This is a genomic window from Streptomyces sp. NPDC048196, from assembly GCF_040652715.1.
GTDB lineage: Bacteria > Actinomycetota > Actinomycetes > Streptomycetales > Streptomycetaceae > Streptomyces > Streptomyces siderophoricus.
This window is the reverse complement of sequence record NZ_JBEZMM010000020.1, coordinates 1-113781: the sequence shown is the minus strand read 5'-3', so window position 1 is coordinate 113781 and position 113781 is coordinate 1. Positions and strand designations below refer to the sequence as shown.

Annotated in this window: 97 protein-coding genes and 1 pseudogene (1 of these 98 only partly in view); 60 read left to right on the top strand and 38 right to left on the bottom strand. The window is 72.6% G+C overall.

Annotated features, from left to right (window positions below; translation table 11 throughout):
* A protein-coding gene (locus AB0E02_RS20950) for an FdhF/YdeP family oxidoreductase (protein ID WP_362141472.1) crosses the window boundary here: on the bottom strand, positions 1-1456 show its 5' portion. 830 nt of this gene lie to the left of the window's left edge; 1456 of the gene's 2286 nt are visible here — the first part of the coding sequence; it begins with the start codon at positions 1454-1456; the stop codon falls past the left edge of the window.
* Between the two features lie 261 nt (positions 1457-1717).
* Between AB0E02_RS20950 and polA the strand changes: the two genes are divergently transcribed.
* The gene (gene polA / locus AB0E02_RS20945; protein ID WP_362141470.1) at positions 1718-4435 is read left to right on the top strand and encodes a DNA polymerase I; all 2718 of its coding nucleotides are present in this window, start codon (positions 1718-1720) and stop codon (positions 4433-4435) included.
* Positions 4436-4517: 82 nt separating this feature from the next.
* On the opposite strand, the gene AB0E02_RS20940 is transcribed toward polA, so the two are convergent.
* Entirely contained in the window at positions 4518-5435 is a 918-nt protein-coding gene (locus tag AB0E02_RS20940) for a DUF4184 family protein (protein ID WP_362141468.1), read from the bottom strand.
* Positions 5436-5586: 151 nt separating this feature from the next.
* Between AB0E02_RS20940 and AB0E02_RS20935 the strand changes: the two genes are divergently transcribed.
* From AB0E02_RS20935 to AB0E02_RS20925, 3 genes are all read left to right on the top strand, one after another.
* Positions 5587-7395, top strand: a complete 1809-nt coding sequence (locus AB0E02_RS20935) for a lytic transglycosylase (RefSeq protein ID WP_362141466.1) — start codon at positions 5587-5589, stop codon at positions 7393-7395.
* Between the two features lie 199 nt (positions 7396-7594).
* A complete protein-coding gene (locus tag AB0E02_RS20930) occupies positions 7595-7729 on the top strand; it encodes an SPW_0924 family protein (protein ID WP_107052680.1) in 135 nt (44 codons plus the stop codon).
* An 18-nt stretch (positions 7730-7747) separates the two neighbouring features.
* Positions 7748-8734, top strand: coding sequence for a DUF3068 domain-containing protein (locus tag AB0E02_RS20925; protein ID WP_362141463.1), 987 nt, complete (start codon positions 7748-7750; stop codon positions 8732-8734).
* Here AB0E02_RS20925 and hrpB read toward each other — a convergent pair.
* Positions 8721-11279 carry an ATP-dependent helicase HrpB gene (gene hrpB / locus AB0E02_RS20920; protein ID WP_362141461.1) on the bottom strand — a complete coding sequence of 853 codons (2559 nt, stop codon included), beginning with the start codon at positions 11277-11279 and terminating at the stop codon, positions 8721-8723. The two genes, AB0E02_RS20925 and hrpB, sit on opposite strands and share 14 nt — an antisense overlap.
* 79 nt (positions 11280-11358) lie before the next feature.
* A complete protein-coding gene (locus tag AB0E02_RS20915) occupies positions 11359-12186 on the bottom strand; it encodes a class I SAM-dependent methyltransferase (RefSeq protein WP_362141459.1) in 828 nt (275 codons plus the stop codon).
* A gap of 376 nt (positions 12187-12562) precedes the next feature.
* On the opposite strand from AB0E02_RS20915, the gene rpsA reads away from it, so the two are divergent.
* Positions 12563-14080 carry a 30S ribosomal protein S1 gene (gene rpsA, locus AB0E02_RS20910; protein ID WP_310728071.1) on the top strand — a complete coding sequence of 506 codons (1518 nt, stop codon included), beginning with the start codon at positions 12563-12565 and terminating at the stop codon, positions 14078-14080.
* 169 nt (positions 14081-14249) lie between these two features.
* On the opposite strand, the pseudogene AB0E02_RS20905 reads toward rpsA, so the two are convergent.
* Positions 14250-14720 (bottom strand): annotated as a pseudogene (locus AB0E02_RS20905) (sheath polysaccharide-degrading enzyme); the annotation flags it as partial.
* 503 nt (positions 14721-15223) lie between these two features.
* Between AB0E02_RS20905 and AB0E02_RS20900 the strand changes: the two are divergent.
* The 4 genes from AB0E02_RS20900 to AB0E02_RS20885 all read left to right on the top strand — a co-directional run bounded on the left by AB0E02_RS20900 (position 15224) and on the right by AB0E02_RS20885 (position 18362).
* Positions 15224-16177, top strand: a complete 954-nt coding sequence (locus AB0E02_RS20900) for a PAC2 family protein (protein ID WP_362141457.1) — start codon at positions 15224-15226, stop codon at positions 16175-16177.
* Between the two features lie 125 nt (positions 16178-16302).
* Positions 16303-16893 carry a dephospho-CoA kinase gene (gene coaE, locus AB0E02_RS20895; protein ID WP_362141455.1) on the top strand — a complete coding sequence of 197 codons (591 nt, stop codon included), beginning with the start codon at positions 16303-16305 and terminating at the stop codon, positions 16891-16893.
* 372 nt (positions 16894-17265) lie between these two features.
* Complete coding sequence (locus AB0E02_RS20890) at positions 17266-17718, top strand: cupin domain-containing protein (protein WP_362141453.1); 453 nt, start codon at positions 17266-17268, stop codon at positions 17716-17718.
* 194 nt (positions 17719-17912) lie between these two features.
* Positions 17913-18362, top strand: a complete 450-nt coding sequence (locus AB0E02_RS20885; protein ID WP_362141451.1) for a tetratricopeptide repeat protein — start codon at positions 17913-17915, stop codon at positions 18360-18362.
* 278 nt (positions 18363-18640) lie between these two features.
* On the opposite strand, the gene AB0E02_RS20880 is transcribed toward AB0E02_RS20885, so the two are convergent.
* Positions 18641-19009: a DUF6343 family protein gene (locus tag AB0E02_RS20880; RefSeq protein WP_362141449.1), complete on the bottom strand. Its 369-nt coding sequence runs from the start codon at positions 19007-19009 to the stop codon at positions 18641-18643.
* A complete protein-coding gene (locus AB0E02_RS20875; protein WP_362141447.1) occupies positions 19006-20550 on the bottom strand; it encodes a UvrD-helicase domain-containing protein in 1545 nt (514 codons plus the stop codon). Before AB0E02_RS20875 ends, AB0E02_RS20880 begins: the two co-directional genes overlap by 4 nt.
* A gap of 253 nt (positions 20551-20803) precedes the next feature.
* Here AB0E02_RS20875 and AB0E02_RS20870 point away from each other — a divergent pair, with 253 nt between their 5' ends.
* The 3 genes from AB0E02_RS20870 to AB0E02_RS20860 are packed head-to-tail and all read left to right on the top strand — an operon-like array spanning position 20804 to position 27014.
* Positions 20804-23656, top strand: coding sequence for a DEAD/DEAH box helicase (locus tag AB0E02_RS20870; protein ID WP_362141445.1), 2853 nt, complete (start codon positions 20804-20806; stop codon positions 23654-23656).
* Entirely contained in the window at positions 23653-25086 is a 1434-nt protein-coding gene (locus AB0E02_RS20865; RefSeq protein WP_362141443.1) for an SWIM zinc finger family protein, read from the top strand. Before AB0E02_RS20870 ends, AB0E02_RS20865 begins: the two co-directional genes overlap by 4 nt.
* Before the next feature lie 14 nt (positions 25087-25100).
* Positions 25101-27014: a helicase-associated domain-containing protein gene (locus tag AB0E02_RS20860; RefSeq protein WP_362141442.1), complete on the top strand. Its 1914-nt coding sequence runs from the start codon at positions 25101-25103 to the stop codon at positions 27012-27014.
* Between the two features lie 483 nt (positions 27015-27497).
* Here AB0E02_RS20860 and AB0E02_RS20855 read toward each other — a convergent pair whose 3' ends face one another.
* On the bottom strand, positions 27498-29078 hold the full coding sequence (locus AB0E02_RS20855; RefSeq protein ID WP_362141440.1) for an FAD-dependent monooxygenase: 1581 nt from the start codon (positions 29076-29078) through the stop codon (positions 27498-27500).
* A gap of 723 nt (positions 29079-29801) precedes the next feature.
* On the opposite strand from AB0E02_RS20855, the gene AB0E02_RS20850 reads away from it, so the two are divergent.
* From AB0E02_RS20850 to AB0E02_RS20835, 4 genes are all read left to right on the top strand, one after another.
* Positions 29802-30746, top strand: coding sequence for a zinc-binding dehydrogenase (locus AB0E02_RS20850; protein WP_362141439.1), 945 nt, complete (start codon positions 29802-29804; stop codon positions 30744-30746).
* A 159-nt stretch (positions 30747-30905) separates the two neighbouring features.
* Positions 30906-31844 (top strand): IclR family transcriptional regulator C-terminal domain-containing protein, encoded by a 939-nt coding sequence (locus AB0E02_RS20845; protein WP_362141437.1) that lies wholly within the window; start codon positions 30906-30908, stop codon positions 31842-31844.
* A gap of 43 nt (positions 31845-31887) precedes the next feature.
* Positions 31888-32337: a hypothetical protein gene (locus AB0E02_RS20840; protein WP_362141435.1), complete on the top strand. Its 450-nt coding sequence runs from the start codon at positions 31888-31890 to the stop codon at positions 32335-32337.
* Positions 32338-32378: 41 nt separating this feature from the next.
* Positions 32379-33017 carry a uridine kinase gene (locus AB0E02_RS20835; RefSeq protein WP_362141433.1) on the top strand — a complete coding sequence of 213 codons (639 nt, stop codon included), beginning with the start codon at positions 32379-32381 and terminating at the stop codon, positions 33015-33017.
* A 29-nt stretch (positions 33018-33046) separates the two neighbouring features.
* Here AB0E02_RS20835 and AB0E02_RS20830 read toward each other — a convergent pair whose 3' ends face one another.
* Entirely contained in the window at positions 33047-34477 is a 1431-nt protein-coding gene (locus tag AB0E02_RS20830) for a WGR domain-containing protein (protein WP_362141431.1), read from the bottom strand.
* Positions 34478-34614: 137 nt separating this feature from the next.
* Between AB0E02_RS20830 and AB0E02_RS20825 the strand changes: the two genes are divergently transcribed.
* Positions 34615-35085: a type II toxin-antitoxin system PemK/MazF family toxin gene (locus tag AB0E02_RS20825; protein WP_362141429.1), complete on the top strand. Its 471-nt coding sequence runs from the start codon at positions 34615-34617 to the stop codon at positions 35083-35085.
* A gap of 22 nt (positions 35086-35107) precedes the next feature.
* Here the strand turns inward: AB0E02_RS20825 and AB0E02_RS20820 are convergent, their stop codons facing one another.
* The 3 genes from AB0E02_RS20820 to AB0E02_RS20810 form a co-directional block, all read right to left on the bottom strand.
* A complete protein-coding gene (locus AB0E02_RS20820; RefSeq protein ID WP_362141427.1) occupies positions 35108-35650 on the bottom strand; it encodes a DUF1697 domain-containing protein in 543 nt (180 codons plus the stop codon).
* A 78-nt stretch (positions 35651-35728) separates the two neighbouring features.
* On the bottom strand, positions 35729-36328 hold the full coding sequence (locus AB0E02_RS20815) for a methylated-DNA--[protein]-cysteine S-methyltransferase (RefSeq protein ID WP_362141425.1): 600 nt from the start codon (positions 36326-36328) through the stop codon (positions 35729-35731).
* A gap of 90 nt (positions 36329-36418) precedes the next feature.
* Positions 36419-37306: a glycerophosphodiester phosphodiesterase family protein gene (locus AB0E02_RS20810; RefSeq protein WP_362141424.1), complete on the bottom strand. Its 888-nt coding sequence runs from the start codon at positions 37304-37306 to the stop codon at positions 36419-36421.
* Between the two features lie 535 nt (positions 37307-37841).
* Here AB0E02_RS20810 and uvrB point away from each other — a divergent pair.
* From uvrB to AB0E02_RS20790, 4 genes are all read left to right on the top strand, one after another.
* Positions 37842-39974, top strand: a complete 2133-nt coding sequence (gene uvrB, locus AB0E02_RS20805) for an excinuclease ABC subunit UvrB (protein ID WP_362141423.1) — start codon at positions 37842-37844, stop codon at positions 39972-39974.
* A 165-nt stretch (positions 39975-40139) separates the two neighbouring features.
* A complete protein-coding gene (locus AB0E02_RS20800; RefSeq protein WP_362141421.1) occupies positions 40140-40718 on the top strand; it encodes a TerD family protein in 579 nt (192 codons plus the stop codon).
* A gap of 103 nt (positions 40719-40821) precedes the next feature.
* On the top strand, positions 40822-42816 hold the full coding sequence (locus AB0E02_RS20795; RefSeq protein ID WP_362141420.1) for a TerD family protein: 1995 nt from the start codon (positions 40822-40824) through the stop codon (positions 42814-42816).
* Positions 42817-43032: 216 nt separating this feature from the next.
* Positions 43033-44034 (top strand): TerC family protein, encoded by a 1002-nt coding sequence (locus AB0E02_RS20790; RefSeq protein WP_362141418.1) that lies wholly within the window; start codon positions 43033-43035, stop codon positions 44032-44034.
* Positions 44035-44101: 67 nt separating this feature from the next.
* On the opposite strand, the gene AB0E02_RS20785 is transcribed toward AB0E02_RS20790, so the two are convergent.
* From AB0E02_RS20785 to AB0E02_RS20775, 3 genes are all read right to left on the bottom strand, one after another.
* Positions 44102-44758 (bottom strand): MBL fold metallo-hydrolase, encoded by a 657-nt coding sequence (locus AB0E02_RS20785; RefSeq protein WP_362141417.1) that lies wholly within the window; start codon positions 44756-44758, stop codon positions 44102-44104.
* A gap of 10 nt (positions 44759-44768) precedes the next feature.
* Positions 44769-45512 carry a maleylpyruvate isomerase family mycothiol-dependent enzyme gene (locus tag AB0E02_RS20780; protein WP_362141415.1) on the bottom strand — a complete coding sequence of 248 codons (744 nt, stop codon included), beginning with the start codon at positions 45510-45512 and terminating at the stop codon, positions 44769-44771.
* Between the two features lie 133 nt (positions 45513-45645).
* Entirely contained in the window at positions 45646-47226 is a 1581-nt protein-coding gene (locus tag AB0E02_RS20775; RefSeq protein WP_362141413.1) for an FAD-dependent oxidoreductase, read from the bottom strand.
* A gap of 71 nt (positions 47227-47297) precedes the next feature.
* Here AB0E02_RS20775 and AB0E02_RS20770 point away from each other — a divergent pair, with 71 nt between their 5' ends.
* Both AB0E02_RS20770 and uvrA read left to right on the top strand, forming a co-directional pair.
* Positions 47298-48071 (top strand): TetR family transcriptional regulator, encoded by a 774-nt coding sequence (locus AB0E02_RS20770; RefSeq protein ID WP_362141411.1) that lies wholly within the window; start codon positions 47298-47300, stop codon positions 48069-48071.
* 284 nt (positions 48072-48355) lie between these two features.
* Positions 48356-51397, top strand: coding sequence for an excinuclease ABC subunit UvrA (gene uvrA / locus AB0E02_RS20765; RefSeq protein ID WP_362141409.1), 3042 nt, complete (start codon positions 48356-48358; stop codon positions 51395-51397).
* A gap of 85 nt (positions 51398-51482) precedes the next feature.
* Here the strand turns inward: uvrA and AB0E02_RS20760 are convergent, their stop codons facing one another.
* Together AB0E02_RS20760 and AB0E02_RS20755 are read right to left on the bottom strand one after the other, a co-directional pair.
* Entirely contained in the window at positions 51483-52499 is a 1017-nt protein-coding gene (locus AB0E02_RS20760) for a carbohydrate kinase (RefSeq protein ID WP_362141407.1), read from the bottom strand.
* On the bottom strand, positions 52496-53644 hold the full coding sequence (locus AB0E02_RS20755) for a LacI family DNA-binding transcriptional regulator (protein ID WP_362141405.1): 1149 nt from the start codon (positions 53642-53644) through the stop codon (positions 52496-52498). The genes AB0E02_RS20760 and AB0E02_RS20755 overlap by 4 nt, the downstream gene beginning before the upstream one ends.
* A gap of 430 nt (positions 53645-54074) precedes the next feature.
* Here AB0E02_RS20755 and AB0E02_RS20750 point away from each other — a divergent pair, with 430 nt between their 5' ends.
* On the top strand, positions 54075-54497 hold the full coding sequence (locus AB0E02_RS20750) for a Rieske (2Fe-2S) protein (protein ID WP_362141403.1): 423 nt from the start codon (positions 54075-54077) through the stop codon (positions 54495-54497).
* A gap of 147 nt (positions 54498-54644) precedes the next feature.
* On the opposite strand, the gene AB0E02_RS20745 is transcribed toward AB0E02_RS20750, so the two are convergent.
* On the bottom strand, positions 54645-55583 hold the full coding sequence (locus AB0E02_RS20745) for a hypothetical protein (protein ID WP_362141401.1): 939 nt from the start codon (positions 55581-55583) through the stop codon (positions 54645-54647).
* Between the two features lie 237 nt (positions 55584-55820).
* On the opposite strand from AB0E02_RS20745, the gene AB0E02_RS20740 reads away from it, so the two are divergent.
* From AB0E02_RS20740 to pgi, 13 genes are all read left to right on the top strand, one after another.
* The gene (locus AB0E02_RS20740; protein ID WP_362141399.1) at positions 55821-56468 is read left to right on the top strand and encodes a papain-like cysteine protease family protein; all 648 of its coding nucleotides are present in this window, start codon (positions 55821-55823) and stop codon (positions 56466-56468) included.
* Positions 56469-56471: 3 nt separating this feature from the next.
* On the top strand, positions 56472-57350 hold the full coding sequence (locus tag AB0E02_RS20735; RefSeq protein WP_362141398.1) for a hypothetical protein: 879 nt from the start codon (positions 56472-56474) through the stop codon (positions 57348-57350).
* A gap of 102 nt (positions 57351-57452) precedes the next feature.
* Positions 57453-59561 (top strand): excinuclease ABC subunit UvrC, encoded by a 2109-nt coding sequence (gene uvrC, locus AB0E02_RS20730; RefSeq protein WP_362141396.1) that lies wholly within the window; start codon positions 57453-57455, stop codon positions 59559-59561.
* Entirely contained in the window at positions 59558-60511 is a 954-nt protein-coding gene (rapZ, locus tag AB0E02_RS20725) for an RNase adapter RapZ (protein WP_362141394.1), read from the top strand. Before uvrC ends, rapZ begins: the two co-directional genes overlap by 4 nt.
* A complete protein-coding gene (yvcK, locus tag AB0E02_RS20720) occupies positions 60508-61569 on the top strand; it encodes a uridine diphosphate-N-acetylglucosamine-binding protein YvcK (protein WP_362141392.1) in 1062 nt (353 codons plus the stop codon). The genes rapZ and yvcK overlap by 4 nt, the downstream gene beginning before the upstream one ends.
* Complete coding sequence (whiA, locus tag AB0E02_RS20715) at positions 61560-62549, top strand: DNA-binding protein WhiA (protein WP_018091880.1); 990 nt, start codon at positions 61560-61562, stop codon at positions 62547-62549. The genes yvcK and whiA overlap by 10 nt, the downstream gene beginning before the upstream one ends.
* A gap of 230 nt (positions 62550-62779) precedes the next feature.
* Entirely contained in the window at positions 62780-63784 is a 1005-nt protein-coding gene (gene gap / locus AB0E02_RS20710) for a type I glyceraldehyde-3-phosphate dehydrogenase (RefSeq protein ID WP_362141389.1), read from the top strand.
* A 113-nt stretch (positions 63785-63897) separates the two neighbouring features.
* On the top strand, positions 63898-65100 hold the full coding sequence (locus AB0E02_RS20705; protein WP_362141387.1) for a phosphoglycerate kinase: 1203 nt from the start codon (positions 63898-63900) through the stop codon (positions 65098-65100).
* Positions 65101-65106: 6 nt separating this feature from the next.
* The gene (tpiA, locus tag AB0E02_RS20700; RefSeq protein ID WP_362141385.1) at positions 65107-65883 is read left to right on the top strand and encodes a triose-phosphate isomerase; all 777 of its coding nucleotides are present in this window, start codon (positions 65107-65109) and stop codon (positions 65881-65883) included.
* 157 nt (positions 65884-66040) lie between these two features.
* The gene (secG, locus tag AB0E02_RS20695; RefSeq protein WP_030411885.1) at positions 66041-66277 is read left to right on the top strand and encodes a preprotein translocase subunit SecG; all 237 of its coding nucleotides are present in this window, start codon (positions 66041-66043) and stop codon (positions 66275-66277) included.
* A 153-nt stretch (positions 66278-66430) separates the two neighbouring features.
* Complete coding sequence (locus AB0E02_RS20690; protein ID WP_016578660.1) at positions 66431-66766, top strand: RNA polymerase-binding protein RbpA; 336 nt, start codon at positions 66431-66433, stop codon at positions 66764-66766.
* Between the two features lie 249 nt (positions 66767-67015).
* Positions 67016-68320, top strand: coding sequence for an MFS transporter (locus tag AB0E02_RS20685; RefSeq protein WP_362141382.1), 1305 nt, complete (start codon positions 67016-67018; stop codon positions 68318-68320).
* A gap of 57 nt (positions 68321-68377) precedes the next feature.
* Entirely contained in the window at positions 68378-70030 is a 1653-nt protein-coding gene (gene pgi, locus AB0E02_RS20680) for a glucose-6-phosphate isomerase (RefSeq protein WP_362141497.1), read from the top strand.
* 181 nt (positions 70031-70211) lie between these two features.
* On the opposite strand, the gene pgl is transcribed toward pgi, so the two are convergent.
* The 5 genes from pgl to tkt are packed head-to-tail and all read right to left on the bottom strand — an operon-like array spanning position 70212 to position 76863.
* Positions 70212-70994: a 6-phosphogluconolactonase gene (pgl, locus tag AB0E02_RS20675; protein ID WP_030411888.1), complete on the bottom strand. Its 783-nt coding sequence runs from the start codon at positions 70992-70994 to the stop codon at positions 70212-70214.
* Positions 70991-72073: a glucose-6-phosphate dehydrogenase assembly protein OpcA gene (opcA, locus tag AB0E02_RS20670; RefSeq protein WP_362141379.1), complete on the bottom strand. Its 1083-nt coding sequence runs from the start codon at positions 72071-72073 to the stop codon at positions 70991-70993. The genes pgl and opcA overlap by 4 nt, the downstream gene beginning before the upstream one ends.
* Positions 72070-73602, bottom strand: coding sequence for a glucose-6-phosphate dehydrogenase (gene zwf, locus AB0E02_RS20665; protein WP_362141377.1), 1533 nt, complete (start codon positions 73600-73602; stop codon positions 72070-72072). Before zwf ends, opcA begins: the two co-directional genes overlap by 4 nt.
* 5 nt (positions 73603-73607) lie before the next feature.
* Positions 73608-74726 carry a transaldolase gene (gene tal, locus AB0E02_RS20660; protein WP_362141376.1) on the bottom strand — a complete coding sequence of 373 codons (1119 nt, stop codon included), beginning with the start codon at positions 74724-74726 and terminating at the stop codon, positions 73608-73610.
* A 34-nt stretch (positions 74727-74760) separates the two neighbouring features.
* Entirely contained in the window at positions 74761-76863 is a 2103-nt protein-coding gene (gene tkt, locus AB0E02_RS20655; RefSeq protein WP_362141374.1) for a transketolase, read from the bottom strand.
* A gap of 458 nt (positions 76864-77321) precedes the next feature.
* On the opposite strand from tkt, the gene AB0E02_RS20650 reads away from it, so the two are divergent.
* The 3 genes from AB0E02_RS20650 to AB0E02_RS20640 all read left to right on the top strand — a co-directional run bounded on the left by AB0E02_RS20650 (position 77322) and on the right by AB0E02_RS20640 (position 79868).
* Positions 77322-78272: a heme o synthase gene (locus AB0E02_RS20650; protein WP_362141372.1), complete on the top strand. Its 951-nt coding sequence runs from the start codon at positions 77322-77324 to the stop codon at positions 78270-78272.
* A 15-nt stretch (positions 78273-78287) separates the two neighbouring features.
* Positions 78288-78674 (top strand): hypothetical protein, encoded by a 387-nt coding sequence (locus tag AB0E02_RS20645; RefSeq protein WP_310726867.1) that lies wholly within the window; start codon positions 78288-78290, stop codon positions 78672-78674.
* A gap of 129 nt (positions 78675-78803) precedes the next feature.
* A complete protein-coding gene (locus AB0E02_RS20640; RefSeq protein WP_362141370.1) occupies positions 78804-79868 on the top strand; it encodes an amidohydrolase in 1065 nt (354 codons plus the stop codon).
* On the opposite strand, the gene AB0E02_RS20635 is transcribed toward AB0E02_RS20640, so the two are convergent.
* From AB0E02_RS20635 to AB0E02_RS20625, 3 genes are all read right to left on the bottom strand, one after another.
* Positions 79841-80854 carry a COX15/CtaA family protein gene (locus AB0E02_RS20635; protein WP_362141368.1) on the bottom strand — a complete coding sequence of 338 codons (1014 nt, stop codon included), beginning with the start codon at positions 80852-80854 and terminating at the stop codon, positions 79841-79843. The two genes, AB0E02_RS20640 and AB0E02_RS20635, sit on opposite strands and share 28 nt — an antisense overlap.
* A gap of 112 nt (positions 80855-80966) precedes the next feature.
* Positions 80967-81761 (bottom strand): ABC transporter permease, encoded by a 795-nt coding sequence (locus AB0E02_RS20630; protein WP_362141366.1) that lies wholly within the window; start codon positions 81759-81761, stop codon positions 80967-80969.
* The gene (locus tag AB0E02_RS20625) at positions 81758-82720 is read right to left on the bottom strand and encodes an ABC transporter ATP-binding protein (protein ID WP_362141364.1); all 963 of its coding nucleotides are present in this window, start codon (positions 82718-82720) and stop codon (positions 81758-81760) included. The genes AB0E02_RS20630 and AB0E02_RS20625 overlap by 4 nt, the downstream gene beginning before the upstream one ends.
* A 313-nt stretch (positions 82721-83033) precedes the next feature.
* Between AB0E02_RS20625 and AB0E02_RS20620 the strand changes: the two genes are divergently transcribed.
* The 8 genes from AB0E02_RS20620 to AB0E02_RS20585 all read left to right on the top strand — a co-directional run bounded on the left by AB0E02_RS20620 (position 83034) and on the right by AB0E02_RS20585 (position 89614).
* On the top strand, positions 83034-83783 hold the full coding sequence (locus AB0E02_RS20620; protein WP_351534400.1) for an ArsR family transcriptional regulator: 750 nt from the start codon (positions 83034-83036) through the stop codon (positions 83781-83783).
* Complete coding sequence (gene sufB / locus AB0E02_RS20615; protein WP_265363213.1) at positions 83780-85201, top strand: Fe-S cluster assembly protein SufB; 1422 nt, start codon at positions 83780-83782, stop codon at positions 85199-85201. Before AB0E02_RS20620 ends, sufB begins: the two co-directional genes overlap by 4 nt.
* Before the next feature lie 61 nt (positions 85202-85262).
* On the top strand, positions 85263-86447 hold the full coding sequence (sufD, locus tag AB0E02_RS20610; protein WP_030411901.1) for a Fe-S cluster assembly protein SufD: 1185 nt from the start codon (positions 85263-85265) through the stop codon (positions 86445-86447).
* Positions 86444-86761 (top strand): non-heme iron oxygenase ferredoxin subunit, encoded by a 318-nt coding sequence (locus AB0E02_RS20605; RefSeq protein WP_030411902.1) that lies wholly within the window; start codon positions 86444-86446, stop codon positions 86759-86761. The genes sufD and AB0E02_RS20605 overlap by 4 nt, the downstream gene beginning before the upstream one ends.
* A gap of 7 nt (positions 86762-86768) precedes the next feature.
* A complete protein-coding gene (gene sufC / locus AB0E02_RS20600) occupies positions 86769-87533 on the top strand; it encodes a Fe-S cluster assembly ATPase SufC (RefSeq protein ID WP_030411903.1) in 765 nt (254 codons plus the stop codon).
* Positions 87530-88786, top strand: coding sequence for a cysteine desulfurase (locus AB0E02_RS20595; protein ID WP_362141360.1), 1257 nt, complete (start codon positions 87530-87532; stop codon positions 88784-88786). Before sufC ends, AB0E02_RS20595 begins: the two co-directional genes overlap by 4 nt.
* A gap of 37 nt (positions 88787-88823) precedes the next feature.
* Positions 88824-89282: a Fe-S cluster assembly sulfur transfer protein SufU gene (sufU, locus tag AB0E02_RS20590; protein ID WP_030411905.1), complete on the top strand. Its 459-nt coding sequence runs from the start codon at positions 88824-88826 to the stop codon at positions 89280-89282.
* Entirely contained in the window at positions 89279-89614 is a 336-nt protein-coding gene (locus AB0E02_RS20585) for a metal-sulfur cluster assembly factor (RefSeq protein ID WP_362141358.1), read from the top strand. The genes sufU and AB0E02_RS20585 overlap by 4 nt, the downstream gene beginning before the upstream one ends.
* Before the next feature lie 109 nt (positions 89615-89723).
* Here AB0E02_RS20585 and AB0E02_RS20580 read toward each other — a convergent pair whose 3' ends face one another.
* Positions 89724-90197 carry a MarR family transcriptional regulator gene (locus tag AB0E02_RS20580; protein ID WP_362141356.1) on the bottom strand — a complete coding sequence of 158 codons (474 nt, stop codon included), beginning with the start codon at positions 90195-90197 and terminating at the stop codon, positions 89724-89726.
* A gap of 145 nt (positions 90198-90342) precedes the next feature.
* Between AB0E02_RS20580 and AB0E02_RS20575 the strand changes: the two genes are divergently transcribed.
* From AB0E02_RS20575 to AB0E02_RS20560, 4 genes are all read left to right on the top strand, one after another.
* The gene (locus tag AB0E02_RS20575; protein ID WP_362141354.1) at positions 90343-90807 is read left to right on the top strand and encodes an SgcJ/EcaC family oxidoreductase; all 465 of its coding nucleotides are present in this window, start codon (positions 90343-90345) and stop codon (positions 90805-90807) included.
* A 44-nt stretch (positions 90808-90851) separates the two neighbouring features.
* Positions 90852-91172, top strand: coding sequence for a multidrug efflux SMR transporter (locus AB0E02_RS20570; RefSeq protein ID WP_362141352.1), 321 nt, complete (start codon positions 90852-90854; stop codon positions 91170-91172).
* 128 nt (positions 91173-91300) lie between these two features.
* Positions 91301-92308 (top strand): 2,3,4,5-tetrahydropyridine-2,6-dicarboxylate N-succinyltransferase, encoded by a 1008-nt coding sequence (gene dapD / locus AB0E02_RS20565; RefSeq protein WP_362141350.1) that lies wholly within the window; start codon positions 91301-91303, stop codon positions 92306-92308.
* Positions 92309-92463: 155 nt separating this feature from the next.
* A complete protein-coding gene (locus AB0E02_RS20560) occupies positions 92464-93393 on the top strand; it encodes an EI24 domain-containing protein (RefSeq protein ID WP_362141348.1) in 930 nt (309 codons plus the stop codon).
* Here the strand turns inward: AB0E02_RS20560 and dapA are convergent.
* The 3 genes from dapA to AB0E02_RS20545 form a co-directional block, all read right to left on the bottom strand.
* Positions 93296-94240, bottom strand: coding sequence for a 4-hydroxy-tetrahydrodipicolinate synthase (gene dapA / locus AB0E02_RS20555; protein ID WP_362141346.1), 945 nt, complete (start codon positions 94238-94240; stop codon positions 93296-93298). The genes AB0E02_RS20560 and dapA overlap by 98 nt on opposite strands.
* 199 nt (positions 94241-94439) lie before the next feature.
* Positions 94440-94589 (bottom strand): hypothetical protein, encoded by a 150-nt coding sequence (locus tag AB0E02_RS20550; protein WP_199812430.1) that lies wholly within the window; start codon positions 94587-94589, stop codon positions 94440-94442.
* A gap of 135 nt (positions 94590-94724) precedes the next feature.
* Positions 94725-96563, bottom strand: a complete 1839-nt coding sequence (locus AB0E02_RS20545) for an endonuclease/exonuclease/phosphatase family protein (RefSeq protein WP_362141344.1) — start codon at positions 96561-96563, stop codon at positions 94725-94727.
* Between the two features lie 246 nt (positions 96564-96809).
* Here AB0E02_RS20545 and AB0E02_RS20540 point away from each other — a divergent pair, with 246 nt between their 5' ends.
* Both AB0E02_RS20540 and AB0E02_RS20535 read left to right on the top strand, forming a co-directional pair.
* Positions 96810-98315: a hypothetical protein gene (locus AB0E02_RS20540; RefSeq protein WP_362141343.1), complete on the top strand. Its 1506-nt coding sequence runs from the start codon at positions 96810-96812 to the stop codon at positions 98313-98315.
* 161 nt (positions 98316-98476) lie between these two features.
* Positions 98477-99931 carry an alkaline phosphatase PhoX gene (locus AB0E02_RS20535; RefSeq protein WP_362141341.1) on the top strand — a complete coding sequence of 485 codons (1455 nt, stop codon included), beginning with the start codon at positions 98477-98479 and terminating at the stop codon, positions 99929-99931.
* Here AB0E02_RS20535 and AB0E02_RS20530 read toward each other — a convergent pair.
* Positions 99928-100812 carry a class I SAM-dependent methyltransferase gene (locus tag AB0E02_RS20530; RefSeq protein WP_362141339.1) on the bottom strand — a complete coding sequence of 295 codons (885 nt, stop codon included), beginning with the start codon at positions 100810-100812 and terminating at the stop codon, positions 99928-99930. The genes AB0E02_RS20535 and AB0E02_RS20530 overlap by 4 nt on opposite strands.
* 69 nt (positions 100813-100881) lie before the next feature.
* Here AB0E02_RS20530 and AB0E02_RS20525 point away from each other — a divergent pair, with 69 nt between their 5' ends.
* Positions 100882-101916 carry an MsnO8 family LLM class oxidoreductase gene (locus tag AB0E02_RS20525; protein ID WP_362141337.1) on the top strand — a complete coding sequence of 345 codons (1035 nt, stop codon included), beginning with the start codon at positions 100882-100884 and terminating at the stop codon, positions 101914-101916.
* On the opposite strand, the gene AB0E02_RS20520 is transcribed toward AB0E02_RS20525, so the two are convergent.
* From AB0E02_RS20520 to AB0E02_RS20510, 3 genes are all read right to left on the bottom strand, one after another.
* A complete protein-coding gene (locus AB0E02_RS20520; RefSeq protein ID WP_362141495.1) occupies positions 101891-103132 on the bottom strand; it encodes a TerD family protein in 1242 nt (413 codons plus the stop codon). The two genes, AB0E02_RS20525 and AB0E02_RS20520, sit on opposite strands and share 26 nt — an antisense overlap.
* 88 nt (positions 103133-103220) lie before the next feature.
* Complete coding sequence (locus AB0E02_RS20515; RefSeq protein ID WP_030411749.1) at positions 103221-103493, bottom strand: GlsB/YeaQ/YmgE family stress response membrane protein; 273 nt, start codon at positions 103491-103493, stop codon at positions 103221-103223.
* 135 nt (positions 103494-103628) lie between these two features.
* Complete coding sequence (locus tag AB0E02_RS20510) at positions 103629-104474, bottom strand: NAD(P)-dependent oxidoreductase (RefSeq protein ID WP_362141334.1); 846 nt, start codon at positions 104472-104474, stop codon at positions 103629-103631.
* Positions 104475-104780: 306 nt separating this feature from the next.
* Here AB0E02_RS20510 and AB0E02_RS20505 point away from each other — a divergent pair, with 306 nt between their 5' ends.
* Positions 104781-105752: a 5-dehydro-4-deoxyglucarate dehydratase gene (locus tag AB0E02_RS20505; protein ID WP_362141332.1), complete on the top strand. Its 972-nt coding sequence runs from the start codon at positions 104781-104783 to the stop codon at positions 105750-105752.
* Positions 105752-106984 carry a hypothetical protein gene (locus tag AB0E02_RS20500; protein ID WP_362141330.1) on the top strand — a complete coding sequence of 411 codons (1233 nt, stop codon included), beginning with the start codon at positions 105752-105754 and terminating at the stop codon, positions 106982-106984. Before AB0E02_RS20505 ends, AB0E02_RS20500 begins: the two co-directional genes overlap by 1 nt.
* Here the strand turns inward: AB0E02_RS20500 and AB0E02_RS20495 are convergent.
* From AB0E02_RS20495 to AB0E02_RS20485, 3 genes are all read right to left on the bottom strand, one after another.
* On the bottom strand, positions 106956-107696 hold the full coding sequence (locus AB0E02_RS20495; protein WP_362141328.1) for a response regulator transcription factor: 741 nt from the start codon (positions 107694-107696) through the stop codon (positions 106956-106958). The two genes, AB0E02_RS20500 and AB0E02_RS20495, sit on opposite strands and share 29 nt — an antisense overlap.
* A complete protein-coding gene (locus tag AB0E02_RS20490) occupies positions 107693-109003 on the bottom strand; it encodes a histidine kinase (protein ID WP_362141326.1) in 1311 nt (436 codons plus the stop codon). The genes AB0E02_RS20495 and AB0E02_RS20490 overlap by 4 nt, the downstream gene beginning before the upstream one ends.
* 97 nt (positions 109004-109100) lie before the next feature.
* Complete coding sequence (locus tag AB0E02_RS20485; protein ID WP_362141324.1) at positions 109101-109871, bottom strand: IclR family transcriptional regulator; 771 nt, start codon at positions 109869-109871, stop codon at positions 109101-109103.
* A gap of 236 nt (positions 109872-110107) precedes the next feature.
* Between AB0E02_RS20485 and AB0E02_RS20480 the strand changes: the two genes are divergently transcribed.
* On the top strand, positions 110108-111667 hold the full coding sequence (locus AB0E02_RS20480) for an aldehyde dehydrogenase (NADP(+)) (RefSeq protein ID WP_362141322.1): 1560 nt from the start codon (positions 110108-110110) through the stop codon (positions 111665-111667).
* Between the two features lie 8 nt (positions 111668-111675).
* Positions 111676-112272, top strand: a complete 597-nt coding sequence (locus AB0E02_RS20475; protein ID WP_362141320.1) for a GNAT family N-acetyltransferase — start codon at positions 111676-111678, stop codon at positions 112270-112272.
* Here the strand turns inward: AB0E02_RS20475 and AB0E02_RS20470 are convergent.
* Entirely contained in the window at positions 112199-112903 is a 705-nt protein-coding gene (locus AB0E02_RS20470) for a class I SAM-dependent methyltransferase (RefSeq protein WP_362141318.1), read from the bottom strand. The two genes, AB0E02_RS20475 and AB0E02_RS20470, sit on opposite strands and share 74 nt — an antisense overlap.
* Positions 112904-113003: 100 nt before the next feature.
* Between AB0E02_RS20470 and AB0E02_RS20465 the strand changes: the two genes are divergently transcribed.
* Positions 113004-113708 (top strand): DsbA family oxidoreductase, encoded by a 705-nt coding sequence (locus tag AB0E02_RS20465; RefSeq protein WP_362141317.1) that lies wholly within the window; start codon positions 113004-113006, stop codon positions 113706-113708.
* Positions 113709-113781 lie beyond the last annotated feature (73 nt).

The following is a 113781-nucleotide window of genomic DNA, read 5'->3' as shown; positions in this document are numbered from 1 at the left end:
CGCGGCGCATCGCGGCCTCGGTGACGTCGGTGTCGGGGGTGGCGGAGACGAAGTTGCCGCCCATGGCGAAGAACACCTTGGCCTGTCCGTCGCGCAGGGCGCGGATGGCGCGGACGACGTCGAGGCCGTGTTCGCGCGGGGGCGCGAAGCCGAATTCCTTCTCCAGGGCGTCGAGGAACGCGGGGGCGGGCCGTTCGAAGATGCCCATGGTGCGGTCGCCCTGGACGTTGCTGTGGCCGCGTACGGGGCAGACGCCGGCGCCGGGGCGGCCGATGTTGCCGCGCAGGAGGAGGAAGTTGACGACTTCCTGGATGGTGGGGACGGAGTGCTTGTGCTGGGTCAGGCCCATCGCCCAGCACACGATGGTGCGCCGGGAGGCGAGGACCATCTCCAGGGCGCGTTCGATCTCGTCGCGGGTCAGGCCGGTGGCGGCGAGCGTGGCGTCCCAGTCGTCGTCGGCCTCGGCCGCCTGCGCGAACTCCTCGAAGCCGTGGGTGTGTTCGCGGATGAAGTCCGTATCGAGGGCGCCGTCGGTGGAGAGGATGCCGCGGTTGAGGGCGCGGAAGAGTGCCTGGTCGCCGCCGAGGCGCACCTGGAGGAAGAGGTCGGTCAGGGCGGTGCCGCCGCCGGCCAGTCCGCGCGGGGTCTGGGGGTTCTTGAAGCGTTCCAGGCCGGCTTCGGGCAGCGGGTTGATCGAGATGATTTTGGTGCCGCCGGCCTTGGCCTTCTCCAGGGCGGTGAGCATGCGGGGGTGGTTGGTGCCCGGGTTCTGGCCGGCGACGATGATCAGGTCGGCCTTGTAGAGGTCCTCCAGCAGGACGCTGCCCTTGCCGATGCCGATGGTCTCGGTGAGGGCCGAGCCGGACGACTCGTGGCACATGTTGGAGCAGTCGGGCAGGTTGTTGGTGCCGAATTCGCGGGCGAAGAGCTGGTAGAGGAAGGCGGCCTCGTTGCTGGTGCGGCCGGAGGTGTAGAAGACGGCCTCGTCGGGGGAGTCGAGGGCGGTCAGTTCCTCGCCGATGATGTCGAAGGCGCGCTCCCAGGTGACGGGGGCGTAGTGGTCGGCACCTTCGTCCAGGTACATGGGGTGGGTGAGGCGGCCCTGCTGGCCGAGCCAGTAGCCGCTGCGGGTGGCGAGGTCGGCGACCGGGTGGGCGGCGAAGAAGTCCGGGGTGACGCGGCGCAGGGTGGCTTCTTCGGCGACGGCCTTGGCGCCGTTCTCGCAGAACTCGGCGGTGTGCGGTTTGTCGGGCTCGGGCCAGGCGCAGCCGGGGCAGTCGAAGCCGTTGGGCTGGTTGACGCGCAGCAGGGTCAGGGCGGTGCGGCGGACGCCCATCTGCTGCTGGGAGATCTTGAGGGCGTTGGTGATCGCCGGCATTCCTACGGCGGAGTGCTGGGGTGCGCTGACCTGGGGCGCGTCCTGGACGGGGTCGGACGCGGGCGGCTTGCCTGCCATGGCGCTCTCCTGTGAGCCGTGAGCTTCTTGCTCGCTCCGCCGGCGCGGCGGATCGTTGTCGTGCACATCCGATCCTGTCACGGACCGGGGCGGGCGGTGTAGGGGAGTGCGGGCGGGGTGCGGGAGCAGGGCGGCGGGGGCCGGGGCGAGGGGCGGCAGGGGGTGTGCGGGGCGGGGGCGGGGCGGGGGCGGGGGCCGTCGCGGCGGGGATTGTCAGTGGGCCGTGGCAGGATCGGGGGCGTGGCAGCAAAGGCAGCGAAGATGAGCGAAGCGACCGGCACCGAGGCGGCGGCGGGCGGTCGTCCCCGCCTGCTCCTCATGGATGGGCATTCCATGGCATACCGGGCGTATTTCGCCCTGCCCGTGGAGAATTTCACCACCGTCACCGGTCAACCGACCAATGCGATCTACGGCTTCGCGTCGATGCTCGCGAACACCCTGCGTGACGAGGCGCCCACGCATTTCGCGGTCGCCTTCGACGTCTCGCGCAAGACCTGGCGCTCCGAGGAGTATCCGGAGTACAAGGCGAACCGTTCCAAGACCCCCGACGAGTTCAAGGGCCAGGTCGAGCTGATCGGCGAGCTGCTCGACACGATGCGGGTCAAGCGCTTCGCGGTGGACGGCTTCGAGGCCGACGACGTCATCGCGACGCTCACCGAGCAGGCCGTCGCCCAGGGCTTCCACGTCTCCATCGTCACCGGCGACCGGGACTCCTTCCAGCTGGTCTCCGACGACGTCACGGTCCTCTACCCCACCAAGGGCGTCTCGGAGCTGACCCGGTTCACCCCGGAGAAGGTCTTCGAGAAGTACGGCCTGACCCCCGCCCAGTACCCGGACTTCGCCGCGCTGCGCGGCGACCCGTCCGACAACCTCCCCGGCATCCCCGGCGTCGGCGAGAAGACCGCCACGAAGTGGATCAACCAGTTCGGTTCGTTCGCGGAACTGGTGGAGCGGGCCGACGAGATCAAGGGCAAGGCCGGTCAGAACCTCCGCGACCACCTGGAGTCGGTCAAGCGCAACCGCCTGCTGACGGAGATGGTGCGCGATGTGAAGCTGCCGTGCGGCCCCGAGGAGCTGACCCGCGAGGCGTACGACCGCGAGGCCCTCAAGGTGTTCCTCAACGCTCTCGAGATCCGCAACCAGGGCCTGCGCGACCGGCTGCACGCCGTCGACCCGGGCTCGGTGGAGGCCGCCGAGGAGGCCTCGCCGGCCCCGGGCGTCGAGGTGGACGGCACGGTCCTGGCCACCGGCGAGCTCGCCCCGTGGCTGGCCGAACACGCCACCGGACCGCTGGGCGTCTCCACCGTCGACGTCTGGACGCTGGGCAGCGGCAGCGTGGCCGAGGTGGCGCTCGCCACCCCGCAGGGGCCGGCCGCCTGGTTCGACCCCGCGCAGCTGGACGAGGCCGACGAGCAGGCGTTCGCCGCCTGGAGCGCCGACCCCGGGCGCCCGAAGGTGATGCACAACGCCAAGGGCCTGATGCGGGTCTTCGGCGAGCACGGCTGGCGCATCGAGGGCGTCACGATGGACACCGCCCTCGCCGCCTATCTGGTCAAGCCCGGCCGCCGCTCCTTCGCGCTGGACGCGCTCTCCATCGAGTACCTCGGCCGGGACCTCGCCCCGGCCGCGGCCGGCGACGGCCAGCTGGCGTTCGGCGCGGACGAGCAGGCCGAGGCGGACGCCCTGATGGCGCAGGCCCGTACGGTCCTCGACCTGGGGACGGCGTTCCAGACGAAGCTCGCCGAGGTCGGCGCGGCCGATCTGCTGCGCAATGTGGAGCTGCCGACCAGCGATCTGCTGGCCCGCATGGAGCGGGCCGGGATCGCCGCGGACCGGGGCTGGCTGGAGCGGATGGAGCAGCAGTTCGCCGGGGCGGTCGCGCAGGCCGTCAAGGAGGCGCACGCCGCCGCGGGCCATGAGTTCAACCTCGGCTCGCCCAAGCAGCTCCAGGAGGTCCTCTTCGGTGAGCTGGGCCTGCCGAAGACCAAGAAGACCAAGACCGGTTACACCACCGACGCCGACGCGCTGGCCTGGCTGGCCGCGCAGACCGACAACGAACTCCCGGTGATCATGCTCCGCCACCGTGAGCAGGCCAAGCTGCGCACGACCGTCGAGGGCCTGATCAAGACCATCGGCGCGGACGGCCGGATCCACACCACCTTCAACCAGACCGTCGCCGCCACCGGCCGGCTGTCGTCCACCGAGCCCAACCTGCAGAACATCCCGGTGCGGACGGACGAGGGCCGGGCGATCCGCCGCGGCTTCGTCGTCGGTGAGGGCTTCGAGTCGCTGCTGACCGCCGACTACAGCCAGATCGAGCTCCGTGTGATGGCCCACCTCTCCGAGGACGAGGGCCTGATCGAGGCGTTCACCTCCGGCGAGGACCTGCACACCACCGTCGCCTCCCAGGTCTTCTCGGTCGACAAGACCGCGGTCGACCCGGAGATGCGCCGCAAGATCAAGGCGATGTCCTACGGCCTGGCGTACGGGCTGTCGGCGTTCGGCCTCTCCCAGCAGCTGGGCATCCAGCCCGACGAGGCCCGTAAGCTGATGGACACCTACTTCGAGCGGTTCGGCGGGGTGCGCGACTACCTCCGCCGCGTCGTGGAGGAGGCCCGCGCCACCGGCTACACGGAGACGATGCTCGGCCGCCGCCGCTATCTGCCGGACCTCAACAGCGACAACCGCCAGCGCCGCGAGATGGCCGAGCGGATGGCGTTGAACGCCCCGATCCAGGGCACCGCCGCCGACATCGTCAAGATCGCGATGCTGCGGGTCGACATCGCCCTGCGGGCCGCGGAGCTGCGGTCCCGGATGCTGCTCCAGGTCCATGACGAAATCGTCGTCGAGGTGGCCCCCGGCGAACGCAAGCAGGTCGAGGAGCTGGTCCGCCGCGAGATGGCCGACGCCGTCGAGCTGCGCGCCCCGCTGGACGTCTCGGTCGGCTCGGGCAAGGACTGGGAGTCGGCGGCGCACTGACGGGAGGGCGGCGGGGCCCGCCGACCGAAAGCGGCAGCCGGAGCCGCTGCGGGCGGGGGCTCCGGTGCCGCGCGAGGGTGCCTCAGTCGGTGGCGCGCACCGCCTCCCGTGGGTCCGCCGCCGCACCGGTCCGCGCGGCGGGCAGCGGGCCATCGGCCGGCCGCCCGCCGAGTGCCCGCCGGTCCAGCAGCCGTACCGCCAGGCCGTGGAGCAACAGCCCGACGATGAGGCCGGCGCCCGCGCCGAAGAGTGCGGTCGGCAGATAGTCGAACCACACCGCCCTGTCCCCGTAGTCGGCGTGCGCCCGCAGGACGCGGTGCACCGCGCCGGCCAGGACGCACGCCGACAGCGGGAGGACGAGCAGCAGCCGCAGCCGTACGGACAGCACGGGCACGGTGGCCGCGGCGGCGGCCCGGACCGCGGGGTCGGCGGCCCCGGCGGCCCGTAGCGCCGACCACCCGAACCACACCAGCGCGGTCATCGCCAGCGCCGAGGTGCCGTACTGCAGATACGTCGGCACCGGCCACCCGCCCACCACCCGGTCCAGGCCGGGCACCAGCCGCGTCCCCCAGCGGCCCGGGTGGGTGAAGGCGTCCCACACCACATGGGTCAGCGAGCCGAGCACCGCGGAGAGCACGAACCAGCCGGCCGACGCGGCGAGTTCACGGGGACGGCGTGCACGCCACGGGCGGCCCCGGACACACAGCGCCACCCGCCCCCGAAAGGCCGCCGGCACCAGAGCCAGCAGCGGGTCGCGCACCACCAGCCAGCCGCCGACCAGCGCTGCGGTGATCAGCACATCGACCGTCAGCACCCCGGACGGCGCATGGGTGACCGCGCCGAACTCCATCCCGCCCGGCACCAGCGTGTCCGCGTAGTACGTCATGTCCGGCGCGAACGACCCCGCCACCAGCGCCGAGGCGACCAGCCGGCCGCGGGCCGTACCGGTCCGCCGGACGGCCGGCAGCACGGCCGCGGCATGGCTGAGCGTGAATGGCATGACAGCACCCCTCGATCGATTCAGATCATTATGTGTCCGATGAGGTGGTAGATGCCGGGCCCGAGTTGTCGTAGTGTCGCCTGAGTTGGAGCGCCGGGGAGCGCGACACCGCGTCAGAAAACGCGGTGCGTCAACGCGGAGGGGACCACGTATGGCAGCCACATTCCGGCGGCGGTTTCGCAGGGGAGCGGCCTCGACGGCCGTGGCGGCGTTCGTCCTCGCCGCCCTGACCGCCTCCCAGTCGCCGGACGCCACCGCGAAGGCAGCCAAGGAACAGGAACCCTCCCCGCCGGTCGACACCCCCATCGACGGCGGCACGACGTACTACTCCGACCTGCCGCCGCACAACAGCCCGGCGCCGCCCCGCCGTTCCTCCCACTCCCACCCCGACGGCGGCACCCGGGTCATCACCGGGCCCGCCCAGGCCGGCATCCCCGCCACCGTCCTGGCCGCCTACAAGAAGGCCCAGTCCCGCCTCGACGCCGAGGACCCCGGCTGCCGGCTGCCCTGGCAACTGCTCGCCGGTATCGGCAAGGTCGAATCCGGCCAGGCCGGCGGCGGCGCGGTCGACGCCGAGGGCACCACCCTCCGGCCGATCCTCGGCCCGCAGCTCAACGGCCACGGCTTCGCCCGCATCCTCGACACCGACGGCGGTCGCTACGACGGCGACACCACCCACGACCGCGCCGTCGGCCCGATGCAGTTCATCCCCTCCACCTGGTCCGAGGGCGGCCCGCAGCACGGCGGTTGGGGCGCCGACGGCAACGGCGACGGCAAGAAGGACCCCAACAACGTCTACGACGCCGCGCTCGCCGCCGGCCGCTACCTCTGCGCCGACGGCCGCGACCTGTCGGACCCCCGCGACCTGGACCGCGCCGTCCTCGGCTACAACAACTCCGCCGACTACCTGCGCACCGTGCTGTCCTGGTACACGTTCTACCGCAAGGGCACCTACGAGGTGCCCGACGGCCACGGCGTCCTCCCGGCACACCACCGCGGCAGCCACAAGACCGGCAACGGGCACGGAACCGGACACGCGGGCGACCACCCCGGCGATGGAACCGGCCAGGGCCGGCCCCACGACAAGGGTTCCGGCACACCCGCCAAGCCCCGGCCCGAGCCCAACGGGCCCGCCCGACCCGGCGGTTCCGGTTCCGGCCACACCCCGGCCACCCCCACCCCGAAGCCCACCCCCGGCACCCCCCGGCCCGGCACCCCGGCACCCGCCGAGCCCCGCCCCGTCACCGCCCTCGCCCGCGTCGGCGACCAGGACCTGACCGCCACCGCCGGCACCGACTTCGCCACCGCGCCCCAGGTACGCGCCAAGGACGCCGCGGGCAAGCCCGTCGCCGGCGCCCGGATCCGCTTCACCCTCCCCGCCGGCACCGACGCCCGCTTCCCCGGCAACGCCACCACCGCCACCGTCACCACCGGCAAGGACGGCCTGGCCACCGCGCCCACCCTGCACGCGGGCGAACAGACCGGCGACTTCCGCCTCCGGGCGACGGCCGTCGGCCGCACCCTGCCCGCCGTCACCTTCGACGCCACCGTCAAGGCCAAGCCGGCGCCGAAGGCCGACACCCTCACCCGCACCTCGGACAAGGAGCTGACCGCCACCGCCGGGAAGGCCTTCGCCGAGGACGCCGTCGAGATCACGGCGACCTACCAGGGCAAGATCGCGGCGGGCGTGCCGGTCACGGCGACCATGGTCACCGACGACCCCGACAAGCCGGTGGAGAACGACCGGGGCCCCTACTTCAAGGACCCGAAGGCCACCGCCGACAACAAGGACAAGCCGGTCCGCACCCTCGCCGGGCTGACCACGGACGCCGACGGCCTGCTCAAACTCCCGAAGATCTACACCGACTCGCACACCGGGACGTTCCTGCTGCGGCTGACCACCGACGACGGCGCCGTCCTCACCGTCAAGCTGAAGGTCGCCGCCCCGGCCGCCTCCTGACCACACCGGCGGCCGGCGACCCCGGCCGCGGCCCCCGGCCGGCCCGGCACCCCCGCCCGGCCCGCACCGCCGTCCTGCCCGCCGTCCCGGGCAGGACGGCGGTGCCCCATGCGCTCGGGCGGCAGCGGTTCTCATCTCGGCCGCCCGTTGCTACGGTGCCCCCGCCCTGACGCCGTATCAGATGTGCCGGGAGGCGACCATGCGCGCCCTGATTGCCGCCGCGGCCGGACTGGCCGCCGCACTCGCCCTCGTTCTCACCGTCACGGCCGTCGGCGCCCCCAGCGGCACCACCTCACCCAAGCCGCTGCTCACCACCGTCCCCGCACACCCCTGAGGGAGGGACGCCCCCGCCATGCGCCGCACCGCCAGCCTGGTACTGCTCGCCGTCGCCGTCTTCTTCACCGCACTCTCCCCGCTGCTGCGGTGGTACGCCTTCCCGAGACTCGCCAAGATCCCGCCCGGCCAGTACCAGGACATGGTCCTGGAGGCCCGGCCCGCCACCCTCCTCGACTACGGCACCATGAAGGCCAGAACGGTCCCCAAGGTCACCATCGTCCAGACCCTCAAGGGCGACGTCGCCGCCTCCGACCGGATCGAGCGCACCGCCGGCCGCGACGTCGTCGTCTGGGACGCCCTCTCCTACGTCGCCGGCCCCGACGGCAAGATGGTCTCCGAGGTCCCCGAGCGCTACATCTTCGACGCCCACTCCCAGGAACCGGTGCACGCCACCGGCGAGATGGTCGACGGCGACCCCGTGCACCGCACCGGCATCGAGTACAAATGGCCGTTCCTCACCGAGAAACGCGACTACACCTACTTCGACGCCCAGACCCGCACCTCGGCCCCCATCCACTACAAGGGCACCCGCACCTTCCGCGGCTTGGAGGTCTACTACTTCGAGCAGACCATCCCCTGGACCAAGGTCCCGCTGCCCAAGAAGATGCCGGTCAAGGGCATCACCCCCGAGGCCGTCGAGAAGATGGGCACCACCCGCTGGTACACCACCAGGCGGATGTTCTGGGTCGAGCCGGTCACCGGCGCCCCCGTCAACGGCGAGGAGATCCACCGGGAAGAGCTGCGCGGCGGCGACCTCCTGCCCGGCGGCGGCAAGGTCACCGCCTTCGCCGGCCACGTCAGGATGCGCGCCGACTACGTCGACGCGACCGTCGCCCTGGTCACGTCCCAGCGCACCCTCGTCCTGCTCCTGACCAGCTACCTCCCCTGGGGCTTCCTGGCCCTCGGCGCCGCACTGCTCGCCCTGAGCCTCCACCTCGAAGCCCGCAGCCGCCGCCCGGCCACCCCGAAGACCGACGCGGAACCCGCCCTCAGCCCCGCCTGAGCCGCGCGGTGGTGTGCCGGGTCGGCTCGGCCGTCGAAGGGTCCTCCGGCCAGGGGTGCTTGGGATAGCGGCCGCGCAGCTCCGCGCGCACGGCGCGGTACCCGTCCCGCCAGAACGACGCCAGATCGGCCGTCACAGCGGCCGGGCGCCCCGCCGGCGAGAGCAGATGCACCAGTACCGGCACCCGCCCGCCGGCTATCCGCGGGGATTCCTGCCGGCCGAACAGCTCCTGCAGTTTCACCGCCAGCACCGGCTGCTCCCCGCCGTAGTCCACCCGCACCCGGGAACCGCTCGGCACCTCGATGCGCTCCGGTGCCAGCTCGTCGAAACGGGCCGCGTCACCGGTCGCCCAGGGCAGCAGCCGGGCCAGCGCCGCCCCCGTGTCGACCCGCTCCAGATCGGCCCGCCGCCGCGCCCGGCCCAGCTCGACCCCCAGCCAGTCCTCCACCCGCGCGAGCAACGCCGCGTCCGAGACGTCCGGCCACGGCGCGCCCAGCTCGCGGTGCAGGAACGCCATCCGCTGCCGCACCGCCACCGCGCCCGCCGGCCACCGCAGCAGCCCGAGCCCTTCCCGGCGCAGCCCCGCCACCACCGCCTCCCGCACCAGCTCGGGATCCGGCGCCGACAGCGGCCGCACCGCCAGCTCGATCGCCCCCAGCCGCTCCACCCGCCGCGCCACCACGTCCCCGTCCGACCAGCGCACCTCCTCACCCGAGGAATACAGCGCCCGCGCCGCCGCACACGCGGTGTCCTCGTCGATCACCGCCGCCAGCCGCACCCGCGCCGACGCCGCGGCCACCGGCCGGTCCGCCACCGCGACCGCCAGCCACCGCGCGTCCCGCAGCCGCGAACCCTCCCCGCCCGGCTCGGCACCGGTGCCCGACGCCATCAGATAGCCGCCGGCCCCGCGCGCCCGGGCCACCCGCTCCGGGAACGCCAGCGCGGCGACCAGCCCCGCCACCGCGTCGTCCGGCGCGCCCCGCCCCGCGCCGTCACCACGGGGCGCCTCCGCGGCCCCGGCAGCGCCGGGCTCACCGACCGCCGCCGCCAGCCGCCGCGCCTCCTGCCGCCACCTGGCGGCATAGCCGTCCCCGCCCCGGCGCGCGGTGCGCCAGGCCTCCGCCAGATCGTCCCCGTACGCCCGCGGCGGCTCCTCGCTGAGCAGGGCGACCACCTCCGCCGCCCGCCGCACCCCGACCTCGGCGGAGCCGTCCAGCAGCGCCCGCGCCAACCGGGGATGCACGCCCATCCGCGCCATCCGAGACCCCCGCGGCGTCGCCCGGCCCTCCGCGTCCACCGCGCCGACCGCCGTCAGCACCTCCCGGGCCGCGGCCAGCGCCCCGGCCGGCGGCGCGTCCAGCAGCGCCAGACCGCTCGCGTCCGGATCGCCCCAGCACGCCGCCTGCAACGCGAACGCGGTCAGATCGGCCACCCTGATCTCCGGGTCGGGGAAGGCCGGCAGCCGCCCGTCCTCGCCCTGTGCCCAACAGCGGTAGACCACGCCCGGCGCCTCCCGCCCGGCCCGTCCCGCCCGCTGCCGGGCCGCCGCCCGGGACGCCCGTACGGTCGTCAACGCGCTCAGCCCCCGCGCATGGTCCGTCCGCGGCACCCGCGCCAGCCCGCTGTCGACCACCACCCGCACCCCCGGCACGGTCAGGCTGGACTCCGCCACCGAGGTCGCCAGCACCACCCTGCGGACGCCGTCCCCGCCCGCCAGTACGGCGTCCTGCACCTCGGCCGGCGCCCGGCCGTGCACCTGCAGCACCTCGGCGTCCACCCCGGCCAGCTCCCCGGCGACCCGCCCGATCTCCCCGACACCGGGCAGGAAGCACAGCACGTCCCCGGTCCGCTCGCGCAGCGCCCGCCGCACCACGCCCGCCACATGCGTCAGCAGCGCCGGATCGACCCGGAGGCCGTGCGCCGGCCGCACCGGCCGCTCCGGGGGCGCCCACACCGTCTCCACCGGATGCGACACGCCCGCCGCCGCCACCACCGGGGCCGGTCCCGACGCCCCGCCCAGCAGCCCGGCCCACCCCTCGGCGTCCGTCGTCGCCGACGCCGCCACCAGCCGCAGCTCCGGGCGGAGCGTCTCCCGCACGTCCAGCAGGAACGCCGCGGAGGTGTCGGCGTCCAGATGCCGCTCATGGCACTCGTCCAGCACCACGACATCCACCCCGGCCAGCTCCGGATCGCGCTGCAGCCGCTGCAGCAGCACGCCGGTCGTCACCACCTCCACGGCCGTACGCGGCCCGGCCCGCCGCTCACCGCGCACCGTGAACCCCACCCGGTCACCCACCTGCTCACCCAGCAGCCAGGCCATCCGGCGCGCCGCGGCCCGGGCCGCGATCCGCCGCGGCTCGGCGACCAGCACCCGCCGGCGCGGCCCGGCGCCGGTCAGCCCGGCCAGGTCCAGCGGCACCAGCGTCGTCTTGCCGGTGCCCGGCGGGGCGCACAGCACCGCGCTGCCGGCCCTGTCGAGGGCGGCGCGCAGCGCGGGCAGGGCGGTCCGTACGGGCAGCTGGGCGAGGGCGTCACGGGCGATCACAACCCCCAGTCTGCCGCCCGCCACCGACAACGCCGCCGGCCGCCGGACGCCGCACCGCCCCGGCCGCCGGAACCGGCCGCTACGCCTCCGCCTCGCACACGAAGATCGCCGTGCCGGGGATCAGGTGCCCGCGCAGCGGGGACCAGCCGCCCCACTCCTGGGTGTTCCACTCCGGCCATTCCGGCTCGACGAGGTCCAGCAGCCGGAAACCGGCCGTGACCACGTCCCGCACCCGGTCGCCCACCGTCCGGTGGTGCTCCACGTACACCGCCCGCCCGGTCCCGTCCTGCTCGACGTACGGGGTGCGGTCGAAATACGAGGCCGCCACCGACAGGCCCTCGGGCCCCGGCTCGTCCGGGAAGGCCCAGCGGATGGGATGGGTGACGGAGAAGACGAACCGCCCGCCCGGCCGCAGTACCCGGCGGACCTCGCGCAGTACCTGTACGGGATCGGCGACGAACGGCAGCGCCCCGTACGCCGAACAGGCGAGATCGAAACTGCCGTCGCGGAAGGGAAGCGCCCCGGCGTCCGCCTCCACCAGGTCGGTGGTTCCCGGCGTCCCCGGCGCGGCATCGGCGATCCGCAGTGCGTGCTGGAGCTGCCGGTGGGAGAGGTCCAGCGCCACCGGGTGCGCGCCCTGCGCCGCCAGCCAGCGGGAGCACTGCGCCGCGCCGGCCCCGATCTCCAGGATCCGGCGGCCCTTCAGCTCGGCGACCGGCCCGAGCAGCGCCGCCTCCGCCTCGTCCAGCCCCTCAGGACCCCACACGAACCGGTCGTCCCCCAGGAACGCGCCGTGCTCGCTCTGGTACTCGTCCGCGTTACGGTCCCACCAGCCCCGATTGACCCGGCTGCTCTCGGTGTCCGAGGCGTCACGGCGGGTCGCCTCCGGCTCGTGGTCTTGGTTCATCGCGCCCGTCGTCGTAGTCTTCGCTCTGCTTGTTGCTGCAGGGACTGTGAGGCCACTCGGCCTCGCGGAACACCGCGTGTGCCGGTTTTGGGGCGCTCTGCCCCGGGTGTGCGCGTTCGCGCATTGACCGTGTCCGGCTGCCCCCGTATGCTACAAGTTGCGCTGCGGGCTTGCGCGCCTCAGACGGAGCAGGCCGCGCTCGCATCTGTATGCACCCCTCGGTTTTGAGGCGTTTTCGGACGGCTCCGAATGCTTCGGCATTTACGAGCCTCCGCGGAAAACGTCTCTGACACTGTCCGGCTTATGCAGAGGCGATACGGGCTCTCGGCGTAGCAGTACCTACGACTTCAATGTCCGTACCGGAGCCCTTTCCCACATGACGAGCAGCACCGAGACCACCGCCACCACCCCGCAGGTTGCGGTCAACGACATCGGTAACGAGGAAGCTTTCCTCGCCGCGATCGACGAGACGATCAAGTACTTCAACGACGGCGACATCGTCGACGGCGTCATCGTGAAGGTCGACCGGGACGAGGTCCTGCTCGACATTGGTTACAAGACCGAAGGCGTCATCCCGAGCCGCGAGCTCTCGATCAAGCACGACGTCGACCCCAATGAGGTCGTCGCCGTCGGTGACGAGATCGAGGCCCTCGTCCTCCAGAAGGAGGACAAGGAAGGCCGCCTGATCCTCTCGAAGAAGCGCGCCCAGTACGAGCGTGCCTGGGGCACCATCGAGAAGATCAAGGAAGAGGACGGCATCGTCACCGGTACCGTCATCGAGGTCGTCAAGGGTGGTCTCATCCTCGACATCGGCCTCCGTGGCTTCCTTCCGGCCTCCCTGGTCGAGATGCGCCGCGTCCGCGACCTTCAGCCCTACGTGGGCAAGGAGCTCGAGGCCAAGATCATCGAGCTGGACAAGAACCGCAACAACGTGGTCCTGTCCCGCCGCGCCTGGCTGGAGCAGACCCAGAGCGAGGTCCGCCAGACCTTCCTCACCACCCTCCAGAAGGGTCAGGTGCGCTCCGGCGTCGTCTCCTCCATCGTCAACTTCGGTGCCTTCGTGGACCTGGGTGGCGTCGACGGTCTCGTCCACGTCTCCGAGCTGTCCTGGAAGCACATCGACCACCCCTCCGAGGTCGTCGAGGTCGGCCAGGAGGTCACGGTCGAGGTCCTGGACGTCGACATGGACCGCGAGCGCGTGTCCCTGTCGCTCAAGGCGACCCAGGAAGACCCGTGGCAGCAGTTCGCCCGGACCCACCAGATCGGTCAGGTCGTCCCGGGTAAGGTCACCAAGCTCGTTCCCTTCGGTGCGTTCGTGCGCGTCGACGAGGGCATCGAGGGCCTGGTCCACATCTCCGAGCTGGCCGAGCGCCACGTCGAGATCCCGGAGCAGGTCGTCCAGGTCAACGACGAGATCTTCGTCAAGGTCATCGACATCGACCTCGAGCGTCGTCGCATCAGCCTCTCGCTGAAGCAGGCCAACGAGTCCTTCGGTGCCGACCCGACGGCGGTCGAGTTCGACCCGACCCTGTACGGCATGGCCGCGTCCTACGACGACCAGGGCAACTACATCTACCCCGAGGGCTTCGACCCGGAGACCAACGACTGGCTCGAGGGCTACGAGACCCAGCGCGAGGCGTGGGAGAACCAGTACGCCGAGGCGCAGCAGCGTTTCGAGCAGCACCAGGCCCAGGTCATCAAGTCCCGCGAGGCCGACGAGCAGGCTGCGGCCGAGGGCGCTGCGGCGCCGGCGGCGCAGGGTGGCGGCCAGGCCGGCGGCGGCAACGCCGGTGGCGGCTCGTACTCCTCGGAGTCGGCGGACAACTCCGGCGCCCTGGCGTCGGACGAGGCGCTCGCCGCCCTCCGCGAGAAGCTGGCCGGCGGCCAGAGCTGAGCTCGCGCCGGTAGGCAGTAGCTGATCGACGAAGGCCCGTTCCCCTCGGGGAGCGGGCCTTCGCCGTGCCGCCGTGAGGTCTGGGGTTGGGGTGTCGCGGTTTCGGGTGCCGGATGCCGGGGGTCAAGCCGCGGCATCCGGCACGTCGGCCGGCACATCAGCCGGCGCGTCAGCCCACGGGGACGCCCGGATTGGCGACGCCCCCGCCGCCCGTGACGGTGCTGTCCCGCGCGATGGTGACCGGGCAACTGGAGGCGTCGTTGTGGGTGATGTGGAAGCCGTAGCGACCGGACCCGGTGGCGCCGCTCAAATCGGACCGGTTGCCCCGGAAGACCGTGCCGCAGCCCCAGCCCGGCTGCCGGCTGTGGGTCTCGGTCTCGTAGCCGTTGTTGCTGGTATGCCTGCCGATGTTGTTCTCGACGAGGACTTTGTCGCCCTTGATGTCGACCCATGAGCCGTCGAAATGGGCTCCGGTCAGCCCGCTCCCGTCGAAGGTGCTGCCGCTGATCTTCGCGCCGGTGGTGCCATCCTTGACGTCGATATTCTCGCCGCCGACACCGGGGCCGATGGTGTTGCCGAGGATCTGCACGTTGTCGCTGTTGTCGTCGGTGTTGTCGTCGGTGTCGCCCGCAGTGCCGATGGGCCCTGCCACGGCCAGGGGGCTGGCGGGACCAATGAGGCGGCGCTCAGCAGTAGGGCGCCGGTACCGCCGAAGGCCCGGACACGTGCGCCGCTCGGACGCCGGGGCGGCAGGCTCCTCGGGGCGGGTCGGCGCGCCACTCACCGGTAACTGCATGGGCTCCAACTTTCTTCCTGGGTATGAACATTGGGTGCCTTTGTGAACTTCGATTGGCGGGCTGACGGCAGGGGTGGGATGTGGGCGCGTCAAGCCTTCGGGCGGGAGGGGGAGGGTTGATCAAGTCGCCAGCGGAGTAGGCCAGTTGGGGTTGAATTCATGAATGGCGAGGGGGAGTAGGCCGGGTTCTCCCGAAGCAGGGTCACGGCAGGGGCGGCCTGTCGCGGAACGGTGGGGTCCGGTGGTGGCGGGAACTGTCCGGTACGGGACCGGGTCATATCCACGGGCGGGAATGCCGGCGGCCGACCGCACGTTGCCGTTCATGAGAACGAGGAGGAGCGGTCACTGTGTTGGATCCCCAGGGTTTGTACGAATGGGAGCCGAGCGGGCTCGCGGAGGTCGAGGCGCTGGCCTCCAGGGACTCCGCCGGATTGGTGCTGCTGTACCACTTCGACGGGTACATCGACGCCGGTGAGACCGGCGACCAGATCGTCCATCGGCTGCTGGACGGCCTGCCGCACCGGGTCGTGGCCCGTTTCGACCACGACCGCCTCATCGACTACCGGGCCCGCCGCCCGCTGCTCACCTTCGAGCGCAACCGCTGGAGCGCCTACGAGACGCCGAGCATCGAGCTGAAGCTGGTGCGCGACACCACCGACGCACCGTTCCTGCTGCTCTCCGGCCCGGAGCCGGACGTCGAGTGGGAGCGCTTCGCAGCCGCCGTGAAGGAGATCATCGAGCGGCTCGGGGTGCGTCTCTCGGTCAACTTCCACGGCATCCCCATGGGCGTCCCGCACACCCGCCCGGTCGGCATCACCCCCCACGGCAACCGCACCGACCTGATGCCCGGGCACGCCAGCTTCTTCGACGAGGCCCAGGTGCCGGGCAGCGCGGAGGCGCTGATCGAATACCGCCTCGCGGAGGCGGGGCACGATGTGCTCGGCGTGGCGGCGCACGTGCCGCACTACATCGCCCGCTCCGCGTACCCGGACGCCGCGCTGACGGTCCTGGAGGCCGTGACGGGGGCGACCGGCCTGGTGCTGCCCGGCCCGGCGCATGCGTTGCGTACGGAGGCGCTGCGCACCCAGGAGGAGATCGAGCGGCAGATCTCCGAGGGCGACGAGGAGCTGGTCGCGCTGGTCAGCGGGCTGGAGCACCAGTACGACGCGGTGGCCGGTGCCGAGACCCGAGGCAGCCTGGTGGCCGAACCGGTGGAACTCCCCTCGGCCGACGAGATCGGCCGGGAATTCGAGCGCTTCCTGGCAGAACGGGAGGGCGACGGCGGCGGGCCCGGCGCCTGACGCCCCGCCCCCGCTCTCTCCGTATCTCAGGACCCTCGCCCGGTCCTCCCGCTCCTCCCCGGGTCCTCTTTCGGATGTCGCGTACCGCGCCGCGGCCCGCTCCGGGCACCGTATAGCGTGGGCCCATGGTGAAGGTGGGGCTGACCGGTGGCATCGGCGCGGGCAAGAGTGAGGTTTCACGACTGCTGGCGTCCTACGGCGCGGTCATCGTGGACGCGGACAAGATCGCACGCGAGGTCGTCGAGCCGGGCACACCCGGACTCGCGGCGGTGGTCGAGGAGTTCGGGGAGGACGTCCTCGCACCGGACGGCACGCTGGACCGCCCCAAGCTGGGCGGCATCGTGTTCGCCGACCCCGGGAAACTCAAGGCGCTCAATGCGATCGTGCACCCCCTGGTGGGTGCGCGATCGGCGGAACTCGAGGCATCGGCAGGCTCGGACGCGGTGGTCGTGCACGACGTCCCCCTCCTCACGGAGAACGGCCTGGCGCCGCTCTACGACCTGGTGGTGGTGATCGACGCCGCCCCCGAGACCCAGCTGGACCGCCTGGTACGGCTGCGCGGTATGGCGGAGGACGAGGCGAAGTCCCGGATGGCCGCCCAGGCCACCCGTGAACAGCGACTCGCCATCGCCGACCTCGTCATCGACAACGACGGCCCCCTGGAGGCCCTGGAACCCCAGGTCCGCAAGGTCTGGGAACGCCTGCGCAACGCTTGAGGCCACCGCAGTCATGGGCCCGGACCCGCAGGGGAGATGGGTGCGGGGCCGGCTCGGAGGATGGTTGTCGGGGCGACCGCGGACGGGAGCGGGTGCGCGGGCACGGCTGGGGGGACCGGTGTTGGACTGATGGACGGGATTCGGTTCCGGGTCGGCCGAGGGGACGGGCGGGCCGGTGAGTGGGAGCGGGTGCGGGGCTGGCTGAGGCGACGGATGTCGGGTCGGTGGGTGGGAGCGGGTGTGGGGTCGGCTGAGGCGACGGGCGTCGGGTCGGTGGACGGGAGCGCGTACCGGCCCGCTGGGAAGCGGGTCCCGGCCCGGGTGGGGGGAGCGGCTGCCGGGCTCGAACGGGTGGGCGGTAGCCTCGCCGCCATGACTGCTGCTTCCGATCTTGACGCCACGGCCCAGGCCGACGAGCCCGCGGCCCAGCAGGTGGCCGAACCTGCCTCCTCATCTTCCGCCGCCGAATCGGCGCCTCCCTCCTTCGTCGTGAACATCCCCGGCATCGCGGACGCCGACCTGGAGCCGGAGCCGCTGGACCCCGCGCAGATCGTCTCCGGTGCGCCCGAGGTGACGGGGAAGGTGCTGTGGGAGTCGCCGGACGGCCGGCAGATCCGCGGTATCTGGCAGATCACGCCGGGTGTGGTGACCGACACCGAGGCCAATGAGCTGTTCGTTGTCGTCAGCGGACGCGCCACCATCGAGGTCGAAGGCGGCTCGGTCCTCCAGGTGGGCCCCGGCGATGCCTGCGTCCTCCGCGAGGGCGACCGCACCCGCTGGACCGTTCACGAGACGCTCCGCAAGGCGTACCACATCAGCCTCTAGCGGGCCTGCGGTGGCATGGCCATGGGGGAGCGCAGGAGGTGGGCCCGCCGAGCGTCCCCGAGGGGCTGACTCGGCTCCGCCGGAACCGGGGAATGCCATGAGCGGCAGGGTTGTTGTGGCCCCTGGTAACGCCGTACGGTCCCTGGCGGACGCATGCCTGCACCGACGGCGACGCCGGTGGAGAGGAGTAGGCCGTGCCCGAGAGCAGCCCCGAGACACATGTCATCGACTTCCGTGCCGCGGAGCAGCTGCTGGCTGCCCGTGACCCCCGCGGCGCGATCCGGTTGCTGGACTCGGTCATCACCGCGCATCCGGAGAACACCGCGGCCCGCCTGCTGCGCGCCCGTGCCTTTTTCCTCGCCGCCCAACTACGGCCTGCGGAGCTTGAGTTCCAGATCGTGCTGGAGCGCGAGCCCGACAACGCCTTCGCGCACTTCGCGCTCGCCCGCACCCTGGAGCGTGCCGCCCGTCCTGACGAGGCGCTCCGCCACTTCCGGCTGGCGGCGGCCCTGGACCCCCGCCCGGAGTTCGTCCAGGCGGCCCGCTTCGCCCCGGACGCCACGGACAACGGTGACCGGGCTCCTGATGACCGGGCTCCGAAGGACGCTCCCGGCCGGCCGGACGGCGACGCGGGACCGCAGTAGGCAGGATTCGGGACCGAGTAGGCCCGGATCGGAAGCGAGTGGGCAGGGATCGGGAGCGAGTAGGTAGGCACGGAATCGGAGGAGGGGACGCCGGCCCGCCCCCGGCAGCGACGTTCGGCTGCCCCGCCCCTGCGTAAGGCCTGCGACCAACCTCTCCTCTGCGACCGACCTCTTCCGTGCTACCGCTCCCCTGCGACCAACCTCTCCTCTGCGACCGCCCGCTTCCCTGCGACCGGCCGCCTCCCACCGCCGCCTGCCGCGTCACACCGCCTGCCGCGTCACGGCCTGTTTCCGCGTCGGCGATTCGGGTCGCGGCGTATGCCGAAGACGTCGTTCCGGCCCTGGTCGGGCTCGTACGGGGGTACGTCCTTGCCCGGTTGGTAGTGCGGGCCCTGGCGGATATGGCGGATGACCATGAACAGGTCCGCGGCCGCCACCATGGCGAGCGCGGCACACGCGGCCGCCCATTCCGGCCGCCCGAAGTCGGCGAAGGCCACGGCCCCGGCGACGGCCCACAGCAGTCCCCACAGTGCCAGTCCGCAGCGTATTTTCAGCGGGCTGCGTGCCTGCAGCGGCTCATTTCCCGTACGCATCGGCATCACCTCCCCCTTCACCTCCAGGATCCTCCTGATCCGTGAGTCAGTCACTGGTCTTCCTCTCCTGGGCAGGTCTTCGTCTCCGTGGCCGTCCTGTCGGTGGGGCGGGGATCGCCTGCCGGATGGCCGTTGATCCAGGACAGCCCGCCGATGTCGAGCTGCGAGCGGGCGCGGGTCACGGCCACGTAGGCCAGGCGCGCTTCGTCAACGTCGATCGGTCCGGGGAGCGGTCGGCCGGTTTCGTCGCACTCGTCGAGGTCGTCGGGGCCCGTGAAGTCGTCCGCGATGCGTACGCTCGGCCACTCGCGGCCCTTGGCCCGATGGGCCGTGGACACCGTCACCTCGGCGGCGTCCTCGGGCGAGAGCCGGTCCAGGGCCTGGAGCACGGCGTCCGTGCCGTGCTCGTCGACGAGTTCCACCAGTGGCAGGAGGTCCCGTCCGGCGGGATCGAACTCCGCGTATTCGCGCAGCTCGGCCCACGTCTCGAAGAGCATCAGCTCCGGATGACCGGTCCGGCGTCCGGCTTCGAGGTCGTGCACGGCGCGAGCCAGGGCGCTCAGGGTCTCGCCGCCGCCCGCGAGGGCGACCCGGCGGTCCGCCTCCAGCTGTCGTATCACCTCCACCATCGCCCCCACGTTGGTCCGGCACAGGATGGCCTCGGGGGAGCGGACCGGGCGCAGCTCCGTCTTCCGGTCCGGCGAGCCTCTGAGTCGGATCGGTGCGTCGACGATCGCGAGCCAGCGGTTGGCCTCGGCCGCCAGCGCCGGTCCGAAGCGGAAGGAGTGGGAGAGGGTGAGCCGGCTGCCGTCGAAGCCGGTCATCACGTCGCGGGCACCGCGCCAGCCGTAGATGGCCTGGGCGGAGTCGCCGACCAGCACCAGCTGGGCATGGTCGCGCTGTGCGGTGAAGACCTGCTCGACGACGGGGTTGGTGTCCTGGGCCTCGTCCAGGAGCAGGAAGTCGGCCGGGATGACGGGCTCGGCCAGGGCCCACATCTTGAGGTAGTGGTCGTGCTCGAAGCGGACCACGCCGTGATCGGGGCGCTGCAGATCGGCCCATGCCTTGCGGGCGTACGGCAGAACGACCTCGGCGAGGTGGGCGTGCAGCGGTGGGGATTCGGCGCCGCGCAGGGGCGGGACGTGCCGGGCGCGGATCTCGCGGTCGGCCGAGTGGCAGAAGCGGGTGACGGTGCGCAGGGCCGTATAGGAGAGTGCCTTGTGGGTGACAGTGCGCGCACCGATGCGTAAGGACATGCCGTCCTCGATGCCCAGGGCTGCGCCGGTGCGCCAGCCCGCTTGCCGTGGGGCGTTCATCCGGGACCGATAGCGCCTGCCCACGGCGGTGTAGGCGAGGGCGTGGGCGGTTCCGCAGGCGACCTCGGCCGGGAAGGTCCGGGCGGCGTGGCGGGCGACGGCTCTGTTGAAGGCGATATAGCGGCCGAGCCGGCCCTGACGTCGCGCGGAGTGCGCGAGCATGGCCAGCGTCGTCGTCTTGCCGGTGCCGGCACCGGCCTGGATGACGAGATGGGCGCCGGTCGGAAAGACCTCGGCGGCGGCGTGTTGTTCGGGCGTCGGAGTCGGAGGGTTCTGCATCGGGCTGCCTTTCGGTGTGGGGGCGCGGCGGAGACGGGAAGGCCCGCCCGCCGATCGTCATTGCTCGATCACTGAGAGTGACGATGTAACTGACTGTAGCCGATCGCGGCGGATCCGCGACGAGATTTTTTCTGCCTGTGGATAACTCCGCCGCCCGGCGCCCGCCGCCCCCGCCGGCCGTCGGCGTTGTCAGTGCCGTCTGCTTTCATCGGGAGACGGCAGGAGCCGGAGGATTCGGACGTCAGGAGACGGCATGAGCGAGCGGTGGGATGACGGCGGGTACGCCGCCGCGGCCTGCTGCGCCGCGGTCTTCCTGCCCGCGGAGCCGCCCCGCGCCGGACGGATCGCGCTCTGGCGGCCCGACGGCGAGCCGCTCCCGGAGCCCGGCACCGATGTCCGCGACGACGGCGCGCAGCAGACGGCCGCGGAGGCGACGCGGCTGACCGTGGCCCGCCGCCATGGCAGCGGCGCCCGGGCGCGTACGGTGCCGGCCGTGCTGCTGCCGCTGACCGAGGCCGTCCCCCTGCTGGTCCGCGCCCGGCACGATCCGGCCGCAGACCCGGCCGCCGCCTGCTGGGGAGCTGCCACCCTGCACGCGCTGCATCTCGCCGCGCGCGGGCGGCTGCTGCCCGGGCTGACACCCGAGGACACCGACGCCTGGCGGGCCGGCCCGCTCGACCCGGACGACATCGCGCACCTCCGGGCGATCGCCGCCGCCATGCCCGCCGAGGCCTACGCCGTCCCCCTCCCCGGCAGCCGCCCGCTGCACCTGCCCGACCCGGTGGACCTGGTGCGGCGCTATGTGGACGCGGTGGTGGACGCGCTGCCCCGTACCCCCGCCGCCGAGTTGGTGGCCGGCGCCCCCTTCGCCGCGTCCGCACCGCAGCGCCTCCCCGGTGCGCGCGACTGGGCCGCCGAGGTCGCGGCCGGCGTCGATGCGGGGGTGCGGCTCTCTTTGCGGCTTGATCTCGCGCCGGACCGGCTCTTCGACGTCACGGGGGAGAGCGAAGAGGGCGGCGAGGGGAGTGCGGCGGTGGTGCTGCAGGTGCAGAGCCTCACGGACCCGACGCTGATCGCCGACGCCCGGCAGTTGTGGGACGGCGAAGCCGACCACTTCGGTCCGCGCTCCCGCGTCGACACCCTGCTCGCGCTGCGCCGTGCCGCCCGTGTCTGGGCCCCGCTGACCCGCCTCCTGGAGCGCCCGGTCCCCGACGTACTCTCCCTCGGGGAGGACGAGTTGTACGAGTTGCTGGGCGATGCCGCGCCCCGGCTCGGCGCCGCGGGCATCGCCGTCCACTGGCCCAGGGAACTGGCCCGCGGCCTGACCGCGGCCGCGGTGCTGCGCCCGGCACCGGGCTCCGCCGCGGACGGCTTCGGGTTCTTCGACACCGGCCAACTGCTGCAGTTCCGCTGGCAGCTGGCGATGGACGGACTCCCGCTGACCGAGGCCGAGATGGACGAGCTCGCCGAGGCGCACCGGCCCGTCGTCCGGCTGCGCGACCAGTGGGTCCTGGTGGACCCCGGCCTCGTGCGCAAGGCCCGTAAGCGGGAACTGGGCTATCTGGAGCCGGCTGGCGCCCTCGCCGCGACGCTCAACGGAACCGCCGAGGTGGACGGGGAGCAGGTCGAGGTGGTGCCTCTGGGGGCACTCGCCGCGCTGCGCGGCCGCCTCACCTCCGAAGCGCACCCCCTGCCCCAGCCGTCCGGACTGCGCGCGACGCTCCGCGACTACCAACTACGGGGCATGACCTGGCTCGACACCATGACCACCCTCGGCCTCGGCGGCTGCCTGGCCGACGACATGGGCCTGGGCAAGACCATCACCGTTATCGCCCTCCACCTGCACCGGCGCCCCACCGACCCCGTCCTGGTGGTCTGCCCGGCCTCCCTCCTCGGCAACTGGCAGCGCGAGATCGAGCGCTTCGCCCCCGGCACGCCCGTACGGCGCTTCCACGGCACCGGCCGCAGCCTGGAGGGCCTGACGGGCGGCTTCGTGCTGACGACGTACGGCACGATGCGCAGCAGCGCCGCCCAACTGGCCGCCCGGCGCTGGGCCTGGGTCGTCGCCGACGAGGCGCAGCACGTGAAGAACCCCCGCTCGTCCACGGCCAGGGCGCTGCGCGACATCAAGGCGCCGGCCCGGATCGCGCTCTCGGGCACGCCGGTCGAGAACAACCTCTCCGAGCTGTGGGCGCTCCTCGACTGGACCACGCCCGGCCTGCTCGGCCCGCTGAAGACGTTCCGCGCCCTGCACGCCCGCGAGGTCGAGGGCGGCCAGGATCCGGAGGCCGCCGAGCGGTTGGCGAGACTGGTGCGCCCGTTCGTCCTGCGCCGCAAGAAGTCCGACCCGGGGATCGCCCCCGAGCTCCCGCCCAAGACGGAGACCGACCACCCGGTCGCCCTCGGACGCGAACAGGCCGCCCTGTACCAGGCCGTGGTCCGCGAGACCCTCGCCCGGATCGAGACCGCCGAGGGCATCGCCCGCCGCGGCCTGGTCATGAAGCTGCTCACGGCCCTCAAGCAGATCTGCAACCACCCCGCGCAGTACCTCAAGGAGACCGCCCCGGGCCTGGCCGCCCGCTCCGGGAAGCTCGAACTCCTCGACGAGCTCCTGGAGACGATCCTCGCCGAGGGCGGCTCCACCCTGGTCTTCACCCAGTACGTGAGCATGGCCCGGCTCCTCGAACGCCATCTGACCGCCCGCGGCATCCCCGCCCAGCTGCTGCACGGCGGAACGCCCGTCGCCGAACGGGAGAAGATGGTCGACCGGTTCCAGTCAGGGCACGCCCCGGTCTTCCTGCTGTCCTTGAAGGCGGCGGGCACCGGCCTGAACCTGACCCGGGCCGGACATGTCATCCACTACGACCGCTGGTGGAACCCGGCGGTGGAGGCGCAGGCCACCGACCGCGCCTACCGCATCGGTCAGACCCAGCCCGTGCAGGTCCACCGGCTGATCACCGAAGGCACCGTCGAGGACAACATCGCCCAACTCCTCGCCGCCAAGAGGGCGCTGGCCGACGCCGTGCTCTCCGGAGGGGAGACCGCGCTCACCGAGCTCTCCGATGCCGAGCTGACCGATCTCGTCTCCCTGAGGAGGGCCGGATGATCCCCCGTCGCCCCTCGGGGCGCGCCGCCGCCGCGGACCGGCTGGCCCGCGCCGACCGCACGCGCACCTTCCCGCCCCTGCCGCCCCGGCCCGGCGCCCGGGGCCTGTTCGCCGAGTCCTGGTGGGGCAGCGCCTGGCTGGACGCACTGGAGACCACCGCGCTCGACAGCGGCCGGCTCGCCCGTGGGCGGACCTACGCCCGCGACGGCCACGTCGACACCATCAACGTCACCCCGGGCCGCATCCTCGCCACCGTACGGGGCAGCAGGCCCCGCCCCTACAGCGCCGAGATCCGCCTGCGCACCCTCAGCGACCCCCAATGGGACGGCCTCCTGGACGCCGTCGCCGCGGAACCGGACCAGCTCGCCGCCCTGCTGGCCAAAAAGCTCCCGCGGACCCTCGCCGAGGGCGAGGTGGGTCTCCTTCCCGGGCCGGGCGATCTCGTCCCCCGCTGCTCCTGCCCCGACCACGGCAGGCCTTGCAAACACGCCGCCGCGCTCTGCTTCCAGGTGGCCAGGCTGCTGGACGCCGACCCGTTCGTGCTGCTGTTGATGCGCGGCCGCGGCGAGCGTGAACTCCTTGACGCGCTCTCCCGCCGTAACACCGCCCTCACCGCCGGGGAGGCCCGCACCCGGACACCGGACGGCACGGCACCGCCCACCAGCAGCAGTGACGCCGCCGACCCGGCGCCGTCCGGGCCCTCCGGGCGCCCCGGTGCCACCGGCGAGGACCCGACCGCAGCCGCGCCGGGGACGCCCGCGCCGCGCCCCGTCCTCGCCCGCGCCGCCCTCGCCGACCGCCGCCGGCCGGCCCTCCCGCCGCCCCTGCCCGCGCCACCGCAGCCCGGCCGGCCGCATGCCCTCCCCGAGGGCGACGACCTGCCCTTCGACCCCGCCACCCTCGAACTGCTCGCCGCCGACGTCGCGGCCCGCGCCCACGCCTGCATCACCGCCGCCCCGGGCCCCGGCGGACGGCCTGCCACCACCGACCCCTTCCCGCAACTCCCGCCCTGGGAGGACGCCGTTCGCCTCGCCGCCACGGCCCATCCCACCGCCGGACTGACCTCCGCCACCCGCACCCTCTACCGCGATCTCGCCGCGGCGACCGGACGCACCCCCACGGACGTGGCCCGCTCCGTCGCCGCCTGGCGCCAGGGCGGACCCGAAGGACTCGCCCTCCTCCACACCCTTTGGAACCCCCCGGCCGGTGACTTCGACCGGGCCCGCAGCGCCCTCCGCGCCGCGGACCTCCCGGCCCTGCGCCCCCACCACAACCACCTCACCGACCCGGCGCGCGGCATTCAGCTCCGCTTCGGCCACGACCACCGCTGGTACCCGTACGAATCCGAACCGGGCGCCGAGGACTGGTGGCCCGCCGGCCCCGCCGACCCCGACCCCGTAGGCGCCCTCACCACCCTGCTCGCACGATGACTAACCTCAAGGCCGTGGAAGGTCTCGACACACTCACCCGCGCCCTCGCCCGCCGCACCCCCGAGCAGCTCGCCGCACTCCTCACCCGCCACGCCGAGCCGCTCGCCCGCCGGCCCGCCCCCACCGAACTCCGCGGCCTGGCAACCGCGTTGTGGTCCTACGAAACCCTCCACCACCTGGTGCTGCACCTCGACCACCCCCGGCTCCAGGTACTCGCCACCACCGCCCGGCTCAGCCAGGAACGCACCGGACGCACCGCTCCCGCGCCCGGCGCCGACTACCAGTCCCTGATGGCGCACCGGCTCTCCTTCGCCCACCTGGCAGGCGAACCGGTCCCGCCCCAGGACGTGTTCACCGCGCTCGGCGCCGACCGGCCCGGACCGTCGCGTTCCGCCGCCGAGGCGGCCCTGCGTGCCCTCTACGACGACGGCCTCGCCGCGCCCACCGAAGACGGCGCCGTCGTCGTCCCGCCGCGCGTCCCCCAACTCCTCGGCGCCCACAACCTCGGCCCGTTCCGCCCGGATGCCCCACGGCTCGCCCCGGACCCGAGCGCCGACCCCGGCACGCCCGCCGCACCGGTCCCGGCGACCTCGCCGTACGACGAGTCCCGGGCCGCCACGGCCGCCTTCGCCGCCACCCTGGAGCGCCTGCTGGCCTCTCTGGCCACCCGGCCCGCCGCCCTCCGCAAGTCCGGCGGGCTGGCCGTACGGGAGATCAAACGGCTGGCCAAGGCCGCCGGCGCCACCGAACCGCACGTCCGCCTGCTCCTCGACCTCGCCCTGGCCGCCGAGCTGATCGCCCTCACGCGCACCCCGGCAGGCATCACCGCGCTCCCCACCGGCGCCTACGACGACTGGCTGGAGCGCCCGCCCGGCGCCCGCCTCGCCCCCGTCCTCGCCGCCTGGTCCGCCCTGTGGGCCGTCCCCACCCACACGCCGTTCGGCGAGACCCCGAGCGCCCTCGTCCGCGGCAGCGACCGTTACGCCCCCGCCCTCCGGCACGCCCTCCTCGCCGCCCTGGACACCGTCCCCTCCGGCGCCGGATCGCCCCTGCCGCCCCTGCCGTCCACGGAAGCCTCGGAGCAACAGGAGCCCGTCGAGGGGGCGTTGACGGACCTTCTCCGGGCGGCGGACTGGTACCGTCCGCTCGCCGTCACGCGACAGCCGATGGCCGAGGAACGCGCCGTCCACACCCTCCACGAAGCGGCCTACCTCGGCCTCGTCGCGCACGGCACCCTCACCCCCCTCGGGCGGGCCCTGCTCAACGGTCCGGACGCCCTCGCCGAGCCGCTCGGCGACCTGCTGCCGCCACCGCTCGAACAGGCCCACTTCCAGGCCGACCTGACCGCCGTAGTACCCGGCCGTCCGTCCGCCGAGCTTGCCGGACTGCTCGCCTCCGCCGCCGACCGGGAGTCCGAGGAACACGCCGTGACCTGGCGGTTCACCCCCGCATCGGTCCGCCGCGCGCTGGACGCCGGACACTCCGCCGACACCCTCCTGACGGAGCTCACCGGGGCCTCGACGACCGGCGGCCTGCCGCAACCGCTCCACTACCTCGTCCGGGACGCCGCCCGCGCCCACGGGCGGATGCGGGTGCTGCCCGCCGCCTGCTGCATCCGCTCCGACGACGAAACACTCGTCCGGGAACTCGCCGGCCACCGCGCACTGCGCGACCTCGCCCTGCGCGCCATCGCCCCGACCGTCCTGGTCAGCGGCCGGCCGCCGACCGCGACCCTGGACGCACTGCGTGCCGCGGGCTATGCGCCGGCCCTGGAATCCGACACCGGTACGACCACCGTCGAACGCCTTCCCTCGCACCGTAGTCAGGCCCCCGCGCCGGCCCGCGACCCGCAGGCCCCGCTCCACCTCGCCCGGCGCCTCCTGGGCCAGGAACAGCCCCAGGAGGCCACCCTGAGCGGGCGGCCCTGACCGGGGGCGGAAACGGGCCACGGCGGACGGCGCACGAGAGCGGCCCGGACGGCGGCCACTCGTACTCCGTGCCGCCCCTGCGCGTCGGATAGGAGCCGCCACCTTGGCCACGGCCCGGCCGCCCAGCTCCGCGATGTAGCGGTCCCGGAGCAGACGGACGACCACACCCTCCGGAGGCACGCCGCGCGCCCCGACGGCGTCTCGCGGCCCTCGCCAACTGCATTACCGCGCGCGCCTCGTAGGGGCCGCGGTACAGCGCCGGCACCAACGGAAGCCGGCCGGCCGGCACTCCGGGCAGCTCCTCACGGTCCGGCCACCGACCTGCCCGCCGGCCTCCACGGCGACGTCGACCACCGCGTACCCCGGCTCCCCATACCGGATCTCCGCGCCGTAGCCGAGGCCCTGGACACCGGCGCCGTAGACCTCGCCGTACACCCCGATCCGCGACGCCTCCGGAGGTACGTCCCGGCAGGCGGCCCGGGGTCAGCCCTCGGCCGGTTTGCGGTGTCCCGTACCGCCGGTGCGGCGCAGTGCCGTCGGACGGATGCCGCGCGGGCGGGGGAGGCGTCGGGTGGTGGGGGCGGCCGTGACCGCGGAGGGTGCGGCGGTCGTGGCCGGTGAGACCTCGGGCGGGGTGCCGGAGGCGGTGGGCGCGGCGGGCGGGACGGGCAGCGGGGGCGCCTCCCAGTCCGTGGCGCCGGTGACCGGACGGGTCCGGGCCGTGTCCCGCAGCATGGCGAGAGCGGCCGGGCCGCGCAGGAACGGTGCCGGACGCGGGCCGCCGGTGATGACGTCGAGGTAGGCGCGGCAGACGGTGGTCCGGCCGGCGGCGGGGGAGTGGCCGGGCACACCGGTGGCCACGGACCAGAGCTCGTCGACGAGGCGCCCGATGGTGCGTTGGACCCTCCGGGCGAGCGCCGGATCGTCCAGGCCGTACCGGCCCAGCGCCTCGCGCAGCGCGGCGGCGCCGTGGGCGGCGAGCGAGAGGCCCTGGCCGAAATCCGGGCTGAGCGCGGCCACCGCGCCGCCGAGCGCGAGGAACCCCGAGGGCCAGGACGGCAATTGTTCGTAGCGCCGCCGCCGGTTGACCGGGTCGCGGGACAGCCGCACCTCGCTCAGCGGCTCGGCCTCGGCGATGAGGTCGCCGATGCGGGGGTCCCCCGCGCGCCGGGCGAACGGCACGAACCGGCCGGCGTGCTGGGTCGGCCGGTCCTCGCCGGTGCCGGTGAGCGTGACCAGCCAGCGGCCGCCCTCGATCGGCACCAGCGTCGCGGTCCGCTCGGGGACGGCCCGCACCCGGAGGGCGCGTCCGGCGACGCTGCGGGTGGCGCCGGAACGACCGGGCGGCGGCGCGACGAGCCCTGAACGGGTCGTCAGCACCGGGAAGTTGTCGCTGCCCTCGGGGGCGCGGAAGATCCGGGTCGCCGAGACGGTCGCGGAGTCCGCGAGGTCCTCGGCCACCCGCGGCAGTCCCAGGGCGGTGAGGCGCGCCCGGCTGGTGGAGTGGCGGCCGGTGGCGTCGACGACCAGGTCGGCGTCGAGCCGATACGTTTCACCGGTCGTGGTGTCGCGGACCCGGACCCCGGTGACGTGTTCCGCCGTGCCGGTCAGCTCCTCCGCTTCGGTGCCGTCGATGACGGCGACCCCGGGGCGGGCGGACACCTGTTGGCGGGCGACCCGGTCGAGCAGGTCGCGGGAACAGGCGATCAGATGCGGCGGACAGTGCCGGTCCGACCGGCTCAGTGGAGCACGGCCCGCCAACTCGGCCGGCACCGGGACCCGGCAGGCGCCCTCCGCCAGCCAGCGCTCGATGCTGCCGGGCAACAGGGCCTCGACCATCCGGGCACCGTCCGCGGCCAGCAGATGCGCGTGCCGGGCGTGCGGCAGGTCGGTCGGCAGCGCCGGGGTCCGCGGCAGCCGCTCCCGCTCGACGACGATGACCTCGGCGTACTCGGACAGCGCCGCCGCGGCGTGCATGCCCGTGAAGCCGCCGCCGAGCACCACGGCGAGGTAGGGGTGGGTGAACTGCAGCCCGCTGCCGGGCGTACTGCTCGAGGCGTTCATGGGCAGTCCCGTTCTCGTCGGCGGCGCACGGTCCCCCGGCGGGGACGGGACGCGTCCAGGTAGAGCGGTGCCGCGTACGGCCGGGAGCGGCGGCGCGCGGCGGCGATGACGGCATCCGTGGCAGCCGCGACGGTGGCCGTCAGCGAGGGCGGCAAGGACGCGGATGCGGTCCGCAGCAGGCGGAGAGGTGCCGGTGGAAGTGGCAGTGCGCGTTGTGGGTCCCGGCAGGCCGGCGCGTACGCCGGCCTGCCGCCCCCCGATTTCCCCATCATGATTCCCCCTCAGGCCGTGCCCGCGCTGCCCTGCAGGCGGCCAGGCCCTCCGCCACCCGCCCGTATCACCGGGTGCGGTGGGCGAGCAGCGCTGCCTCGCGGAGCGTGCTCGGCCCCAGGGGACGCGGCCGTCACCAGTGGTCAACGGCGGACACAATTCGGGATCGTAGGCGGCGGCGATCACATCCGGTAGCCGAGTTTGAGCGAGGGATGCGAGGCAGCCATCTCGGCCATACCGCCGGGTATATCCGAAGCAAAACGGCGCAATGGGTGGAAAACACACTGGCGGTTTCTCGCGTCGCGAGAAAGCGGGCGGGAAAATCTCGTCAGAAGAAGGGCAAGGGCAACCCGAACCTCTCATGGTTGGCGCGAATTGATCGGGTATCCGCCCGACAACGGACGCCCCGCCTACCCTGTGCGGGCACCGCACTTGTGAACTTGAGGGAGAGTCGTGCGCGCCATTGTGATGCGAGAATTCGGCGGTCCGGACGTGCTGCGGCTGGAGGACGTGCCCGAGCCCGCACCCCGCGGCGGCCACTCGCTGGTCCAGGTGACCCTGGCCGGTGTCAACTACGCGGACGTCCATGTCCGGGGGGACTCCTACCTCGCTCCCGTGGAGCTGCCGTACATACCCGGCAACGAGGTCGTGGGGACCGTGGACGGCGGCCGGCGGGTCGTCGGGCTGTGCCGTGGCGGGGGCTACGCGGAACGGGCCCTGCTGCACCGCCGCGTCACCTGGGACGTGCCCGACGCCATCAGTGACGAACAGGCCGTCGCACTGGCCCTCCAGGGCAACAGCGCGTGGCACCTGCTGTTCACCGTACTGCGGATCACCAAGGGCGAGACCCTCGTTGTGCCAGCCGCGGCGGGGGGCGTCGGATCGCTGGCCGTCCAGCTCGCCGCGCACGCCGGGGCCAGGGTCATCGGCCTCGCCGGCTCGCCCGAGAAGCGCGAACTGGCTGCCGGCCTGGGCGCGGAGGCCGTCATCGACTCGCACGCCGACGACCTGACGGAGCGCATCCTGGACGCCGCCGGCGGCCCCGTCGACGCCGCGCTGGAGATGACCGGCGGCGCCACCTTCACCCGCACCCTCGCCGCCGTCGCACCGCGCGGCCGGCTCGCCGTCTACGGCTTCGCCGGCGGCGACCTGGCGAACGTCCCGACCCGGGACCTGATGGAACGCTCCCTGACCGTCTCCGGCTTCTGGCTGCCGCAGCTCTACGCGGACCGTACGGCACTGCCGACGTCCATGCGGGCGCTGTTCGACGCCGTCGCCGACGGCACCCTCAAGCCGCTCACCGGTGCGGCCTACCCGCTCGGTGAGGCGGCCCGGGCGCACCACGACCTCGCCGCCCGCACACCGACCGGGAAACTCGCCCTCGACGTCACCCGATAATGCGGATAACCCGGGGCCGCGGGCGGGCAGAACGGCTCCGGGAGCACTCCCGGGCGCCGACTGCCGGAGGGTGCGGCCACGGGTGACGGGGGCGTCGGCTTCCACCGGACACGCCGGGCGCCTTCGGGCGCGGAACACTGCCAGGGGAGAGAGCACACGATGGGCAACAGCACCACAGCACCGGGTTCGCCGGCCTCGGCCGCACCCGCCTCCGCTTCGGGCTCCGCCGTCAGGGCGCCGGGCTCCCCGGGGCGCAAGAGTCGACGCCAGACGGCCAGGAACGGGCACTCGACGGGCAGCCGGGCGTCGGGATCCAGCCATGCCGAGCGGGTCTTCCTCGTCCAGACCGCCTTCGCCGAACTCGGCGGATCGGCCCACGGCCCGGGCGAGATAGCGGAGTTCACCGGCCTGGACGACTCCGTCGTCTACCGCATCCTGCAGTCCGGCATCTACCAGCGCATCTTCGAACGCGTCGACCGCGGTCTCTACCGGCTGTGCACCTCCGCCGCCCAACTCGCCTTCACCGCGCTCGACCACCGTCTCGACGGCACGGTCACCCAGACCGTCCTGCAGGAACTGCGGAGGGCCACCGACGGCGGCCTGGCCTTCCTCTACATGGTGGCGCCCTTCTCCGGCGCCCAACGGCAGTGCGTCGACATGGCCGTCGGCGACTCCGACCTGGCCGAACTCGGCATGACGCCGCGCGATGTGCTGTCCGTGACGCGCTCCCTGCGCACCGGCGCCTCCGGGCGGACGATCCTGGCCTACCTGCCGGAGGTCCTCCAGCAGCGGGTCCTGGCCGAACCCGTACCGGAGCAGGCCGGACCGGGGGTCTACCGGGACAACGACGCACTGGTGGCCTCCCTCGCGGAGGTCCGCGACCTCGGCCACGCGCTCGGCTACGAGGAGTGCATGGCCGGATGGAACTCCTGCGCCGCGCCGATCATGTGGGACGGCTCCATCATGGGGGCCGTCCTGCTGCTCAAGCTCAAGTCCGTGATGCCGGTGGCCCCCGAGAACGTCATCGAGGCGACGAAGGAGGCGGCGGCCGAACTCAGCCGCCACGGCGCCGCCGGCCCGCACACGGGCCAGGCCTGAACCGCGGCGGGACGGAACCACACCCGACACCCGAGGGGGACCGATGGAAGCGGAGTTGGTGGCACTCGCCGCGACAGGGGCGAGCACGCTCGTACAGCAGATGGCGACGGATGGCTGGGCGACCGTCCGGCGCCGCATGGCGGCCTTCCTCGCCCGCCGCCGGGGGGCCGGGGACGAGGCCGCGCTGGAGGGCGAACTGGACGACTCACGCGCCGATCTCGTCGTGGCACAGGAGGAGGGCGACCAGGACGGGGTGGCGGGCGTGACCACGGCCTGGCGGCTGCGGCTGCGCCGGCTGCTCAGCGAGGACCCGGCCGCCGCGGCCGAACTCCGCGCCCTGCTCGACGAGGTCGCGCCCGAACCGGACCGCGGAACCGTCTGGCACATCCACAACAACATGAGCGGCGACGTCCACGGCATGTTCATCCAGGCCGGATATGTCAATGACGCCCGCACCTCCTCCGCCCCGCCCGCCGGACCGCTCCCCGGCTGACGCCCCGCGCGCCGCGCCCCGCCGCCCGGCACAATGGCGGGGTGCGGCTCGAAGCGATCACCTGGGAACGGCTCACCGACGCGCTCGCCGAGCGGATCCTCGCCACGGAGGCCGAGGACGGCAGCCCCTGGCGGAGAGTCGCCCTCGACGGAGCGCCCGCGGCTGCACCCGGCGAGCTGGCCGGGCGGCTCGCCGAGGCACTGCGGCTCCGCGGCCGGGCGGTGCACAAGGCCGGCGCCTTCGGCTTCCTGCGCCCCGCCTCGCTGCGCCTCGAATACGGCCGGGAGGACTCCGACGCCTACCACGACGAGTGGTTCGACCGGCAGGCGTTGTGGCGCGAGGTCTTCCAGCCGCTCGACCCGGGCGGCACCGGACGCGTCCTCCCGGACCTCTGGGACCCGGTGGCCGACCGGGCCACCCGCAGCGCGTACGTGACGCTGCCGCCCGGCGGCGTCCTGCTGTTGCACGGTCCCCTCCTGCTCGGTCACTGGTTCCCCTTCGATCTCACCGTCCACCTCATGCTGTCGCCGGCCGCGCTCGCTCGCCGTACTCCGCAGCACGAGCACTGGACGCTGCCCGCCTTCGCGCGCTACGAGGCCGAGACCCGGCCCGAGGAGGCCGCGGACATCGTCGTACGTGCCGACGACCCGCGCCGGCCGGCCTGGAGCGGACCCGTCTGACCCGGCGGCCGCAGAACGGTCCGGCGGCCTCAGACGAGCTGTCGGATCTCGCCGCGGACGCGGTAGAACCCGCCCGCGGCCGCCGACAGGTCGTCGACGACGTACCGCGCCCCGGGCTGGCGTATGTGACGGGGGAACTGGACGTTCCAGGACGGCTCGTAGCCCTCGGAGACCACATGGACCCGCAGCCGGCCGCCCTCCTGGACGCACTCCACCACGATCTCCGAGGCGGCCGCGGACGCCACCGTCCGCACCGTGGCCGACGGCGTGTACGTCGGCAGCGCGGCGGCCGACTTCACATCCCGGGCCACCGGCACCGTGCCCGCCCGGGCGGCGGCGACGGCCGCCTCGCTCGCGTCCACACACACCAGCGAGCCGTCGGTGGTGACCATGTAGAGCTTCTCGTCCAGATACTGCATCGAGAGCGCCGAGCCCCCGCCCGTGCCCAGCTTCCACAGGCGGGTGCCGTCGGCGGCGAAGCAGTACACCGACGAGGCCGAGTCGCCGGCGAAGACGTAGCGGCCGCCCGGTGCCGTCGCGCAGGAGTAGACGACCGTGTCGCAGGCGTACGTCGCCTCCAGCGCCCCGGAGTCCTTCGCCAGCCGCTGGACCACCCGCCGGTCGGTACCGGCGTACACCGAGTCGTCCTCCTGCCAGCCGAACAGCACCGCGCCCTGGGTCGGCGTGTGCCACAACTCGCCGCTGCCGTCGGCGGAATAGGCCGTCACGCCGCGGCGGTGGCCGTGGTAGACGGCGCGCTCGTCCCGCCGCACCATCCAGGCGTGCTCGCCGGCACTGCGCCGCGACCACTGGTACTCGTCCTCGTGGTCGATGACCGTCAGACCGCCGTTGCGGTCCGCGACGTTGAGGATGCCCTCGCGGATGTCCAGCCAGAAGATGTCGACGTCGGGGGCGATGTCGTAGGCGGCGAACGGGAGCTTCGAGGAGAGGTCGTAGACCGTGCCGTCGTCACAGCCGGCGTAGATCCAGAAGTCGTCCGCCACCAGGCACTTGACGCCGGCCGGCAGCCGGTAGTGCGCCAGCACCTCGCCGTCGTGGCCGAGGGCGTGCACATCACCGTTCTGGTTGGCGACCCAGGCGCGGTCCTCGTCGATGTGGATGCCGAACGCCGCGGCGCCCGTGCGGAACCGCCACAGCACCGGCGCGACCGCGCGGGCCGTCGACGGCGCCGAAGAGACCTGACGGCGCGTCACCGGGCGGGCGCTGCGCTGCCCCTGGACGGCCGGGGCGTAGCCCTTGCGGACCTTCTCGCCGATCTTCTTCGCGGCCGCGGCCTGCGCCTTCTCCCGCGTCGGGAACGTCGAGGTCTGCTGCTGACCGGCCGCGCCGATCCGGCCGTAGCGCACCGAGACGACCGTGTCCCGCACCGTCACCTCGTAGAACTTGTGGGCGCCGCCGCCCTCTTGGGACAGTTCCAGATACGTCGTGGTCTCGGACATGGTGCTCCCCTCCCCGGGCGGCCCCGACGGCCGTCCCCCGCTGTGAAAAACCGTACGGCCGACCACTGACAACGGGCCGTGGAGCGCGCGCCGGGGCCGCTGAAAGCCCTGCTCAGGGCGGCGGTTAGCGTGGGGGCGTGACCTCTTCCTTCACCGCATCAGACCCCTCCGGCGCAGCCGACGCGCTGCCCGGCAGCCAGGGGCCCACCGCAACCGTGGAAGCCCGGCCGGGCTCCGTCGGCACCGTCCGGATGACCTACGCGCCCGACCCGGACGGCGACCCGGACCCGGGCGAGATCGTCTGGACCTGGGTGCCCTACGAGGAGAACGACGGCCGGGGCAAGGACCGGCCGGTACTGGTCGTCGCCCGGGAGACCGGCGGCACGCTGCTGGCGGTCCAGCTGTCCAGCAAGCGGCACAGCAACGACCGGGAGTGGGTGGCCATCGGCGCGGGGCCCTGGGACCGCGCGGGCCGCGACTCCTGGGTGGCGCTCGACCGGGTCCTGCGGGTGCACCCGGGGGGCATGCGGCGCGAGGCGTGCGCCCTGGACCGGGGCCGCTTCAACCTCGTCGCCAACCGGCTGCGGGAGTTCCACGGCTGGCGCTGAACGCCCAGGGGCCCGGTCGGTGTCAGGCCTCCGCCAGCACCAGGAGCTTGGTGACGGTGTTCCAGTTACGGGCGGTGGCCGTCACCCCGAGCGGGAGGCGGCTCACCAGCGCGGCGAGCTTGGAGCGGCCGATGCCGTCCGGGCACCACAGATACAGTTCGCGTCCGGCCAGCCGGAACCGGTCGGGCGCGAACGCCGCCTGGTCGATCGCCTCCAGGCGCGAGGTGTCGGCCGGCACCTCCGACAGGAACGTCAGGTGCAGGCTCTTGGGCTCCGCCTCGGCCGCCGGAAATGGATTCGCGGCGACCGCGGCGGCCAGCTCGTCACGGGTCCGCACGACCACCGGCACCGTGAGTCCGAGGTCGGCGGCGATCCGGTCCTCGATCCTCCGGGCCGTCTCGCCGGGCGGGGTGCCCGGATCGGCGAAGACGAGGTTGCCGGTCTGCAGCAGCACGGTGACGTCCTTCAGGCCCAGCGACTCCGCCAGCTCCCGCTGCCGGGCCTTGGGGAAGGAGTTGTGGCCTCCGACGTTGATGCCGCGGAGCAGGGCGATCTGACGGGACATGGCACTGCCCTTCGGGGAGCCGGCCTCGGTGAGGACGGACGACGGCCGGAACCGGGAGCCGGAACCGGAGGGACGGGATCAGAAGAGCGGCGCGGGCAGCACGCCTTCGAGCGCGAGCAGCTGCCGCTTGGTCTCCAGGCCGCCGCCGAAGCCGCCGATCCCGCCGTCACTGGCGACGACACGGTGGCAGGGCACGACGACCGGCAGCGGATTGGACCCCATCGCGGCACCCACCGCGCGGGCGGCACCCGGCTCCCCGACCCGGTCGGCGAGGTCCTGATAGCCGACCACGTCGCCGTAGCGGACACCGGAGGCCAGGGCCCGCAGCACCCGGGCGTGGAAACCGGACGACAGCGACCAGTCCAGGGGCACGGTGAAGGTCCGCAGCTCCCCGGCGAAATAGGCGGTGAGCTCGGCCGCGGCCGTCGCCAGAGGGGGTATCTCCGCGAGCGGCGGCCCGCCGAAGAACTGCTCCAGCCGGGTCAGCGCGCGGCGGCCCGTCCGCTCGTCGGCATGGAAGACGACCTGCACCAGACCGTCCCGCGTCGCGGCGAGCAGCAGCGGACCGATGGGTGTCGCAAGGCGGGCCCACGCCCAGTCGCGCCGCGCGGCGGACCCGGCCTTCGGCGGCGTGCCCGCCCGGGCCGCCGGCCCCGGAACCTGCTCGGAATTCGTCACCTGATCAGGGTAGGACGCCCCACTGACAACGCGGCGGGAAACGGCCCCGCGACGGCCTTCCGCGGAGCCGTTCCCGCAGGTCGGCGGTGTTCAGTCGGAGTGGTCGGGGCCCTCCACGGCCTCCCGCACCACGTCCGGCTTGTTCGTGATGATCCCGTCGACGCCCAGACCGGCGACCTTCACCGCGGTGGCCGCGTCGTCGACGGTCCAGGTGTACAGGTCCAGCGCCCGCCGGTGCGGCCCCCGCAGCCCGTGCACGGCGGCGACGTACTGCGGGGTGACCGCCGTGTGGACCGGATTGATCTGGTCGCAGTACTTCGCGTACTTTGGCAGGTCGGCCACCGATGGGTTCCCGAGGAAGCCGGTCCTGATGTCGGGGCGGAGGGTGTGCACGGTCTTGATGGCGTCGGCGTTGAAGCTCTGGATGATCAGCCGGTGCCGGACGTGCTCCCTGTCCAGCCAGCCGGCCCGGCGCAGCTCCCTGAGGGTCTGCCGCTCGATGCCCGGATAGAGCTCCGGGGACTTCAGCTCCATCAGCAGGCTCTGGTCGTTCTCCTCGACCTCGTCCATGTAGTCCTCGAGGGTCGGCACCCGCTCGCCCTCGAACTTCGCTCCGAACCAGCTGCCCGCGTCCAGCTTCTCGATCTCCTTGAGGGTGAAGTCCGAGACGTTCCAGGGGGAGCGGTCGGGGAAGACCTTCTTGACGTTGGTGGTCCGTGCGAGCGAGTTGTCATGGAGGATGACCAGCTCACCGTCCTTGGTGCGCTGGACGTCGTTCTCGACCCAATCGAAGCCGAGCCGGGCGGCTTCGTCGATGGAGGCCAGGGTGTTCTCGGGGGCGTACGACGAGGCGCCGCGGTGGGCGACCGTCACCGGGGCGGTCCGGTGCGGTGCGGCCTGGGCGGCGGGGGAGAGGACGAGCGCGGACAGACCCATGAGCGCACCGGCGACGACGGTGGCGACGGGGCGAATACGCATACGGACTCCTCGTGACGTCGTTGAGGCGAGCTGACGAGAACGGACGGGAACCGGAGGGACGGAGAGAGGCTCGCAGCCGGGCCGAAGCGGGAGGCGGTCGTGCGGTGGCCGGGCGCTGAACGAGACGTGGCCGGTGTGCCGTGTGGAGCGTCGCGCAATTGCAGGATGCCCGGATCTGTCATGCAACAGACGTACGCTTCCGCCGCCGTCCAACTTGCCGGAGCCGGGGCGTCCGCGCATCTTGGCCGATGATGCGTCACCCGTCGCGCTTCTGACCGGTTTTGGTCATACGGACAGAAAAGCGGTCCTCAGGGACCGCCCCGCGCGGGGGCCCGGGCGATCATGGAGCGGTGCCGTCGGGCCGGCCGAAGGTGATCAGCGGGGCACGCCCCGCCGGCAGACCCGCCGCGCCCGGCCGGCGCCGCCCGCCCACGTCCCGCCGGCAGCCCCGCCCGCCCGCCGGGCCCGCTCGCGAAATCGCAGGTCGGAGCAATTGCCACGTCGATTGTCAGTGGCGGGTCGTACGGTGGATCCCATGCGGCCCGTATCAAAGATCGAACGCACGGTGGCACCTTTCGAGGTCGTCAGCCCGTACCAGCCCAGTGGTGACCAGCCGGCGGCCATCGCCGAGCTGGAGCAGCGCGTCCGCGGGGGTGAGAAGGACGTCGTCCTGCTGGGCGCGACCGGTACCGGCAAGTCGGCGACCACCGCGTGGATGATCGAGAAGCTGCAGCGCCCGACCCTCGTGATGGCGCCCAACAAGACCCTCGCGGCCCAGCTCGCCAACGAGTTCCGCGAGCTGCTGCCGAACAACGCCGTCGAGTACTTCGTCTCCTACTACGACTACTACCAGCCCGAGGCGTACGTCCCGCAGTCCGATACGTACATCGAGAAGGACTCCTCCATCAACGAGGAGGTCGAACGGCTGCGCCACTCCGCGACGAACTCCCTGCTCACCCGGCGGGACGTCGTCGTGGTCGCCTCGGTGTCCTGCATCTACGGCCTGGGCACGCCCCAGGAATACGTCGACCGGATGGTGCCGCTCAAGGTCGGCGACGAGATCGACCGCGACCAGCTGCTGCGCCGGTTCGTCGACATCCAGTACAGCCGCAACGACCTGGCCTTCACCCGCGGCACGTTCCGGGTCCGCGGCGACACCATCGAGATCTTCCCGGTCTACGAGGAGCTGGCCGTCCGGATCGAGATGTTCGGCGACGAGATCGAGGCGCTCTCCACCCTCCATCCGCTCACCGGCGAGGTCATCAGCGACGACCAGCAGCTGTACATCTTCCCCGCCAGCCACTACATCGCCGGTCCCGAGCGCATGGAGCGGGCCATCGCCGGCATCGAGGCCGAGCTGGCCGACCGGCTCACCACCCTGGAGAAGCAGGGCAAGCTGCTGGAGGCCCAGCGGCTGCGGATGCGCACGACGTACGACATCGAGATGATGCGCCAGATCGGCTCGTGCTCCGGCATCGAGAACTACTCCATGCACATGGACGGCCGCGAGCCCGGCTCGGCGCCCAACACCCTCATCGACTACTTCCCGGAGGACTTCCTCCTGGTCATCGACGAGTCGCACGTCACCGTCCCGCAGATCGGCGCCATGTACGAGGGCGACGCCTCCCGCAAGCGCACCCTCGTCGACCACGGCTTCCGGCTGCCGTCCGCGCTGGACAACCGGCCGCTGAAGTGGGAGGAGTTCCTGGACCGCATCGGGCAGACCGTCTACCTGTCCGCGACTCCGGGACCGTACGAGCTGGCCCGGAGCGACGGCTTCGTGGAGCAGATCATCCGCCCCACCGGCCTGGTCGACCCGGAGGTCGTGGTCAAACCCACCGACGGGCAGATCGACGACCTGGTGCACGAGATCCGCACCCGCACCGAGAAGGACGAGCGCGTCCTGGTCACCACGCTCACCAAGAAGATGGCCGAGGACCTCACCGACTACTTCCTGGAACTCGGCATCCAGGTCCGCTACCTGCACAGCGACGTCGACACCCTGCGGCGCGTCGAGCTGCTGCGCGAGCTGCGCTCCGGCGAGTTCGACGTCCTGGTCGGCATCAACCTGCTGCGGGAGGGCCTCGACCTGCCCGAGGTGTCCCTGGTGGCCATCCTGGACGCCGACAAGGAGGGCTTCCTGCGCTCCGGGACCTCGCTGATCCAGACCATCGGCCGCGCCGCGCGCAACGTCTCCGGCCAGGTGCACATGTACGCCGACAAGGTCACCCCGGCGATGGAGAAGGCCATCGACGAGACCAACCGCCGCCGGGAGAAGCAGCTGGCGTACAACAAGGAGCGCGGCATCGACCCGCAGCCGCTCCGCAAGAAGATCGGTGACATCGTCGCCACCATCGCCCGCGAGGAGATCGACACCCGGGAGCTGCTGGGCAGCGGCTACCGCAAGGCGGGCGACGCCAAGGACGCCAAGGGCAAGGCCCCGGTCCCGGCGCTCGGCGCCAAGGCGGCGAAGGGCAAGGGCGCCAAGGCGGAGGCCCCGCTGACGGACCGTCCGGCGGCCGAACTCGCCGAGCTCATCGAGGAGATGACGGAGCGGATGCGGGCCGCCGCGGCCGAGCTGCAGTTCGAGATCGCCGCCCGACTGCGCGACGAGGTCGGCGAGCTCAAGAAGGAGCTGCGGCAGATGAGGGAGGCCGGCGTGAAGTAGGGGGGCCGGGCGGGTGGTGCACTCACCAAGGCGGGTGGCGCGCCCGCCCCGGTGTTGCAGAAACGCCACAAACACGGGTCCGCGACGCCCCGGGCCCGTCGTCGTGCGTAGGGTCGAAGCTGCCGCCGGAGACGTGGGCGGGACGGTACAGAGAGGGGACGGCGCGTGTCGGTCAATTTGTCCAAGGGACAGGGCATCAGCCTGCAGAAGTCCGACGGGGGGACGCTGACCGCGGTCCGGATGGGGCTCGGGTGGCGCTCGGCGCCGCGCCGCGGACTGTTCGGCCGGCGGACCAAGGAGATCGACCTCGACGCCTCGGCGGTGCTGTTCGCCGGCAAGCAGCCGATCGACGTCGTCTTCTTCCAGCACCTGGTCAGCGACGACGGCGCGGTCCGGCACACCGGTGACAACCTGGTCGGCGGCGCCGGCCAGGGCGGCGACGACGAGGCGATCCTGGTCGACCTGGCGCGGCTGCCGGTCCACATCGACCAGATCGTCTTCACCGTCAACTCCTTCACCGGGCAGACCTTCGCCGAGGTGGAGGACGCCTTCTGCCGGCTGGTCGACGAGAGCACCGGCCAGGAGCTGGCCCGCTACACCCTCACGGGTGGCGGCGACTACACCGCACAGGTCATGGCCAAGGTGCACCGCGTGGGCGACGGCTGGAAGATGACCGCCATCGGCGAGCCCTCCGTCGGCCGCACCTTCCAGGACCTGGTCCCGGCGATCGTCCCGCACCTGTAAACCGCCGCAGCACCACGGCAGCGTGCACCCGGGCCGCGCCGCCGTGCGCCCCGGGCAGCCGCCCGGGGCGGGCCCGGGACGAGTGACAACAGGGGGAAGAACGATGACGGCCGAGCTGGTCCGGGGCCAGAACCATCCACTGGACCGGAGCCGGGTGGAGATCCGGATCGCGGCGGGTGTCCCCGTCGTGGCCGGGGTGACGCTCGGCGATGAGCAGGGCGGGCTGCCGGGCGCCGAAGCCGTGGTCCACCCGGGTGCGCCCCGCCGGCCCGGCATCGAGGTGCCCGGCCAAGCGGCTGCCGAGCACCGCCTCACGGTGGATCTCGACGCGCTGCCCGCGGCCGTCCACCGCGTCAGCGTGCTGCTGGCGCTCGCCGCCCGGAGCGGCGCGCCGGCTACCTTCGGCGCGGCCCCCGCCCCGTCCGTACGGCTCACCGCCCTCGACGGCACCGGCCTGGCCGGCTACACCCTCACCGGACTGACCGTCGAGACGGCCGTCGTCGCCGTCGAGCTGTACCGCCGACAGGGCGCCTGGAAGGTACGGGCGGTGGGCCAGGGATACGCCGACGGCCTGGCCGCGCTGCTGCACGACCAGGGGCTGGCCCGGGCGGCCGAACGCGCCGCCGAGATCGAGGCGGCGGCCGCACCGGACCCGGTCCGAGAGGCCCCGACCCGAGAGGCCCCATTCCAAGAGGCCCTCGCCCCCTCCGCCACGTCAGCGACCGCCACCCCGGCCGCCACCGGCCCCGTCGACTACCGCCACCCCGACCGCCGCAGCACCCCCGCACCCGGCCCCACGCCGCCCGCCACCGCCCCGTCCGCCACCGCCCCGTCCGGCGCCTCCGCGTCCGGTGCCCCCGCCACGGACGGCCCTCCGCCACCCGTGGCCGGGGACGCCGCCGGATGGAGCATGGAGGAGCGGCTCTACAACCAGATCTGGGGCATGTTCGAGGACCTGGCCCGTTCGGTCGCGGCCTACCGCAGCGCCTCGGACTTCGCCGCGTCCCGTCTGGCGCAGGAGCTCGACGAGGTCCTCGCCGACCCGCGTAACCGCCTCGGCACCGCCGCCGACGTCGCCCGGGCCACCGCCCGCGACCGGCACGCCACCCTCCTGACCCGGGCCCGCGCCGCCCTCGACCGCGACCTGGCGCAGCTGACCGCCGAGTCGGAGGTCGTCGAGCCCGCCCTGCCGCCCGCGTTCGCCCGCTGGGACAACCCCGTATGGCAGGGCCACCACGTCCCTCTGGAGCGCCCGATGGCGCTGCGGCTGGGCGATCTGCACCTCCCCGAGGTGCTGGATCTGTGCATCCCCATGCTCGTCCGGCTCCCGTTGGAGCGCGGGCTGTGGATCGACAGCGGACCCGACTCCCGCGCCGCGGAGCCCGGACCGGAGCGCGAGTTCGGCCGGCGCGAGCTGGGCAGCGCGCTGACGGACGGCCCGCCGGACGCGGCGGAAGTACGGCGGCTCGCCCTGGAGGCCGCCGTCGCGATCGCCGCCCGGCTGCTCGCCGTCCACCCTGCCGGGGAGTTCGCCGTGCAGGTCATCGACCCTGGCGGGGCGGCGGCGCAGGCGCTCGCGCCGCTCGTGGAGACCGGTGCCCTGCCGGGGCCTCCGGTGCCGGGTGCCCAGGGGGTGGCCACGGTCCTGGAGGGGCTGATCAGGCGGGTCGACCTGGTCCAGATGGCGGTGCGCAGTCGGGCGGCGGACGCGCTCCCGCCCGATCTGGACACCGCCGAACAACTGCTGATCGTCCATGACTTCCCGCACGGCTTCGACGACCGCGCGGTGACCATGCTCCGCTATCTGGCCGACGAGGGCCCGGCGGCCGGGGTCCATCTGATGATGGTCGCCGACCGTGCCCAGGCCCGGGAGTTCGGCCCGGTGCTGGACCCGCTGTGGCGTTCCCTGCTGCGCCTCACCCCGGTGCCGGACGCCCACCTCGCCGATCCCTGGGTCGGCCACGCCTGGACGTACGAGCCGGCGCTCGCCCCGAAGGGCAGCCAGGTGGTGCGCCAGGTGCTGACCCGGCTCGCGGAGGCCCGCCGTGCCGCCGCCCGCACCGAACCCGCCGGGCCACCCCTGCCGCCAACCACCTGACCAGCATCTTTACCCATTCCTTTACTAAATCTTGGTCGTCCTTTACTCTTCTTGGTGCGGAGGGGAGTACTCCCGATGCGGCGTACCCGTCACCACGGATCGTGAGCGTGACGAGATCCCGGGACGCCGGTCCCGTGCCCTTCGGGCGGCGCGGGGCGGAAGAGACCTCCGGCAGCGACGACGCTGTGAGTGCCGTACGACTCTGCCGGAGGAGCAGTGGACGTTTCCCTGACCCTGTGGGTGCTGACCATCCTTGGTCTCTGCGCCCTGATAGCCGCCGACTTCTTCATCGGCGGCCGCAAACCACACGAGGTCTCCCTCAAGGAGGCCGGCATCTGGACCGCCGTCTGGATCACCATCGCCGCGCTGTTCGGCCTCGGGCTGCTGGTCTTCGGCGGGACCGCACCGGCCGGTGAGTTCTTCGCCGGCTTCATCACCGAGAAGTCCCTGAGCGTCGACAACCTCTTCGTCTTCGTCCTGATCATGGGGAAGTTCGCGGTCCCGGCGATCTACCAGCAGCGGGTGCTGATGGTGGGCGTCCTGATCGCACTGGTGCTGCGGGCCGGCTTCATCGGCGCGGGCGCCGCGATCATCGCCAACTTCTCCTGGGTCTTCTACCTCTTCGGCGCGTTCCTCATCTGGACGGCCTGGAAGCTCATCCAGGAGGCGCGGGCCGACCAGGACGACGAGGAGTACGAGGAGAACCGCTTCCTGAAGATGGTCGAGCGGCGCTTCCCGTCGACCGACCGCTACCAGGGCACCAAGCTGTTCGTCGTCGAGAACGGCAAGCGGCTGATGACCCCGATGCTGATCGTCATGCTGGCGATCGGCACCACCGATGTCCTCTTCGCCCTGGACTCCATCCCGGCGATCTTCGGCCTCACCCAGGACCCGTACATCGTCTTCACCGCCAACGCCTTCGCCCTGATGGGCCTGCGGCAGCTGTACTTCCTCATCGGCGGACTGCTCAAGAAGCTGGTCCACCTCTCCTACGGCCTGTCGGTCATCCTCGGCTTCATCGGCGTGAAGCTCGTGCTGCACGCGCTCCACGAGTCCGGAGTGGCCGTACCGGAGATCAGCATTCCGGTCTCCCTGGGCGTCATCTGCGCCGTGCTGGTCGTCACCACGCTCACCAGCCTGCGCGCCTCGAAGAAGCAGTCGGCGGCCGAGGCGGCGGACGTCGGGGCGGCGGACGCCGAGGAGCGCATCGGGGCCTGAACATCCGGAGACGGGCCGGCCCACGGCCCGTCTCCGCCCGACCCGATAAGGGGGCGACTCGGTCCCGCTACCAGCCCCGCTCGCGCCACTGGGCCAGATGCGGGCGTTCCGCGCCCAGGGTGGTGTCGTTGCCGTGGCCCGGGTAGACCCAGGTCTCGTCGGGGAGTTCGCCGAACAGCTTGCTCTCCACGCCGTCGATCAGACTGCTGAACTTCTCGGCGTCGCCCCAGGTGTTGCCGACGCCGCCGGGGAACAGGCAGTCGCCGGTGAACAGGTGCGGGGGGCCGTGCGGGTCGTCGTAGACGAGCGCGATGCTGCCCGGGGTGTGGCCGACCAGATGGCGCGCCGTCAGCCGGACCCGGCCGACGGTGATCGTGTCGCCGTCGTCGACCAGGACGTCCGTGGGGACGGGGATGCCCTCGGCGTCGTACCGGCCCGCGTACGTCCGCGCGCCCGTCGCGCCGACCACCTCCCGCAGCGCACCCCAGTGGTCGCCGTGGCGGTGCGTGGTCACGACGGACTCCAGACCGCTCTCGCCGACCAGCGCCAGGATGGTGTGCGGATCCGCGGCCGCGTCGATCAGCAACTGCTCGTCGGTCGCCCGGCACCGCAGCACATAGGCGTTGTTGTCCATCGGACCGACCGCGACCTTCGAGATCATCAGGTCGGTCAGCTCGTGCACGTCGGCCGGTCCGCCGACCTTCACTGCTCCGCTGTAGGCCATGAACCCCACTCTAGAGCGGGGGTACGACAGGCAGCGCGGAGCCGTGACCGTCGAGTTCCGTGCCGTCCCCGCGCCCGGTGAGCCACCCGACCAGGGCCGTCGCGGAGCCGCTCACCACCACGGGCGCGGCCTCGTCCCCCGCGCCGGTGGCCGCGCGGCCGGTGCGCCAGTGACGGCCGTCATCGGTGCGGATCTCCAGGGCGGGCAGGTCCGGATGCCCGGCGAACTTGACGGTGGCGAGGAACGCCAGCTCGCCGTCGATGAACGCGGGCGACAGCTGGTCCAGGGTGTGGCCCACGCCGAGGTCCAGGTGGTGCAGCTCCACCTCGGCCAGCCGGCGCAACGGCAGCCGGTCGGCGCGCTCCACGACCCCGTTGCGCATCTCCACCTCGAAGGCGCGGCGCGCCTCCGGCAGCGCGTCCACCGCCGCGTCGAACCGCGCGGCGCTCTCCTTGAGGTCCGTCAGATGTGCCTCCAGGGAACGGTCGGCGTCCCGCTCGATGTCGGCGTCCCGGGCCTCGGCGCCGGCGTACATCGGCGTACGGACGTCCGTCCGTGCCCAGGTGAGGAGGTTGACCAGGGCGTCCGCGTTGCGTGCCAGATGGGCGAGGACGTGGCCGCGGGTCCATCCGGGGAGCAGCGAGGGCTCCCCGATCGCCGCGTCGTCGAGCTTGCCCAGCGAGATCAGGAGCCGGTCGGTGGCCTCACGAACGGCGGCCACATCGTGCGCGAAGTGGGGCGGGGTGACGGTCATGTTCCGAAGCTAGCGCCGCCCGGGCGAGTTCGGGAGTCGGCGGGCACCGATCGGGGCGTACGCGGGGCGGGGCGGGCGGCGCGCGGCGGCCGTACGGGCCACCGGACACCGCCCCTCCCAGGGGCCGGCAACGTCAGCCCGTCAGGTCGGCGGGCGAGCCGAACCACTGCCGGAGCGCGGCCGCCGGCCCGTCCGGCGCACCCGTCGTCCCGCCCGCGTCGGCGTCGGCCCCCGGGACGTCCGCGGCCCAGGCGGTGCAGCCGTCCGGCCGCACCAGCAGGCCCGCCAGCCCGGGCCGCTGCGGGCAGCCGGTGGTCAGCAGCCGCACCCGGCCGCCATATCCGGCGGCGCACTTGCGCAGTTCCGCGTCGTCGGCGAGGTCGAGCAACAGCCCCTGCCCGTCCCGTAGATGGTCCCCGAGCCGGCTGCCGTCGGAGAGTTCCAGGTCGGGTGCGCTGCGGCCGGTCAGCGGATGGTCGCCGGGCAGGTCGTAGCGCTGCCAGACACCGGAGATCTTCTTGGCGAAGAAGGTGGTGGCGGTGGCCGTGCCCGCCAGTTCGGCGACGATCCGGCGCAGTGCCCCCGCATGCGACTCGGGCCGCATCAGCGCCACCTGGGCACGGGTCCAGTCCAGCACCCAGGCGCCTATCGGGTGCCGCTCGGCCGTGTAGGTGTCGAGCAGCCCTTCGGGTGCCCAACCGCGCACCGTCGCGGCCAGCTTCCAGCCGAGGTTCATCGCGTCGCCGATGCCCAGGTTCAGCCCCTGCCCGCCGAACGGCGAGTGGACGTGCGCCGCGTCACCGGCGAGCAGCACCCGTCCCGCCCGGTAGTCGGGTACCTGGCGGGCGTTGTCCGTGAACCGGGTCGCCGAGATCACCTTGTGGACCCGCACGTCGTCCACCCCGGAGACGCGGCGCAGGGACGCCTCCAACTCCTGTGCGGTGACCGGAGCTTCCCGGTCCGCGGGCGGCCCGTCGAATTCGACGGTGAGGAACCGGCCGGGCATCGGACCGTGCGCGTACGTCCCGTGCTCCGTCCAGTTCCAGCCGGCCCCCAGCGCCTCGGTACCGGTCATCTCCACCAGGGCCTGGCGGCCGGTGATCCCCGGGGCGGTACCGGGGAACGGGAATCCGGCGAGCCGGCGGACCGTGCTGCGGCCACCGTCGCACCCCACGAGCCAGCCGGTGCGCAGCGTGCCCTGCGAGGTGTGCACCCGCACCCCGTCGTCCCCGGCGTCGAAGCCGGTCAGCGTCACCCCGCGGCGCACCTCGACGCCCAACTCGGCGGCGCGCGCGGCGAGCAGCCGTTCCAGGGACTCCTGGGGGACCAGCCCGACGTCGGCGGCGGGCCCGGCGGCGTCGAAGTCCGGATCGGACTCGTCCAGCAGGTCGCCGCGCAGCATGATGCCCGCGAAGTGCCCGGCGAACTTCGGCGGTTGCCCCACCATGGAGGCGCCGGCGGCCTGCCGCTGGCTCAGGAACGCGCTGAACCTCCCGAGGGCGATGCGCTGCACCTCGGCCAGCTCCGGGAGCAGCCCGCGCCGGTAGAAGGCCTCGGCGCTGGGGGTGTTGATCGCCCCAGCCTTGATCGTCGTGTCCACCTCGGTCAGCCGCTCCAGGACGACGACCGGGACATCGGCCAGTGCCAGTTCGCAGGCGAGCATCAGCCCCACCGGGCCGCCCCCTGCCACGACTACGTCTGCGTCATAGGTCATGCGGCGAAGTGTAGCCACTAAAAAGTTTTTGCGACTCAAAATTGTCGGAGGGTGCGCCTAGGATTTCCGGCATGGTGGATGTGCAGCAGCGTGCGGACGCACGGGCCGGTCGGGACACGAAGGGCGGGAGCGCGACGGGTGGCGGCGCGGCCGGTGCGGGTCGCCGGCCCGAAGCGGTCCGCGGCCGGCAGCCGGAGACCGGCTTCGAGGCGGAGGACGGGCGGCTGACCCTGCGCGAGCGCAAGAAGCTCCGCACCCGCCAACGGATCTCCGGCGAGGCCACCCTGCTCTTCATTGAGCGCGGCTTCGACAACGTCACCGTCGCCGAGGTGGCCCGCGCCGCCGAGGTCTCCACGATGACCGTCTTCAACTACTTCCCGCGCAAGGAGGACCTCTTCCTCGACCGCATCCCCGAGGGGCAGGAGCTGATCGGCCGCGCCGTACGGGAGCGCGGCCCGGACGAGACACCGCTGGCCGCGCTGCGCCGGCTCGTCCTCGACCTGCTCGCCGAGCGGCATCCGCTGTGCGGGGTGGGGGAGGGGTTCGAGTACTTCTGGCGTACGGTGCTGGACTCCCCGGCGCTGCGGGCCCGGGCCCGCGAGGCGGTCGAGGAGCTGGAGGGCACCCTCGCCGGACTGCTCGCCGAGGCCGCGGGCGGCGACGCCGGGCGGCCGGACCACTCCGCCCGGCTGGCCGCGGCACTGATCGTCGCCGGGATCAGGACCGCGTACGCCGAGGCCGTGGGCCGTCAGCTCACGGGGGAGCCGGTCGACGAGGTGGCCGCCGGGCAGGCGGAGGTGCTGCGGCGCACCTTCGAGGCGCTGGAACGGGCGCTGCCGGCTTGACGGGCCGACCGGGCCGTGCCGCGGGCGTTTCCGCAGCGTACGGGCGTGCGGCGGGTCGGGAAGGATGTGCGGCCGCCACACGTTCGGGTGAAGAGGGCTTCCGGCCCCCGTAAATCGAATGCGCGTGCTATAGGCTCGTGTGTGGCATCCCAAAGACAGTGCCGCTGCGGGCCCCATACCCTGGGGCGGGGGCCCCGCTCCGTTCCGCCGCCTCTGCTCATCACCGAGCGGCGGACGCAGAAGCCCGCGGCTCCCGCCCCTCTCCAAGAAAGGTGCCGACCGGCGTGGCCGACCGTCTCATCGTCCGTGGCGCTCGCGAGCACAACCTCCGCAACGTCTCGCTCGACCTCCCCCGCGACTCCCTCATCGTCTTCACGGGCCTCTCCGGTTCGGGCAAGTCCTCGCTCGCCTTCGACACGATCTTCGCCGAGGGGCAGCGGCGTTATGTCGAGTCGCTGTCCTCGTACGCCCGGCAGTTCCTCGGGCAGATGGACAAGCCCGACGTGGACTTCATCGAGGGCCTGTCCCCCGCGGTGTCGATCGACCAGAAGTCGACGTCGCGGAACCCGCGCTCGACGGTCGGCACGATCACCGAGGTCTACGACTACCTCCGGCTCCTCTTCGCCCGCATCGGCAAACCGCACTGCCCCGAGTGCGGCCGGCCGATCGCCCGGCAGTCGCCGCAGGCCATCGTCGACAAGGTGCTGGAGCTGCCCGAGGGCAGCCGCTTCCAGGTGCTCTCCCCGCTGGTGCGCCAGCGCAAGGGAGAGTTCGTCGACCTCTTCTCCGACCTCCAGACCAAGGGCTACAGCCGCGCCCGGGTCGACGGCGAGACCATCCAGCTCGCCGAGCCGCCCACGCTGAAGAAGCAGGAGAAGCACACCATCGAGGTGGTCGTCGACCGCCTCACGGTCAAGGAGAGCGCCAAGCGCCGGCTGACCGACTCCGTCGAGACCGCCCTCGGCCTCTCCGGCGGCATGGTCATCCTCGACTTCGTCGACCTCGACCCGGACGACCCCCAGCGCGAGCGGATGTACTCCGAGCATCTGTACTGCGCCTACGACGACCTCTCCTTCGAGGAGCTCGAACCCCGCTCTTTCTCCTTCAACTCGCCCTTCGGCGCCTGCCCCGAGTGCACCGGCATCGGGACGCGGATGGAGGTCGACCCCGAGCTGATCGTCCCCGACGAGGACCGCTCCCTCGACGAGGGCGCCATCCACCCCTGGTCCGGCGGACACACCAAGGAGTACTTCGGCCGCCTGGTCGGCGCGCTCGCCGACGCCCTCGGATTCCGTACGGACATCCCCTGGGCCGGACTGCCGGCCCGCGCCAAGAAGGCGCTGCTGTACGGCCACAAGACCCAGATCGAGGTCCGCTACCGCAACCGCTACGGCCGCCAGCGGGCCTACACCACCCCCTTCGAGGGCGCGGTGCCGTTCGTCAAGCGCCGGCACTCCGAGGCCGAGAGCGACAGCAGCCGCGAGCGCTTCGAGGGCTATATGCGCGAGGTGCCCTGCCCGACCTGTGAGGGCACCCGGCTGAAGCCGATCGTGCTCGCCGTCACGGTCCAGGAGAAGTCGATCGCCGAGGTCGCGGCCATGTCGATCAGCGACTGCGCCGACTTCCTGCGGGGGATGACGCTCAACGCCCGTGAGAAGAAGATCGCCGAGCGGGTGCTCAAGGAGGTCAACGAACGGCTGAAGTTCCTGGTCGACGTCGGCCTGGACTACCTCTCGCTGAACCGCGCGGCCGGCACCCTCTCCGGCGGTGAGGCCCAGCGCATCCGGCTCGCCACCCAGATCGGCTCCGGCCTGGTCGGCGTGCTCTACGTCCTCGACGAGCCGTCCATCGGCCTGCACCAGCGCGACAACCACCGGCTGATCGAAACCCTGGTGCGGCTGCGCGACATGGGCAACACCCTGATCGTGGTGGAGCACGACGAGGACACCATCAAGGTCGCTGACTGGGTCGTGGACATCGGCCCCGGCGCGGGCGAGCACGGCGGCCGCGTGGTGCACAGCGGCCCCATGAAGCAGCTGCTGACCAACAAGGAGTCGATCACCGGTCAGTACCTGTCCGGCAAGAAGGCCATCGCGACCCCGGACATCCGCCGGCCGGCCGACCCCGCCCGCCGGCTGACGGTGCACGGCGCGAAGGAGAACAACCTCCGCGACATCGACGTCTCCTTCCCGCTCGGCGTGTTCACGGCCGTCACCGGCGTCTCCGGCTCCGGCAAGTCGACGCTGGTCAACGACATCCTCTACACCCACCTCGCGCGCGAGCTGAACGGCGCCAAGTCGGTACCGGGCCGGCACACCCGGGTCGCCGGGGACGACCTGGTGGACAAGGTCGTCCATGTCGACCAGTCCCCGATCGGCCGGACCCCGCGCTCCAACCCGGCCACCTACACCGGTGTCTTCGACCACGTCCGCAAGCTCTTCGCGGAGACGATGGAGGCCAAGGTCCGGGGCTATCTGCCGGGACGCTTCTCGTTCAACGTCAAGGGCGGCCGCTGCGAGAACTGCTCCGGCGACGGCACTATCAAGATCGAGATGAACTTCCTCCCGGACGTGTACGTGCCGTGCGAGGTCTGCCACGGCGCGCGCTACAACCGCGAGACGCTGGAGGTCCACTACAAGGGCAAGTCCATCGCCGAGGTGCTGGACATGCCCATCGAGGAGGCGCTGAGCTTCTTCGAGGCGGTCCCCACCATCGCCCGGCACCTCAAGACCCTCCACGAGGTCGGCCTCGGATACGTCCGCCTCGGACAGTCCGCGCCGACGCTCTCGGGCGGTGAGGCGCAGCGCGTCAAGCTGGCCAGCGAGCTGCAGAAGCGCTCGACGGGCAGCACGGTCTACGTCCTCGACGAGCCGACCACCGGTCTGCACTTCGACGACATCAGCAAGCTGATCAACGTGCTGTCCGGGCTGGTCGACAAGGGCAACACGGTGATCGTCATCGAGCACAACCTCGATGTGATCAAGACGGCGGACTGGGTCGTCGACATGGGCCCCGAGGGCGGCAACGGCGGCGGCCTGGTCGTTGCCGAGGGCACGCCCGAGGAGATCGCCTCGGTCCCGGCCAGCCACACCGGCAAGTTCCTGCGGGAGATCCTCGGCGACCGGGTCAGCGACGCCGTGACGGTCGCGGGCGGCAACGGCGGCCGCTCGGCCGGCCCCGGCGCGGCGAAGACCCCGGCCGCCAAGAAGCCGGCCGCCAAGAAGACCGCGGCGAAGAAGACCGCGGCCACGGCGGCGAAGAGGACTGCCGCCAAGAAGACCGTCGCCAAGAAGACCGCGACACGCACCCGCCGGTCCGCGTCCTGACGCCCCACCGGCCGGCCGGGACCATGCAAGGTCCCGGCCGGGCCGGTGCGGACCGCGGCCGCTGAACCGACCGCTGGACCGCTGGCTAGGCCGCCAGTTCCGTCGCGTACGGCGGTTCCGCGCCCGCTCGGGAGCAGGTGATGGCGGCCGCGCGGGCGGCGAAGCGGAGGATGTCCTCCCAGTCCTTGTCCCCGAGGGCGGCGAGCGCGGCGTACGAGAGCGCGTCATGGGCGTCGAGCCGGTGCAGCAGCGCCGCGTTGACGGTGTCGCCCGCACCGATGGTGTCGACGACGGTGACGCGCTCACCGGGGACGGTCAGTTCGCGGCCGTCCCGGGTCAGCACCGTCAGCCCCGCGCCGCCGTGGGTGAGCACGATCGCCGCGGGCCCCGCGGCCAGCCACTCCCGGGCCGCCGCGAGGACCGCCGGCCGGCCGCTGTCCGTACCGGCATCCGCCGCGTCCCGGCCCGTACCGGCGCCCGGCCCGCCGTCCGCAGTGGCGTCCCGCCCCGCCAGCCACAGTGCGTCCTCCTCCGACAGCTTCAGCAGGGCGACATGCGGCAGCCAGGAGCGGAAGCGGGCGCGATAGGCGTCCGGGTCGGGGATCAGGCCCGGACGGACGTTGGGGTCGAGGGCGGTGAAGACGCCGCGCGCGGCCTCGCGCCGCAGCAGGGACTCGTAGGCGCTCGCCCCCGGTTCCAGCACCAGTGAGCAGGTGCCCAGCGAGAGCGCGCGGACCGCGGCGGGCAGCTCCGGGGGCAGGGTGAAGAGCCGGTCGGCGGTGCCGTCGGCGTAGAAGCCGTAGCCCGCCGAGCCGTCCGGGCTGATGTCCGCCACCGCGAGGGTGGTGGGCTCGGCGCCGCGCTGCACCAGCGAGGTGTCCACCCCGCCGCTGCGCAGCCCGTTCAGCAGCGCCTCGCCGAAGCTGTCGGTCGAGACCCGGGAGCAGAACGCGGTGGGCGAGCCCAGCCGCCCCAGGGCGACCGCGGTGTTGTACGGGCCACCGCCGCGCCGCGGCAGCAACCCGGGCAACTGGCCGTCCAGACAAGGGCCTTGAGAGCTGGGGACGAGGTCGATGAGCGCCTCGCCGGCGACGACGATCACGGGCTGGGGTTCCTTTCCTGGACGGCCTGGGCAGCGGCCGGAACGGCCGGGCGAGCGGCCTGTGCGGCCTGGTGAGCAGCCTGTTCGGCCGGGGGAGCGGTCCGGTCGGCAGGGGTAGCGGTCGGACCGGGTGCGGTCGCCGGGCCGGTTTCCGGGCAGCCGCACGACGTACGGTGCACGAAGGTGCAGGGCAGACGGACGGTGCGCGGCGGCCGGCCGGGCTCCGCCAGCCGCTCCAGCAGCAGCCGGACCGCGGTGGCCCCGATCTCCTTGCTGGGCTGGGCGATCGCGGTCAGCCGGGGGCTGAAGAGGTCGGCCCAGGAGAAGTCGTCGAAGCAGGCCAGCGCGATGTCGCGGGGCACGTCGAGGCCCAGGCCGCGCAGCGCACGGAGGGCGCCGATGGTCATCGCGTTGTTGGCGGTGATCAGCGCGGTGGGCGGTTCGGGCGCGGCGAGCAGCTGCCGGGTGGCGTCCTCGGCGCCCTCCGCCTCGGAGTTGCCGCCGGCCAGGAGTTCGGGCGAGAAGGGAAGACCGCGCGAGCGCAGGCCCTCGCGGTAGCCCTGGACGCGCTCGGTGGTCGTGCTCAGCCCCGGCAGCCCGGCCACCAGGCCGATCCGGGTGTGTCCCGCGTCGGCGAGGTGCTCGACGAGCTGCCGCACCGGGCCGGTGCTCTCCGCGCACACCTGGTCGTGTTCCTCGCCGACCAGCCGGTCCAGGAAGACGGTGGGCACCTCGCGCCGGGCCAGATAGGCGGCCATCTCGGCGGGCTCCGCGGACGGCGCGACGATCATGCCGTCCACCCGGCGTTCGTGCAGCAGCTGGACGACCTTGCGCTCGTGCTGCGGATCGTCGTGCGGATCGGCGATCAGCAGGCTGTAGCCGGCCCGCAGCGCACCGGCCTCGACGCCCTGGAGGATCTCGGTGAAGTACGGATTGCTGATCGCTGAGACCGCCAGGCCGATCGACCGGGTGCGGGCGGTCACCAGCGAGCGGGCCAGGGTGTTGTGGGTGTAGCCGAGCTCCTCGATGGCGCCGAGCACCGCCGCCCGGGTGTCCGGGCGCACCGGCCGGGTCCCGTTCAGCACATGCGAAACCGTGGCGACGGAGACCCCCGCCCGCCGCGCCACATCCACCATCGTCGTCATCCGGCTCGTCCTCCCCGCGGGTACGGCGCCAGGGCGGCGCCCACGGCCGCGCCCGTACGGCGGCCTCGTCCCGCGAGTCCCTCACCTTACGAGCATCGCCCCGAAACGTAAACGCTTACGTAAGCGCTTACGTACCGGTGGCCCTTCGCGCAGCGGCTGCGGCCGGAGCACGGCGGGAGAGCGGCGGGAGAGCGGCCACAGACCAGCCGCAGACCAGCCGGAGACCAAGAGCCGCAGCCTGGAGGAGTGGGAGAGGAGGGCCAGAGGAGTGGCAGAGGAGGGGGAGAGGAGTGGGAGAGGAGTGGGAGGAGGCCGGGCAGGAGCTGCCGCGGGGCCGTCCGGCCCGGCCGGAAGCGGAGGAAGCCGTGCCGGTATCGTCGGGATCCGTCCGCCTCTGAACCGTGTGAACCGTGTGATCCCTGGAGCCGTCATGAGCCAGCCCCCCGCCCGCCGGACCGTACTTCGGGGTGCCGCGCTCGCCGGGGCCGCCGGCTTCGGGCTGGCGGCCTGCACGCCCAACGGCTCGGACGACTCGGCGATCCCCGACAAGCCCGTGGAGCTGGGGCCCGCCGCCGACGTCCCGGTCGGCGGCGCCAAGCTCTACCGCGAGGACCGGCTCGTCGTCTCCCAGCCCGCCAAGGGCACGTACAAGTGCTTCAGCGCCAAGTGCACCCACGCCGGCTGCATCCTGTCCGACGTCGAGAAGAAGGAGGGCAGCTGCCCCTGCCACGGCAGCCGCTTCGACGTCACCACCGGCAAGGTCGTCCAGGGCCCGGCGTCCGAGCCGCTGCCCGAGGTCCCGGTCAGGGCCGAGCACGGCAAGCTGATCGCGGGCCCGAGCACGGCAAGCTGAGGCCGCCCACCCCCGGCCCCACCCGATGCCGCCTGCACCCCAATCCCACCCGGGATGCTGCCCTTATCCCTCACCCCACCCGATGCTGCCTTTATCCCCCATCCCATCTGATGCTGCCCTTATCTCCAATCCCACCCGATGCTGCCCTTATCCCCAATCCCACCCGATCCCCAGTATTCCGGGCCGCACCCCCTGCTCGACGAGGTGGACGGCGTGGTACCGGCCGCTGAGCGTCAGTTCCTGCTGGGCGCTGCGCGGGGCGCCCGCGGAGGCCTGGGCGAAGCGGCGGCAGCGCACCGGCAGCGCCGCCTCGTCGAACCGCACCTGCAGCACGTACTGGCAGCCGGCGAAACTGAAACCGCGCAGGTACTCGCTGCTGGGACCGCCGCTGCCGTCCTCGAAGACGTAGTCGAAGACATGGGTGTCGCCGGCCCGCAGCCGGGTGTCGAAGAGCAGCTCGGCGACCACCACACCGGCCTCGGCGTGCCCGCGCACCCGGCCCAGCCGGCAGTTCTCCCCGGCGTGCACCCGCACCCGCGTGGGTTCGCAGCCCGCCTCGCCGCGGTGGATGGCGACATAGCGGTCCACACCGTCCCGGTGGGCCCGGACCACCTGGTGGGACTCCCGCTCGACCAGCTGGCGCTGCGGCCCGATGCGGACCCGTTCGTGGTGCCCGACGGTGTGCAGCCCGCCGTCCGCGGGCGTCTCCAGCTCGGCGAACAGCCGCTGCAGCGCGTCGGCGGGCGCCACCAGCGAGCGGTACGTGCGGGCCACCGGACGCTCGGCCTCCCGGTGGGCACCGCCCTGCGGCACCAGCAGCCGGTGCAGGGACTGCGCGGGCAGCTCAAGGACCTCCTCCAGGGCGCGGACCGCCCGCAGCGATTCGGGCCGCTGCGGCCGCCGGGCGCCCTGCTGCCAGTAGCTCAGGCTGGTCACCCCGATGGTGATCCCGCGCTGGGCGAGCTTGTGCTGGACCCGGGTGAGGGCCAGCCCCCGGGCGGTGAGCGCGGAGCGCAGGGCGAGATGGAACGGACCGGTCCGCAGGAGCTGGGCCAGCTCGGCCGACTGGGGAGTGTTCTCTGCCATGTCCTCTTCCTCCGGCGCGCGGGTGAACGTTCACATCCGGATTGCGCGCCGCGTGCTCTCCGTGCCTGTTCACTGCAGTACGCCGGGCACCGGTCGTTCACATCCGGGCCCGTCCGTCCACACCCCCATGTCATTCCGCATTGAAGCGTGTTGACCTGCCTGCGACAACACCCGATGCTCCATCGCAAGCATCCGGATGCGCTCCTCTCCCCCTCACCCCCCATCGGGAGGAACGCCATGCCACGTGCACCTCTGTCCCGCCGGAGATGGCTGTCGGCCGCGGCGCTCACCGCCGCCGTACTGACCGCCTCCTCCACCGCGACCACCGCGGCGGCCACCCCGTCCGCCCGTCCGTCGCACCCCGCCGCCACGGCCGCCACCGCGGCCGCCCCCGCGCGCCCCCTGACCGCCAACCGCCTCAACATCTCCATGCAGGCCCAGGAGAAGACCAACTGGTGCTGGGCCGGCTCGGGCAACACCATCGCCACCTGGTACGGCAGGAACTACAGCCAGAACCAGTTCTGCAACGCCGCGTTCGACCGTCAGCAGGGCACCACCTGCCCCAACAACCAGGCCACCCTGGGCAACGTGCAGAACGCCTTCGACTGGATGGGCATCAACTCCGGTTCGTATGTGACCGGTTGGCTCCGCTACAGCACCGTCCAGAACGAGATCAACGCCAACCGGCCCATCGAGACCCGCATCCAGTGGTCCTCCGGCGGCGGCCACATGCACGTCGTCTACGGCTACGACACCGACAACAACTGGATCTACTGGGGCGACCCCTGGCCCTCCAACTACCGCTACAACTGGGGGGATTTCGACTACTACGTCAACGGCAGCTCCTTCTCCTGGACGCACTCCCTCTACCGGATAGGAGCCTGAGGCATGACGCAGCGCACCGCCGCCCCCACCGTCGTCCGCGCCGTCGCCACCGGAGCGCTGGCCACCGCCCTGATCGGCCTCGCGCCGTACACCGCGGTCGCCGCCCCCGTCCCCGCGCCGCAGGCACCGGCCCGGGCGAGCCTCACCGCGGCCCACGACGCGGCCACCGCCCCCACGACCCTGGAGACCCTGGCCCGCTTCTTCGCCGCCGAGCAGAAGCGCGACGGTGCCCGGGCCGTGGCGCCCGGCACCGTACGGCCGCACATCGAGGGCGCCGCCGTGCCGGTCTACGCCCTCTCCCCGGACTTCGTCCGCGGCACCGCCCACGCCCCCGTCGCCCGCCTGGAGTTCCTCGCCAGCAAGGCCGTCGCCGCCGACGGCCGGACCGCCTCGGTGTGGACCGTGCGGCACGGCGCCAGCTGGAAGGTCGTCAACATCGCCAGCGGCGACGACGAGGCCCGCTACACCGCCGCCGGCGCCGCCCGGGACGCGGCCGGCACCGTCTTCCACGAGCCGCAGATCGACGCCTGGTACCTCCAGCGCGGCGACCGCATCGAGCCGCTGGACGCGGACGCCCGGAAGGCCGTCGGCGCCCACGGCACCACCGTCGCCGCCTACCGCAAGCGGGTGGCGAAGGCCTACGGCGACAAGCTCCCCGGCTCCGCGTACGACAAGCGGGGCGAGGCCGGCGGCTACGGCCCGAAGGCCGCGGAGCGGGCCGCGCCCGCCACGGAACCGGCCGCCGGGCAGCCCGCACAGGCGTCCGCCGTGCCGGACGGCGACCTCCCGGTGACCGCCGCCACCACCGCGGCCGGCGCCGCCGCGCTGCTCGCCCTGGGCCTGTCCACCGCGACCGCCCTGCGCCGGCGCCGCCACCGCTGACCAGGGCGCCCGACCGCCTGCCCGCCGCCCCCATGGCGGGCAGGCACCCCGGCCGCGGTCCGGACACCGTGATTGTCGGTGGCGGTCAGTAGGGTGGGGTTCATGGCAGACCCCAGCAGCTACCGACCCAAGCCGGGACAGATCCCCGACTCGCCGGGGGTCTACAAATTCCGCGACGAGCACGGCCGGGTCATCTACGTCGGCAAGGCCAAGAGCCTACGCCAGCGCCTGGCCAACTACTTCCAGGACCTGGCCGGGCTCCACCCGCGCACCCGCACGATGGTCACCACCGCCGCCTCGGTGGAATGGACCGTCGTCTCCACCGAGGTCGAGGCGCTCCAGCTCGAATACAGCTGGATCAAGGAGTTCGACCCCCGCTTCAACGTCAAATACCGCGACGACAAGAGCTATCCGTACCTCGCGGTCACCCTCAACGAGGACTTCCCCCGCGCCCAGGTCATGCGCGGCGCCAAGAAGAAGGGCGTGCGCTACTTCGGTCCGTACGCCCACGCCTGGGCCATCCGCGAGACCGTCGACCTGATGCTGCGGGTCTTCCCCGTCCGCACCTGCTCCGCAGGCGTCTTCAAGCGCTCCGCCCAGATCGGCCGCCCCTGCCTGCTCGGCTACATCGGCAAGTGCTCCGCCCCCTGCGTCGGCCGGATCTCCGAAGCCGACCACCGCGAACTCGCCGAGGAGTTCTGCGACTTCATGGCCGGCCGCACCGGCGCCTACATCCGCCGGCTGGAACGGCAGATGCAGGACGCCGCCGAGGAGATGGAGTACGAACGCGCCGCCCGGCTCCGCGACGACATAGGCGCCCTCAAGCGGGCCATGGAGAAGAGCGCCGTCGTCCTCGCCGACGCCACCGACGCCGACCTGATCGCCGTCGCCGAGGACGAACTCGAAGCCGCCGTCCAGATCTTCCACGTCCGCGGCGGCCGGGTCCGCGGCCAGCGCGGCTGGGTCACCGACAAGGTCGAGGCGGTCACCACCGGCGACCTCGTCGAACACGCCCTCCAGCAGCTCTACGGCGACGAACAGGGCGACGCCGTGCCCAAGGAGGTACTGGTCCCCGCCCTGCCCGACCCCGTCGAACCGGTCGCCCAGTGGCTCACCCAGCGCCGCGGCTCCCAGGTCTCCCTGCGCATCCCGCAGCGCGGCGACAAGAAGGACCTGATGGCCACGGTCGGCCGCAACGCCCAGCAGGCCCTCGCCCTGCACAAGACCAAGCGCGCCTCCGACCTGACCACCCGCTCCCGCGCCCTGGAGGAGATCGCCGAGGCCCTCGGCCTGGACTCGGTCCCGTTGCGCATCGAGTGCTTCGACATCTCCCACCTCCAGGGCGAGGACGTGGTCGCCTCCATGGTGGTCTTCGAGGACGGCCTGGCCCGGAAGAGCGAATACCGCCGCTTCCAGATCAAAGGATTCGCGGGGCAGGACGACGTCCGGTCCATGCACGAGGTCATCGGCCGCCGCTTCCGGCGCTATCTCCAGGAGAAGCAGAAGTCGGGGGAGTGGACCGAGGAGCCCGGGCAGCCGGACGGCGAAACCCCCGAAGCCCTCGAAGCACCCGAGGCCACCGAAGCTCCGGAGGTCACCGCCAGGGACATCGCCGAGGACACCGCCCCCGCCACCGACGGTCCGCTCGACGACGACGGCCGCCCCAAGCGGTTCGCCTACCCTCCCCAGCTCGTCGTCGTCGACGGCGGCGCCCCGCAGGTCGCGGCCGCCCGCCGGGCCATGGACGAGCTCGGCATCGACGACGTCGCCGTCTGCGGCCTGGCCAAGCGCCTGGAGGAGGTCTGGCTGCCCGGCGAGGACGACCCGGTCGTCCTGCCGCGCAGCAGCGAGGGCCTCTACCTCCTCCAGCGCGTCCGCGACGAGGCACACCGCTTCGCGATCACCTACCAGCGCAGCAAGCGGACCAAGCGGCTGAAGGCCTCACCGCTCGACGCCGTGCCCGGCCTCGGCGACACCCGCCGCCACGCACTGCTCAAGCACTTCGGCTCGTTGAAGAAGCTGCGGGCCGCGACGATCGACGAGATCTGCGCGGTCCCGGGGGTCGGCCGCAAGACCGCCGAGACGGTCGCCGCGGCGCTGGCCGGAGCGGCACCGACCGCTCCCGCGGTGAACACCGCCACAGGAGAGATCATTGAGGATGACGGGGCCCCACCGGCCGCGTTGTCGGCAGAACGGGGGCAGGAACCATGAGCACAGAGCACGAGACGCAGGAAACCGAGAGAGACGGTGCACAGGTGAGTACGGGCACGATGCGCGAGTCCGACCAGGGCGAGAGCGCCGCGATCCCCGAGCTGGTGATCATCTCCGGGATGTCCGGGGCCGGCCGCAGCACCGCCGCCAAGTGCCTGGAGGACCTCGGCTGGTTCGTCGTCGACAACATCCCGCCCGAGCTGATCCCCCCGATGGTCGAGCTCGGCGCCCGCTCCCAGGGCAACGTCGCCCGCATCGCCGTCGTCGTCGACGTCCGCGGCCGCCGCTTCTTCGCCAACCTCAAGGAGTCCCTGGCCACCCTCGACGCGCAGAACGTCAAGCGCCGCATCGTCTTCCTGGAATCCTCCGACGAGGCCCTGGTGCGCCGCTTCGAGTCCGTGCGCCGCCCGCACCCCCTCCAGGGCGACGGCCGCATCGTCGACGGGATCGCCGCCGAACGCGACCTGCTGCGCGAGCTGCGCGGCGACGCCGACCTGGTCATCGACACCTCCAGCCTCAACGTCCACGAGCTCCGCGCCAAGATGGACGCCCAGTTCGCCGGCGAAGAGGTCCCCGAGCTCCGCGCCACGGTCATGTCCTTCGGCTTCAAGTACGGCCTGCCCGTCGACGCCGACATGGTCATCGACTGCCGCTTCATCCCCAACCCGCACTGGGTCCCCGAGCTGCGCCCCTTCACCGGCCTCAACGACGAGGTCTCCCACTACGTCTTCAGCCAGCCCGGCTCCAAGGAGTTCCTGGACGGCTACGCCGAGCTGCTGCGGATCGTCGCCGAGGGCTACCGCCGCGAGGGCAAGCGCTATGTGACCATCGCCGTGGGCTGCACCGGCGGCAAGCACCGCAGCGTCGCGATGTCCGAGAAGCTCGCCCGGAGGCTGGTCTCCGAGGGAGTGGAAACCGTCGTCGTCCACCGCGACATGGGGCGCGAGTGACCGGCCGCACACCACGGCTGCGCCGGGTCCGCCGATTCGTCCCCAGCGGCCGTGCGACGAAGGGCGCCACCCCCAAGGTGGTGGCGCTCGGCGGCGGCATGGGCCTGTCCGCCTCCCTCGCCGCGCTGCGCCGCATCACCGGTGACCTCACGGCCGTCGTCACGGTCGCCGACGACGGCGGCTCCAGCGGCCGGCTCCGCGACGAGCTCGGCGTGCTGCCGCCGGGTGACCTGCGCAAGGCGCTGGCCGCGCTGTGCGGCGACGACGACTGGGGTCAGACCTGGTCCCGGGTGATCCAGCACCGCTTCCAGAGCGAGGGCGAGCTGCACGACCACGCCGTCGGCAACCTCCTCATCGTCGCCCTGTGGGAGCAGCTCGGCGACCACGTCCAGGCGCTCGACCTGGTCGGCAAGCTGCTCGGCGCGCACGGCCGGGTCCTGCCCATGTCGGCCGTCCCCCTGGAGCTCCAGGCCCAGGTCAGGGGCCACGACCCGGACCACCCCGACGACATCTCCACGGTCCGCGGCCAGGCCACCGTCGCCCTCACCCGCGGCGAGGTGCAGTCCGTCCACGTCGTCCCCGAGGACCCGCCGGCCGTCCCCGAGGCGGTCGCCGCGGTGCGTGACGCCGACTGGGTGGTTCTCGGCCCCGGATCCTGGTTCTCCTCCGTGATCCCCCATCTGCTGGTGCCACAGCTGCGCCTGGCCCTGGAGGAGACCAAGGCCCGCAAGGTGCTCTCCCTCAACCTCGCACCGCAGCCGGGCGAAACCGATGGCTTCTCCCCGCAGCGTCATTTGGAGGTTTTGGCCCGACACGCCCCTAAACTCGCCTTCGACGTGGTGCTGGCCGACAAGGCCGCCGTGCCCGACATCGATGGTCTGACGGTTGCCGCCAAGCAGCTCGTCGGCAGCGAGGTCGAGCTGGCGGCGGTTGCGGCGCAAGGAGACGACGCCCGGTCGACCGCCGGGGGAGCCCCCGACCGGCACGACCCGGAGCTGCTGGCCGCCGCGTACGACCGTATTTTTCGGATGCATGGAAGGATCGGCCCATGGCGATGACGGCTGCGGTGAAGGATGAGATCTCCCGGCTCCCCGTCACCCGGACCTGCTGCCGGAAGTCGGAGGTCTCGTCGATCCTGCGGTTCGCGGGAGGTCTGCACCTGGTCAGCGGACGCATTGTGATCGAGGCCGAGCTGGACACGGGCATCGCCGCCCGCCGGCTCCGCAAGGACATCCTGGAGATCTTCGGGCACAGCTCCGACCTGGTGGTGATGGCTCCCGGCGGACTGCGGCGCGGCAGCCGCTACGTCGTACGCGTGGTGGCCGGCGGCGACCAGCTGGCCCGCCAGACCGGCCTGGTCGACGGCCGCGGCCGGCCCATCCGTGGGCTGCCCCCGCAGGTCGTCTCCGGCGCCACCTGCGACGCCGAGGCCGCCTGGCGCGGCGCCTTCCTCGCCCACGGCTCGCTCACCGAGCCCGGCCGCTCCTCCTCCCTGGAGGTCACCTGCCCCGGCCCCGAGGCGGCGCTCGCCCTGGTCGGCGCGGCCCGCCGCCTCGGCATCGGCGCCAAGGCCCGCGAGGTCCGCGGTGTGGACCGCGTCGTCGTCCGTGACGGTGACGCGATCGGCGCGCTGCTGACCCGGCTCGGCGCCCACGAGTCGGTGCTCGCCTGGGAGGAGCGGCGGATGCGCCGCGAGGTCCGGGCCACCGCCAACCGCCTCGCCAACTTCGACGACGCCAACCTCCGCCGCTCGGCGCGGGCCGCGGTCGCCGCCGGCGCCCGGGTGCAGCGCGCACTGGAGATCCTCGGCGAGGAGGTCCCCGAGCACCTCGCCGCGGCCGGCCGGCTGCGCATGGAACACAAGCAGGCGTCCCTGGAGGAGCTCGGCGCCCTCGCCGACCCGCCGCTCACCAAGGACGCGGTCGCCGGCCGGATCCGCCGCCTGCTGGCGATGGCCGACAAGCGTGCCCAGGACCTCGGCATCCCCGGCACCGAATCCAACCTCACCGAGGAACTCGCCGAGGGCATGGTCGGCTGACCCGGCCCTCCCCGCCCTCCTCACCCCGTCACATCCGCCCCCGGTGCCACGAGCGCACCGGGGGCGGTTTGCCTGTGCGGCCTCCGACGAAAAACGCTCATCTGAGAAGCAACGAGCGCGTTTTGTCAATGTCACGTACGTCTCGTATAGGGGGTAGGGTCGGAGGCGGTCGGGGACAGCCCATACAGCTCGCCGGTGTCTTGCCGGCGTACCAACGAGGAGATCGGTTCGTGACGATCCGCGTAGGCATCAACGGATTCGGCCGCATTGGTCGCAACTACTTCCGCGCGCTCCTGGAGCAGGGTGCGGACATCGAGATCGTCGGTGTCAACGACCTGACCGACAACGCCACCCTGGTCCACCTGCTCAAGTACGACACCATCCTGGGTCGCCTCAAGCAGGACGTCAGCCACACCGACGACACCATCACGGTCGGCAACCAGACCTTCAAGACGATGGCCGAGCGCGACCCGGCCAACCTCCCCTGGGCCGAGCTCGGCGCCGACATCGTCGTCGAGTCGACCGGCATCTTCACCAAGCGCGAGGACGCCGCGAAGCACCTCGCCGCCGGCGCCAAGAAGGTCCTGATCTCCGCGCCTGCCAAGGACGAGGACATCACGATCGTGATGGGCGTCAACAACGACAAGTACGACGCCGCCAACCACCACGTCATCTCCAACGCCTCGTGCACCACCAACTGTGTGGCGCCGATGGCGAAGGTCCTCGACGAGAACTTCGGCATCGTCAAGGGCCTGATGACCACGGTCCACGCGTACACCAACGACCAGCGCATCCTGGACTTCCCGCACAAGGACCTGCGCCGCGCCCGTGCCGCCGCGGAGAACATCATCCCGACCTCCACGGGTGCCGCCAAGGCCACCGCGCTGGTCCTCCCGCAGCTCAAGGGCAAGCTGGACGGCATCGCCATGCGCGTCCCGGTCCCCACCGGCTCGGTCACCGACCTCGTCCTGGAGCTCGACCGCGAGGTCAGCAAGGACGAGATCAACTCCGCGTTCCAGAAGGCCGCCGAGGGCCAGCTCAAGGGCATCCTGGAGTACACCGAGGACCCGATCGTCTCCTCGGACATCGTCAACTTCCCGGCCTCCTGCACCTTCGACTCCTCCCTGACGATGGCGCAGGGCAAGCAGGTCAAGGTCGTCGGCTGGTACGACAACGAGTGGGGCTACTCCAACCGCCTGGTGGACCTGACCACCTTCGTCGGCGGCCAGCTCTGATATCTCTGCCTGATACCCCAGGCACCGAGGTGTGAAGGACGGGGCTCGTACGGCGCGACGAAGCGTCGTACGAGCCCCGTGCTGCGACCGAATCAAGCGACGGAGCACTTCCCATGAAGACGATCGACGACCTCCAGGTAGCAGGACAGCGGGTTTTTGTCCGTGCCGACCTGAATGTCCCGCTGGACGGCACCACCATCACCGACGACGGCCGGATCCGCGCCGTCGCCCCGACGATCGCCAAGCTCGCCGAGCGCGGCGCCAAGGTGATCGTCGCCTCCCACCTGGGCCGCCCCAAGGGCGCCCCGGACCCGGCCTTCTCCCTGGGCCCCGCCGCCCAGCGGCTCGGTGAACTCCTCGGCCAGAGTGTGGCGTTCGCGACCGACACCGTCGGCGAATCCGCCGCCGCCGTCACCGCGGGCCTCGCCGACGGCCAGGTGGCCGTGCTGGAGAACCTCCGCTTCAACCCCGGCGAGACCAGCAAGGACGACGCCGAGCGCGGCGCCTTCGCGGGCCAGCTCGCCGCCCTCGCCGACCTCTACGTCGGCGACGGCTTCGGCGCCGTGCACCGCAAGCACGCCTCCGTCTACGACCTGCCGCGGCGTCTGCCGCACGCCGCCGGCGACCTCATCGCCACCGAGGTCGGCGTCCTGAAGAAGCTCACCGAGGACGTCAAGCGCCCCTACGTCGTCGTGCTCGGCGGCGCCAAGGTCTCCGACAAGCTCGCCGTCATCGACGAGCTTCTCGGCAAGGCCGACCGCCTCCTGATCGGCGGCGGCATGGCGTACACCTTCCTCAAGGCCAAGGGCTACGAGGTCGGCATCTCCCTCCTCCAGGAGGACCAGATCCCGACCGTCACGGAATACATGGAGCGCGCCGAGAAGAACGGCGTCGAGCTGGTCCTGCCGGTCGACGTCCTCGCCTCCACCGAGTTCCCGGACCTGAAGACGAAGGCCCCGGCCACCTTCGACACCCTCGACGCCGACAAGATCCCCTCCGACAAGGAGGGCCTGGACATCGGCCCGAAGACCCGCGAGCTGTACGCTTCCAAGCTGGCCGACGCCGCGACCGTCTTCTGGAACGGTCCGCTCGGTGTCTTCGAGCACCCGGACTACGCCGATGGCACCCGTGCCATCGCCCAGGCGCTCGTCGACAGCGATGCCTTCACCGTGGTCGGCGGTGGCGACAGCGCCGCCGCGGTCCGCCTGCTGGGCTTCGACGAGAAGGCATTCGGCCACATCTCGACCGGTGGCGGCGCCAGCCTCGAATACCTCGAAGGCAAGACGCTCCCCGGCCTCGCCGCTCTGGAGGACTGAAAAACCGTGAGTGACCGCACCCCGCTGATGGCGGGCAACTGGAAGATGAACCTCAACCACCTTGAGGCCATCGCCCACGTCCAGAAGCTCGCCTTCGCCCTCACCGACAAGGACTTCGACGCCGTAGAGGTCGCCGTCCTGCCGCCCTTCACCGACCTCCGCTCGGTGCAGACGCTGGTCGACGGCGACAAGCTCAAGATCAAGTACGGCGCGCAGGACCTCTCCGCGCACGACTCCGGCGCGTACACCGGTGAGATCTCCGGCGCGATGCTCGCCAAGCTCAAGTGCGCGTACGTGGCCGTCGGTCACAGCGAGCGCCGCCAGTACCACGGCGAGAACGAAGAGATCTGCAACGCCAAGGTCAAGGCCGCCTTCAAGCACGGGATCACCCCGATCCTCTGCGTCGGCGAGGGCCTGGACGTCCGCAAGGCCGGCAACCACGTCGCGCACACCCTCGCCCAGGTCGACGGCGGCCTCGCGGACATCCCGGCCGAACAGGCCGAGACGATCGTGATCGCCTACGAGCCGGTGTGGGCCATCGGCACCGGCGAGGTCGCGACCCCCGAGGACGCCCAGGAGGTCTGCGCGGCGATCCGTGGCCGCCTGGCCGAGCTCTACAGTCAGGATCTGGCCGACAAGGTCCGCATCCAGTACGGCGGCTCGGTCAAGTCCGGCAACGTCGCCGCGATCATGGCGCAGCCGGACGTCGACGGCGCCCTGGTCGGCGGCGCGGCACTGGACGCCGACGAATTCGTCAAGATCGTCCGCTTCCGCGACCAGTAGCAGCCGCGCAACACCAGCAGCTATGACGAGGGCGAGCCCTCGTCGTACCCTGTCGGGGCCGGGACCGGTGCACCAGCGCCGCCCCGGCCCCGCACCATATGTTCCACGTATCGTGATCCCTACGTCCGTCCGTCAGTCCTAGAGAGTTGGTCCAGCCGTGGTCATCGGATTCTCGATCGCCCTCATCGTCTTCAGCCTGCTGCTGATGATGCTGGTGCTCATGCACAAGGGGAAGGGCGGCGGTCTGTCCGACATGTTCGGCGGCGGCATGCAGTCCTCGGTCGGCGGCTCCTCGGTCGCCGAGCGCAACCTGGACCGCATCACCATCGTGATCGGTCTGCTGTGGTTCGCCTGCATTGTCGTCCTCGGCGTCCTCATGAAGCTCGGCAGCTGACATACCGTCGGGGGCGCGGCCTATCATGAGGGCGGCGTCCCGGGACGGTAACTCCGCTCACTGGACGCGCGTTGGGCCTTACGTAGACTGTGGCGTTCCGCAGCGCAGCTGATGTGAAGGCTTTGCAGCACCATTACGCAGGGAGTAACGACCGTGGCAAGTGGCAACGCGATCCGAGGAAGTCGGGTCGGGGCGGGGCCGATGGGGGAGGCCGAGCGCGGCGAGTCCGCGCCGCGCATCCGCATCTCCTTCTGGTGCTCCAACGGGCACGAGACGCAGCCCAGCTTCGCCGGCGATGCGCAGGTTCCGGACACTTGGGACTGCCCGCGCTGTGGTTTCCCGGCAGGCAAGGACCGGGACAGCCCGCCGGACCCGCCGCGCACCGAGCCCTACAAGACCCACCTCGCCTACGTCCGTGAGCGCCGCAGTGACGCCGACGGCGAGGCGATCCTCGCGGAGGCGCTCGCCAAGCTCCGCGGCGAGATCTGACGGAACGGACACACGGCCGGCCCGGCCGGAGGGAACCCCCTCCGGCCGGGCCGGCCGTGTGTGCGGGGCCCGCCGCCGTCTGAGGCAGCGGATGGGGAAGGTTCCCGAGGCCCGCTGTCAGTGGTCGGCCGTACTGTTTCCTTGTGTGGACGTTCCGTAGTCATCCAGCTGCGGAGCGTGCCGCGTGGAGGGTCCGTGTCCGCGTACGCGCGGGCGCGCAGGACAACGGGTGACAGCACGGGGGGCGACATGACGGATACGGACAAGGCGCCGCGTACGGCGGACCGGGCGGCGGGCGCTGCCGGGCCGCTCACCTGGCGCGGGGGCTTCGGCCGGCTGTGGACCGCGGCCGCCGTCTCCCGCTTCGGCGACGCCCTGCGCGGCACGGCCCTGCCGCTGCTGGCGTACTCCCTCACCGACTCCCCGCTGCTGATCTCCTTGGTCACCGTCTGTGGCTTCCTGCCCTGGCTGCTCTTCGGACTGCTCGGCGGCGCGGTCGCGGACCGCATGGACCAGCGCCGGGCCATGTGGACGGTCGACGTGGCCCGCGGACTGCTGATGGCCGGCTTCGCGCTGGCCGTGGCCTCCGGCCGGGCGGACATCGGACTGCTGCTCGCGCTGGCCTTCGCGCTCACCACCCTCCAGACGCTGTTCGACAACGCAGCCACGGCCCTGCTGCCCGCGCTCGTGCCCCCGGGGTCACTGACCAGCGCCAACGCCCGTCTGCTGACCGGCCAGGAGGTCGCCCACCGGTTCCTCGGCGGACCGCTCGCCCCGGCGCTCATCGCGCTCGGCGCCGCGCTCCCCTTCCTGGCCGACGCCCTGACGTACCTCCTCGCGGCCGGCCTCGTCGCCTCCCTGCGCACCCCGCCACCGGCCCGCCCGCCGGCCGTCACCGGCCGCACTCTGCGCCGCGACCTCACCGAGGGCATACGGGAGTTGTGGCGCGACCGGGTCCTGCGGGCGTTCTGTCTGTCGGTGGCGCTGGCCAACACCGGCATGGGTGCGCTCATCGCCACCCTGGTGGTGGTCGTCAAGGACGGTCTGGGCGCCGGGAACACCGGCTACGCCGTCATCACGACCGGATACGGCATCGGAACGGTGCTGGGCGGCCTCTGCGCGGCCCGCATCATCGCCGTGACCGGCAGTCCGCTCCGCGCCGCGCTCCTCACCGGAGTGCTGCAGACCCTGCTCCTGGTGGGATTCGGGACAGTGCCCGAGATCAGCGCCGCGGCGGTGCTCCTCGGCCTGTTCGGCTTCGCCGGCACGGTGGCCACCGTCCTTGAGGCCACCGTCGTCCAACAGCGCGCCCCGGCCGCCCTGCTCGGCCGCATCAGCGCCGCGTTCCGGACGATGTCCATCGGCACCGCACCCCTCGGCGGACTGCTCGGGGGCGCAGCCGCCACGGCGTACGGCCCCGACAGTCCCGCCCTCCTCGCCGCCGGCCTGCTGGGCCTCGCCACCCTGGCACTCCTCCCCGCCCGTCCACCGGTTCGTCAGATGCTGGACAGCGCACCGACCGACAGCGGACAGATACCTCATACCGCGCCCTGATCAATTAGGTTGGGAGATGGCGGGGCCGGTACGAGATGAAGAAGGCTGATGTCCGAGATGAACCCACAAGGCCGCAGCAGGCTCGACCAGATGCCTGAGTGGACCGCGCTGAGCAAGCACCGCGAACAGCTGGGGGAGGTACACCTCCGCGAGCTGTTCGAGCGCGACCCCGCGCGCGCCGACCGCTACACCCTCCAGGTCGGCGACCTGTACCTGGACTACTCCAAGCACCTGGTCACCGACGAAACGCTGCGGCTGCTCGGCGACCTGGCCGCGGCGACCGGAGTGGCCGAACTGCGCGACGCGATGCTCCGCGGCGACAAGATCAACGTCACCGAGCAGCGGTCCGTGCTCCACACCGCGCTGCGCGCACCCGGCTCCGCGGTCATCAAGAGCGACGGCTCCGACGTCGTGCCCGCCGTCCAGCACGTCCTGACGAAGATGGGCACCTTCTCCGACCGGGTCCGCTCCGGCGACTGGAAGGGCCACACCGGCAAGCGCATCAAGACCGTCGTCAACATCGGCATCGGCGGCTCGGACCTCGGCCCCGCCATGGCCTACGAGGCGCTGCGCGCCTACACCCACCGGGACATGCAGTTCCGCTTCGTCTCCAACGTGGACGGCGCGGACCTGCACGAGGCCGTCCGCGACCTCGACCCGGCCGAGACGCTCTTCATCATCGCCTCGAAGACCTTCACCACCATCGAGACGATCACCAACGCCACCTCGGCCCGCAACTGGCTGCTGACCGGTCTCAGGGCCGACGAGTCAGCCGTCGCCAAGCACTTCGTCGCCCTCTCCACCAACACCGAGAAGGTGACCGAGTTCGGGATCAACCCGGACAACATGTTCGAGTTCTGGGACTGGGTCGGCGGCCGCTACTCCTACGACTCCGCGATCGGCCTCTCGCTGATGATCGCCGTCGGCAAGGAACACTTCCGCGAGATGCTGGCCGGCTTCCACCTCGTCGACGAGCACTTCCGCTGCGCCCCGCCGCAGGAGAACGCCGCGTTCCTGCTGGGCCTCCTCGGCATCTGGTACGGCAACTTCTGGGACGCCCAGTCGCACGCGGTACTGCCCTACAGCCACTACCTCTCCAAGTTCACCGCCTACCTCCAGCAGCTGGACATGGAGTCCAACGGCAAGTCGGTGGACCGCGAGGGCCACCGGGTCAACTGGCAGACCGGCCTGGTCGTCTGGGGCACGCCCGGCACGAACGGCCAGCACGCCTACTACCAGCTGCTTCACCAGGGCACGAAGATGATCCCGGCCGACCTCATCGGCTTCGCCGAACCCGTCGCCGACCTGCAGCCCGGCCTGGTCGCCCAGCACGACCTGCTGATGGCCAATCTCTTCGCCCAGGGCCAGGCGCTGGCCTTCGGCAAGACGCCCGACGAGGTGCGCGCCGAGGGCGTGGCCGAGGAACTGGTCACGCACAAGACCTTCCAGGGCAACCGCCCCACCACCACGATCCTCGCCAAGGAACTCAGCCCGTCCGTACTCGGCCAGTTGATCGCGCTGTACGAGCACAAGGTCTTCGTCCAGGGTGCGGTCTGGAACATCGACTCCTTCGACCAGTGGGGCGTCGAACTCGGCAAGGTCCTCGCCAAGCGCGTCGAACCAGCCCTCACCGAGGGCGCCGACGTACCCGGCCTCGACCCGTCGACCACCGCCCTGGTCGCCAAGTACCGTGCCCTCCGCGGCCGCTGACCCCCCGACACCCCACCACCCCGGCGAAGCCTGACCGAGGGGCCGCGACGACACCTTCGTCGCGGCCCCTCGCGGCTGCACACGCCGGTGCGATCCGCAGACACGCCACGGGCCCCGCCCTCAAGGAGGACGGGGCCCGCAGGGCACAAAGGACGGCCGGCCGGCCGCGAAGGCCGCCGGCTCAGGCCGACGCCGGGGGGTAGAGGCTGCGCGGCAGTTGGGCCGCGGCCGGCTCGTCGAGGAGCCAGAGCGTGCGGCTGCGACCGCGTGCGCCGGCCGCCGGGGCCTGGACCTCGCCCGCGCCGGAGAGCGCGATGGCCGCCGCGTTGGCCTTGTCCTCGCCGGCCGCCAGCAACCAGACCTGCCGTGCCGCGCGGATCGCGGGCAGGGTCAGCGAGATCCGGGTGGGCGGCGGCTTGGGCGCGCCGTGCACCCCGACCACCGTGCGCTCGGTCTCCCGTACGCCGGGGAGCTCGGGGAAGAGCGACGCGACGTGGGTGTCCGGGCCGACGCCGAGCAGCAGCACGTCGAAGGACGGGACCGGGCCGTGGTCCTCCGGGCCTGCTGCGGCGGCGAGTTCGGCGGCGTACGCCTCGGCGGCGGCATCGGGATCGTTGCCGTACGGGCCGTCCGCGGCGGGCATCGGGTGCACCCGGGCCGGGTCGAGCGGGACGCTGTCGAGCAGCGCCGCGCGGGCCTGGGTGTCGTTGCGCTCCGGGTCGCCCGCGGGCAGGAAGCGCTCGTCGCCCCACCACAGGTCGAGCCGGGACCAGTCCACGGCGTCCCGGGCGGGCGCCTCGGCGAGGGCCGCGAGCAGCCCGTTGCCGTTGCGCCCGCCGGTCAGCACGATGGCGGCGGAGCCGCGGGCGGCCTGGGCGTCCACGATCTTCGTGATCAGCCGGGCCGCCGCCGCCTTCGCCATCAGCTCCTTGTCGCGGTGGACGACGACTTCGGGAGCACTCACTTGGTGGCCGCCTTCTTGGCGGACGCCTTCTTCCCCGAGGACGCGGCCTTGGCCGGGTTGCCGTCGGCGGACGCCGCCGGTTCGCCCTCGGCCGTGGTGCCCTTGGTGTCCGCCGGGCCCCCGTTGCCGCTGCCGGCCGGCTGGTCGCCGCTGCCGTCGCCGAGGCGTTCCACGCCGAACTTCAGGGCGGCGGCGTAGATGTCGTCCGGGTCGAGCCGGCGGAGCTCCTCGGCGAGCAGTTCCGCGGTCTCCCGGCGCTTGAGCGCCACCGAGCGGTCCGGCTGGCCGGGCATGGAGAGCGTGGCCAGCGAGGCCTCGGGGCGGTCGAGCACGATGGGGCCGCCGCTGGACTGCATGCGCACCGCCGTGAGGCCCGGGCCGCCCGAGACCTTGCGGGAGACCGGGACGTTCAGCCGGCTGGCGAGCCACATGGCGAGCAGCTCGCAGCTGGGGTTGAACTCCTCGCCCTCGACCTCGGCGGAGGTGACCGTGCACGGGCCCTGGTCGAGCGCCGCCGCCAGCATGGAGCGCCAGGGCGTGATCCGGGTCCAGGCCAGGTCGGTGTCGCCCGGCGTGTACGTTTCTGCGCGCGCGGAGAGCTCCTGCACCGGGCGCTCACAGGCGTAGGCGTCGGTCACCCGGCGCTGGGCGAGCGCGCCCAGCGGGTCCTTGGCCGGGTCCAGCGGGGCGTTGACCGCCCACCAGACCACCACCGGGGCGTCCGGCAGCAGCAGCGGCAGCACCACGGACTGGGCGTGGTCGATGGCCTCGCCATAGAGCCGCAGCACGACCGTCTCGCCGGTGCCGGCCTCGGTGCCGACCCGCACCTCCGCGTCCAGGCGGGCCTTGGCGCGGTCGCGGGGCGACCGGCTGACCCGCTTGATGACGACCAGGGTGCGCGAGGGGTGCTCCCGGGACGCCTCGTTGGCGGCCTTGAGGGCGTCGTAGGCGTTCTCCTCGTCGGTGACGATGACGAGCGTGAGCACCATGCCGATGGCGGGGGTGCCGACGGCGCGACGGCCCTCCACCAGCGCTTTGTTGATCTTGCTGGCCGTGGTTTCCGTCAGATCGATCTTCATGGCCGACGCCAGCTCCGTCCGTCTCGTGCGAGCATTTCGTCCGCCTCGGTCGGGCCCCAGGTGCCCGCCGGGTACTGCGCGGGCTTGCCGTGCTTGTCCCAGTACTCCTCGATCGGGTCGAGGATGCGCCAGGACTGCTCGACCTCCTCCAGTCGCGGGAAGAGGTTGGCGTCGCCCAGGAGGACGTCGAGGATCAGGCGCTCGTACGCCTCGGGGCTGGACTCGGTGAAGGACTCGCCGTAGGCGAAGTCCATCGAGACGTCCCGGACCTCCATCGACGTGCCGGGCACCTTGGAGCCGAACCGCACGGTCACGCCCTCGTCCGGCTGGACGCGGATGACCAGGGCGTTCTGGCCGAGTTCCTCGGTGGCGGTGTGGTCGAAGGGGGAGTGCGGGGCGCGCTGGAAGACCACCGCGATCTCGGTGACCCGGCGGCCCAGCCGCTTGCCGGTGCGCAGGTAGAACGGGACGCCCGCCCAGCGGCGGTTGTCGATCGACAGCTTTATCGCCGCGTAGGTGTCGGTCTTCGACTTCGGGTCGATGCCGTCTTCCTGGAGGTAGCCGACGGCCTTCTCGCCGCCCTGCCAGCCCGCCGCGTACTGCGCGCGCACCGTCTCCTTGCCCAGGTCCTTGGGCAGCCGGACCGCGCCGAGCACCTTGGTCTTCTCCGCGACCAGGGCGTCGGCCTCGAAGGAGGCGGGCTCCTCCATGGCGGTCAGGGCGAGCAGCTGGAGGAGGTGGTTCTGGATGACGTCACGGGCCGCGCCGATGCCGTCGTAGTAGCCGGCCCGGCCGCCGATGCCGATGTCCTCGGCCATCGTGATCTGGACGTGGTCGACGTAGCTGCGGTTCCACAGCGGCTCGAACATCGTGTTGGCGAAGCGCAGCGCCAGGATGTTCTGGACGGTCTCCTTGCCCAGGTAGTGGTCGATCCGGAAGACCTCGTTGGGCGGGAAGACCTCGTGGACGATCCGGTTGAGCTCCTGGGCGCTTTCGAGGTTGTGCCCGAACGGCTTCTCGATGACCGCGCGGCGCCAGGAGTCCTCCTTCTGGTCGGCCAGTCCGTGCTTCTTGAGCTGCTGGACGACCTTGGGGAAGAACTTCGGCGGCACGGACAGGTAGAAGGCGAAGTTGCCGCCGGTGCCCTGGGCCTTGTCGAGCTCGTTGATGGTGTCCTTGAGGGTCTCGAACGCCTCGTCGTCGTCGAAGTTGCCCTGGACGAAGCGGCAGCCCTGCACCAGCTGCTGCCAGACCTCCTCACGGAACGGCGTACGGGCGTGTTCCTTGACCGCCTGGTACACCTCCTGCGCGAAGTCCTCGTTCTCCCACTCCCTGCGGGCGAAGCCGACGAGGGAGAAGCCGGGCGGAAGCAGGCCGCGGTTCGCCAGGTCATAGACGGCGGGCATCAGCTTTTTCCGGGACAAATCGCCCGTGACGCCGAAGATGACCAGGCCCGACGGCCCCGCGATGCGCGGGAGCCGTCGGTCCGCGGCGTCACGAAGCGGGTTCGCTCCATGAACAGCGGTCAAGGGGATCAGCCCTCCGAGGGAGCGAGGCGCTTGAGCTCCGCCTCGGTCGACTTGAGCAGGTCGTTCCAGGAGGCCTCGAACTTCTCCACGCCCTCGTCCTCCAGGAGCTGCACGACATCGTCGTACGCGATGCCGAGCGCGCCGATCGCGTCGAGGTCGGCCTGCGCCGCCTCGTAGGTGCCGGCGATGGTGTTGCCGGTGATCTCGCCGCGCGCCGCGGTGGCCTCCAGGGTGGCCTCCGGCATGGTGTTGACCGTGCCCGGGGCGACCAGCTCGTCCACGTACAGCGTGTCCTTGTAGGCCGGGTCCTTGACGCCGGTCGAGGCCCACAGCGGACGCTGCTTGTTGGCGCCGGCCTTGTCCAGGGCGGCCCAGCGGTCGGAGGAGAAGACCTCCTCGTACGCCTGGTAGGCCAGCCGGGCGTTGGCCAGCGCGGCCTTGCCCTTGAGGGCCTTGGCCTCGTCGGTGCCGTTCTTGTCCAGGCGCTTGTCGATCTCGGTGTCCACGCGGGACACGAAGAACGAGGCCACCGAACGGATCAGGGACAGGTCCAGGCCCGCGGCCTTGGCCTTCTCCAGGCCCGCGAGGTAGGCGTCCATGACCTCGCGGTAGCGCTCCAGCGAGAAGATCAGCGTGACGTTGACGCTGATGCCCAGGCCGATGACCTCGGTGATCGCCGGCAGGCCCGCCTTGGTGGCCGGGATCTTGATCAGCGTGTTCGGGCGGTCCACCAGCCACGCCAGCTGCTTGGCCTCGGCGATGGTCGCCGCGGTGTGGTGGGCCAGGCGCGGGTCCACCTCGATGGAGACCCGGCCGTCCTGCCCGCCGGTGGCGTCGAAGACCGGCCGCAGGACGTCGGCGGCGTCCCGGACGTCCGCCGTCGTGATCATGCGGATGGCTTCCTCGACGGTGACCTTACGGGCGGCGAGGTCGGCGACCTGCTGCTGGTAGCCGTCGCCCGAGGAGATCGCCTTCTGGAAGATCGACGGGTTGGTCGTGACGCCGACGACGTGCTGCTGGTCGATCAGCTCGGCGAGGTTGCCGGACGTGATGCGCTTGCGCGACAGGTCGTCCAGCCAGATCGCGACGCCTTCGTCGGAGAGGCGCTTGAGTGCGTCTGTCATGGGTTCTGCATCTCCTACTCGTCGTGTACGTGCGTCAGCGCGCGGCGGCTTCGAGCGATTCCCGGGCGGCGGCGGCGACCGCGTCGGCGGTGAAGCCGAACTCGCGGAAGAGGACCTTGCCGTCGGCCGAGGCGCCGAAGTGCTCCAGCGACACGATGCGTCCGGCGTCGCCCACGAAGCGGTGCCAGGTCAGGCCGATGCCCGCCTCGACGGCGACCCGCGCCTTGACCGACGGCGGCAGCACGCTGTCGCGGTACTCCCGGTCCTGCTGCTCGAACCACTCGACGCACGGCATCGACACCACGCGGGTCGGGACGCCCGCGGCCTGCAGCTGCTCGCGCGCCTCGACGGCGAGCTGCACCTCGGAGCCGGTGCCGATCAGCACGACCTGGGGCTCGGCGACCTCTCCCTGCGGGCCCTGCGCCTCGAAGAGGACGTAACCGCCCTTGGCGGTGTCCTCGTTGGCCGGGTACGTCGGGACGCCCTGGCGGGTCAGCGCGAGGCCGTGCGGGGCGCCCACGCCGAACTTCTTGGTGTAGCGCTTGAGGATCTCGCGCCAGGCGAGGGCGGTCTCGTTGGCGTCGGCCGGGCGCACGATGTTCAGGCCCGGGATGGCGCGCAGCGAGGCCAGGTGCTCGACCGGCTGGTGGGTCGGGCCGTCCTCACCCAGACCGATGGAGTCGTGCGTCCACACGTACGTCACCGGCAGGTGCATCAGGGCCGACAGCCGGACGGCGTTGCGCATGTAGTCGGAGAACACCAGGAAGGTGCCGCCGTAGATGCGGGTGTTGCCGTGCAGCGCGATGCCGTTCATCTCCGCGGCCATGGAGTGCTCGCGGATGCCGAAGTGGATGGTGCGGCCGTACGGGTCGGCCTCCGGCAGCGGGTTGCCCTCGGGCAGGAACGACGACGTCTTGTCGATCGTGGTGTTGTTGGAGCCCGCGAGGTCCGCGGAGCCGCCCCACAGCTCGGGGATGACCGCACCCAGCGCGTGCAGCACCTTGCCGGACGCGGCGCGGGTGGCGACCGGCTTGCCGGTCTCGAAGACGGGGAGGTGGTCCTCCCAGCCCTCGGGCAGCTCGGTGGCGGCGATCCGGTCGAAGTCCGCGGCGCGCTCCGGGCTGGCGGTGCGCCAGGCGGCGAAGGACTTCTCCCACTCCTTCTTGGCGTCCCGGCCGCGGTCGAGGGCGCCGCGGGTGTGCGCGAGCACCTCGTCGGTGACCTCGAAGTGCTTCTCCGGGTCGAAGCCCAGCACGCGCTTGGTGGCCGCGACCTCCTCCTCGCCCAGCGCCGAGCCGTGCGCGGCCTCGGTGTTCTGGGCGTGGGGGGCCGGCCAGGCGATGATCGAGCGCATCGCGATGAACGACGGCCTGTCGGTCACGGCCTTCGCGGCCTCGATGGCGCGGAACAGGCCCTCGGGGTCGAGGTCGCCGTTCTCCTTGGGCTCCACGCGCTGTACGTGCCAGCCGTAGGCCTCGTACCGCTTCACGGTGTCTTCGGAGATGGCGGTCTCGGTGTCGCCCTCGATCGAGATGTGGTTGTCGTCCCACAGCATGATGAGGTTGCCGAGCTTCTGGTGGCCGGCCAGCGAGGACGCCTCGGCGGAGATGCCCTCCTGGAGGCAGCCGTCGCCGGCGATCGCGTAGATGTAGTGGTCGAACGGCGAGGAGCCCTGCGCCGCTTCCGGGTCGAACAGGCCGCGCTCGTAGCGGGCCGCCATGGCCATGCCGACCGCGTTGGCGACGCCCTGGCCCAGCGGGCCGGTGGTGGTCTCCACGCCGGTGGTGTGGCCGTACTCCGGGTGGCCGGGGGTCTTCGAGCCCCAGGTGCGGAAGGCCTTGAGGTCGTCCAGCTCCAGGCCGTAGCCGGCCAGGAAGAGCTGGATGTAGAGCGTCAGGCTGGAGTGGCCCGCGGAGAGGACGAACCGGTCACGGCCGGTCCAGTCGGCGTCCGCAGGGTCGTGCCGCATGAGCTTCTGGAACAGCACATAGGCGGCGGGCGCCAGACTCATGGCCGTACCCGGATGGCCGTTACCGACCTTCTGCACGGAGTCCATGGCCAGGACCCGGACGGTGTCCACTGCCCGCTGGTCCAGTTCGGTCCACTCGAATTCTGTGGTGGTCGGCTTGGTGCTCACCCTGAGTCAGGGCTCCTCTCCACATGTCGAATGCCACGGACGGGTATGTCCGCCAGGCGGTGTCGAGCCTACCCCCGCAAGTGCGGGCGTCTTTTCGACGCTCATTCGGTGTTTTCGGTGCTCAGTCGCTGCGTGGCGTCACGGAGGTTCGTCGCTTCGGGCAACCGGATCACCGGGCCGGACATTCCCGGCCCGGCGGCCACGGCCATACGACCAGACTGCCGGGCGGCGGTCCCGCCCGCCTCCTGAACAGCGGGCGAACGCCGGGGGAAAGCTGCCGCCGCCACCCCGCCGCACGGGCCCCAACACGACCCCACCCCCGCGAAGATCGCCGTATGGCCAACGTCTAAAGTGGCGTGGTACGCGCAAGCTTTTACCCGGTTCACGGGGTCGTAAGGGCTTGCGAGCCTTATTTCCATCCGCGGCGGGAGCCGCTGATGTTACTTCCAGGGGTGTGCGTGACGGCCGTCGAATCCCGTCCTGCGGGGGTGCTCTCCGAGAGCCCGGGGGGTCCGGGGCACCGTCCGTTCGGGGCCCGTGTGAAGGCTTTCGTGGCGCTGACCAAGCCGCGTGTCATCGAGCTCCTGCTGATGACGACGATCCCGGTGATGTTCCTGGCCGCGGGCGGCGTCCCCGACCTGTGGCTGGTGTTCGCGACCTGCGTCGGCGGTTACCTCTCCGCCGGCGGTGCGGCCGCCTACAACATGTACATCGACCGGGACATCGACGCCCTGATGGACCGCACCTCCCAGCGGCCCCTGGTCACCGGCATGGTCTCGCCGCGCGAGTGCCTGGTCTTCGCGACCGCCCTCGCGGTCGGTTCCACCGCCTGGTTCTGGGTCTTCGTCAACCCGCTGTCGGCGATGCTGTCGCTCGGGGCGCTGCTTTTCTACGTGGTCGTCTACACGATGATCCTCAAGCGCCGCACCTCGCAGAACATCGTCTGGGGCGGCATCGCGGGCTGCATGCCGGTCTTCATCGGCTGGTCCGCGGTGACGAATTCGGTCTCCTGGGCCGCGCTGGTCCTCTTCCTCGTCATCTTCTTCTGGACGCCGCCGCACTACTGGCCGCTGTCGATGAAGGCCAAGGACGACTACGAGCGGGTCGGCGTGCCGATGCTGCCGGTGACCGCCGGCAACAAGGCCGTGGCACGGCAGATCGTCGCCTACAGCTGGGTGATGGTCCTGGTCTCGCTGCTGCTGCAGCCGCTGGGCTACACCGGCTGGTTCTACACCGCGGTCGCGCTCGCCTGCGGCGCCTTCTGGCTGAAGGAGGCGCACGCCCTGCAGTCCCGCGCCAAGGCCGGGATCACCGGGCCGAAGCTCAAGGAGATGCGGCTGTTCCACTGGTCCATCACCTATGTGTCCCTGCTGTTCGTCGCCGTCGCCGTGGATCCCTTCCTTAGGTGATTACTCGTGGGTAGCATGCTGTCCATGGCAGACACCCAGCAGGCGGACGAGCAGACGGCGGTCGGCGCGGCGGCCGCCACCAAGGACGAGAAGCGGGCCGGCAAGCGCGCGGCGCGGCTCGCCCGGCAGATCCGCGCCTTCGCCGACTCCCACGGCGGAAGCGCCGAGGGCCAGCTCGCGCACATCGCCCGCGGCAGCGTCCGGATCGCCCTCGTCGGGGCCAACGGCGAGTGGGGCAACCTCGTCGCCCGTACGTACGACGAGGCCAAGGACGCCGCGACCCGAGCCGGCCTCACCCTCCACGACGACTTCGACGGCGACCTCGCCGCCAAGGTCCGCACCGGCCGCTACGAGTGGTCGCGGATGGCGGGCCTCCAGCTGGGCGGCCCGGCCAACGCCTGAGGACGGTGCGGCGGCGCGCCGGGGCGCGCGCCGGAAGCGGAGCCCGCTACCTCACCACCCCCTCCTCCGTTAAGCCCACCGGGCGCGGCGTTCCGGCCACGCCCGGCGGGCTCTCGGCAGGAGGAGCGGATGGACGGCCTTCCCTTCCCGGCAGATCAGCCACCGCTCATCGATCAGTACAGCCACGGCGCCGTGCACGGCGAACTCGGCCTCGGCTCCTTCGAGACCCATCTGGCCGCCGCGGTCGGCGCCCACGGCCCGGCCCCCGCCGGCACCAGCTACTTCGACAGCCTCACCGGTCTCGCGATACGCCGCTGGTGCCCCCCGCTGCTCGGCCTGGAGCCGCACTGCCCGCCGGCCCGCTATCTGGCCCGCAGACGCGAGGTGGGCGCCTACACGGCCGGCCGGATGCTGCTCCGCGGCTCCGGCATCGGCACCTTCCTGCTGGAGGCCGGCACCCCCAGCGAACTGACCTCGGCCGCCGAGATCGCCACCGCCGCCGAGGCCCGCGCCCACGAGGTCGTACGGCTCGAACCGCTCGCCGAGCAGGTCGCCGACACCTCCGGCAGCGTCGAATCCTTCCTCGGCTACACCGCCGAGGCCCTCTACGCGGCGGCCCAGCACGCCACCGCCTTCGCCTCCGGCGCCACCTACTGCGACGGACACGCCCCCGAGGCCGGCGAGGTGCGGCGCGCCGCGGACCGCTGGCTGCGCGCCCGCCGCCCCGGCGACCGGCTCACCGAACCGGCCCTCGTACGGCACCTGCTGTGGAGCGCGGTCGCCACCGGCCTGCCCGTACAGCTGCACTGCCCCGACCCGCAGCCGCTGGCCGGGTTCCTGCGGGCCACCACCGGGATCGGCGCGGACCTGGTCCTGCTGCCCGCGGCCCCGCACCACGGCCGGGCCGCCCAGCTCGCCGCCGCGCACGCCCACGTGTACGCCGACACCGGGCCCTGCCCCGCAGAGACCCTGACACACGCGCCGTTCGGCAAGCTGCTGTTCTCCTCCGGCGCCCGCGGGCTGCCCGAGCTCTACGTGACCGCCGCCCGGTCCTTCCTGCGCGCCATGGACCGCCTCGTTGGGGAGTGGACCACCGAGGGGCTGTGCGGGGCGGAGGACGGGCGGCGGATCACCGGGATGATCGCGTCCGGGACGGCCCGCCGGATCTACCGGCTGGGGGCGGAGACCACCTGAGCCTCCGCGGGCTCCTCGTCCGCGGCGGCGGCCGGCGCGTCGCCGTCCTCGGGCTCGTCCTCCAGGAGCGGTCCGCGGTCGCGCAGCGACAGCGCCACCCGCAGCACGGCGATCCACACCAGCGTCGACCCCAGCATGTGCAGCCCGATGACGATTTCGGGCAGCCCCAGGAAGTACTGGACGTAGCCGATGACGCCCTGCAGCGCGATGCAGGCGAACAGTGCCGGCACGGTCCGGCGGGCGGCGGCCGGTGCCTTGACGGCGCGCAGCGCGAACCACAGGGCCACGCTCAGGCCGACCACGACGTAGACGAAGTCGACGTGGAGCTGGGTGATCTCCTGCCAGTTCAGCGGGATGCGGTGGACCTTGTGCGCGTCGCCGGCGTGCGGGCCGGCGCCGGTGACGACCGTGCCGATGACGGTCAGCGCGCCGGTCACCGCCACCAGCAGCCAGGCCAGCTGCCGGACCGGACGGGCGGTCACGTCCCGCGGCTCGTCGTCGCCCTCGCCGGCCCGCTTCCAGCTCAGCACGGCGACCGTGAGCAGGGCCGTGGACAGCAGGAAGTGCGCGGCGACGAGGTAGGGGTTCAGGCCGGTCAGTACGACGATGCCGCCCCAGACCGCATTGCCCATCACGATCCAGAACTGGGCCCAGCCGAGGCGGGTGAGCGAGCGGCGCCGTGGGTGCCGGGCGCGGGCGGCGATGATGAACAGCCCGACGAACGCGCACAGCACGTACGTCAGCATGCGGTTGCCGAACTCGATGAGGCCGTTGATGCCCATCGCGTGGGTCGGCGTGAGGCTCTCCGGCGTGCACTTCGGCCAGGTCGAGCAGCCCAGTCCGGACTGGGTGAGCCGGACCGCGCCGCCGGTCACGACGATGATCACGGCCATCACGACGGTCGCCAGCGCGGCCCGCCGCACGAAGGCCGCGGACGGCTGCCAGCGGCGGGCGATCAGCTCAAGGGGATTCAGCGAATTCGGCACGGGAGCCATGGTATGCGGCGGCTTGTGCAAGTTTTCACGAGGGGGTCCCGGGGGCGGGAACCCAGGGCCCGAAGCCCGATCGACCCCCGATCGGCCCCCTGTGACCCCCGGACTACTCCCAGCGGAAGAACTTCGCCGCCGCGCCCAGCCCCAGGACGGCCCACCCGGCGAGGATGCCCAGGTCGGACCACGGCACCGTCGCGCCGTGCCGGAGCACCTCGCGCAGCCCGTCCGAGAGCGCCGAGATCGGCAGCAGGTGCAGCACGGCCTGGGCGGCCTCCGGGAACTTGGTGAGCGGCACGATCACCCCGCCGCCGACCAGGAGCAGCAGGAAGACGAGGTTGGCCGCGGCCAGGGTCGCCTCGGCCTTCAGGGTCCCGGCCATCAGCAGTCCCAGCCCCGAGGACGCGGCCGTGCCCAGCAGGAGGAGCAGCAGCACGGTGAGCGGGTTGCCGTGCGGGGACCAGCCCAGCGCGAGCGCCACCGCCGTCAGCAGCACGATCTGCAGGACCTCGGTGACCAGTACCGCACAGGTCTTCGCGGTCATCAGCCCCCAGCGCGGCAGCGGCGAGACGGCGAGCCGCTTGAGGACGCCGTAGCGGCGCTCGAAGCCGGTGGCGATGGCCTGGCCGGTGAACGCGGTGGACATCACGGCCAGCGCGAGGATGCCCGGCGCCAGGAAGTCCACCGCCCTGCCCGCTCCGGTGTCGACGATGTCGACGGCCGAGAAGAGCACCAGCAGCAGCGTCGGGATGATCACGGTGAGCAGCAGCTGCTCGCCGTTGCGCAGCAGCATCCGGGTCTCCAGGGCCGCCTGGGCCCGGATCATCCGGGGCAGCGGCGCGGCGCCGGGCCGCGGGGCGAACGCGCCCGTTCCGGTGGCGGTACCGGCCTCGGTGGCGGTCATGCGCGCAGCTCCTTACCGGTCAGCTCCAAGAAGACGTCCTCCAGGGTGTGCCGCTCGACGGCTATCGCGTCCGGCATCACGCCGTTCTGCGCGCACCACGAGGCGACCGTGGCCAGCAGCTGCGGGTCGATCTTGCCGTGGACGCGGTAGATGCCGGAGGCGGGCTCCGAGGCGGAGCTGTCCGCGGGCAGTGCCTTGAGGAGGGAGGCGAGGTCGAGGCCGGGCCGGCCGGTGAAGCGCAGGCTGTTCTCGGCGCCGCCGCGGCACAGCTCGTCGGGGCTGCCCTGGGCGATCACCCGGCCGCCGTCGATGATCGCGACGTCGTCGGCGAGCTGTTCGGCCTCGTCCATGAAGTGGGTGGTGAGCACGCAGCTCACGCCGTCGGCGCGGAGTTCCCGTACGAGGTCCCAGGTGGCGCGGCGGGCCTGCGGGTCCAGGCCGGCCGTCGGCTCGTCGAGGAAGACCAGCTCCGGGCGGCCGACCACGGCCATGGCCAGCGCCAGCCGCTGCTGCTGGCCGCCGGAGAGCCGCCGGTAGGGCGTCCGGCCGCACGAGCCCAGACCGAGCCTCTCGATGAGCATGCCGACGTCGAGCGGGTGGGCGTGCAGGGTGGCGGTGTGCCGCAGCATCTCCTCGGCGCGGGCGCCCGCGTAGACGCCGCCGGACTGCAGCATCACGCCGATCCGGGGGCGCAGCGCGGCCGCGTCGGCGACCGGGTCCAGGCCCAGGACGCGGACCGTGCCGGCGTCCGGGCGGCGGTAGCCCTCGCAGGTCTCGACGGTGGTGGTCTTGCCGGCGCCGTTGGGCCCGAGCACGGCGGTCACCGTGCCGTGGGCGACGGTCAGGTCGAGCCCGTCCACCGCGGTCTTCGTCCCGTACCGCTTGACCAGGCCGGTGACCTCGACGGCCGGCGCCCGTCCGGGGGACCGGGGAGTGCTCCCCGGGGAGGTGCTGCGCATGCCGCGCAGTCTACGAAGAACGGCCGCACCGCCGTCAGTGGGGGCCGGGCCCGCATCGTGGCGGGTCCTCGCAGGTCCGCGACCGGATCGCGGGCCAAGGGGCAGGGTTGAAATGAGGTGAACCTAAGTGATAGAGGCCACCATCCCGCCATCCGGACCCCGCTTGAATCGCTTTGACGAATTACGCAACAATGGCGTTGTGAAATACGCGAGCGAGGATCAGCGAGAGCCCGGGGTCGGCACGACCGCCGGGCCGGCCGCCTCCGCGCCCGGACCGGATGCCCGGGCGACGCCGGCCCCACAGGCCGCCCCCGTGTCACACGACGAACAGCAGGGCACCCGCAACAGGGTCGCCCGTTCCATCCTCGACCACGGTCCGTCCACCGCCGCCGAGCTCGCCCTCCGCCTGGAGCTGACCCAGGCCGCCGTCCGCCGGCACCTGGACGCGCTGGTCGCCGAGGGCGTCGTCGAGCCCCGCGAGCAGCGGGTCTACGGCAGCCGCGGCCGCGGCCGCCCGGCCAAGGCCTTCGCCCTCACCGACTGCGGGCGGGACGCCTTCGACCAGGCCTACGACCAGCTCGCCTCCGACGCGCTGCGCTGGATCGCGCAGAGCGCGGGCGGCGGCGAGAAGGGTGAGGCGGCGGTCGCCGCGTTCGCCCGGGCCCGGCTGGCCGCCCAGGCCGAGGTCTACCGCGAGGCGGTCGACAGCGCCGACCCGGAGGCCCGCACCCAGGCCCTGGCGAGGGCGTTGACCGCGGACGGGTACGCTGCTACGGCGCGCAGCGCCCCCAACCCCCAGCTCGGTGAACAGCTCTGCCAGCACCACTGCCCGGTCGCCCACGTCGCCGAGCAGTACCCGCAGCTGTGCGAGGCGGAGACCGAGGTCTTCTCCCGATTGCTCGGGACCCACGTACAGCGCCTTGCCACCATCGCCCACGGCGACGGGGTGTGCACGACCTTCGTCCCGAAGGCCGGCGCCGGCAAGGCGGCTCACCGGGCCGGTGAGCGCCCCCACCAGACCACGACATCATCTGCAAGCACGGCCGGGAGGAACCCCGCATGACGCTCCCCACGGAGACTGCTCACCCCGAACTCGAGGGTCTGGGCAATTACGAATACGGCTGGGCCGACTCCGACGTGGCCGGCGCTTCGGCGAAGCGCGGTCTCTCCGAGGACGTCGTCCGCGACATCTCGGCGAAGAAGAACGAGCCGGAGTGGATGCTCAAGCTCCGCCTCAAGGGCCTGCGGCTGTTCGACAAGAAGCCCATGCCCAACTGGGGCTCGGACCTGTCGGGCATCGACTTCGACAACATCAAGTACTTCGTCCGCTCCACCGAGCAGCAGGCCGCCTCCTGGGAGGACCTGCCCGAGGACATCAAGAACACCTACGACAAGCTCGGCATCCCCGAGGCGGAGAAGCAGCGCCTGGTCGCCGGTGTCGCCGCGCAGTACGAGTCCGAGGTCGTCTACCACCAGATCCGTGAGGACCTGGAGGCGCAGGGCGTCATCTTCCTGGACACCGACACCGCGCTGAAGGAGCACCCGGAGCTCTTCCAGGAGTACTTCGGCACGGTCATCCCGGTCGGTGACAACAAGTTCGCGTCGCTGAACACCGCGGTGTGGTCCGGCGGCTCGTTCATCTACGTCCCCAAGGGTGTCCACGTCGACATCCCGCTGCAGGCCTACTTCCGGATCAACACCGAGAACATGGGCCAGTTCGAGCGGACGCTGATCATCGTCGACGAGGACGCCTACGTCCACTACGTCGAGGGCTGCACCGCGCCGATCTACAAGTCGGACTCGCTGCACTCCGCGGTGGTCGAGATCATCGTCAAGAAGGGCGGCCGCTGCCGCTACACGACCATCCAGAACTGGTCGAACAACGTCTACAACCTGGTCACCAAGCGCGCCGTCGCCTACGAGGGCGCGACCATGGAGTGGGTCGACGGCAACCTCGGCTCCAAGGTGACGATGAAGTACCCGGCGGTCTACCTCATGGGCGAGCACGCCAAGGGCGAGACCCTGTCCATCGCCTTCGCCGGCGAGGGCCAGCACCAGGACGCCGGTTCCAAGATGGTCCACATGGCGCCGAACACCTCGTCCAACATCGTCTCCAAGTCGGTGGCGCGCGGTGGCGGCCGGACCTCCTACCGCGGTCTGGTCGAGATCGGCGAGGGCGCCGCGGGCTCCAAGTCCAACGTGCTGTGTGACGCCCTGCTGGTGGACACCATCTCCCGCTCCGACACCTACCCCTACGTCGACGTCCGCGAGGACGACGTCTCCATGGGCCACGAGGCGACCGTCTCCAAGGTCAGCGAGGACCAGCTGTTCTACCTGATGGCCCGCGGTCTGTCGGAGGACGAGGCCATGGCGATGATCGTGCGCGGCTTCGTCGAGCCGATCGCCCGTGAGCTGCCGATGGAGTACGCCCTGGAGCTGAACCGGCTGATCGAGCTGCAGATGGAAGGCGCGGTCGGCTGACCCGGGCCTCCACGCAGCGACTGACTCCCTGAGAACGCAGAAAGCGAGCTAGACGACAGCCATGGCTGAGGCTCAGAACATCCCGGCGGGTTCCACGACCACCGGCTCCATCGCGGTGGCCGCGGAGTCCACCGTCGCCACCCGGATGAGCGCCCCGCCGTCCTACGACGTGGCGGACTTCCCGGTGCCGCACGGCCGCGAGGAGGAGTGGCGGTTCACCCCCCTCGCGCGCCTGAAGGGCCTGCACGACGGCTCCGCCGCGGCCGGCGGTCCCGACCTGAAGATCGACATCACCGCGCCCGAGGGCGTCACCCACGAACTGGTCGACCGCGCCGACCCGCGGGTCGGCAAGGCCGGCAAGCCCGTCGACCGGGTCGCCGCCCAGGCGTACAGCTCGTTCGAGAAGGCCTCGGTGGTCACGGTCCCCAAGGAGACCGTGCTCAGCGAGCCCATCCGGATCTCGGTGCACGGCGAGGGCGGCACCGCCTTCGGCCACCAGGTCATCGAGCTCGGCGCGTTCGCCGAGGCGGTCGTGGTCATCGACCACACCGGTGACGCGGTGCTCGCCGCCAACGTCGACTACCTCCTCGGTGACGGCGCCAAGCTGACCGTCGTCTCCGTCCAGGACTGGGACGAGTCGGCCGTCCACACCGGCCAGCACAACGCCCTGGTCGGCCGGGACGCCACCTTCAAGTCCGTGGTCGTCACCTTCGGCGGCGACCTCGTCCGCCTGCACCCGCGCGTCACGTACGCCGGCCCCGGCGGCGAGGCCGAGTTCTACGGCCTGTACTTCACCGAGCAGGGCCAGCACCACGAGCACCGCCTGTTCGTCGACCACGAGGCGTCCAACTGCCGCTCGCACGTGACCTACAAGGGCGCGCTGCAGGGCGAGGACGCCCACGCCGTCTGGATCGGCGACGTCCTCATCCGCGCCTCGGCCACCGGCACGGACACCTACGAGCTCAACCGCAACCTCGTCCTCACCGACGGCGCGCGGGTCGACTCGGTGCCCAACCTGGAGATCGAGACCGGCGAGATCGTCGGCGCCGGCCACGCCTCGGCGACCGGCCGCTTCGACGACGAGCAGCTCTTCTACCTGATGGCCCGCGGCATCCCCGCCGAGGAGGCCCGCCGGCTCGTCGTCCGCGGCTTCTTCGCCGAGCTGGTCCAGCAGATCGGCCTGCCGGACGTCGAGGAGCGCCTGATGAGCAAGATCGAGGCCGAGCTGGAAGCGTCCGCGGTATGAGCTACGTACGCGCAGCGGCGCTGAGCGAGCTGGAGGAGGACACCCCCAAGCGGGTGGAGATCGACGGCACGCCCATCTCCCTGGTCCGCACCGAGGGCGAGGTGTTCGCGATCAACGACATCTGCTCGCACGCGAACGTCTCCCTCTCCGAGGGCGAGGTCGAGGACTGCTCGATCGAGTGCTGGCTGCACGGTTCGAGCTTCGACCTGCGCACCGGCAAGCCGTCCGGCCTCCCCGCGACGCGCCCCGTCCCCGTTTACCCCGTAAAGATCGAAGGGGACGACGTGCTCGTCTCCGTCACCCAGGAGTCCTGAGTCACCCATGGCAACCCTTGAGATCCACGACCTGCACGTCTCCGTCGAGGCCGAGAACGGCCAGCGCGAGATCCTGAAGGGCGTCGACCTGACCGTGAAGCAGGGCGAGACGCACGCCATCATGGGCCCCAACGGCTCCGGCAAGTCGACCCTCGCCTACTCCCTCGCCGGTCACCCGAAGTACACGATCACCGGCGGCACCGTCACCCTCGACGGCGAGGACGTCCTTGCGATGTCCGTCGACGAGCGCGCCCGCGCCGGTGTCTTCCTCGCCATGCAGTACCCGGTCGAGGTCCCCGGCGTCTCCGTCTCCAACTTCCTGCGCACCTCCGCCACCGCGATCCGCGGCGAGGCCCCCAAGCTGCGGCTGTGGGTCAAGGAGGTCAAGGAGGCCATGGAGCGCCTGAACATGGACCCCGCCTTCGCCGAGCGCAACGTCAACGAGGGCTTCTCCGGCGGTGAGAAGAAGCGCCACGAGATCCTCCAGCTGGAGCTGCTCAAGCCGGCCATCGCGATCCTCGACGAGACCGACTCCGGTCTGGACGTCGACGCGCTGCGCATCGTCTCCGAGGGCGTCAACCGCGTCCGCGAGACCGGCCAGGTCGGCACCCTGCTGATCACTCACTACACGCGCATCCTGCGCTACATCAAGCCCGACCACGTCCACGTCTTCGCCAACGGCCGGATCGCCGAGTCCGGCGGCCCGGAGCTGGCGGACAAGCTGGAGGCCGAGGGCTACGAGGCATACGTGAAGGGTGGTACGACCGCGTGACACAGCTGCCGGGCCTCCTCGACACAGAGGCGATCCGTAAGGACTTCCCCCTCCTGGACCGTCAGGTCCACGACGGCCGGAAGATCGTGTACCTGGACAATGCGGCGACGTCGCAGAAGCCGCGCCAGGTCCTCGACGCCCTGAACGCCTACTACGAACGTCACAACGCCAACGTCCACCGCGGCGTGCATGTGCTCGCCGAGGAGGCCACGGCGCTGTACGAAGGTGCCCGCGACAAGGTCGCCGCCTTCATCAACGCGCCGAGCCGCGACGAGGTGATCTTCACCAAGAACGCCTCGGAGTCGCTCAACCTCGTCGCGAACATGCTCGGCTGGGCCGACGAGCCCTACCGCGTGGACCGTGAGACCGAGATCGTCATCACGGAGATGGAGCACCACTCCAACATCGTTCCGTGGCAGCTGCTCTCGCAGCGCACGGGTGCGCAGCTGAAGTGGTTCGGCCTGACCGACGACGGCCGCCTGGACCTTTCGAACATCGAAGAGGTCATCACCGAGCGGACGAAGATCGTCTCGTTCACGCTGGTCTCCAACCTCCTCGGCACCTTCAACCCGGTCGAGACGATCATCCGGCGGGCCCAGGAGGTCGGCGCGCTGGTCTGCATCGACGCCTCGCAGGCCGCGCCGCACATGGTGCTGGACGTGCAGGCGCTGCAGGCCGACTTCGTGGCCTTCACCGGCCACAAGATGTGCGGCCCGACCGGCATCGGCGTCCTGTGGGGCCGCCAGGAGCTGCTGGAGGACCTGCCCCCGTTCCTGGGCGGCGGCGAAATGATCGAGACGGTGTCCATGCACTCCTCGACCTACGCGCCGGCGCCGCACAAGTTCGAGGCCGGTACGCCCCCGATCGCCCAGGCCGTCGGCCTCGGCGCGGCCGTGGACTACCTCTCCTCGATCGGCATGGACAAGATCGCCGCCCATGAGCACGTGATCACCGAGTACGCCGTCAAGCGGCTGCTGGAGGTCCCCGACCTGCGGATCATCGGTCCGAGCTCGGCCGAGGACCGCGGGGCGACGATCTCCTTCACGCTCGGCGACATCCACCCGCACGACGTCGGGCAGGTCCTCGACGAGCAGGGGATCGCGGTCCGCGTGGGCCACCACTGCGCACGGCCGGTGTGCCTGCGCTACGGAATTCCTGCGACCACGCGAGCGTCGTTCTATCTGTACTCCACCCCGGCCGAGGTCGACGCCCTGGTCGAGGGCCTGGAGCACGTGCGGAACTTTTTCGGATGATCACGCACAGCGGACGAGGACGAGGACTGACTGAGCCGTGAAGCTGGATTCCATGTACCAGGACGTCATCCTGGACCACTACAAGCACCCTCATGGGCGCGGTCTTCGGGACGGCGACGCCGAGGTGCACCACGTCAACCCGACCTGTGGCGACGAGATCACGCTGCGGGTCCGCCTCGACGGCGCGACGATCGAAGATGTGTCCTACGAGGGGCAGGGCTGCTCGATCAGCCAGGCCAGTGCGTCGGTGCTCAACGACCTCCTGGTGGGCAAGGAGCTCGGTGAGGCGCAGAAGATCCAGGAGACGTTCCTGGAGCTGATGCAGTCCAAGGGCCAGGTGGAGCCGGACGACGCGATGGAGGAGGTGCTGGAGGACGCGGTGGCGTTCGCCGGCGTCTCGAAGTACCCGGCGCGCGTGAAGTGCGCCCTGCTGAGCTGGATGGCCTGGAAGGACGCCACGGCCAAGGCCCTCTCCGAGGAGGCGAAGACCGCATGACCGACACCCCGACCACCACCAAGCCGGCCTCGGAGGAAGAGGTCCGCGAGGCGCTGTACGACGTCGTCGACCCCGAGCTGGGCATCGACGTCGTCAACCTCGGGCTGATCTACGGCATCCACATCGACGATGCCAACATCGCCACCGTCGACATGACGCTGACCTCCGCGGCCTGCCCGCTGACCGACGTCATCGAGGACCAGGCGAAGTCCGCCACGGACGGGATCGTCAACGAGCTGAAGATCAACTGGGTCTGGATGCCCCCGTGGGGCCCGGACAAGATCACCGACGACGGCCGCGAGCAGCTCCGCGCGCTGGGCTTCAACGTCTGATCGACGTCCGCCGGCCCCCGCACCCCGCGGGTCCGCGGCAAACGTCACGGCCGTGTCCGCCAGTCACCGCTGGCGGGCACGGCCGTGTCGCGTTTCCGGGCCCGTGCGGTCAGTCGCCGGGCAGGCCCTTGGTCTCCGTGGTGGCGGCCCGTAGTGCCGGCGCCGCCGCGGCGAAGTAGCGGAAGAGCACGCGCAGTTCGTCCGCGCTGAAGGTCCGGAAGACCTCGGCCATCCGCCGCCGCGCCGGCCCGAAGGCCGCCTCGTCCTCCTCGTGCGGCAGCGGCAGCGGCTCGACGACCACCCGCCGCCGGTCCTCGGGGTCGGCGGCCCGGCGGGCCCGGCCGGCCCGCACCAGCCGGTCGACGAGCCGGGTGGTGGCGCTCTGGGAGAGCCCGATGCGCTCGGCGAGGGCGCCGGTGGTGAGCGGCCCGGCGAGCTCCAGGGTGTGCAGCGCGTAGAGGTCGGTGGGGTGCTGGCCGAGCACCTCAGCGGCGGCCTGGCCGTGCAGCACGGTGGCCGTGACATAGCCGCGGTAGCTGTCGGCGTGCTGCTGCAGCAGGGCGTCGCGCTGCTGGTCGGACATCTCGCTCACCTTCCGGACGGAACCATGACTCGTTCGCGGGGCTCGCGCCCTCGCGGCCGGCCCCTTGCCACATCCTTGCACGTCTGCATATATTGCATGCGTGCATGCAAATAAGCTGCAGCCACCAGTTTCCGCAGGGGGAGTCATGAACGCATCACCGGCAGGGACCAGCCAGGACGCGGCGGCCGCCGTACGGGAGCGTTTCGCGGCGCACCGGCTCGCCTGGGGCGACGCCGACGCCTACGGCCGCTCGTTCACCGAGGACGCCGACTACATCACCTTCTACGGCGGCCGGCTCACCGGCCGCGAGGGGGTCGTCGAGGGCCACCGGGGGCTGTTCGCCGGCGTCCTTGCGGGCTCCCGCCTCTGGGCCGAGATCACGGACCTGGTGTTCCTCGCCCCGGACGTGGCGCTGGTCCACGCCCGCGGCGCCGTCCTCAAGGGCCGCCGCACCCGGCCGGGCCGCCGTGCGCTCTCCGTCCAGACGTACGTCCTGGTCCGCGAGCCGGACGGCGACTGGCGGATCCGCGCCTTCCACAACACCCGCCACCGGCCCCGCACGGAGGCGCTGAGCGCCGCCCTGGCCCGCTGGGCCCCGAAGGCCCGCTGACCGGGCCGCTGACCGCGGTCCCCGCGCTCGGTACGGTCGTCCGCATGGCCTATGTGATGCTCGCCGGCGCGATCCTGTCCGAGATCCTCGCGACCACCTCGATGAAGTACAGCGACGGCTTCAGCCGGCTGTGGCCGTCGCTGGGCACCGCGGTGGGGTACGTGATCGCCTTCGCGCTGCTCGCGCAGACCCTCAAGTCGATGAGCATGGGCACCGCGTACGCCATCTGGGCCGGCGTCGGGACCGCGCTGATCGCGGCCATCGGCATGGTGTTCCTGGGGGAGAGCGCCAGCGCACCGAAGGTCCTCGGGGTGCTGCTGGTGATCGCCGGGGTCGTGGTGCTGAACCTGGACGGGGCGCACTGACGACCTCGGCGGCACGGCCGGCGGCGGACTCGTGCGGCCCTACGAAGCGGGTTGTGCGACCGTACGGGCCGGGCCCGAGCACTGAGACCGGTTCGCCTCGACGGGCGCCCTCCGGTTAGGTTTCCCGCATGACCGATGCTGCTACCTCCGCTTCACGCACGACCGGCGCCGTCGCCGCCGGGCTCGCCACCGTCACCTCCGACGGCACCGTTCTCGACACCTGGTTCCCGGCCCCCGAGCTGGTGACCGTGACCGCCGAGGGCCCCGGCCCGGCCGGCACCGAGCGCCTGGACGACGAGCGCGCCACCGACCTGCTGGGCGCCGCCGTCCTCAAGGCGATCGGTCCCGACCCGGTCCGCGAGGTCGAGGTCGTGGCCGTCCGTACGGTCATCGCCTCGCTCGACGACAAGCCGCTGGACGCGCACGACGCCTACCTGCGTCTGCACCTCCTCAGCCACCGCCTGGTCAAGCCGCACGGGCAGAACCTCGAAGGCATCTTCGGCGCGCTGGCGAACGTCGCCTGGACCTCGCTGGGCCCGGTGCCGGTCGACCGGCTGGAGACGGTGCGGCTGAACGCCCGCGCCGAGGGCCTCCACCTCCAGGTCACCAGCGTCGACAAGTTCCCGCGGATGACCGACTACGTCGCGCCCGCCGGGGTGCGGATCGCCGACGCCGACCGGGTCCGCCTCGGCGCCCACCTCGCCGCCGGCACCACCGTCATGCACGAGGGCTTCGTCAACTTCAACGCCGGGACGCTCGGCACCTCCATGATCGAGGGCCGGATCAGCGCCGGCGTGGTCATCGGTGACGGCTCCGACGTCGGCGGCGGCGCCTCCACCATGGGCACCCTCTCGGGCGGCGGCAAGCAGATCATCTCGATCGGCGAACGCTGCCTGCTCGGCGCCGAGTCCGGCATCGGCATCGCCCTGGGCGACGAGTGCGTCGTCGAGGCCGGTCTGTACGTCACCGCGGGCACCCGGGTCACGCTGCCCGACGGCCAGATCGTCAAGGCCCTGGAGCTGTCCGGCGCGGACCACATCCTCTTCCGCCGCAACTCCACCACCGGCGCCGTCGAGGCCCGCCCGAACAAGGCGACCTGGGGCGGCCTGAACGAGATCCTGCACAGCCACAACTGACGGCCGGTCACCCCTGACGGCCCGGCCCCCAACGGGGCGGTGGCGCACCCTCGGTGAAGCGGAGGGCGGCCCGGCGGAAACCTTTCCGCCGGGCCGCCCTTTGCGTGGGGCCCGCCCGGTCCCCGCCGCCGCCGGGCACCCTCTAGGCTTGCGCCATGCGTGATCTTGTAGCGGGGATGCGGTATCTGGGCGAGGGGCAGCGCTGGGTCGCCCGGCACGGCCGGTGGTGGGGGTTCGGGCTGATCCCGGCGCTGATCGCGCTGGTGCTCTACGCCGGGGTGCTCACCGCGCTGGCCATCTGGTCCGGTGATCTCGCCGCCTGGGCGACGCCGTTCGCCGACGACTGGGGCTCGCCCTGGCAGCAGTTGCTGCGCGGGGTGTTCGTGGCGCTGCTGCTGGCCGGTGGGCTGACGCTGTCGGTGCTGACCTTCACGGCGGTCACCCTGCTGATCGGCGACCCGTTCTACGAGTCGCTCTCGGAGCAGGTCGAGCAGAGCGAGGGGTACTGCCCGCCCGGCCCGGACCGGCCGCTGTGGCGGGAGATCGCGCTCGCGCTGCGGGACAGCGTCCATGTACTGCTGCGCGCGGCCGGCTTCGGCGTGCTGCTGTTCGTCCTCGGCTTCGTGCCCTTCCTCGGCCAGACCGTGGTGCCCGCGATCGGCTTCTGCGTCTCCGGGTTCTTCCTCACCGTCGAGCTGACCGCGGTGGCGATGCAGCGCCGGGACGTCCCGGTGCGCGCCCGGCTGCGGCACCTGCGCGGGCGCAAGGCGCTCGCGGTCGGCTTCGGCACCCCGCTCGTGCTGCTCTTCCTGATCCCGTTCCTCGCGGTCGCCCTGATGCCGGGTGCGGTGGCCGGCGCGACGCTGCTGGTGCGGGACCTGCTGCCGGAGGAGAACGGGAACGGGGACGAGGGCGGCGACCGGGGCGCGGACGGGGCCGCGGTCCGCGTCGAGGGTGCGGCCCCGGCCGGCGTCGGCCCCCTCCCGGCTAGCCCGGTACCCCCGCCGGCACCGCACTCGCCTCCGCCTCCGCGTCCGCGGTCCGGTCCAGGGCCGTCCGCAGGGCGTCCACCAGCCGGCTGGTGAGCGCGGCGTCCGCGTCCAGCAGGGGCCCACGGACCGGCCCGGCCGGCAGCCCGAGGTGCGTCAGCAGCGCCTTCACGGCGACCGTGCCGGGCGTTCCGGACCCGGTCACCGCCTCGATGAGCGGGATCAGGGCGAGCTGGCGGCGGGCCGCGCCGGCGGTGTCGCCGGCGTCGTAGGCATCGAGGACCGCACGCACCGCGCGCGGCGCCACATTGCCGGCCGTGCTGACGCAGCCGGCGCCGCCCAGCGCGCGCAGCGGCAGGATCTGCTCGTCGCAGCCCGCGTAGTACGCGAGGTCCGTCGCGGCCAGTACCTTCGCCGACTTCAGCAGGTCGTAGCCGCAGTCCTTGACCGCCGCGATCCGCGGGTGGCCGGCCAGTCGCAGCAGGGTGTCCGCGGTCAGCGCGGTGCCGGTGCGGCCGGGGATGTCGTAGAGCATCACCGGCAGCCCGGTGGCGTCCGCAACCGTGCGCAGATGGTGTGCGACGGCCTCCTGCGGGGGCCGCGAGTAGTACGGCGTGACCGCCAACAGGCCGTGCGCGCCCGCCCGTTCGGCGCTGCGGGCCAGTTCGACGGTGTGCCGGGTGTCGCTGGTGCCGACCCCGGCGGTGATCCAGGCCCGGTCGCCGACCGCCTCGGCGACGGCCCGCAGCAGGGTCTCCTTCTCGGCGTCCGAGGTGGTGGGGGACTCGCCGGTGGTTCCGCTGAGGACCAGGGCGTCACAGCCGCCCTCGTCGACGAGCCGGGTGGCGAGCCGCTGGGCGCCGTCCGGGTCCAGTTCCCCGTCCGCGGTGAACGGGGTGATCATGGCGACCGCGGTACGGCCGAAGGGGGTGGGGTTCTCCATGCCGGAAGTGTGAAGGCCCATCATCTTTCACGTCCACTTAGTTGTTCTTGCGCGATTCTTAAGTGATGCCATGTAGTTGATGGCTTGATGGCTTGATGGCTTGTGGGGCCGTGCCGCGCTGCCGGTTGCTCCGCACCCCGCAAACGCGGGGCGGCCGCCGCACCTCTCGGTGCGACGGCCGCCGGGCTGCTGAGGCCCATCACGCGTCAGTCAGGCCATTCCGCGAACGCTTCAGGTCCTGGGTCCGCTCGGACGCGGACTCCTCCGACGACTTCGGCTTCCGCTGGTCGGCGCGCCGCTCCGCGGCACGGTCCTTGTTGCCCGACTTACGGTTCTGCGCCTTCGGCATGATGACTCCCTATGTCTCGCCGAATGTTGCTTACCTGCCCAGTACCGCACCCCCGGCCGGGATCGGCTCCCGGACGTGGGCCGGTGGAGTGACGGACAGGTCACTCGGGGTGACTGGTGAAGGGGAGTGCGGGGCTCACGGCTTGATCCGCAGCACCTGCGGATCGTGGTCGCTGGCCTGGTCGGCGTACTCGGCGTTGATGTGCACGATGTCGTAGTCCGGCCTGGTCAGATGCCGGCTGGTGAGCATGTGGTCGAGCACCTGCGAGTTGCCGCTGTAGACGTAGCCGTAGCGTTCCGCCGCCGGCAGCCCGTTCACCAGGTCCGTCAGGACGCCACCGGCGGTGAGGTCCTTCAGGGCCGGCGAGAACTGGTAGTCGTTGAGGTCACCGGCCACCACCACGTCCGCCTTGGGGTCCTTGGCCAGCAGGTCCTTCACGAAGGCGTTCACCAGCTTCGCCTGCGCGGTGCGCTGGGTCTCCGAGGAGCGGACCGGCGGCTGGAAACGGCTGTCCAGGCCCTGGTCGCCGCCCTTGGAGTTGAAGTGGTTGGCGATCACGAAGATCCGGCTGCCCGGGCGGCTCTTGAGCGAGAATTGCCCGGCCAGCGGCTTGCGGCTGGTCTTCCACGCCGGGTCGGCCGGCGCGATCCGGCCCGGGGAGGCGGACAGCGCGGCCCGGCCGTGGTCACCGACCACCGTGACCGGAGTGGTGGCGTCGCCGCCCTTGACGTCCGTGAACGACACCCGCGCCGGGTTGAACAGGAACGCCACCCGGATGTTGCCGCCCGGCTGGCCGCCGTCCTGGTCGTTGACCGGGTCGATCGCCCGCCAGTCGTACGCCGGGCCGCCGGCCGCCTTGATCGCGTCGGTGAGCTTCTTCAGGGTGGAGCCGGCGGTGACCGTACCGTCGTCCTTGGCGCCGCTGTCGTCCTGGACCTCCTCCAGGGCGACGACGTCCGGGGCCGCCAGGTTGTGCACCAGCGCCTTGGCCAGCCGGTCGAACTTCGCCTGCGGGTTGTCCGGCGCGAGGTTCTCGACGTTGTACGTGGCCACCGCCAGCTCGCCGGACTTCTGCTTGCGGGTGGTCTCCGGCTTCGGGCCCTTGCCGGTGAGCTTGCCCAGCTCGGTGGCCTGGAGGGTGTAGCCGCCGAAGTTGTCGTAGTCCAGCGGCCCGGCCGTGGTGCCGGCCAGCGTGTCGCCGACGTCGGCCACCGGGAACGGCCGCTCGGAGAAGGGGATCAGCGACGCCACCTTCACCCGGCCGCCGTTGGGGTCCGCGTACGAACGGTAGAGGGTGCCACCGCGCGGGGTGCGGTCGTGGCCCGGCTCGGCGGTCACCCACAGCTCGTGGTACTGGTTCGTCGGGCCGACGACCCGGGCGCCGCCGACCGCGACCCGCATGCCCTCCAGCGACTCGTAGCGGTCCAGCGCGTAAGAGCCGGGGCGCAGCTTCAGCGACTCGATGCTCTTGCCGCCCGCGTCGGGGGCGTAACGGTTCGGCACCGAGGCGGAGTTGAGCGTGAACGCGGCCGGCAGCGGGTTGCCCGACGAGCCGGTCTGCCAGGTCGCCTTGGTGATCTCGGTGACGGACTGCAGGCCGGCGTCCTTGCCGCCCGGGTAGTACTCGCTGACCGTGCCGGAGAACGTGATCGCGTCACCGACCGAGACCTTCGGGGTCTCCTTGCCGGTGAAGACGAAGACCGCCTCGCTGGTGGCCGGGTCGTCGTCCGGGTGCGGGTCCTGCACCCAGAAGCCGCGCGAGGAGCCGAACGCCCGGACGGCGGTGACCGTACCGGGCACGTCGCTGACCTGCTTCCCGGCCAGCGGGGATATTCGGGTGCTGCCCTGGATGTCGTGGATCCGGGTGCCGGCCGCCGAGGCGGACTGGGTGGCGGTCAGCAGTCCACCGGCGAGGGCGGCCGCTACGACCGCGCCGATGGCGGCCGGTCTGCGGAGCGGACGACGGGACGGCATGCATGCCTCCGAGGGGAGAGGGGGGTGGAAAGAGCGTGTGCGGAGCCGGAACGGCGTCACGCTACGCGCGTCAATCTCTTGTGCGGGCAAGGGAGTTGTCAAGGTTCTGCCGGTGACCGGCGGGCGGCGCGGGGGTGAACCGCCCGAGATACGGAGAATTCCGTCTACGCTGGGGCGGCGCCCTCCCCGGAGCTACCGCTGGGAGGTACCCCCAGCCGTAGTCCGTTCCGAGGAGCTGAGCACCCGATGTCCGCAGACCGTCCCACCCTGCCGCCGGTGCGGCTGCTCTCCGAGGCGGAACTGGCCCGGGACGCGCTCAGCGCCCCCCTGATGTCCCGGGCCGTCCGGCTCGCCCGCTGGGCCGAGCGGGGCGTCCCGGTCGGCGCCGGCGGGGAGATCCTCCATGACGCGCTGGCCGCCGCCACCGAGCACCTCGGCCTGACCGCCGACGAGGACGGCCCGGCCTGCACCGCCGAGGCGTGGCAGCTCGCGGTGGACACCGGCCTGGTCGAGATCGAGGAGACCCCGGAGGCCGACGGGACGACGGCCGGGGACGGGGCCGGGCCGGCCGACGACGCCGCGGTCGGCACCGCCACCCCCGGCGAGGAGCTCGCCCTGCTCACCTCCGGCAGCCCGCAGGACGTCCTCGACATCTGGCTGTCCGGCATGGAGACGGTGCTCGCCGACGCGGCCGCCCCCGACCTCGCCGATCTCGCCGACCAGCTCGCCGAGGGCGGTGAGCTGGACCTGGACGCCCTCGACTGGAACCCGGAGGAGGAGGCCGAGCTGCTCGACGGCATCCTCGGCAACCTCTACCTCCTCACCGCCCTGGCCGAGGGCCCCGACCAGAGCGTCCCGCTGCCCGCGCTGGCCGCCTCCATGATCGTCCCGGACGACATGGACGAGCCCACCGACGACGTCCTCGAAGAGGTCTCCGAGGCGATGATGCGGCTCGACGACCAGTTCCGGGTGTTGGAGCCGATCGGCCTGGTCGCGTACCGGCCGGTCGACGAGGCGCTCATCGAGGAACTGGACGAGGAGGGTGAGACGGTCAGGGCGGCCGAACCCCTCACCGACGAGGACGTCTCCCGCTACGGTCTGGTCCGCCTCACCCCGCTCGGCGTCTACGCGGTCCGCGCCCGGCTGCTGGACGCGGGCGCCGACGCCCCGGCGGTCGGCGACCTCACCGGCAAGGGCGCCGACGTCCTCCTCGACGCGCTGCCCGACTACCCCGAGGCGCACGCCCAGGCCGAGTCCGAGCAGTGGCTCGCCGCCCGCACCCCGCTCGACGCCGCCCGGGAGCTGCTCGGCGCCGCCCGCGGCGACGACGAGGGCGCCCCGCGCCGCCGGCTCGCCGCCCAGCAGACCCTCTCGCTGGTCGCCCCGGACGCCGAGGCAGCGCTGCGCGAGGTGCTCGACGACCGGCAGCTGGGCGGTCTGGCCCGGGTCTGGCTGGCCGAGCGCGGGCTGCCCGGCATCCCCGAGCCGTCCCAGGACATGATCTTCTGGCTGACGGTCGACACCATCGCCGCCCAACTGGCCAGCGCGGACGAGGGCGCCGAGGCCGAGCTGCGCGACCTGGTCCAAGGCCTGACCGAGCAGCACAGCGGCTTCTTCGACGCCGCCTGGCGGGTGGACCACCCGGCCACCGCCGACGTCCTGGAGGCCATGGGCCGGCTGCACCCGGACAAGAAGGCCGCCAAGGAGGCCCGCAAGGCCGCGTTCAAGGCGCGCTCCCGGCAGTCGAACTGAATGATCTCTGCGTGGGCCGGTCCGCGGGCGGGAAACACCGCCGCGGGCCGGCCCCAACTGCTTCCTGGATGTCGCGCCGCGTTCAACTGGAGTTCGACGACGCACGAGAGCGTGTGCGGCGCAGGCACAGGGGAGTAGAACCGGCCATCTTGGAGATGACAATGCCGCTCACCCGGAGAGACTTCGCCAAGCGTTCCGCCCTCGCCGGCGCGGGGGTCGCGCTGGCCGGCAGCGCCGGCGTACTGGCCACCGCGCCCGGCGCGCTCGCCGCGGACGCGGCACCGGCCGCGGACGGCACGGCGGACGGCCCCGGCCACCCGGCCGGCTACGGCCCGCTCCTGCCCGACCCGGACGGCATCCTCGCCCTGCCCGCCGGCTTCTCGTACCAGATCGTCACCCACTCCGGTGTCACCAGGCTCGACAGCGGTGAGACCACCCCCTCCAACCACGACGGCACCGGCACCTTCGCCGGCCACCGCGGCACCACCCTCCTGGTCAACAACCACGAGCTGAAGGGCCCGCGCGCCGACTGGCCGCACCCGGTCCCGCTCGCCGCAGGGCTGGTCTACGACCCGGCCGCGGCCGGCGGCTGCACCGTCGTCGAGGTCGCCAAGGACGGCACCCCGGTCGGCGAGTGGGTCGGCATCGCCGGCACGTCCACCAACTGCGCGGGCGGCACCACCCCTTGGGGCACCTGGCTCACCTGCGAGGAGACCGAGGACAAGGCCGGCCAGCACGGCATGACCAAGGACCACGGCTACGTCTTCGAGGTCGACCCGCGCGACCGGCGGGCCGGACACGACCCGAAGCCCGTCAAGGCGCTGGGCCGTTACGCCCACGAGGCCGTCGTCATCGACCCCCGGCGCGGCCACGCCTACCTCACCGAGGACGCCGCCGGCCCCAACGGCCTCTTCTACCGCTGGACCCCGCCGCAGGGCTTCCACCACGGCCGCGGCCGGCTGCGCACCCTCGCCGACGACGCCGGTGTGCTCCAGGCGTTCAAGTGCTTCGACTCCGGCGGCCGGTTCGTCGACGACCTCTCCCGCGCCACCAGGCCCGGCACCGTCTACGGCGTCGACTGGATAGACGTCCCCGACCGCGACGCCCGCACCACCTCCGTCCGCAAGCAGTTCAAGGACGGCGACATCACCCGCGCCCGCAAGCTGGAGGGCCTGTGGTGGGCGGACGGCGGCGCCTACGTGGTGTCCTCCTACGCCCGCGAGGAGAGCCCGGTCCGGCACGACGGGCAGGTCTGGTTCTACGACCCGCGGCGGCGGACCCTGACCCTGAAGGTGCTGCTCGGCGTCAACCCTGACCCCGGCAAGGACGGCGCGTTCGACGGCCCGGACAACATCACCGTCTCGCCCTACGGCGGCCTGATCATCGCCGAGGACGGCGAGGGCGTCCAGCACCTCTTCGGCGCCACCGAGGACGGCCGCACCTACCCGCTGGCCCGCAACGAACTCAACATCGGCACCGCCGAGGAGCCCGAGTACAGCGAGTTCACCGGCCCGGTCTTCTCCCCGGACGGCCGCACCCTCTTCGCCAACATCCAGGAGCCCGGCATCATGCTGGCCATCACCGGCCCCTGGAAGCGGCACGGCCGCCGGTCCTAGCGCGCCGCCGTCAGCAGGTAGTAGTCCAGCAGCCCGGTCTCGTACGCCGTCAGATAGCGGCGCGGCCACCCGTCGGAGAGCTCGGGCTGCTGGGCCATGTACCGGTCGTACCCCTCCCACACCGCGTCGCCGATCGGCCGTACCACGACGTCCCGCAGCCCGGCCGCGGCCAGCGTCCCGGCGAACTCGTCGATCACATGCGGCACGTCCAGCCCGTCGGCGTACGGCGGCAGCAGCCCCGGCAGCTCCCGGGCGGCCCCCGGCGTACGGGCGAAGAACGTGGTCAGCGCCAGCCGGCCGCCGGACCGCAGCACCCGCGCCGCCTCCCGGGCGAAGGCGGCCGGGAAACGGAAGTGCTGCACGGCCTCGACGGAGTACAGGCAGTCGACGGTGTCCGCGGGCAGCGGCATCCGCTGGGCCGCCCCCAGCACGAACGTCAGCCGCCCCGCGCCGCCCGCGCCCCCGGCGAGCAGCTCGGCGTGCGCGGCCCGCGCCCGGGCGATCTGGTCGGGGTGCGCGTCCAGACCGATGACCGGAGCCAGCCCGAACTCCCGCAACGCCAGCGCACAGCCCAGCCCGCGCCCGCAGCCGGCCTCCAGGGCGCTGCGGCCGCGCGCCTCGCCGAACGTGCCCAGCACCAGGCGGTAGAGGTCCTGCTCGCTGCGTACCCGGTCCGCCTCGGTCAGCACCCGGCCGGTCAGCTCGCCCAGTCCCGCCCAGTAGCCGAAGTTGATGAACCCGCCGGCGAAGGCGGGCACGGTGGCCAGGTCCCACTCGCCGTAGACCCTCGCGACCCGCGGCGGGAGGTCCGGCGCGGCCGCTGGGCCGTCCGGGTGGCCGGCGGCCCCGGCCGGGCCGCTCTCCGGCTGCTGCTGCGCCATGGGGAAGGCTCCTTCCGCGGCCGGCGGGCGGGACGGGAATCCTGGGGGCGGCGGGACGTTGAAGCAGGGGTGGGGAACTCGACGACACGGACGACACAATTTTCGGTCCTGGACCGCTCCCGCACCAGGGAGGGGCACCCGGAGGCGGCCGCCCTGCGGGACACGGTGGCGCTGGCCCGCCGCGTCGAGGAGCTCGGCTACCACCGCTTCTGGGTCTCCGAGCACCACAGCGTGCCCGGCGTGGCCGGCTCCGCGCCGACCGTGCTCGCCGCCGCGGTGGCCGCCGCGACGTCCCGGATCCGGGTCGGCACCGGCGGGGTGATGCTGCCCAACCACCGGCCGCTGGTGGTCGCCGAGCAGTTCGGGGTGCTGGAGTCGCTCTTCCCCGGCCGGATCGACATGGGGCTCGGCCGGTCGGTCGGCTTCACCGGCGGGATCCGCCGCGCCCTGGGCACGGACAAGGACGCCACCGAGGACTTCGGCGACCGACTCGCCGAGCTGCTCGGCTACTTCACGGGTGAGCAGACCGCCCATCCGCAGGTCCACGCGCGGCCCGCGGAGGGGCTGCGGATCCCGGCGTTCGTCCTGGCGACCGGGGCCGGCGCGCGGATCGCCGCGGCGGCCGGGCTGGCGCTGGTCATCGGCGACGTCCGCGGCCGGCAGCGGATGCTGGACGCCATCGACGGCTACCGCCAGGATTTCCGGCCCTCGCCGCTGTGGGAGCGCCCGTACGTGGTCGTCTCCGGGACGGTGGCGATGGCGGACACCGAGGCGGCGGCGCGCCGGCTGCTGCTGCCGGAGGCCCGCGCGCTCGCCCACTCCCGTACCCACGGCGTCTTCCCGCCGCTGCGGCCCGCCGAGGACGGCCCGGCGGCCACGGCCGGCATGTCCGACCGTGAACGCGGCTTCTACGAGGACGCCCTGCGCGGGCACGTGCACGGCACGGAGGAGCAGGTCGCCGATGCCCTCGGCACGCTGATCGACCGCAGCGGCGCGGACGAGGTGCTGGTCACCACCAGCACCTACGACCGCGCGGCGCTGACCGAGTCGTACCAGCGGCTGGCGCGGATCGCCGGGCTCACAGCGCCTGACCGGCGGGTTTGACCATCCCGCGGACCGTGCGGGCGTCGACGAACTCGCCCATGGCGGTCATCTCCCACTCGCCGGAGAACTGGCGGATCAGTTTCGCCATCATCACGCCGGTGCGCGGTTCGCCGTGGGTGAGGTCGAAGCGGACCAGTTCCTCGCCGGTCCCGGCGTCCAGCAGGCGGCAGTACGCCTTGGCGACGTCGGAGAACTTCTGGCCGGAGAAGGAGTTCACGACGAAGACCAGGCCGGTCACCTCCGGGGGCACCCCGCCGAGGTGGACGGTGATCGCCTCGTCGTCGCCGGCGCCCTCGCCGGTGAGGTTGTCGCCGGAGTGCTGGACCGCGCCGCCGAGGATCATCAGCTTGCCGAAGAAGCAGTTGTCGATCTTCTTGCGGTCCGGGCCATAGGCGATGACGGAGGCGTCCAGGTCGATGTTCTTGCCGCGGAAGGCGGGCTCCCAGCCGAGGCCCATCCGGACCGAGCCGAGCAGCGGGCGGCCGCCCTTGACCAGCGAGACGGTCTGGTTCTTCTGCAGGCTGACCCGGCCCTTGTCGAGGTTGACCTTCCCGGAGCCGGGCGCCGGGGCGGGCGAGGGCGCGGCGGCCGGCGGCGGGGCCACCGGGGCCGGGGCGCCGGCGGGCGGGCCCCACTGGCCGGCCGGGGCCGGGGGAGCGGCCGGTGCCGGCGGGGCGGTAGGCGTCGCCGGGGCCGCCGGGGTGGCGGGGGCGGCGGCCGGGGCGGCGGGCTCCTCGACGCTCACGCCGAAGTCGGTGGCGATCCCCGCCAGGCCGTCGGCGTAACCCTGGCCGACCGCGCGGACCTTCCAGGCCCCGGCCCGGCGGTAGATCTCGACGACCACCAGCGCGGTCTCCGCGCCCAGCCGCGGCGGGGTGAAGGTGGCGATCAGGCTGCCGTCGTCGGCGTTGCGGACGGTGCCGGTCGGCTCGGTGCCCGCGAAGGTCGCGCCGGGGGTGTCCGGGCTCGCGGTGACCACGATCTTCTCGATGGCGTCGGGCACCGCGGCGGTGTCCACCGTGATGGTGTCGCCGCCGGCCGCCGCGGAGTACGTCACACCGGGGCCCGTGGGCTGGTTGTAGAACACGAAGTCGTCGTCGGAGCGCACCTTGCCGTCGGGGCCGAGCAGCAGGCCCGAGACGTCCAGCCGTACGGGGGCGGTGACGTCCACCGCGACCCGTACGGCGGTGAGCGGGAGGTTCGAGCCAGGAGTCATAGCGGTCATGCCGGGACCAACGATCGGTTCGCCTTTGCGGTTCCATTACCCGCGGCCGGCCGGCCGTCGGGCCGCCGCACCGTCGTCCTCACCGTCGTTCGCGGGAGTTGCCGAACAGCAGCCGGTAGGCGATCAGCAGGACCAGCGCACCGGCGACCGAGGCGATCCACATGGACGGTTCGCCGAAGTCCTTCGGTATCGGGCGGTGCAGGAACTTGGTGGACAGCCAGCCGCCGATGAAGGACCCCACGATGCCGATCAGGGTCGTGCCGACGATCCCGCCCGGGTCGCGCCCCGGCAGCAGGACCTTGGCGATGATGCCCGCGATCAGCCCCAGTACGAGCCAGCTGACGATGCCCATGATGCGTTCCTCGTTCCTGCGCGTGTGTGCGTGCCCGGCGGGTGCCGGTGCACAGACGAGGACGCCGGCCGGGCGGCGCGGGTTCCGTGCCGTGGTCCGTACCACGTGCGCACCGCCCGGGCCGGCGGCCGGCGCTCAGTGGGGCCACTGGGGCGGATCGGTGCAGAAGCTGCCGCCGAGGTGGGCGTGTTCCGGATTGTCGGGGTCCAGTTCGCCCTGGGCGGCGAGGAGTTCGGCGGCGTACGGCTCGGCGTCGTCCCTGGGCTCGTACCCGAGGGCGCGGGCGGACGACAGGTCCCACCACAGGCGGGTGTTGGCGGAGGAGCCGTGGACGACGGTGTGGCCGACGTCCGGCGCGGTGAGCGCGGCGTGCAGCAGACGGGCCGCGTCGGCCGGGCTCAGCCAGGTCGACAGCATCCGGACCGTGGTCGGTTCCGGGCAGCAGGAGCCGATCCGGACGGACACCGTCTCGATGCCGTGCAGGTCCCAGTAGAGCGAGGCGAGGTCCTCGCCGAATCCCTTGGAGAGGCCGTAGTAGGTGTCCGGGCGGCGGGGGGTGTCCACCCCGATCGCGCCGGAGCCGTCCGCCGGGCGCGGGGTGAAGCCCACCGCGTGGTTGGAGGAGGCGAAGACGATCCGGCGGACGCCCGCCTCGCGCGCCGCCTCGTAGAGGTGGTAGGTGCCCTCGATGTTGGCGCGCAGGATCTTCTCGAACGGGGCCTCCAGCGAGATCCCGGCGAAGTGGACGATCGCGTCGACCCCGTGCACCGCCTCGCGCAGCGCCTCCTTGTCGGCCAACTCGGCGGTGATGACCTCCGCTTCACCCGCTGCGTTCACGGCGTTCCCGACCTTCTCGATGTGCTCGACGGGACGCCGGTCGAACAGGCGCAGCCGGTACCCGTAGGGCGGCAGCAGCTCGCGCATCAGGGTGCCGAGCCCGCCGGCGGCGCCGGTGAGCAGGACGGTGCGGGGTGCGGTCATGGGCGGTGGACTCCTCGGGCGGTGGAGGTGGGCGGACGGCTCCCGTGCGGCACGGACGGGCGCATTCGAGGGCGGCGTTCGAGGGCCGATTCATGTCCGTGGACGCCACACGCTAGGGAGGGCGCCATGGCCGGTCAAGACATGTGACGGATCGGGTAAATCGGCTTGTCATCCCGCTGGTGTCAGGGGAGTTGGGCATCCTTGACCGTGGAGGTCGGCTGCTCTAGCGTGAACGCGGTTCAGAGATATGGACATCGATCAGAAACATGCACCCGTCCCCACATGCAGGCATGTCAGGGAGAGCCAGTGACCGCACCCCCTCCTCCCGCCGCAGCCGGCCCCCGGCTCGCCGACCGCCTCGACGGACCGCTGTTCTTCCCCGTGACCGCGTACGGCCCCGACGGCACCCTGGATCTGACGGCCTTCCGCGCCCATGTACGGAGCGGCATCGACGTGGGCGCGGCCGCGGTCTTCGCCTGCTGCGGCACCGGCGAGTTCCCGGCGCTCGGCCCCGAGGAGTTCGCCGACTGCGTCGCGGCCGCGGTCGAGGAGGCCGCCGGCCGGGTCCCGGTGATCGCCGGCACCGGCTACGGCACCGCGCTCGCCGTCCACTTCGCCCGCCTCGCCCACCGGGCGGGCGCCGACGGACTGCTCGCCCTGCCGCCCTACCTCGTCGTGGCCGGGCAGGACGGCCTGCTGCGGCACTACACCGCCCTCGCCGCCGCCACCGGGCTGCCGGTCATCGTCTACCAGCGCGACAACGCCGTCTTCACCCCGTCCACCGTCGCCGCCCTGGCCCGCACCCCCGGCATCATCGGCCTCAAGGACGGGCTGGGCGACCTCGATCTGCTGCAGCGCATCATCAGCGCGGTCCGCACCGAGGCCCCCGGCGAGGACTTCCTCTACTTCAACGGCCTGCCCACCGCCGAACTCACCGGCCCCGCCTACCGGGGCCTGGGCGTGCACCTCTACTCCTCCGCCGTCTTCGCCTTCGCCCCCGAGATCGCCCTCGCCTTCCACCGGGCGCTCGCCACCGGCGACCACGACACCGTGCAGCGGCTGCTGGACGGCTTCTACCGGCCGCTGGTCGAACTCCGCAACCAGGGCCGCGGTTACGCCGTCTCGCTGGTCAAGGCGGGTGTCCGGCTGCGCGGCCTGGACGTCGGCGAGGTCCGGCCCCCGCTTTCCGAACCGGCCCCGGCGCACCTGGAGGAGCTGGCCGCACTGCTCCACCACGGCCTGGAGCTGGCCGCGGCGGCACCCGGGGCCGGCGCCTGATGCGCGCCGCCGCCTTCCTCTACCCCTGGGACATCATCGGCGACCCGGACGCCCCGGCACGCCTCGCCGGCCTCGGCGTCGACCAGGTGTCCCTGGCCGCCGCCTACCACTCCACCCGCGCCCTCACCCCGCGCCACCCGCGCCACCGCATCGTCACCGCCCGGCACTCCGCCGTCCTCTACCCGCCGGACCCCGCCCGCTGGTCCGGCCGGGAGCTCCGCCCCTACACCCCGGACTGGGTGGCCGGCCCCGACCCCTTCGGCGCGGCCGCCCGGGCGCTGGCCGACGCGGGCCTGGAGGTGCACACCTGGGTCGTTCTGGCGCACAACTCCCGCCTGGGCACCGAGCATCCGTCCGTCGTCGTCCGCAACGCCTATGGGGACGCCTACCCGTGGGCACCGTGCATCGCCCGGCCCGAGGTGCGCGGCTACCTCGTCGACCTCGCCGCCGAGGCCGCGGTCCGCCCGGGCGCCCGCGGTACGGAACTGGAGTCCTGCGGCTGGTACGGGCTGGCCCATCTGCACGCCCACGACAAGATCGCCGGAGTGCCGCTGTCCGCCGCCGCGCAGTACCTGATGTCGGTCTGCTTCTGCACGGTGTGCGCCGAGGGGTACCGCGAACCCGGCATATCCGCCCGGGAGTTGAGGGCGGCGGTGGTGAGCGCCCTGGAGCCGCTCTGGTCGGCGGAGGCGCCGTCCGGGCCGTCCGCCCCTCCGGCGGACCGGGAGGGCGAGTGGGCCGCCGTCGAGGCGCTGCTCGGCGCGGAGCCGGCGGGTGTGCTGCGCACCTGGCGGGACCGCGCCGCCCGTAGGCTGCGGCGCGCGGTGGTGGGCGCCGTACGGGCGGCCGCGCCGGGCGGCTTCCGGGTGCTGCTGCACGCCGATCCCGCCACCCACCGCTGCGGCGCGCACCCCGGTGTGGACCCGGCCGAGGCGCTGGCCGACGCGGACGGAGTGGTTCTGCCCTGCACCGGCGGCGCGGCGGCCCGCGCCGCGGCACTCGGCCCGTTCGCCGGTCCGCGCCCCGCCGCCGCGACGGTCGCCGCCAACCTCACCATCGTCTCCGGCCTGGGCGGCAGCCCCCGCACCCTCGCCGCCGACGCCGCCCATGCGGCCCGGCTGGGCGCCGACGAGCTGCATCTGTACCACGCGGGCCTGGCCGGCAACGACGACCTGGCCGCCGTCCGGGAGGCGCTGGCCGGGCTCAGGGATGCAGCGGGGGAGCGGCCGTAGGGCGGACGAACCCGCACTCGTACGCCGTGATGACGGCCTGGGTGCGGTCCCGCACGCCGAGTTTGGCCAGCACGCCCGCCACATGAGTCTTCACCGTGGCGGGGCCCACGCCGAGACGATCGGCGATCTCGGCGTTGGTGAGGCCCGCGGTCATCAGCCGCAGCACCGCCCGCTCCCGGTCGGACAGCCGGGCCCGGAGCAGCCGCGCGGTGTTCTCCGCGGCCCGCTGCCCGGCGTGCCGGGCGGCCAGCCGGCGCACCGCGGCCGGGAAGAGCAGCGAGTCGCTGCGTGCCACCAGCCGTACCGCCTGCACCAGTTCGTCCGCGCCTGACCGTTTGAGCAGGAAGCCGCTGGCGCCGGCCCGCAGCGCGTCGTAGACGTAGGCGTCGTTCTCGAAGGTGGTCACGACGATGATCCGCGGCGGCTCGGGCATGGTGGCGAGCACCTGCTCGGTCGCCCGGATCCCGTCGATCTCCGGCATCCGCACGTCCATCAGCACCACGTCCGGGCGCAGCGACCGGATCAGCGGCACCGCCTCGGCTCCGGTGGACGCCTCGCCGACGACCTCCAGGTCGGGCTCGGCGCCCAGGATGGCGCGCAGCGCGGTGCGCACCATCCGCTCGTCGTCGGCGAGGACGATGCGCAGTGGGAGCGGGGAGGCCGGCGGCCCGCCCTGTTCGGCCGACGGCTCCGTGGCCGGTTCCTGTGTCATGGTGCGTCCCCCTCCGGCCCGGCCCGTCGTCGGCCCGGCGTCCCGTTCCCGGCGTCATCCGTGGTGTCGTAAGTCTGCGCCGCCAGGGGCAGCCGGGCGGTCAGCCGCCAGGTGCCGTCCCGCGGCCCGGCGGCCGCCTCCCCGCCGAGCAGCCGGGCGCGCTCCGCGATGCCCCGCAGACCGCGGCCGCCGCCGTCCCGGGGCGCTCCCTCCGGTGCCGCCCCGGAAAGCGGATTCTCCAGCCGAAGCGTCAACTCGCCACGCTCCGCAAGGAGTTGGAGCTGTACCGGGACCGGTCCGGCGTGCCGCAGGACGTTGCCGAGGCCCTCCTGCACGATGCGGTACGCCTCCCGGGAGACCACCGGCGGCAGGCCGGTGCAGCGGCCCCGCACGGTCGCCTCGACCGGTACGCCCGCCGCCCGGGTCCGCTCCAGCAGTGCTTCCAGGGCGTCCAGGGTGGGCGCGGGCAGCGCCGGGTCGGAGCCGTCCTCCTCGCGCAACAGGCCCAGGACGGTGTCCAGTTCGGCGACCGCGGCGCGGGTGGTCTCCTCGATGGCGGCCAGCGCCCGGCGGGCGAACTCGGGGTCCGCGTCCAGGACCCGGCGGGCCGCGCTCGCCTGGAGGGTGACCGCACTCAGCGCGTGGCCCACGGAGTCGTGCAGTTCGCGGGCCAGCCGGTTGCGGGACGCCAGGTCGGCGGCGCGGCGTTCGGCCGCGGCCAGCCGGTCGGCGGGGGTGGGCCCCAGCAGCGGCGGGGCGCAGCGGGCCAGCAGGGCCCCGGCCGCCCAGGTGGTGCAAAGGACCAGGCCCAGCAGGCCGAGCCCGGCGAGCGGGCCGAGGACGCCGGGCAGCTCCCGCGTCCAGGCCGGTACGGAGTCCCGTAGCGGCGCGGAGAACGGCAGTACCAGCAGCACCATCGCGGCGGGCGGCGCGGACAGGGTCATACCGCTGACGACGCCGCCGGCCGTCAGATGGGCCACGAACCACAGCGCACTGCGCCGGCGGGCCGCCCACGTGAGCGCCGGTCCGTCGGCCAGCCGCTCCCCGGGCACCCCGCACAGGGACCGTACGGCGGCCACCTCCAGCGGGCGCAGCAGCGGGAAGAGCAGCCCGGCCCCCGCGGCGAGCGGCAGCGCGCAGCCGAACGCGGTGAACTGCACGGGCACTTGGCGCAGCGGGTCGGCGCCGGGCCAGAACAGCGGGAGGACGACCGAGGCCAGCAGGTAGAACGGCATCAGGAGCGCGCCGCCCAGGATCAGATGGACCCAGCGGCCGCCCCTCAGCCGCAGCCGGACGTGTCCTTTCATGCCCGCCAGCCTTCCGCCCGGCCGGGCCGCGCGCCTCGGTCCCGCCGACGATCCGCCTCCGCCGTACGGGGGAGGGCCACTCGGCCCGGGGGGCGCCTCACAGCCGTCGGGTCGCCAGGGCCAGCCGGTCGCGGGCGTCGAACAGGGTGTCCTTGATCATCTGCTCATGGGCCGGGGTCAGCCGGGCCACCGGCACCGAGCAGCTGATCGCGTCCCGGGCCGGGGTGCGGTAGGGGATCGCCACACCGAAGCAGCGCAGGCCCAGGGTGTTCTCCTCGCGGTCGACCGCGTAGCCCTGCTCGCGCACCGCGTGCAGCTCCTCGATGAGCTGCTCGCGGTCGGTGATCGTGTGCTCGGTCAGCTGCGCGAGGCCCGGCGGCAGCATCGCCCGTACCTGGTCGTCGGTGTACGTGGCGAGCAGCGCCTTGCCCAGCGAGGTGGAGTGCGCGGGCAGCCGCCGGCCGACCCGGGTGAACGGGCGCAGGTAGTGCTGCGACTGCCGGGTGGCGAGGTAGACCACGTTGGTGCCGTCGAGGCGGGCGAGGTGGATGGTCTCGGTGGTGTCGTCGGAGAGCCGGTCCAGCGTCGGCCGGGCCACCGCCACCACCTCGTCGCCGTCGATGTACGACGTGCCGACCAGCAGCGCGCGGACGCCGATGCCGTACCGGGTGCCGGTCGCGTCGGTCTCCACCCAGCCGAGGTCGACCAGGGTGCGCAGCAGCATGTAGAGGCTGGACTTCGGGTAGCCGACGGCTTCCTGGACGGAGGCGAGGGAATGCATACCGGGGCTGCCCGCGAAGTACTCCAGGAGTTCCACCGTCCGCACCGCGGACTTGACCTGCGATCCTCCGGAATCGGCAGCTGACATCGCCCTTGACCCCTCTGTTCGGACAGCCATAGAGTCCCGTTTGTTCAAGATCTGGGACGACGTTCAGCATATCGAACGGTGTCCGGCCCGCTGCAAGGTCCGGGCGGCTCCGGAAACCGGGCAGCACGCCCGGGAACGGACGTTCCGGACCGGCACGGCGACGGGCCCGCACCACGCAGCACGATGCGGCACGACGCGGTACGACCTCGGCACGGCATCACCAGGAGGAATGCACGGTGGCAGCGGCAGCACCAGTCTGGAGTGTCGACCCCCGAACCGGGAAGCGGCGGGAGCAGGTTGCGGTGGAGGCCACAGCGGCCGAGGTGGACAGCGCGGTCCGCGCCGCGCACGCCGCCCGGGACGCGCTGGCCGACCGTGCGGTGCGGGCCGCGCTGCTGCGCCGCGCCGCCGGCCTGCTCGACGAGGCGGGCGAGGCGGTCATCGAGGCCGCCGACGCCGAGACCGCGCTCGGCCCCGGCCGCCTCACCGGCGAACTCGCCCGCACCACCTACCAGTTGCGGTCCTTCGCGGACCTCGTCGAGGAGGGCGCCTTCCTCGACGTACGGATCGACCACGCCGACCCCGGCCTCACCCCGCCCCGGCCCGACCTGCGCCGCTACAAGATCCCGCTGGGCGTGGTCGCGGTCTACTCCGCCAGCAACTTCCCGCTCGCCTTCTCCGTCCCCGGCGGCGACACCGCCAGCGCCCTCGCGGCCGGCTGCCCGGTCGTCGTCAAGGCGCACCCGGACCACCCCGCCACCTCCGAACTGTGCGCCGCGCTGCTGCGCCGCGCCGCCGACGAGACCGGGCTGCCGGCCGGCGTACTGCACCTCGTCCACGGCTTCCAGGCCGGGATCGACCTGGTCCGCCACCCGCTGGTGGCCGCGGCCGGCTTCACCGGCTCGGTCCGCGGCGGCCGCGCCCTGTACGACGCGGCCGCGGCCCGCCCGCACCCGATCCCCTTCCACGGCGAGCTGGGCAGCCTCAACCCGGTCGTGATCACCGAGGCCGCGGCCGCCGAACGCGCCGAGCAGATCGGCGCCGGGCTGGCCGGCTCGATGACCCTGGGCACCGGCCAGTTCTGCGTCAAGCCGGGCCTGGTGCTGGCGCCCGCCGGGCCGGCCGGGGACCGGCTGCTGACCTCGCTGACCGACGCGGTCAGCGACACCGAGGCCGGGGTGATGCTCGACCGGCGGATGCGCGAGGCGTTCCTCGGCGGCATCCGCGGCCGCGCCGAACTGCCCGACGTCGAGGCCCCGGTGACCCCGGGGGCCGGCAGTGAGCACACCGTCAGCGCCGGCTTCCTCACCGTGCCCGCCGCCCGTCTCACCGCCGAGGGCCCGTACGACCTGCTGCTGGAGGAGTGCTTCGGCCCGGTCACCGTCGTCGCCCGTTACACCGACGAGGCCGAGATCGGTGCCGTCCTCGCCCGGCTGCCCGGCAACCTCTCCGCGACCCTCCACCTGAGCGACGCGGAGTCCGCCGGCACCGACGGGGACACCGCCGACGGCGGCGGCCTCGGTGCCCGGCTGCTCGCCCGGGTCACCCCGCTCGCCGGCCGGGTGGTCGTCAACGGCTGGCCCACCGGCGTCGCGGTCGCGCCCGCCCAGCACCACGGCGGCCCCTATCCGGCCACCACCTCGACCGCCACCTCCGTCGGCGGCACCGCCGTGGAACGCTGGCTGCGGCCGGTCGCCTACCAGGACACCCCGCCCGCCCTGCTGCCGCCCGCACTCCGCGACGGCAATCCCCTCGGGCTGCCGCGCCGGGTCGACGGCCGCCCCGAGGGCGGGTGAGGCCCGGCGTGCGCCCCGCCCCGGAGACGGCCGTCCTCCGGGTCCGCGGCGCCACCTGCGGGGACCTGACGGCGATCGCCGCCCTGCACGCCGGCGCCCGCGCCGCGTACCACCATGCCCGCCACCCCGGCGCGCCCTTCGACATCCCGGCCGAACAGGCCCGCTGGCACGACGCCTGGGCGCGGGTCCTGGACCGCGCCGACGCACCCGCGCTCTGCGCCGAACGGCACGGCGCGGTCGTCGGCGCCGCCTCCTACCTCCCGCACGCCTCGACGGCGCGCGGGGAACCCGATCGCAGCGGCACGGCCCGGCCCACCGTCGCGCTCGACCAGCTGCACGTCGCGCCCGCCCACTGGGGCACCGGCGTCGGCCGCGCCCTGCACACCGCCTGTCTGCGCGCCTGGCGCACGGCCGGATTCTCCCGCGCCGTCCTCGACGTCCTCTGGCACAACCACCGCGCCCGCGCCTTCTACGACCGGCTCGGCTGGCGCCCCGACCCGGACCGCCGCCCCGCCCCCGACGCCACCCACCTCACTCTGGCGCTGGACCTGACCGGCCCGGCTCCGGACGCTCCGCCGCCGGAGCCGCCGTCCTCCGGGCGATGAGCTGCAGCCGCTCGGCCCGCCGCCCGTCCAGCGTCCCCACCGACCCGGACCGCTCCGCCACCACCGAGAAACCCGCCGCCCGCACCAGCTCCCGCAGCCGCTGCGGGGTGTGGTGCCGGAACACCCCGCCGTCGGGCGTCTCGAACACCCCGAACGTCCCGTACCGGTCCGCGAACCGCCGGTACCGCTCCTGGTTGAACGTGTCGTCCTGCAGCGGCACGTCGCTCACGTACAGCACCCCGCCCGGCCGCACCAGCCGCCCCAGCTCCCCGGCGATCGCCTCCTGGTCCGCGTCCCGGGGCACGCAGGTGAGCACCGCGAACAGCAGCGCCGCGTCGAAGGACCCCGCCCCGAACGGCAGCGGAAGCCCCGGGTGGTGCCGCAGGTCCAGCTCCGGGTGCTCCCGCCGCCCCCGCGCGATCAGCGCCGCCGAGACGTCCACCCCGCACACCCCGCGGTACCCCAGCCCCGCCAGCTCGGCGGTCAGCCGCCCGTAGCCGCAGCCGTAGTCCAGCACCCGCGCCTCCCGCGGCACGTGGGCGTCCAGCAGACCCGGATCGAGCGGGTGGGTGAAGGTCTTCGCGGAGCCGGTCGTCTCCCAGAAACCGAGGAATCCCTGTGGCGAGGTCATGTCCGGACGGTACCCGCGGAATAGCCCGGCGCCCCGCGCGGTTGGACACACGAATACGTCCCCGCAGGTCCCCACCCGTCCCGACGAGGAAAGTCAGCACATGCGCGTCGAAATCTGGTCCGACATCGCCTGCCCCTGGTGCTACATCGGCAAGGCCCGCTTCGAGGCCGGGCTCGCCGCGTTCGCGCACCGCGACGAGGTCGAGGTGGTGCACCGCTCCTTCGAGCTGGACCCGAAGGCGCCGCCCGCCTCCGACGTCCCGGTGCTCGACATGCTCGCCGCCAAGTACGGCGTCAGCCGCCCCCAGGCCGAGCAGATGGAGGCCCGGGTCGCCGCCGCGGCCGCCGAGGAGGGCCTGGGCTACCGCTCCGACCGCATCCACGGCAACACCTTCGACCTGCACCGCCTGCTGCACCTGGCCGAGGCGCACGGCCGCCAGGAGGCGCTGCTCGACGCCTTCTACCGCGCCAACTTCGCCGAGGCCCGGCCGCTCGGCGACCCCGCCGTCCTCGCCGAGCTCGCCACCGGCGCCGGGCTGCCCGCCGACGAGGTCGCCCGGGTGCTCGCCGACCCCGACGCGTACGCCCAGGAGGTGCGCGCCGACGAGCGCGCGGCGGCCGAGCTGGGCGCCACCGGCGTCCCGTTCTTCGTCATCGACCGCCGCTACGGCATCTCGGGCGGCCAGCCCGCCGAGGTCTTCCGGCAGGCCCTGGAGCGGGCCCACGCCGACGGAGTGGTGGAGCTCGTGCCGGCCGGTGACGCGGAGGTCTGCGGGCCGGACGGCTGCGCGGTGCCCGGAAGCTGACCGCCGGCCGCCGGCCGGCGGCCGGCGGCCGACCGGGCACGACCAACCACCCGAACAACCGGGTCGGCCGGTG

Bases quoted from the DNA above. Each gene is read 5' to 3' on its own strand.
- polA (WP_362141470.1), top strand. From the start codon at position 1,718: ATGAGCGAAGCGACCGGCACCGAGGCGGCGGCGGGCGGTCGTCCCCGC.
- AB0E02_RS20940 (WP_362141468.1), bottom strand. From the start codon at position 5,435: ATGCCATTCACGCTCAGCCATGCCGCGGCCGTGCTGCCGGCCGTCCGG.
- AB0E02_RS20935 (WP_362141466.1), top strand. From the start codon at position 5,587: ATGGCAGCCACATTCCGGCGGCGGTTTCGCAGGGGAGCGGCCTCGACG.
- AB0E02_RS20930 (WP_107052680.1), top strand. From the start codon at position 7,595: ATGCGCGCCCTGATTGCCGCCGCGGCCGGACTGGCCGCCGCACTCGCC.
- AB0E02_RS20925 (WP_362141463.1), top strand. From the start codon at position 7,748: ATGCGCCGCACCGCCAGCCTGGTACTGCTCGCCGTCGCCGTCTTCTTC.
- AB0E02_RS20915 (WP_362141459.1), bottom strand. From the start codon at position 12,186: ATGAACCAAGACCACGAGCCGGAGGCGACCCGCCGTGACGCCTCGGAC.
- rpsA (WP_310728071.1), top strand. From the start codon at position 12,563: ATGACGAGCAGCACCGAGACCACCGCCACCACCCCGCAGGTTGCGGTC.
- coaE (WP_362141455.1), top strand. From the start codon at position 16,303: ATGGTGAAGGTGGGGCTGACCGGTGGCATCGGCGCGGGCAAGAGTGAG.
- AB0E02_RS20890 (WP_362141453.1), top strand. From the start codon at position 17,266: ATGACTGCTGCTTCCGATCTTGACGCCACGGCCCAGGCCGACGAGCCC.
- AB0E02_RS20875 (WP_362141447.1), bottom strand. From the start codon at position 20,550: ATGCAGAACCCTCCGACTCCGACGCCCGAACAACACGCCGCCGCCGAG.
- AB0E02_RS20870 (WP_362141445.1), top strand. From the start codon at position 20,804: ATGAGCGAGCGGTGGGATGACGGCGGGTACGCCGCCGCGGCCTGCTGC.
- AB0E02_RS20865 (WP_362141443.1), top strand. From the start codon at position 23,653: ATGATCCCCCGTCGCCCCTCGGGGCGCGCCGCCGCCGCGGACCGGCTG.
- AB0E02_RS20855 (WP_362141440.1), bottom strand. From the start codon at position 29,078: ATGAACGCCTCGAGCAGTACGCCCGGCAGCGGGCTGCAGTTCACCCAC.
- AB0E02_RS20845 (WP_362141437.1), top strand. From the start codon at position 30,906: ATGGGCAACAGCACCACAGCACCGGGTTCGCCGGCCTCGGCCGCACCC.
- AB0E02_RS20840 (WP_362141435.1), top strand. From the start codon at position 31,888: ATGGAAGCGGAGTTGGTGGCACTCGCCGCGACAGGGGCGAGCACGCTC.
- AB0E02_RS20830 (WP_362141431.1), bottom strand. From the start codon at position 34,477: ATGTCCGAGACCACGACGTATCTGGAACTGTCCCAAGAGGGCGGCGGC.
- AB0E02_RS20820 (WP_362141427.1), bottom strand. From the start codon at position 35,650: ATGTCCCGTCAGATCGCCCTGCTCCGCGGCATCAACGTCGGAGGCCAC.
- AB0E02_RS20810 (WP_362141424.1), bottom strand. From the start codon at position 37,306: ATGCGTATTCGCCCCGTCGCCACCGTCGTCGCCGGTGCGCTCATGGGT.
- uvrB (WP_362141423.1), top strand. From the start codon at position 37,842: ATGCGGCCCGTATCAAAGATCGAACGCACGGTGGCACCTTTCGAGGTC.
- AB0E02_RS20795 (WP_362141420.1), top strand. From the start codon at position 40,822: ATGACGGCCGAGCTGGTCCGGGGCCAGAACCATCCACTGGACCGGAGC.
- AB0E02_RS20785 (WP_362141417.1), bottom strand. From the start codon at position 44,758: ATGGCCTACAGCGGAGCAGTGAAGGTCGGCGGACCGGCCGACGTGCAC.
- AB0E02_RS20780 (WP_362141415.1), bottom strand. From the start codon at position 45,512: ATGACCGTCACCCCGCCCCACTTCGCGCACGATGTGGCCGCCGTTCGT.
- AB0E02_RS20775 (WP_362141413.1), bottom strand. From the start codon at position 47,226: ATGACCTATGACGCAGACGTAGTCGTGGCAGGGGGCGGCCCGGTGGGG.
- AB0E02_RS20770 (WP_362141411.1), top strand. From the start codon at position 47,298: ATGGTGGATGTGCAGCAGCGTGCGGACGCACGGGCCGGTCGGGACACG.
- AB0E02_RS20755 (WP_362141405.1), bottom strand. From the start codon at position 53,644: ATGACGACGATGGTGGATGTGGCGCGGCGGGCGGGGGTCTCCGTCGCC.
- AB0E02_RS20750 (WP_362141403.1), top strand. From the start codon at position 54,075: ATGAGCCAGCCCCCCGCCCGCCGGACCGTACTTCGGGGTGCCGCGCTC.
- AB0E02_RS20745 (WP_362141401.1), bottom strand. From the start codon at position 55,583: ATGGCAGAGAACACTCCCCAGTCGGCCGAGCTGGCCCAGCTCCTGCGG.
- AB0E02_RS20740 (WP_362141399.1), top strand. From the start codon at position 55,821: ATGCCACGTGCACCTCTGTCCCGCCGGAGATGGCTGTCGGCCGCGGCG.
- AB0E02_RS20735 (WP_362141398.1), top strand. From the start codon at position 56,472: ATGACGCAGCGCACCGCCGCCCCCACCGTCGTCCGCGCCGTCGCCACC.
- uvrC (WP_362141396.1), top strand. From the start codon at position 57,453: ATGGCAGACCCCAGCAGCTACCGACCCAAGCCGGGACAGATCCCCGAC.
- rapZ (WP_362141394.1), top strand. From the start codon at position 59,558: ATGAGCACAGAGCACGAGACGCAGGAAACCGAGAGAGACGGTGCACAG.
- whiA (WP_018091880.1), top strand. From the start codon at position 61,560: ATGGCGATGACGGCTGCGGTGAAGGATGAGATCTCCCGGCTCCCCGTC.
- AB0E02_RS20705 (WP_362141387.1), top strand. From the start codon at position 63,898: ATGAAGACGATCGACGACCTCCAGGTAGCAGGACAGCGGGTTTTTGTC.
- AB0E02_RS20685 (WP_362141382.1), top strand. From the start codon at position 67,016: ATGACGGATACGGACAAGGCGCCGCGTACGGCGGACCGGGCGGCGGGC.
- pgi (WP_362141497.1), top strand. From the start codon at position 68,378: ATGAACCCACAAGGCCGCAGCAGGCTCGACCAGATGCCTGAGTGGACC.
- opcA (WP_362141379.1), bottom strand. From the start codon at position 72,073: ATGAAGATCGATCTGACGGAAACCACGGCCAGCAAGATCAACAAAGCG.
- tal (WP_362141376.1), bottom strand. From the start codon at position 74,726: ATGACAGACGCACTCAAGCGCCTCTCCGACGAAGGCGTCGCGATCTGG.
- AB0E02_RS20645 (WP_310726867.1), top strand. From the start codon at position 78,288: ATGCTGTCCATGGCAGACACCCAGCAGGCGGACGAGCAGACGGCGGTC.
- AB0E02_RS20640 (WP_362141370.1), top strand. From the start codon at position 78,804: ATGGACGGCCTTCCCTTCCCGGCAGATCAGCCACCGCTCATCGATCAG.
- AB0E02_RS20630 (WP_362141366.1), bottom strand. From the start codon at position 81,761: ATGACCGCCACCGAGGCCGGTACCGCCACCGGAACGGGCGCGTTCGCC.
- AB0E02_RS20625 (WP_362141364.1), bottom strand. From the start codon at position 82,720: ATGCGCAGCACCTCCCCGGGGAGCACTCCCCGGTCCCCCGGACGGGCG.
- sufB (WP_265363213.1), top strand. From the start codon at position 83,780: ATGACGCTCCCCACGGAGACTGCTCACCCCGAACTCGAGGGTCTGGGC.
- sufD (WP_030411901.1), top strand. From the start codon at position 85,263: ATGGCTGAGGCTCAGAACATCCCGGCGGGTTCCACGACCACCGGCTCC.
- AB0E02_RS20605 (WP_030411902.1), top strand. From the start codon at position 86,444: ATGAGCTACGTACGCGCAGCGGCGCTGAGCGAGCTGGAGGAGGACACC.
- sufC (WP_030411903.1), top strand. From the start codon at position 86,769: ATGGCAACCCTTGAGATCCACGACCTGCACGTCTCCGTCGAGGCCGAG.
- AB0E02_RS20585 (WP_362141358.1), top strand. From the start codon at position 89,279: ATGACCGACACCCCGACCACCACCAAGCCGGCCTCGGAGGAAGAGGTC.
- AB0E02_RS20580 (WP_362141356.1), bottom strand. From the start codon at position 90,197: ATGTCCGACCAGCAGCGCGACGCCCTGCTGCAGCAGCACGCCGACAGC.
- AB0E02_RS20575 (WP_362141354.1), top strand. From the start codon at position 90,343: ATGAACGCATCACCGGCAGGGACCAGCCAGGACGCGGCGGCCGCCGTA.
- AB0E02_RS20570 (WP_362141352.1), top strand. From the start codon at position 90,852: ATGGCCTATGTGATGCTCGCCGGCGCGATCCTGTCCGAGATCCTCGCG.
- dapD (WP_362141350.1), top strand. From the start codon at position 91,301: ATGACCGATGCTGCTACCTCCGCTTCACGCACGACCGGCGCCGTCGCC.
- AB0E02_RS20560 (WP_362141348.1), top strand. From the start codon at position 92,464: ATGCGTGATCTTGTAGCGGGGATGCGGTATCTGGGCGAGGGGCAGCGC.
- dapA (WP_362141346.1), bottom strand. From the start codon at position 94,240: ATGGAGAACCCCACCCCCTTCGGCCGTACCGCGGTCGCCATGATCACC.
- AB0E02_RS20550 (WP_199812430.1), bottom strand. From the start codon at position 94,589: ATGCCGAAGGCGCAGAACCGTAAGTCGGGCAACAAGGACCGTGCCGCG.
- AB0E02_RS20545 (WP_362141344.1), bottom strand. From the start codon at position 96,563: ATGCCGTCCCGTCGTCCGCTCCGCAGACCGGCCGCCATCGGCGCGGTC.
- AB0E02_RS20540 (WP_362141343.1), top strand. From the start codon at position 96,810: ATGTCCGCAGACCGTCCCACCCTGCCGCCGGTGCGGCTGCTCTCCGAG.
- AB0E02_RS20535 (WP_362141341.1), top strand. From the start codon at position 98,477: ATGCCGCTCACCCGGAGAGACTTCGCCAAGCGTTCCGCCCTCGCCGGC.
- AB0E02_RS20530 (WP_362141339.1), bottom strand. From the start codon at position 100,812: ATGGCGCAGCAGCAGCCGGAGAGCGGCCCGGCCGGGGCCGCCGGCCAC.
- AB0E02_RS20520 (WP_362141495.1), bottom strand. From the start codon at position 103,132: ATGACTCCTGGCTCGAACCTCCCGCTCACCGCCGTACGGGTCGCGGTG.
- AB0E02_RS20515 (WP_030411749.1), bottom strand. From the start codon at position 103,493: ATGGGCATCGTCAGCTGGCTCGTACTGGGGCTGATCGCGGGCATCATC.
- AB0E02_RS20510 (WP_362141334.1), bottom strand. From the start codon at position 104,474: ATGACCGCACCCCGCACCGTCCTGCTCACCGGCGCCGCCGGCGGGCTC.
- AB0E02_RS20500 (WP_362141330.1), top strand. From the start codon at position 105,752: ATGCGCGCCGCCGCCTTCCTCTACCCCTGGGACATCATCGGCGACCCG.
- AB0E02_RS20495 (WP_362141328.1), bottom strand. From the start codon at position 107,696: ATGACACAGGAACCGGCCACGGAGCCGTCGGCCGAACAGGGCGGGCCG.
- AB0E02_RS20490 (WP_362141326.1), bottom strand. From the start codon at position 109,003: ATGAAAGGACACGTCCGGCTGCGGCTGAGGGGCGGCCGCTGGGTCCAT.
- AB0E02_RS20485 (WP_362141324.1), bottom strand. From the start codon at position 109,871: ATGTCAGCTGCCGATTCCGGAGGATCGCAGGTCAAGTCCGCGGTGCGG.
- AB0E02_RS20470 (WP_362141318.1), bottom strand. From the start codon at position 112,903: ATGACCTCGCCACAGGGATTCCTCGGTTTCTGGGAGACGACCGGCTCC.
- AB0E02_RS20465 (WP_362141317.1), top strand. From the start codon at position 113,004: ATGCGCGTCGAAATCTGGTCCGACATCGCCTGCCCCTGGTGCTACATC.